The organism is Collinsella sp. An307 (assembly GCF_002161805.1).
Taxonomy (GTDB): Bacteria; Actinomycetota; Coriobacteriia; order Coriobacteriales; family Coriobacteriaceae; genus Coprousia.
The window spans coordinates 1-115,343 of the sequence record NZ_NFIP01000007.1 but is presented as its reverse complement, the minus strand read 5'-3'; the positions used below and the strand labels follow the sequence as shown (position 1 = coordinate 115,343).

114 protein-coding genes, 6 tRNA genes and 2 pseudogenes (1 of these 122 running past the window's edge) are annotated in these 115,343 nt (G+C 62.5%); 61 read left to right on the top strand and 61 right to left on the bottom strand.

Annotated features, from left to right (window positions below):
* The 54 genes and pseudogenes from B5F89_RS07260 to B5F89_RS07000 all read left to right on the top strand — a co-directional run.
* A protein-coding gene (locus B5F89_RS07260) for a KH domain-containing protein (protein WP_087431110.1) crosses the window boundary here: on the top strand, positions 1-45 show its 3' end. The gene continues 240 nt to the left of window position 1, outside the view; the window shows 45 of its 285 coding nt (coding positions 241-285); the start codon falls outside the window, past its left edge; it ends in the stop codon at positions 43-45.
* Between the two features lie 35 nt (positions 46-80).
* Complete coding sequence (locus B5F89_RS07255) at positions 81-584, top strand: 16S rRNA processing protein RimM (protein ID WP_255375174.1); 504 nt, start codon at positions 81-83, stop codon at positions 582-584.
* Positions 584-1,357 (top strand): tRNA (guanosine(37)-N1)-methyltransferase TrmD, encoded by a 774-nt coding sequence (gene trmD, locus B5F89_RS07250; RefSeq protein WP_087431108.1) that lies wholly within the window; start codon positions 584-586, stop codon positions 1,355-1,357. The genes B5F89_RS07255 and trmD overlap by 1 nt, the downstream gene beginning before the upstream one ends.
* Positions 1,358-1,359: 2 nt before the next feature.
* The gene (gene lepB / locus B5F89_RS07245; RefSeq protein WP_087431107.1) at positions 1,360-1,920 is read left to right on the top strand and encodes a signal peptidase I; all 561 of its coding nucleotides are present in this window, start codon (positions 1,360-1,362) and stop codon (positions 1,918-1,920) included.
* 102 nt (positions 1,921-2,022) lie between these two features.
* Positions 2,023-2,934 (top strand): glycine--tRNA ligase subunit alpha, encoded by a 912-nt coding sequence (locus B5F89_RS07240; protein WP_087431106.1) that lies wholly within the window; start codon positions 2,023-2,025, stop codon positions 2,932-2,934.
* Entirely contained in the window at positions 2,935-5,028 is a 2,094-nt protein-coding gene (gene glyS / locus B5F89_RS07235) for a glycine--tRNA ligase subunit beta (protein ID WP_087431105.1), read from the top strand.
* Between the two features lie 175 nt (positions 5,029-5,203).
* Positions 5,204-5,545, top strand: a complete 342-nt coding sequence (rplS, locus tag B5F89_RS07230) for a 50S ribosomal protein L19 (protein ID WP_087203723.1) — start codon at positions 5,204-5,206, stop codon at positions 5,543-5,545.
* Positions 5,546-5,610: 65 nt separating this feature from the next.
* On the top strand, positions 5,611-6,399 hold the full coding sequence (locus tag B5F89_RS07225) for a ribonuclease HII (protein WP_087431104.1): 789 nt from the start codon (positions 5,611-5,613) through the stop codon (positions 6,397-6,399).
* A 162-nt stretch (positions 6,400-6,561) separates the two neighbouring features.
* Positions 6,562-7,059 carry a YraN family protein gene (locus B5F89_RS07220; RefSeq protein ID WP_158098442.1) on the top strand — a complete coding sequence of 166 codons (498 nt, stop codon included), beginning with the start codon at positions 6,562-6,564 and terminating at the stop codon, positions 7,057-7,059.
* Entirely contained in the window at positions 7,056-8,534 is a 1,479-nt protein-coding gene (locus B5F89_RS07215; protein ID WP_087431102.1) for a YifB family Mg chelatase-like AAA ATPase, read from the top strand. Before B5F89_RS07220 ends, B5F89_RS07215 begins: the two co-directional genes overlap by 4 nt.
* Entirely contained in the window at positions 8,534-9,463 is a 930-nt protein-coding gene (locus B5F89_RS07210) for a DNA-protecting protein DprA (RefSeq protein ID WP_087431101.1), read from the top strand. The genes B5F89_RS07215 and B5F89_RS07210 overlap by 1 nt, the downstream gene beginning before the upstream one ends.
* 33 nt (positions 9,464-9,496) lie before the next feature.
* Entirely contained in the window at positions 9,497-10,831 is a 1,335-nt protein-coding gene (trmFO, locus tag B5F89_RS07205; protein ID WP_087431100.1) for a methylenetetrahydrofolate--tRNA-(uracil(54)-C(5))-methyltransferase (FADH(2)-oxidizing) TrmFO, read from the top strand.
* Positions 10,821-11,765 (top strand): tyrosine recombinase XerC, encoded by a 945-nt coding sequence (locus B5F89_RS07200; RefSeq protein WP_087431099.1) that lies wholly within the window; start codon positions 10,821-10,823, stop codon positions 11,763-11,765. Before trmFO ends, B5F89_RS07200 begins: the two co-directional genes overlap by 11 nt.
* A gap of 208 nt (positions 11,766-11,973) precedes the next feature.
* The gene (gene rpsB / locus B5F89_RS07195; protein ID WP_087431098.1) at positions 11,974-12,732 is read left to right on the top strand and encodes a 30S ribosomal protein S2; all 759 of its coding nucleotides are present in this window, start codon (positions 11,974-11,976) and stop codon (positions 12,730-12,732) included.
* 41 nt (positions 12,733-12,773) lie between these two features.
* Positions 12,774-13,646: a translation elongation factor Ts gene (gene tsf, locus B5F89_RS07190; protein WP_087431097.1), complete on the top strand. Its 873-nt coding sequence runs from the start codon at positions 12,774-12,776 to the stop codon at positions 13,644-13,646.
* A gap of 111 nt (positions 13,647-13,757) precedes the next feature.
* Positions 13,758-14,480: a UMP kinase gene (pyrH, locus tag B5F89_RS07185; protein WP_087431096.1), complete on the top strand. Its 723-nt coding sequence runs from the start codon at positions 13,758-13,760 to the stop codon at positions 14,478-14,480.
* 3 nt (positions 14,481-14,483) lie between these two features.
* The gene (gene frr, locus B5F89_RS07180) at positions 14,484-15,017 is read left to right on the top strand and encodes a ribosome recycling factor (RefSeq protein ID WP_087431095.1); all 534 of its coding nucleotides are present in this window, start codon (positions 14,484-14,486) and stop codon (positions 15,015-15,017) included.
* A 3-nt stretch (positions 15,018-15,020) separates the two neighbouring features.
* Positions 15,021-15,812, top strand: a complete 792-nt coding sequence (locus tag B5F89_RS07175) for an isoprenyl transferase (RefSeq protein WP_087431094.1) — start codon at positions 15,021-15,023, stop codon at positions 15,810-15,812.
* 6 nt (positions 15,813-15,818) lie between these two features.
* Positions 15,819-16,727: a phosphatidate cytidylyltransferase gene (locus B5F89_RS07170; protein ID WP_087431093.1), complete on the top strand. Its 909-nt coding sequence runs from the start codon at positions 15,819-15,821 to the stop codon at positions 16,725-16,727.
* Positions 16,724-17,893 carry a 1-deoxy-D-xylulose-5-phosphate reductoisomerase gene (gene dxr / locus B5F89_RS07165; RefSeq protein WP_204230641.1) on the top strand — a complete coding sequence of 390 codons (1,170 nt, stop codon included), beginning with the start codon at positions 16,724-16,726 and terminating at the stop codon, positions 17,891-17,893. Before B5F89_RS07170 ends, dxr begins: the two co-directional genes overlap by 4 nt.
* A 27-nt stretch (positions 17,894-17,920) precedes the next feature.
* Positions 17,921-19,288 carry a site-2 protease family protein gene (locus B5F89_RS07160; protein WP_087431092.1) on the top strand — a complete coding sequence of 456 codons (1,368 nt, stop codon included), beginning with the start codon at positions 17,921-17,923 and terminating at the stop codon, positions 19,286-19,288.
* A gap of 12 nt (positions 19,289-19,300) precedes the next feature.
* The gene (gene ispG, locus B5F89_RS07155) at positions 19,301-20,365 is read left to right on the top strand and encodes a flavodoxin-dependent (E)-4-hydroxy-3-methylbut-2-enyl-diphosphate synthase (protein ID WP_087431091.1); all 1,065 of its coding nucleotides are present in this window, start codon (positions 19,301-19,303) and stop codon (positions 20,363-20,365) included.
* A gap of 54 nt (positions 20,366-20,419) precedes the next feature.
* Complete coding sequence (locus B5F89_RS07150) at positions 20,420-22,123, top strand: proline--tRNA ligase (protein ID WP_087431149.1); 1,704 nt, start codon at positions 20,420-20,422, stop codon at positions 22,121-22,123.
* Positions 22,124-22,211: 88 nt separating this feature from the next.
* Positions 22,212-22,284 (top strand) — tRNA-Ala (locus tag B5F89_RS07145).
* 404 nt (positions 22,285-22,688) lie between these two features.
* Positions 22,689-22,761 (top strand) — tRNA-Ala (locus B5F89_RS07140).
* A 49-nt stretch (positions 22,762-22,810) separates the two neighbouring features.
* Positions 22,811-22,886: transfer RNA gene (locus B5F89_RS07135), tRNA-Ile, on the top strand.
* A 114-nt stretch (positions 22,887-23,000) separates the two neighbouring features.
* A pseudogene (locus B5F89_RS10350) lies at positions 23,001-23,129 on the top strand (helix-turn-helix domain-containing protein); the annotation flags it as partial.
* A 93-nt stretch (positions 23,130-23,222) separates the two neighbouring features.
* Positions 23,223-24,206: a helix-turn-helix transcriptional regulator gene (locus tag B5F89_RS07130; RefSeq protein WP_343206326.1), complete on the top strand. Its 984-nt coding sequence runs from the start codon at positions 23,223-23,225 to the stop codon at positions 24,204-24,206.
* A 169-nt stretch (positions 24,207-24,375) separates the two neighbouring features.
* Positions 24,376-26,610 (top strand): Ig-like domain-containing protein, encoded by a 2,235-nt coding sequence (locus B5F89_RS10140; RefSeq protein ID WP_158098441.1) that lies wholly within the window; start codon positions 24,376-24,378, stop codon positions 26,608-26,610.
* A 151-nt stretch (positions 26,611-26,761) separates the two neighbouring features.
* A tRNA-Val gene (locus tag B5F89_RS07120) sits at positions 26,762-26,836 on the top strand.
* Between the two features lie 85 nt (positions 26,837-26,921).
* Positions 26,922-28,955 carry an ABC-F family ATP-binding cassette domain-containing protein gene (locus tag B5F89_RS07115; protein WP_087431088.1) on the top strand — a complete coding sequence of 678 codons (2,034 nt, stop codon included), beginning with the start codon at positions 26,922-26,924 and terminating at the stop codon, positions 28,953-28,955.
* Positions 28,942-29,241, top strand: coding sequence for a hypothetical protein (locus tag B5F89_RS07110; protein WP_087431087.1), 300 nt, complete (start codon positions 28,942-28,944; stop codon positions 29,239-29,241). Before B5F89_RS07115 ends, B5F89_RS07110 begins: the two co-directional genes overlap by 14 nt.
* 8 nt (positions 29,242-29,249) lie before the next feature.
* The gene (locus tag B5F89_RS07105) at positions 29,250-29,924 is read left to right on the top strand and encodes a site-2 protease family protein (RefSeq protein WP_087431086.1); all 675 of its coding nucleotides are present in this window, start codon (positions 29,250-29,252) and stop codon (positions 29,922-29,924) included.
* Positions 29,925-29,972: 48 nt separating this feature from the next.
* Positions 29,973-30,776, top strand: a complete 804-nt coding sequence (locus tag B5F89_RS07100; RefSeq protein WP_087431085.1) for a segregation/condensation protein A — start codon at positions 29,973-29,975, stop codon at positions 30,774-30,776.
* Positions 30,777-30,808: 32 nt separating this feature from the next.
* On the top strand, positions 30,809-31,519 hold the full coding sequence (scpB, locus tag B5F89_RS07095) for an SMC-Scp complex subunit ScpB (protein WP_087431084.1): 711 nt from the start codon (positions 30,809-30,811) through the stop codon (positions 31,517-31,519).
* Positions 31,512-32,369: a pseudouridine synthase gene (locus tag B5F89_RS07090; RefSeq protein ID WP_239286706.1), complete on the top strand. Its 858-nt coding sequence runs from the start codon at positions 31,512-31,514 to the stop codon at positions 32,367-32,369. Before scpB ends, B5F89_RS07090 begins: the two co-directional genes overlap by 8 nt.
* Positions 32,366-33,052, top strand: a complete 687-nt coding sequence (gene cmk, locus B5F89_RS07085) for a (d)CMP kinase (RefSeq protein ID WP_087431082.1) — start codon at positions 32,366-32,368, stop codon at positions 33,050-33,052. Before B5F89_RS07090 ends, cmk begins: the two co-directional genes overlap by 4 nt.
* Positions 33,049-33,774, top strand: a complete 726-nt coding sequence (locus B5F89_RS07080) for a lysophospholipid acyltransferase family protein (RefSeq protein WP_343206325.1) — start codon at positions 33,049-33,051, stop codon at positions 33,772-33,774. Before cmk ends, B5F89_RS07080 begins: the two co-directional genes overlap by 4 nt.
* Before the next feature lie 3 nt (positions 33,775-33,777).
* A complete protein-coding gene (locus B5F89_RS07075; RefSeq protein WP_087431081.1) occupies positions 33,778-34,623 on the top strand; it encodes a 4-hydroxy-3-methylbut-2-enyl diphosphate reductase in 846 nt (281 codons plus the stop codon).
* Positions 34,620-36,032 (top strand): DUF512 domain-containing protein, encoded by a 1,413-nt coding sequence (locus B5F89_RS07070; RefSeq protein ID WP_087431080.1) that lies wholly within the window; start codon positions 34,620-34,622, stop codon positions 36,030-36,032. Before B5F89_RS07075 ends, B5F89_RS07070 begins: the two co-directional genes overlap by 4 nt.
* 31 nt (positions 36,033-36,063) lie before the next feature.
* On the top strand, positions 36,064-37,401 hold the full coding sequence (gene der / locus B5F89_RS07065; protein ID WP_087431079.1) for a ribosome biogenesis GTPase Der: 1,338 nt from the start codon (positions 36,064-36,066) through the stop codon (positions 37,399-37,401).
* 5 nt (positions 37,402-37,406) lie between these two features.
* Positions 37,407-38,048, top strand: a complete 642-nt coding sequence (gene plsY / locus B5F89_RS07060) for a glycerol-3-phosphate 1-O-acyltransferase PlsY (RefSeq protein ID WP_087431147.1) — start codon at positions 37,407-37,409, stop codon at positions 38,046-38,048.
* Between the two features lie 12 nt (positions 38,049-38,060).
* On the top strand, positions 38,061-39,080 hold the full coding sequence (locus B5F89_RS07055) for an NAD(P)H-dependent glycerol-3-phosphate dehydrogenase (RefSeq protein ID WP_087431078.1): 1,020 nt from the start codon (positions 38,061-38,063) through the stop codon (positions 39,078-39,080).
* A gap of 3 nt (positions 39,081-39,083) precedes the next feature.
* Complete coding sequence (gene rpe, locus B5F89_RS07050) at positions 39,084-39,764, top strand: ribulose-phosphate 3-epimerase (protein ID WP_087431077.1); 681 nt, start codon at positions 39,084-39,086, stop codon at positions 39,762-39,764.
* Positions 39,765-39,771: 7 nt separating this feature from the next.
* A complete protein-coding gene (locus tag B5F89_RS07045) occupies positions 39,772-40,941 on the top strand; it encodes a cysteine desulfurase family protein (RefSeq protein ID WP_087431076.1) in 1,170 nt (389 codons plus the stop codon).
* 24 nt (positions 40,942-40,965) lie between these two features.
* Complete coding sequence (locus tag B5F89_RS07040) at positions 40,966-41,775, top strand: Nif3-like dinuclear metal center hexameric protein (RefSeq protein WP_087431075.1); 810 nt, start codon at positions 40,966-40,968, stop codon at positions 41,773-41,775.
* On the top strand, positions 41,772-42,485 hold the full coding sequence (locus tag B5F89_RS07035) for a C4-type zinc ribbon domain-containing protein (RefSeq protein WP_158098440.1): 714 nt from the start codon (positions 41,772-41,774) through the stop codon (positions 42,483-42,485). Before B5F89_RS07040 ends, B5F89_RS07035 begins: the two co-directional genes overlap by 4 nt.
* A 1-nt stretch (position 42,486) precedes the next feature.
* Positions 42,487-43,701 carry a bifunctional phosphopantothenoylcysteine decarboxylase/phosphopantothenate--cysteine ligase CoaBC gene (gene coaBC / locus B5F89_RS07030; RefSeq protein ID WP_087431073.1) on the top strand — a complete coding sequence of 405 codons (1,215 nt, stop codon included), beginning with the start codon at positions 42,487-42,489 and terminating at the stop codon, positions 43,699-43,701.
* 71 nt (positions 43,702-43,772) lie between these two features.
* Positions 43,773-43,849, top strand: a tRNA-Pro gene (locus tag B5F89_RS07025).
* 111 nt (positions 43,850-43,960) lie between these two features.
* A complete protein-coding gene (locus B5F89_RS07020; protein ID WP_087431072.1) occupies positions 43,961-44,668 on the top strand; it encodes a CDP-alcohol phosphatidyltransferase family protein in 708 nt (235 codons plus the stop codon).
* Positions 44,669-44,771: 103 nt separating this feature from the next.
* Positions 44,772-45,206 (top strand): FHA domain-containing protein, encoded by a 435-nt coding sequence (locus tag B5F89_RS07015; RefSeq protein WP_087431071.1) that lies wholly within the window; start codon positions 44,772-44,774, stop codon positions 45,204-45,206.
* A 1-nt stretch (position 45,207) separates the two neighbouring features.
* Positions 45,208-46,179, top strand: coding sequence for a MerR family transcriptional regulator (locus B5F89_RS07010; protein ID WP_239286710.1), 972 nt, complete (start codon positions 45,208-45,210; stop codon positions 46,177-46,179).
* An 18-nt stretch (positions 46,180-46,197) separates the two neighbouring features.
* Positions 46,198-46,731, top strand: coding sequence for an adenine phosphoribosyltransferase (locus B5F89_RS07005; protein ID WP_087431069.1), 534 nt, complete (start codon positions 46,198-46,200; stop codon positions 46,729-46,731).
* 143 nt (positions 46,732-46,874) lie between these two features.
* Complete coding sequence (locus B5F89_RS07000; protein ID WP_087431068.1) at positions 46,875-48,107, top strand: NlpC/P60 family protein; 1,233 nt, start codon at positions 46,875-46,877, stop codon at positions 48,105-48,107.
* Positions 48,108-48,202: 95 nt separating this feature from the next.
* Here B5F89_RS07000 and B5F89_RS06995 read toward each other — a convergent pair whose 3' ends face one another.
* Positions 48,203-48,826 (bottom strand): DUF1836 domain-containing protein, encoded by a 624-nt coding sequence (locus B5F89_RS06995; RefSeq protein WP_239286705.1) that lies wholly within the window; start codon positions 48,824-48,826, stop codon positions 48,203-48,205.
* Positions 48,827-48,953: 127 nt separating this feature from the next.
* On the opposite strand from B5F89_RS06995, the gene B5F89_RS06990 reads away from it, so the two are divergent.
* Entirely contained in the window at positions 48,954-49,802 is an 849-nt protein-coding gene (locus tag B5F89_RS06990; RefSeq protein ID WP_087431067.1) for a DegV family protein, read from the top strand.
* 551 nt (positions 49,803-50,353) lie between these two features.
* Here the strand turns inward: B5F89_RS06990 and B5F89_RS06985 are convergent.
* The 4 genes from B5F89_RS06985 to nrdR form a co-directional block, all read right to left on the bottom strand.
* Entirely contained in the window at positions 50,354-51,286 is a 933-nt protein-coding gene (locus tag B5F89_RS06985) for an FAD-dependent oxidoreductase (protein ID WP_087431066.1), read from the bottom strand.
* Between the two features lie 143 nt (positions 51,287-51,429).
* Positions 51,430-52,743, bottom strand: a complete 1,314-nt coding sequence (locus B5F89_RS06980) for an NCS2 family permease (protein ID WP_087431065.1) — start codon at positions 52,741-52,743, stop codon at positions 51,430-51,432.
* Between the two features lie 49 nt (positions 52,744-52,792).
* Entirely contained in the window at positions 52,793-53,236 is a 444-nt protein-coding gene (gene dut / locus B5F89_RS06975) for a dUTP diphosphatase (protein WP_087431064.1), read from the bottom strand.
* A 4-nt stretch (positions 53,237-53,240) separates the two neighbouring features.
* Positions 53,241-53,684, bottom strand: coding sequence for a transcriptional regulator NrdR (nrdR, locus tag B5F89_RS06970; RefSeq protein ID WP_087431063.1), 444 nt, complete (start codon positions 53,682-53,684; stop codon positions 53,241-53,243).
* A 359-nt stretch (positions 53,685-54,043) separates the two neighbouring features.
* Between nrdR and B5F89_RS06965 the strand changes: the two genes are divergently transcribed.
* Positions 54,044-54,355 carry a hypothetical protein gene (locus B5F89_RS06965; protein ID WP_087431062.1) on the top strand — a complete coding sequence of 104 codons (312 nt, stop codon included), beginning with the start codon at positions 54,044-54,046 and terminating at the stop codon, positions 54,353-54,355.
* Between the two features lie 83 nt (positions 54,356-54,438).
* Here B5F89_RS06965 and B5F89_RS06960 read toward each other — a convergent pair whose 3' ends face one another.
* The 4 genes from B5F89_RS06960 to B5F89_RS06945 form a co-directional block, all read right to left on the bottom strand.
* Positions 54,439-54,912, bottom strand: coding sequence for a DUF3021 family protein (locus B5F89_RS06960; RefSeq protein ID WP_087431061.1), 474 nt, complete (start codon positions 54,910-54,912; stop codon positions 54,439-54,441).
* Positions 54,913-54,934: 22 nt separating this feature from the next.
* Positions 54,935-55,375, bottom strand: a complete 441-nt coding sequence (locus B5F89_RS06955; RefSeq protein WP_087431145.1) for a LytTR family DNA-binding domain-containing protein — start codon at positions 55,373-55,375, stop codon at positions 54,935-54,937.
* A 329-nt stretch (positions 55,376-55,704) separates the two neighbouring features.
* On the bottom strand, positions 55,705-56,142 hold the full coding sequence (locus tag B5F89_RS06950) for a hypothetical protein (RefSeq protein ID WP_087431060.1): 438 nt from the start codon (positions 56,140-56,142) through the stop codon (positions 55,705-55,707).
* Positions 56,139-56,600, bottom strand: a complete 462-nt coding sequence (locus B5F89_RS06945; protein WP_087431059.1) for a hypothetical protein — start codon at positions 56,598-56,600, stop codon at positions 56,139-56,141. The genes B5F89_RS06950 and B5F89_RS06945 overlap by 4 nt, the downstream gene beginning before the upstream one ends.
* 49 nt (positions 56,601-56,649) lie before the next feature.
* Between B5F89_RS06945 and B5F89_RS06940 the strand changes: the two genes are divergently transcribed.
* Complete coding sequence (locus tag B5F89_RS06940; protein WP_087431058.1) at positions 56,650-57,432, top strand: hypothetical protein; 783 nt, start codon at positions 56,650-56,652, stop codon at positions 57,430-57,432.
* A gap of 139 nt (positions 57,433-57,571) precedes the next feature.
* On the opposite strand, the pseudogene B5F89_RS06935 reads toward B5F89_RS06940, so the two are convergent.
* Together B5F89_RS06935 and B5F89_RS10135 are read right to left on the bottom strand one after the other, a co-directional pair.
* Positions 57,572-58,792 (bottom strand): annotated as a pseudogene (locus tag B5F89_RS06935) (phage terminase large subunit).
* An 807-nt stretch (positions 58,793-59,599) separates the two neighbouring features.
* The gene (locus B5F89_RS10135) at positions 59,600-59,830 is read right to left on the bottom strand and encodes an ACT domain-containing protein (protein WP_204230640.1); all 231 of its coding nucleotides are present in this window, start codon (positions 59,828-59,830) and stop codon (positions 59,600-59,602) included.
* A gap of 3 nt (positions 59,831-59,833) precedes the next feature.
* On the opposite strand from B5F89_RS10135, the gene B5F89_RS06915 reads away from it, so the two are divergent.
* Complete coding sequence (locus B5F89_RS06915; RefSeq protein WP_204230639.1) at positions 59,834-60,787, top strand: ATP-binding protein; 954 nt, start codon at positions 59,834-59,836, stop codon at positions 60,785-60,787.
* A gap of 155 nt (positions 60,788-60,942) precedes the next feature.
* Here B5F89_RS06915 and B5F89_RS06910 read toward each other — a convergent pair whose 3' ends face one another.
* Positions 60,943-61,395 carry a hypothetical protein gene (locus B5F89_RS06910; protein WP_087431057.1) on the bottom strand — a complete coding sequence of 151 codons (453 nt, stop codon included), beginning with the start codon at positions 61,393-61,395 and terminating at the stop codon, positions 60,943-60,945.
* Between the two features lie 160 nt (positions 61,396-61,555).
* On the opposite strand from B5F89_RS06910, the gene lexA reads away from it, so the two are divergent.
* Entirely contained in the window at positions 61,556-62,194 is a 639-nt protein-coding gene (gene lexA, locus B5F89_RS06905) for a transcriptional repressor LexA (RefSeq protein ID WP_087431056.1), read from the top strand.
* A 2-nt stretch (positions 62,195-62,196) separates the two neighbouring features.
* Positions 62,197-62,913, top strand: coding sequence for a heparan-alpha-glucosaminide N-acetyltransferase (locus tag B5F89_RS06900; RefSeq protein WP_204230638.1), 717 nt, complete (start codon positions 62,197-62,199; stop codon positions 62,911-62,913).
* Between the two features lie 23 nt (positions 62,914-62,936).
* On the opposite strand, the gene hflX is transcribed toward B5F89_RS06900, so the two are convergent.
* The 43 genes from hflX to B5F89_RS06685 all read right to left on the bottom strand — a co-directional run bounded on the left by hflX (position 62,937) and on the right by B5F89_RS06685 (position 108,009).
* Complete coding sequence (gene hflX / locus B5F89_RS06895) at positions 62,937-64,232, bottom strand: GTPase HflX (protein WP_087431055.1); 1,296 nt, start codon at positions 64,230-64,232, stop codon at positions 62,937-62,939.
* Between the two features lies 1 nt (position 64,233).
* Positions 64,234-65,151, bottom strand: coding sequence for a tRNA (adenosine(37)-N6)-dimethylallyltransferase MiaA (miaA, locus tag B5F89_RS06890; protein ID WP_087431054.1), 918 nt, complete (start codon positions 65,149-65,151; stop codon positions 64,234-64,236).
* Complete coding sequence (miaB, locus tag B5F89_RS06885) at positions 65,148-66,521, bottom strand: tRNA (N6-isopentenyl adenosine(37)-C2)-methylthiotransferase MiaB (protein WP_087431053.1); 1,374 nt, start codon at positions 66,519-66,521, stop codon at positions 65,148-65,150. The genes miaA and miaB overlap by 4 nt, the downstream gene beginning before the upstream one ends.
* 1 nt (position 66,522) lies before the next feature.
* Positions 66,523-66,840 (bottom strand): stage V sporulation protein S, encoded by a 318-nt coding sequence (locus B5F89_RS06880; protein ID WP_087431052.1) that lies wholly within the window; start codon positions 66,838-66,840, stop codon positions 66,523-66,525.
* Between the two features lie 82 nt (positions 66,841-66,922).
* Positions 66,923-68,005, bottom strand: coding sequence for an ATP-binding protein (locus B5F89_RS06875; RefSeq protein ID WP_087431051.1), 1,083 nt, complete (start codon positions 68,003-68,005; stop codon positions 66,923-66,925).
* Between the two features lie 8 nt (positions 68,006-68,013).
* On the bottom strand, positions 68,014-69,564 hold the full coding sequence (gene rny / locus B5F89_RS06870) for a ribonuclease Y (protein WP_087431050.1): 1,551 nt from the start codon (positions 69,562-69,564) through the stop codon (positions 68,014-68,016).
* Positions 69,565-69,796: 232 nt separating this feature from the next.
* Positions 69,797-70,366 carry a regulatory protein RecX gene (locus B5F89_RS06865; protein WP_158098439.1) on the bottom strand — a complete coding sequence of 190 codons (570 nt, stop codon included), beginning with the start codon at positions 70,364-70,366 and terminating at the stop codon, positions 69,797-69,799.
* Between the two features lie 100 nt (positions 70,367-70,466).
* Positions 70,467-71,555 (bottom strand): recombinase RecA, encoded by a 1,089-nt coding sequence (gene recA / locus B5F89_RS06860; protein WP_087431048.1) that lies wholly within the window; start codon positions 71,553-71,555, stop codon positions 70,467-70,469.
* Positions 71,556-71,811: 256 nt separating this feature from the next.
* On the bottom strand, positions 71,812-72,312 hold the full coding sequence (locus B5F89_RS06855; RefSeq protein WP_087431047.1) for a CinA family protein: 501 nt from the start codon (positions 72,310-72,312) through the stop codon (positions 71,812-71,814).
* An 8-nt stretch (positions 72,313-72,320) separates the two neighbouring features.
* Positions 72,321-72,935: a CDP-diacylglycerol--glycerol-3-phosphate 3-phosphatidyltransferase gene (gene pgsA, locus B5F89_RS06850; RefSeq protein WP_087431046.1), complete on the bottom strand. Its 615-nt coding sequence runs from the start codon at positions 72,933-72,935 to the stop codon at positions 72,321-72,323.
* Entirely contained in the window at positions 72,932-74,287 is a 1,356-nt protein-coding gene (gene rimO / locus B5F89_RS06845; protein ID WP_087431045.1) for a 30S ribosomal protein S12 methylthiotransferase RimO, read from the bottom strand. The genes pgsA and rimO overlap by 4 nt, the downstream gene beginning before the upstream one ends.
* Positions 74,288-74,317: 30 nt before the next feature.
* Positions 74,318-74,815, bottom strand: a complete 498-nt coding sequence (locus B5F89_RS06840) for a YajQ family cyclic di-GMP-binding protein (RefSeq protein WP_087431044.1) — start codon at positions 74,813-74,815, stop codon at positions 74,318-74,320.
* A gap of 23 nt (positions 74,816-74,838) precedes the next feature.
* Positions 74,839-76,167, bottom strand: coding sequence for a helix-turn-helix transcriptional regulator (locus B5F89_RS06835; RefSeq protein WP_087431043.1), 1,329 nt, complete (start codon positions 76,165-76,167; stop codon positions 74,839-74,841).
* Complete coding sequence (locus tag B5F89_RS06830) at positions 76,167-78,887, bottom strand: DNA translocase FtsK (protein WP_204230637.1); 2,721 nt, start codon at positions 78,885-78,887, stop codon at positions 76,167-76,169. Before B5F89_RS06830 ends, B5F89_RS06835 begins: the two co-directional genes overlap by 1 nt.
* A 1-nt stretch (position 78,888) precedes the next feature.
* The gene (locus B5F89_RS06825) at positions 78,889-80,556 is read right to left on the bottom strand and encodes a ribonuclease J (RefSeq protein ID WP_087431042.1); all 1,668 of its coding nucleotides are present in this window, start codon (positions 80,554-80,556) and stop codon (positions 78,889-78,891) included.
* Between the two features lie 150 nt (positions 80,557-80,706).
* Entirely contained in the window at positions 80,707-81,465 is a 759-nt protein-coding gene (gene recO, locus B5F89_RS06820) for a DNA repair protein RecO (protein ID WP_087431041.1), read from the bottom strand.
* Between the two features lie 30 nt (positions 81,466-81,495).
* Positions 81,496-82,476: a GTPase Era gene (era, locus tag B5F89_RS06815; RefSeq protein WP_087431140.1), complete on the bottom strand. Its 981-nt coding sequence runs from the start codon at positions 82,474-82,476 to the stop codon at positions 81,496-81,498.
* A gap of 92 nt (positions 82,477-82,568) precedes the next feature.
* Positions 82,569-82,946: a diacylglycerol kinase family protein gene (locus tag B5F89_RS06810; protein ID WP_087431040.1), complete on the bottom strand. Its 378-nt coding sequence runs from the start codon at positions 82,944-82,946 to the stop codon at positions 82,569-82,571.
* Positions 82,947-82,964: 18 nt separating this feature from the next.
* On the bottom strand, positions 82,965-83,474 hold the full coding sequence (ybeY, locus tag B5F89_RS06805; protein ID WP_087431039.1) for an rRNA maturation RNase YbeY: 510 nt from the start codon (positions 83,472-83,474) through the stop codon (positions 82,965-82,967).
* 13 nt (positions 83,475-83,487) lie between these two features.
* On the bottom strand, positions 83,488-84,444 hold the full coding sequence (locus B5F89_RS06800) for a PhoH family protein (protein ID WP_087431038.1): 957 nt from the start codon (positions 84,442-84,444) through the stop codon (positions 83,488-83,490).
* Complete coding sequence (gene mtaB, locus B5F89_RS06795; RefSeq protein ID WP_087431037.1) at positions 84,437-85,765, bottom strand: tRNA (N(6)-L-threonylcarbamoyladenosine(37)-C(2))-methylthiotransferase MtaB; 1,329 nt, start codon at positions 85,763-85,765, stop codon at positions 84,437-84,439. The genes B5F89_RS06800 and mtaB overlap by 8 nt, the downstream gene beginning before the upstream one ends.
* Before the next feature lie 3 nt (positions 85,766-85,768).
* A complete protein-coding gene (gene dnaJ, locus B5F89_RS06790) occupies positions 85,769-86,917 on the bottom strand; it encodes a molecular chaperone DnaJ (protein ID WP_087431036.1) in 1,149 nt (382 codons plus the stop codon).
* 172 nt (positions 86,918-87,089) lie between these two features.
* Entirely contained in the window at positions 87,090-88,208 is a 1,119-nt protein-coding gene (locus tag B5F89_RS06785; protein ID WP_204230636.1) for a DnaJ domain-containing protein, read from the bottom strand.
* A gap of 68 nt (positions 88,209-88,276) precedes the next feature.
* The gene (gene hemW, locus B5F89_RS06780; RefSeq protein WP_087431035.1) at positions 88,277-89,497 is read right to left on the bottom strand and encodes a radical SAM family heme chaperone HemW; all 1,221 of its coding nucleotides are present in this window, start codon (positions 89,495-89,497) and stop codon (positions 88,277-88,279) included.
* Between the two features lie 3 nt (positions 89,498-89,500).
* A complete protein-coding gene (gene dusB, locus B5F89_RS06775; protein ID WP_255375173.1) occupies positions 89,501-90,496 on the bottom strand; it encodes a tRNA dihydrouridine synthase DusB in 996 nt (331 codons plus the stop codon).
* Positions 90,496-92,304: a translation elongation factor 4 gene (gene lepA, locus B5F89_RS06770; protein WP_087431034.1), complete on the bottom strand. Its 1,809-nt coding sequence runs from the start codon at positions 92,302-92,304 to the stop codon at positions 90,496-90,498. Before lepA ends, dusB begins: the two co-directional genes overlap by 1 nt.
* Before the next feature lie 67 nt (positions 92,305-92,371).
* Positions 92,372-92,635, bottom strand: coding sequence for a 30S ribosomal protein S20 (gene rpsT, locus B5F89_RS06765; RefSeq protein ID WP_087431033.1), 264 nt, complete (start codon positions 92,633-92,635; stop codon positions 92,372-92,374).
* Positions 92,636-92,769: 134 nt separating this feature from the next.
* Positions 92,770-93,732, bottom strand: coding sequence for a DNA polymerase III subunit delta (gene holA, locus B5F89_RS06760; RefSeq protein WP_087431032.1), 963 nt, complete (start codon positions 93,730-93,732; stop codon positions 92,770-92,772).
* Between the two features lie 47 nt (positions 93,733-93,779).
* Positions 93,780-96,146 (bottom strand): ComEC/Rec2 family competence protein, encoded by a 2,367-nt coding sequence (locus tag B5F89_RS06755; protein ID WP_087431031.1) that lies wholly within the window; start codon positions 96,144-96,146, stop codon positions 93,780-93,782.
* Positions 96,137-96,886, bottom strand: a complete 750-nt coding sequence (locus B5F89_RS06750; RefSeq protein WP_158098438.1) for a ComEA family DNA-binding protein — start codon at positions 96,884-96,886, stop codon at positions 96,137-96,139. Before B5F89_RS06750 ends, B5F89_RS06755 begins: the two co-directional genes overlap by 10 nt.
* A 213-nt stretch (positions 96,887-97,099) precedes the next feature.
* The gene (gene thiI, locus B5F89_RS06745; RefSeq protein WP_087431029.1) at positions 97,100-98,329 is read right to left on the bottom strand and encodes a tRNA uracil 4-sulfurtransferase ThiI; all 1,230 of its coding nucleotides are present in this window, start codon (positions 98,327-98,329) and stop codon (positions 97,100-97,102) included.
* Positions 98,330-98,333: 4 nt separating this feature from the next.
* The gene (locus B5F89_RS06740; RefSeq protein ID WP_087431028.1) at positions 98,334-98,615 is read right to left on the bottom strand and encodes a DNA-directed RNA polymerase subunit omega; all 282 of its coding nucleotides are present in this window, start codon (positions 98,613-98,615) and stop codon (positions 98,334-98,336) included.
* 6 nt (positions 98,616-98,621) lie between these two features.
* The gene (gmk, locus tag B5F89_RS06735) at positions 98,622-99,191 is read right to left on the bottom strand and encodes a guanylate kinase (protein WP_087431027.1); all 570 of its coding nucleotides are present in this window, start codon (positions 99,189-99,191) and stop codon (positions 98,622-98,624) included.
* Entirely contained in the window at positions 99,192-99,500 is a 309-nt protein-coding gene (gene mihF / locus B5F89_RS06730) for an integration host factor, actinobacterial type (protein ID WP_087431026.1), read from the bottom strand.
* Between the two features lie 219 nt (positions 99,501-99,719).
* Positions 99,720-100,445 (bottom strand): orotidine-5'-phosphate decarboxylase, encoded by a 726-nt coding sequence (pyrF, locus tag B5F89_RS06725; RefSeq protein WP_087431025.1) that lies wholly within the window; start codon positions 100,443-100,445, stop codon positions 99,720-99,722.
* The gene (locus B5F89_RS06720) at positions 100,439-101,362 is read right to left on the bottom strand and encodes a dihydroorotate dehydrogenase (protein WP_087431024.1); all 924 of its coding nucleotides are present in this window, start codon (positions 101,360-101,362) and stop codon (positions 100,439-100,441) included. The genes pyrF and B5F89_RS06720 overlap by 7 nt, the downstream gene beginning before the upstream one ends.
* Positions 101,359-102,156, bottom strand: a complete 798-nt coding sequence (locus B5F89_RS06715) for a dihydroorotate dehydrogenase electron transfer subunit (RefSeq protein ID WP_204230635.1) — start codon at positions 102,154-102,156, stop codon at positions 101,359-101,361. The genes B5F89_RS06720 and B5F89_RS06715 overlap by 4 nt, the downstream gene beginning before the upstream one ends.
* A 66-nt stretch (positions 102,157-102,222) precedes the next feature.
* Complete coding sequence (locus tag B5F89_RS06710) at positions 102,223-103,512, bottom strand: dihydroorotase (protein WP_087431022.1); 1,290 nt, start codon at positions 103,510-103,512, stop codon at positions 102,223-102,225.
* Positions 103,496-104,440 (bottom strand): aspartate carbamoyltransferase catalytic subunit, encoded by a 945-nt coding sequence (locus B5F89_RS06705; RefSeq protein ID WP_087431021.1) that lies wholly within the window; start codon positions 104,438-104,440, stop codon positions 103,496-103,498. The genes B5F89_RS06710 and B5F89_RS06705 overlap by 17 nt, the downstream gene beginning before the upstream one ends.
* On the bottom strand, positions 104,437-105,024 hold the full coding sequence (gene pyrR / locus B5F89_RS06700) for a bifunctional pyr operon transcriptional regulator/uracil phosphoribosyltransferase PyrR (protein ID WP_087431020.1): 588 nt from the start codon (positions 105,022-105,024) through the stop codon (positions 104,437-104,439). Before pyrR ends, B5F89_RS06705 begins: the two co-directional genes overlap by 4 nt.
* A 282-nt stretch (positions 105,025-105,306) precedes the next feature.
* Positions 105,307-106,383, bottom strand: a complete 1,077-nt coding sequence (locus B5F89_RS06695; RefSeq protein WP_087431019.1) for a glycosyltransferase — start codon at positions 106,381-106,383, stop codon at positions 105,307-105,309.
* Between the two features lie 9 nt (positions 106,384-106,392).
* The gene (locus B5F89_RS06690) at positions 106,393-107,181 is read right to left on the bottom strand and encodes an ABC transporter ATP-binding protein (RefSeq protein WP_087431018.1); all 789 of its coding nucleotides are present in this window, start codon (positions 107,179-107,181) and stop codon (positions 106,393-106,395) included.
* Between the two features lie 9 nt (positions 107,182-107,190).
* Positions 107,191-108,009, bottom strand: coding sequence for an ABC transporter permease (locus B5F89_RS06685; RefSeq protein WP_239286704.1), 819 nt, complete (start codon positions 108,007-108,009; stop codon positions 107,191-107,193).
* Between the two features lie 130 nt (positions 108,010-108,139).
* Between B5F89_RS06685 and B5F89_RS06680 the strand changes: the two genes are divergently transcribed.
* Positions 108,140-108,214: transfer RNA gene (locus B5F89_RS06680), tRNA-Asn, on the top strand.
* Positions 108,215-108,365: 151 nt separating this feature from the next.
* Here B5F89_RS06680 and B5F89_RS06675 read toward each other — a convergent pair.
* The 6 genes from B5F89_RS06675 to B5F89_RS10050 form a co-directional block, all read right to left on the bottom strand.
* Complete coding sequence (locus B5F89_RS06675) at positions 108,366-109,655, bottom strand: glycosyltransferase family 2 protein (RefSeq protein WP_087431016.1); 1,290 nt, start codon at positions 109,653-109,655, stop codon at positions 108,366-108,368.
* 126 nt (positions 109,656-109,781) lie between these two features.
* Entirely contained in the window at positions 109,782-110,804 is a 1,023-nt protein-coding gene (locus B5F89_RS06670) for an RluA family pseudouridine synthase (protein WP_087431015.1), read from the bottom strand.
* On the bottom strand, positions 110,804-111,436 hold the full coding sequence (gene lspA / locus B5F89_RS06665) for a signal peptidase II (RefSeq protein ID WP_204230634.1): 633 nt from the start codon (positions 111,434-111,436) through the stop codon (positions 110,804-110,806). The genes B5F89_RS06670 and lspA overlap by 1 nt, the downstream gene beginning before the upstream one ends.
* Entirely contained in the window at positions 111,437-114,265 is a 2,829-nt protein-coding gene (gene ileS, locus B5F89_RS06660; RefSeq protein ID WP_087431014.1) for an isoleucine--tRNA ligase, read from the bottom strand.
* Positions 114,266-114,709: 444 nt separating this feature from the next.
* Entirely contained in the window at positions 114,710-115,141 is a 432-nt protein-coding gene (locus B5F89_RS06655) for a DUF523 domain-containing protein (RefSeq protein ID WP_087431013.1), read from the bottom strand.
* Between the two features lie 11 nt (positions 115,142-115,152).
* The coding region (locus tag B5F89_RS10050; protein ID WP_158098437.1) for a hypothetical protein at positions 115,153-115,343 on the bottom strand (191 nt) is incomplete at its 5' end.

The following is a 115,343-nucleotide window of genomic DNA, read 5'->3' as shown; positions in this document are numbered from 1 at the left end:
GCAGCCCGTCTTGGAACGGCTGTCGAGGTCGAGGTCCTGGGCTAGGCATCTTGCCCGTACGGTATCGAAATATCGCCCGTGTGGTTAAACCGCACGGCAAAGCAGGGGAGGTCGTCGTGCAACCGGTGCGCGGCCTCCCTCTCGTTTTGAGCGAGGGGCTCTCCGTGGCCTTGACGCCCCCTGCCCTTAAGCGAGACCGTTGGTGCTTGGTCGAGCACCTCTCGACAAGCGGAGACGGGGCACTTGTTTCCTTCTCCGGCATAGACTCCATGAGCGATGCTGAGGCAATCTCGGGTTGCTATGTCCTCGCACGCGAGGACGACATCGAACTCGGCCCCCTCGAGGCTTCCGTAGAGGAGCTCTCGGGTCGCGCGGTCGTGGACGAGCGCTACGGCGTGCTCGGCGTCGTGCGCGACATTCTCGAGCTTCCCGCTAACGATGTCTGGGTGGTCGACGGCGGCGCCTATGGCGAGGTGCTCATTCCCGTGGTGGAGGACGTTATCCCTACCATTCCTGAGTCTGGAGACATTGCCGTCCGCATCATGGACGGCCTCATCGAGATGAACGATAGCGAGGTGTCCTGATGCGTATCGAAGCGCTCTCCGTCTTTCCCGAGATGTTCGATACCGTCATGTCGACCTCGATCTTGGGCCGCGCCCAGCGAGCCGGCCTCTTTGAGTTTCGTGCCCACGACCTACGGGATTGGACCCACGACCGCCACCGCACGGTCGATGACGCTCCTTTTGGGGGCGGTCAGGGTATGCTCATGAAGGTCGAGCCCATTGCAGAGGCCCTCGATGATCTCATCGCCCAAAGCCCTCGTCCCCATATCGTCTTCTTCACGCCGTGCGGGGACCCGTTCACGCAGGCGACCGCTGAGCGGCTTTCCACCAAAGAGCGCGTCCTTTTCGTTTGCGGGCGCTACGAGGGTATCGACGAGCGCGCCTATGCTTATGCCGACGAGCGCATCTCCATCGGTGACTATGTGCTCACAGGCGGTGAGCTTGCCGCTATGGTGGTGACCGACGCCGTGGTTCGCCTCATTCCCGGGGCCCTCGGTGACGATATGAGCAACGTCGACGAATCCTTCGCAACCGGTGCCGGTGGCGGCCTTCTCGAATATGCCCAGTACACCCGCCCGGCAGAGTTTCGCGGGAGCGGAGTTCCGGAGGTCCTTCTCTCTGGGGACCATGCAAAGGTTGCCGCATGGCGTCGCACCAATGCCATCGAGCGCACGGTTCGCTGGCGACCGGACCTGATCGAGAGCGCGGACCTCACCGATGAGGAGCGAGCGTTCGCCTGCGACCTACTTGCCTCGGCCAACGGATCTGTCGACAGCTCGGTAAAGGGGGAGTGAGCATGGAGCGAGCCCGGTCCTTCCTCTACAGCGTTCTCGAATGGGTTGCGGTTTTTGCCGTCGCCTGCCTCTTCATGATCATCGTACGCACCTTCGTAGTTGAGCCCTACTACGTCCCAACGGCTTCCATGGAGCCCACGATCATGGTCGGCGACCAGTTACTTGGCCAAAAGGCGACGCTCGAGCTGGGGCAGGACGTTTCGGCAGGCGACATTGTTGTCTTCCGCAACCCTACGAGCGCCGGGGACCACGATGTTCTTGTCAAGCGCGTCATCGCAACCGGTGGTCAGACCGTGGACCTTCGCTCGGGTAAGGTCTACGTCGACGGACAGGAGCTCGACGAGCCCTACGCAGCGGGTCTCACCTATGAGCTTGCCCAACAGGCTCCGGGCATCTCGGTGAGTTTTCCCTACACCGTTCCCGAAGGTTCGGTCTGGGTTATGGGAGACAACCGCGAGAACTCCGCCGACTCACGCTATTTTGGCGCGGTGCCGACCGAGAACCTCGTCGCCGTAGCCTTCGTGCGCTATTGGCCGCTCGACCGCATCGGCGCCATCGAATAAAGCGGGTTTTTAACTATTGGCCTCGTCTGGCCCCCTCAACGGCGGCCTTCGGCTACCATATCCTATGTTTTGCACGCGACGAAGAAGGGAAGATAGGGGCGTATGAACGCATCTGCACTCACCTTCCAGGACATCATTTTGAAGCTCCAGCAGTACTGGGGCTCCCAGGGTTGCGTCATTATGCAGCCTTATGACTCGGAGGTCGGCGCCGGCACCTTCCATACCGCCACGACGCTCCGCTCGCTCGGCCCCGGCGCTTGGCGCACCTGCTATGCGCAGCCGTGCCGCCGTCCCGCTGACGGCCGCTACGGTGAGAACCCCAACCGCCTGCAGCACTACTATCAGTTCCAAGTGCTCATCAAGCCCTCTCCGGTGAACTCCCAGGAGCTCTACCTTGACTCTCTTAAGGCTATTGGAATCGACCCGGCAGATCACGACGTCCGCTTCGTCGAGGACGACTGGGAGAGCCCGACGCTCGGCGCCTGGGGACTTGGCTGGGAGGTCTGGCTGAATGGCATGGAGGTCACCCAGTTCACCTACTTCCAGCAGGTGGGCGGTATCGAGGTTGACCCCGTCCCGGTCGAGATCACCTACGGTCTCGAGCGTCTCGCCATGTATGTGCAGGGGGTTGACTCGGTCTACGACCTCATTTGGAGCTATTTGCCGGATGGCACCGCGATCACCTACGGCGATGTCTTCCTCGAGAACGAGCGTGAGTTCTCTGCGTACAACTTCGAGGTCGCCGACGTGCCCATGATGCGCCAGAAGTTCGACGACTACGAGCGCGAGTGCCACTCCTGCCTGGAAGCAAAGCTCCCGCTTCCCGCCTACGACTGCGTCATGAAGTGCAGCCACGCATTCAACATCCTCGACGCACGCGGCGCCCTCTCGGCGGTCGAGCGCGCCAACTACATCCTGCGCGTCCGTACGGTTGCCAAGGCGTGCTGCGAGGCCTACCTTGCCGAGGTGGCGTCCAAAACCGACGACAACGTATCCGAAGGGGAGGTGGCCTAAATGAGCGAAACCCGCGATTTCCTGTTCGAGATCGGCTGCGAGGAGATGCCCTCCGCGCCGCTTATGAATGCCGTGAAGCAGCTGCCCAAACTCGTCGCTGACGGCCTTGACGCCGCCGGTCTTGCCCACGGCGACATCCGTGTGCTCTCCACCCCGCGTCGCCTGGCCGTTCTCTCGACGGTGGCAACCGAGACCGAGGCTGTGCATGAGGTTAAGCGCGGCCCTGCCGCCAACATCGCCTTCGATGCCGAGGGGAATCCCACCAAAGCCGCCGAGGGCTTTGCCCGTAAGTGCGGTATCGGTGCCTCCGAGCTCGTACGTCGTGAGGACACCGACGGCCGCGAGTACGTCTTTGCCGAGCGCAGCGTGCCTGCAGCGCCCGCCATTCCGATCCTCTCCGACCTCTGCGAGAAGACTATCGCTAATCTTGAGTGGCCCAACTACCGCAGTCAGCGCTGGGGCACGACTCACGAGACCTTTGTACGCCCCATTCGCTGGATCTGCGCGCTTCTGGGCGACGAGGTCGTTCCTGTTCGCTATGCCGACGTCGTATCCGGCAACACCACGCGTGGCCACCGCGTTCTCGGCCCGGGCGAGCACGTCGTTGCGGAGCCGGCGCAGTACGAGGCCGTGCTCGAGCAGGCGGGCGTCCTTAGCGACGAGCGCCGTCGCCAGGTGATTGCCGAGGGCATTGCCAAGATTGAGCGCGAGCTTAAGGGCGCTCACGTCGACACGCCCAAAAAGGTTCTCGACGAGGTCGTCAACCTCTGCGAGTGGCCGAGCGTTCTTGTGGGCCGTTTCGATGAGGAGTTCCTCAAGGTCCCGCACGAGATCATCTGCGAGTCCATGCTCTCCAACCAGCGCTATTTCCCCATCTACGATGCGGACGGCAAGCTCATGCGCGAGTTCGTGGTCGTGGCGAACGGTCGTCCTGAGTGCGCCGACACCATCATCGACGGCAACGAGCGCGTGGTCCGCGCCCGTCTTTACGATGCCAAATTCTTCTACGACGAGGACCTCAAGATCCCGCTCGAGGAGTTCCGCTCCCGACTCGCCGATGTTGCCTTCCAGGAGAAGCTCGGTACGGTGCTGCAGAAGTCCGAGCGCATCGAGGACCTCGCCCTTGCCATCGCGCACGAGGCTCGCGTGGGCGCACATGCCGCTTCCGACGCGCAGCGCGCTGCCCACTTCGCCAAGGCCGACCTCGTGAGCTCCGCCGTCATCGAGTTCACGAGCCAGCAGGGCGTTATGGGCGGTTACTACGCGCTGGCGGCAGGGGAGACCCCCGAGGTTGCCTCGGCCATCCGCGACCATTATCGTCCGCGTTTCGCCGGCGATGAGCTGCCCGAGAACACGGCGGGCTGCATCGTCGCGGTTGCGGACAAGCTCGACACCATCGCGGGCATGTTCGCCATCGGCGAGCCGCCGACCGGCTCCAAGGACCCCTATGCGCTTCGCCGCTCCGCCATCGGCGTCATCAACATCCTTCGCGAGCGCCTCGGGTGCGCTTATGAGCCCCTGGTCAAAGCCGCGCTGGAGCTCTTCGCCGAGCAGGGGATCGAGTTCAACCTCGACGTAACGTCTGATGCGGTATGCACCTTCCTAAAGGGTCGCATGGAGCAGATGGCACGCGACGCCAAGATCCCTGTGGACGTTGTCGCCGCGGTCTCCGCCGGATCCGTTTCCGCGCCCGCAGACTTCTTCGCGCTCGCTCAGGCTCTGCGCGACGCGCGCGAGAGCGACCCGGAGACGTTCGAGAACCTCGCCACCGCCTATGCGCGCGCGAGCCATCTTGCCGACGGCAAGCTTGGCTGCGATGTGGACGAGTCCCTTCTTGGGGACGCCGAGCGTGAGCTAGCAGAGGCCTCCGATGCTGCCGCTGATGCCGTATCCCAGGCGCTTGCCGCGCGTAACTTCACCTCGGTCATCTCCGCTCTTGCCGGCCTCCGCGCCCCGATCGACCGCTTCTTCGAAGATGTCATGGTCATGGACGAGGATCTTCGCCTGCGCGAGAACCGCTTGCGCCTGCTCAACCGCTTCGAGGCTGTCTTTGCCGACGTGGCCGACATGGGAGCGCTTGCTAAGAAGAAGTAAGGCAGGCTCGTTTGGGGACGGGGTCGTTTCGTGCAGTCCACGCTGCGACCCCGATACGCGCCTTCCCCAAATCTCCACTTGCTTAACCGGGCGCTTTGCGTATACTTATTTCGTTTGTCAAACCCATGTGCCGGCTTACGGGTGCGGCACCTCTGGACAAGAGTAAGGATCAGAAATGGACTACATCCGCGCTATTGAGCGTCAGCAGATCCGCGAGGACATCCCGCAGGTCCGCGTCGGCGACAACGTCAAGGTGCACTACCGCATCAAGGAAGGCGACCGCGAGCGTATCCAGGTCTTCCAGGGCGACGTCATCCGCATGAGCGGTGCCGGTGCTCGTGAGACCTTCACCGTTCGTAAGATTTCCTTCGGTGTGGGCGTCGAGCGTACCTTCCCGCTTCACAGCCCCAAGATCGGCAAGCTCGAGGTCGTTCGTCACGGCCGCGTGCGTCGCGCCAAGCTCTACTATCTCCGTGATCGCGTCGGCAAGGCCGCTCGCATCCCCGAGAAGCGCTAAGAGCATTTCATATGCACCAAAGGGCCGCCTCAGGGCGGCCCTTTTCGTAAAGGGACAGGCAAGCTATGGCTAACCAACACCTCTCTCAATCCGCTTCCCAGATCGCAGGCGAACTTGCAAGCGCCGCTTTTGAGGATATTCCCGCCCTTATCGAGCGCTACGCCGAGGACCCGCGCGCGCAGGTTATCAAGGCATGCGAGCGCGCTCGGCGCAGATACGATAAGGAGCGCGCCGAGCGCGAGCGCGTTCTGTCGATGTATGCCCGCATGCGCGAAGTCGGTGGCGAAGGTGTGATCGTGGGCGTGGACGAGGTTGGCCGAGGCTCTGTCGCAGGCCCACTGATGGTCGCTGCCGTGGCGCTTCCCGATGAACCGATTATCTGGGGTATCAACGACTCCAAGAAGCTTTCTGCCGCACGTCGTGAGGTGCTTGCCGAAAGAATAGCCGAACACGCCATCGCAATCGGCTTTGGTCAGATACCCGCAGCCGATATCGACCGCATGGGCATGGCCGCCGCCCTCAGGGAGGCTGTGTGCCGCGCCGTTGCAGACACCGGCGTCACGCCGGACTGCGTGCTTATGGACGGCAACCCGCTGCACGCCGTCGAGAACGAGCGCGACATCGTGCACGGCGACGCAACCATCGCCTGCATCGCTGCTGCCTCCATCGTTGCCAAAGTCACGCGTGACGAGCTTATGGTCGAGCTCGACGCAGAGTATCCCGGCTACCACTTCGCTGAGTCCAAAGGCTATGCCTCACCGGAGCATATCGCAGCTATCAAGGCGATGGGGCTCTCTGAGGTTCACCGCGTGAGCTTCTGTGGAAACTTTCTGGAGACAGAATCGCTGTTCTAACGGACAATACCTTCTTCTGATCAAGTTTTCCACTACGCTACCTGCGAGGTTGGAAACTATTCAAAGCCGCATCAGCGTCCTGTGAGATGCGTGCAAGAGTCAGCGTGAAATCTGTAAGAAGCACCGTGGAGCATGTCCTCACCTTCAAAGAGAGGAGAGGACATGTTAGGACAGAGAACCGTATCCGAGAAATGGGACCTTGGCGACATAAGCCCCGAACTTACCGACGCGCTTGTCGAAGACATCGGGTTTCCCGCAGACGTCGCCGTGGAGAACCTCACGCCGCACGAGCTCGGAATCCTCGGGGAGGCGCTCGCTGGGGCGTTTCTCATCAGCAACGGCTACGAGATCTTAGAGCACGGGTACCTCTGCCGTGAGGGCGAAGCTGATTATGTTGCCTATGATCCGGCGGACGAATGTATCGTGCTCGTCGAGGTCAAGACGCGACGCAAGCGCAGCCTTTCACAAGGGACCTACCCCGAGGAGGCGGTAGATGCCCGCAAGCGTAAGCGCTACCGCAGAATCGCCGCGTCCTACCTCATGGATAACTTCCCGGTGCCGTCGCTTCGCTTCGATACAATCGGGGTCGTTGTAGACGGTGATGACCAGGTGGGTATCGTTCAAGCGTGCGGTGCGTTCGATTGGGAGTGTGAGATGTGAGCGGCGTCGTCTCTGTACGCGGCGCCTGCTTAAGGGGAGTCGAGGCATTTCCCGTCACGGTTGAGGTCGCCTTATCGGGAGGAATTCCCGGCATCCACCTCATAGGCATGCCCGACTCCTCCGTGCTCGAGGCACGCCAGCGCATCAGAAACGCGCTGCGCGCCTCAGGCTACAAGCTACCGAGGCAAAGCGTCACCGTGAACCTCGCCCCGGGTGATGTCCGAAAGACCGGCACCGGACTCGATCTTCCCATCGCGGTGGGCATACTCGCGGCGTCGGGACAGATTCCCCTAAATGGGCTCGAAGATGTGCTGCTTGTAGGCGAGCTCACCTTAGACGGAGATGTCAGCCCGGTTAAAGGCGAGGTAGCCTATCAGCTTCTCGCGCGTGAGCTCAACGTTGTCATTGTCGGTGCGTGGTGTGAAGGCCATGTCCCGCTGGAGGGCATCCGCTCCGCGAGAATCGTAAACCTAGCAAATTTAAACCACGGCATTGCGCACGGCATGTATACCTACGATGATGCTCCGGTGCCCACTCATGGCCTGGCTCCGCTACTTGATTATGCCGACGTCGTGGGACAGGAGTTTGCCAAGAGAGCATGCGCCATCGCTGCGGCGGGGGAGCTTGGGCTTCTCATGGTGGGCCCACCAGGTGCGGGCAAGACCATGCTCGCCCAGAGACTCCCCACGATACTTCCGCCCATCGACGATAGGACCAAGCAGGAAGCGCTTCGCATCCATTCGGTCGTAGGGGAGCCGATTGAGGGCATCCTTGCGGGAAGAAGACCGTTCAGAAGCCCGCATCACAGCGCTTCCTCGGCGGGACTCTTAGGAGGCGGCCGCCCCGTTCGACCGGGTGAGATCAGTCTCGCGCACGGTGGCGTGCTCTTCTTGGACGAGCTCGCGGAGTTTCCCCCAAACATCCTCGACATGCTCCGGCAACCCACTGAGGAGGGCGTGGTGCGAATCGTCCGCGTCGACGGGGTATACACCTTCGCCTGCCGCTTCCAGCTTGTCGCCGCAAGCAACCCCTGTCCATGCGGATATCTCGGGGATCCAGAGATTGGCTGCAAGTGCAGCATCTCTGCTATAGAGCGCTACCGTTCACGGCTCTCGGGCCCCTTTATGGACCGCATCGATCTTGTGATTGACGTATCGCGGCCTGATCCAGAAGAGGTGCTACGGGGAAGCGAGGGCCTCTCGAGCGATGAGATCTCCCAGAGCGTCATTCGCGGTCGAGCCTTTCGCGCCTGGCGTCTGCAAAAACGGCAGGGAGATGGGGGAGAAAGCCTCGCGTTATCGGCTGAGGCGGAATCGACCGCCATCGCCCTTGCGCAGAGGGCGCACCTGAGTGCGCGCGGCCTGGATAGGCTCTGTCGCGTAGCGCGGACCCTTGCTGACATGGACGAGTCTGCGCTCGTGGGGGAGTCACATGTGAAAGAGGCTTCGATGTACCGCGGAGATAGGAGGCTTTGATGGGATACGGCGCCTTTAGCGACGGTTGGGAGATTAAACGAGGGGAGTACGCCTATCCCGGGCGATTGGAAGATCTTGCATCGCCTCCCGAGACCATTTATGGGCGGGGAGACCCGTCGGCGTTGGCTGAAGAGGCACTCGCCATCATCGGTACACGTCAGATGACCCCTTACGGAGAAGGCGTCTGTACGTTAGCGGCGCGCATGGCGGTGTCCTTTGGCCTAGCTGTCGTGAGCGGAGGCGCCATAGGGTGCGACTCGGCGGCGGCACAATCCGCCCTCGCTGAGCGCGGAACGAACATCGTTGTGCTCGGAACAGGCGCCGACGTCACCTACCCGCTGCGCAGCGATCCCCTTATACAGCAGACGATCTCCCAAGGGGGCGCGGTTATCTCAATAGAGCGCTGGGGCACCCAGCCAAGGCGCTACGCCTTTCCCAAGCGTAATCGCATCATAGCTGCGCTTAGCCGTGCCGTGTTTGTCGCGGAGGCAGGTATGCCCTCGGGAACATTCTCTACGGCAGAGGCGGCAACCGAGATCGGTCGCGAGGTGCTCGCCGTGCCCGGCTCCATCTTCTCGCCCGCATCCCGCGGCTCCAATTACCTTATTGAATCGGGCGCCTGCATCATCGCCGATGAGGAGGCGCTCTCCTGCGCATTATCGCGCATCTTCTGTCGCCTTCGATCCGAGGCGGCAGGGAGGGCGCGCACGCCCGTCTTGGGCCCGTGCGGAAGCTTGATACTCGAGGCGCTTGTTGCCACGCCGCTGCGCGTGGATGCCATCGCGCGTGCTGCGCACATCGACACGCGCACCTGCCTTGAGCGCCTCTCCGAGCTGACCTTGGCGGGTCTTGTGGAGCGCATGGTTGATGGTCGTTACGCAGCGACCGCAGCAGCCCTCGTCAACAGAACCTCGTTTGGGGCACAATAGGTTGCGTACCGAACACTCAAGAAAGGTTTCTATATGACCCTTCCCACGGTTACCGTCGTCGGCGGCGGTCTTGCCGGATCAGAATGCGCCCTCGACCTCGCGCGCCGCGGCGTACCCGTCCGCCTTATCGAGATGCGCCCCGAGACGACCTCCGCGGCGCATCACACGGCACATCTTGCCGAGCTCGTCTGCTCGAACTCGCTTAAGGCCACCAGACGAGACTCTGCCGCAGGCCTTCTCAAAGAGGAGCTTCGGCGAATGGGATGCACGCTGCTGGCGTGCGCGGAAAAGACCGCTGTGCCGGCGGGAGGAGCCCTCGCGGTCGACCGAGACGCGTTTTCCGCAGCGGTAGAGAAGTGCATAGATGACGAACCTCTCATCGAGGTGGTTCGCTCTGAGGTGCGCGACATACCCGACGGTCACGTCGTCATAGCTGCCGGCCCGCTTTGCTCCGACGCCCTCGCTGAGCGCATCCGCGAGAAGCTCGGTACCGAGTCGCTAGCGTTTTTCGATGCCGCTGCGCCCATCGTTGACGCCGCATCGCTCGACCGCTCCGTTCTCTTCACCCAGTCGCGCTACGACGACCAGGGCACCGGCGACTACCTCAATGCCCCCTTCAACCGCGAGGAGTACGAGCGCTTCATAGACGAGCTCCTTGCAGCCGATCGCGTGGTGCAGAAGGAGTTCGAGGCCCGTGACCTCTTTCAGGCGTGCCAACCCGTGGAGGAGATCGCGCGCACCGGGCGCGATGCCCTTCGCTTCGGCGCGCTCAAGCCCGTCGGCCTCACGGATCCCAGAACCGGTCATCGTCCCTGGGCTGCTGTTCAGCTCCGCGCCGAGAACGCCGAGGGCACGGCCTATAACCTCGTGGGTTTCCAAACAAACCTCACCTGGCCCGAGCAGAAGCGGGTGTTCCGCATGATTCCCGGACTCGAGAACGCCGAGTTCTTCCGCTACGGCGTCATGCATCGCAATACCTTCGTTGATGCACCGCACGTGCTCGACAAGACCTTCGCGATTCCTGGCACTACGGTGCGCCTCGCCGGCCAGATCTGCGGCACGGAAGGGTACGTCGAGGCCATGGCGTCGGGACTTCTCGCTGCGGCAAACACCTATGCGGACCTCATCGGCGCAGATCCGGTTTCGCTGCCCGTAACCGGAGCGCTCGGATCGCTCGTTGCCTACGCGACCGACCCTGCAACCGAGAACTACCAGCCCATGCACGTCAACTTCGGCCTCGTGCCGCCTCTTGACGACGGTCGTCGCCGCTCTAAGCGAGACCGCTACGCTGCCTACGCCGAGCGCGCCCTCGCCGACCTCGACGCCTACCTCTCAAGTAGAGGCGACCTATTTAACGATGGCGAGTGAAACTAGCCTTCCCGCCGAGGACTTCCTAGAGGCCCTCGACGGATTCATCGCCTACATCTCACGTGTCGAAGGACTTTCCCCCGAGACCGTGCGCGCCTACGAGGGACACCTGGACGCATACGGCTCCTGGACGGTGCGCGCCTCTGTAGACGCCCTGAGGCCCTCTGTCCGGGACCTCAGGCGCTACCTCGCGGAGCTGCACGCAGCTCGCTACGCGCCAAGAACCGTCTCCGCACATCTCTCGGCGCTCCGCTCGTTTTTCCGCTGGTGCGAGCTTGAGGGGATCGTCACGGGTGCGGCTGCGCTCACACTTCAGTCTCCTAAGATTCCCAAGTCGCTCCCCAAAACCGTAGGCGCGAGCGCTATGGAGGACCTGCTCTCTGCTCCCAATCTGACAACTCCTGAAGGGCTTCGCGATTCCTGCATGCTCGAGCTCTTCTACGCAACGGGCGCGCGCATCTCGGAGCTTTCTCGACTCGATATCGAGAGCATCGACTTCGCAACGAGGACTGTTCGGCTTTTCGGCAAGGGCTCGCGCGAGAGAATCGTTCCCATCTATCGGCGCGCCCTCGATGCGGTAAACCGCTACCTGGAGGAGGGGAGACCGGCACTGCTCGCCGCCTCCGGTCGCGTTGAGCAGCGAGGTACAAAGAGGCCTCTTTTCCTATCTGCACGCGGAAATCGCATGGACGCCGCGGCGCTCAGATACCGGTTCCGCAAGCTCGCAACCATGGCGGGGCTTCCTGCTGATATCACGCCCCATGCCATGCGGCACACCTTTGCAACCGACCTTCTCGCAGGCGGCGCCGACCTGAGGAGCGTACAAGAGCTCCTTGGCCATGCGAGTCTCTCAACCACGCAGCTCTACACGCACCTCACGCCGGAGAGGCTTCTGGGCGCGGTCGTTCAGGCCCATCCACGGGGTGAGGCTTGAGGCGGTTCTATAGAGAGCCTCACTTTGTGCGGAATTTACTTGGAAACCAGAGCGCATCCTGCTATGATTTCGACCGTTGCCGTTCTGGCGACGCGTATTCATCACACACGTGCGGCTACTTTCCCGCCGTGGTGCTCGGGCAGGGTAGCAGGTCCCGGGTGGTAGGGAGAGGTCGACCCCGCACGGAGGCGAACCACAGGAGGTTTACATGGCTACCAAGATCAACATCCGTACCCTTCTCGAGGCAGGCTGCCACTTCGGTCACCAGACCCGCCGCTGGAACCCCAAGATGAAGCCGTTCATCTTCGGTGAGCGCAACGGCATCTACATCCTCGACCTCAAGCAGACCATCATCAACGCCGACCAGGCCTACTCCTTCCTGCGCAACGCTGCCAAGGGCGGCAAGGTGCTCTTCGTCGGCACCAAGAAGCAGGCTCAGGAGCCCGTCCGCGCCGCTGCTGAGCGTGCCGGCATGCCTTACATCAACCAGCGTTGGCTCGGCGGCATGCTCACCAACTTCGTGACCATCCGCTCCCGCATCAACCGCATGGAGGAGCTCGAGACCATGGTCGAGGACGGCCGTATGGCGGTCCTCCCCAAGAAGGAGCAGGCTGTTCTCGGCAAGGAGCTCGCTAAGCTCCAGAACAACCTCGGTGGCGCCCGCGACCTCAAGGGTCTGCCCTCCGCGCTCTTTGTCATCGACACCAAGCGCGAGGAGAACGCCATCAAGGAGGCTCGTCGCCTGAACATCCCGGTCGTCGCTCTCATCGACACCAACTCCGACCCCGACGAGGTCGATTTCGGTATCCCGTGCAACGACGACGCCATCTCCGCCGTCACCCTCATGTGCGAGCTCATGGCCGACGCTTGCCTCGCCGGCACCGGCAAGGAGCAGATCTCCGAGGCCGAGATGGCCGCCGAGGCGCCCGCTGCCGAGGCTGCCGCTGAGGCCCCTGTCGCTGAGTAACCGTCAATACGGAAACGCTTCCGCTAAGAAAGGAACCGAACATGGCTCAGATTACCGCCGCTATGGTCAAGGAACTCCGCGAGATGACCGACTCCCCGATGATGGAGTGCAAGAAGGCTCTCGTCGAGGCTGACGGTGACATGAACGCCGCCGTGGACATCCTTCGTAAGAACGGCCTTGCCGCCGCCGCCAAGAAGGCCGGCCGTGAGACCAACGAGGGCGCCGTGGGTGCCTACGTCTCCGCTGACGGCCGCGAGGGCGCGCTCTGCGAGGTTGCCTGCGAGACCGACTTCGTGGGCTCCAACCCCAAGTTCACCGGCTTTGCCGCTTCCGTCGCCGAGGTTGCCTGCGCCACCGAGCCGGCCGACGTCGACGCTCTTCTCGCTGCCCCCATGGCAGCCGAGACCGTCCAGGCCGAGCTCACCGAGCTCATCCACACCATGGGCGAGAACATGAAGATCACCCGCTTCGCCGTACGCAAGCCTGCTTCCGGCGCCGTCTCCAGCTACGTCCACATGGGCGGCAAGATCGGCGTTCTCGTCGAGTTCTCCTTCGAGAAGGCCGAGACCGCTTCTGCCGACGCCTTCAAGACCTTCGCTCATGATGTCGCCATGCAGGTCGCTGCGACCGCTCCTATCTGCGCTGTCCGTGAGGACGTTCCGCAGGACGTCATCGATCACGAGGTCTCCATCTACAAGGCTCAGGCTGCCGAGTCCGGCAAGCCCGAGGCCATTCAGGAGAAGATGGCCATCGGCCGCCTCGAGAAGTACTACAAGGGCGTCGTTCTGAACGAGCAGGAGTTCATCAAGGATTCCAGCATGACCATCTCCGCTTATGCGGCCAAGGTCAGCAAGGAGCTCGGCGACACCATCAAGATCGTCGCCTTCGATCGTCTCGCCCGCGGCGAGGAGTAACTCCGCGCTCGATAGCGTACCGTACAGGGAAGGGCCCTCGGGTCCTTCCCTTTTTTATGGACCATCTTTGCTAGAATGGTCTGAGTTCAGGCTGTCCTAAGGAGGCATTCCGTGGCTGACTACCAGTACAAGCGCGTTCTTTTAAAGCTGTCCGGTGAGGCGCTGATGGGGGAGGGCGACTATGGCATCGACCCCGCCATCACCGATCGCCTCGCTCGCGACATCAAGGCCCTTCATGAGGAGGGCATCCAGATTGGCGTCGTTGTGGGCGGTGGCAACATCTTCCGTGGCATCGCCGGTGCCGCCGGCGGCATGGACCGCGCTCAGGCCGACTACATCGGCATGCTGGCCACCATCATGAACGCCCTCGCCCTGCAGGATGCCATCGAGCGCACCGACACGCCCTGTCGCGTCATGAGCGCCATCCAGATGAACGAGGTGTGCGAACCCTACATCCGCCGTCGCGCCATGCGTCATCTGGAGAAGGGCGACATCGTTATCTTCGCTGCCGGCTCGGGTAACCCCTACTTCACCACCGACACCGCCGCGGCGCTGCGCGCCTGCGAGATCGACGCAGACTGCCTCATCAAGGCCACCAAGGTCAACGGTATCTACGACAAGGATCCCGCCAAGTTCGATGACGCCGTCCGCTTCGACACCATCACCTACCACGAGGTGCTCGTCCGCGGGCTTCAGGTCATGGACTCCACCGCCACGGCCCTTTGCCAGGACAACCGCATGCCCATCATCGTCCTCAACATCGAGGGCGAGAACAATATCAAGCGCGCCCTTATGGGCGAGCCCATTGGAACCGTCGTCGTTCGGGAGGACTAAATCATGGCCGACATCACTGCTCATATGGACAAGTCCATCGAGAGCCTCAAGCACAACTTCTCCAAGGTGCGCACCGGTCGCGCCAACCCCAACATCCTGGGTGACATCACCGTCGACTACTACGGCGTTCCCACACCCATCACGCAGGTCGCCGCGGTCAAGGTTCCCGAGGCCCATATGCTCATGATCGAGCCGTGGGATAAATCGGTCCTGAACGCCATCGTACACGCCATCAACGCCTCCGACCTCGGCATCACCCCGAGCTCCGACGGCACCGTCGTGCGCCTGCCCTTCCCGGCGCCCACCGAGGAGCGCCGCCGCGAGCTCGTCAAGGAGTGCCGCGAGATCGCCGAGCAGGCTCGCGTCTCCATCCGCAACATCCGTCGCGATTTCAACAACAAGCTCGAGCGCGACGAGGAGCTCTCTGAGGATGAGGTCCGCCGCGAACAGGCCAAGGTCCAGAAGCACACCGATGACTACATCAAGAAGATCGACGAGATGCTGAAGGCCAAAGAGGCCGAGGTCATGGAGATCTAGGTCATGGACGACGATTCTACCTTCGAGACGTTTTTCGCCAATCCGCCCGAGGATATCGACCTCGACGCGCTCGACCGCACGAGGATTCCCCGGCACATCTCCTGCATCATGGACGGCAACGGCCGCTGGGCAACCGCCCGCGGCCTCAACCGCGGCGAGGGGCACCGCGCGGGCATTGTCTCCCTGCGCGAGATCATCACGGCCTGCGTCCGTCTCGACGTCGAGGTGCTCTCTGCCTATGCCTTCTCCACGGAGAACTGGAAGAGGCCAGAGGCCGAGGTGAACCTCCTCATGCACCTCTTCGCGCAGACGTTCATTCAGGAGCTACCCCTGCTCAAGCGCGAGAACGTAAAGGTCGTCTTCTTGGGCGACATCTCCGCTCTTCCGCTTGAGACGCGCGAGGTGTTTGAGCGCGGCCTTGCTGAGACCCGCAACCACACGGGTATGGTGCTCGCTCTTGCGGTCAACTACGGCGCGCGCGCAGAGATCGTACGCGCTGCCAAGCTCATAGCCTCTCGCGTTGCCGCAGGCGAGCTTGCTGTCGAGGACATCGATGAGGAGGTTGTGGCAGATAGCCTCTACACCGCCGGTCTTCCTGACCCCGAGCTCGTGGTGAGGACCTCCGGCGAGATGCGCCTTTCTAACTACCTGCTTTGGCAGGTGGCCTATGCCGAGTTCTACATCACGCCGACCTATTGGCCCGATTTCAACCGCTGGGAGCTCCTTCGCGCTATCCTTGCCTTCCAAGGGCGCGACCGTCGTTTTGGAGGTCTCTCCCAGAAGAAGGACGCGTAGCACACGATGAATCACGATTCCCAGACACAAGAGCATAAGCGCACCAATGTATCGAGCGTCCTTAACGAGGCGCGCAGTCGCGTCAAGGTAACCGAGGCTCCCAAGGACAGCTCGAGCGCCCTTCTCACGCGCATCATCTCTGGTGTCGTGTACGCGGCGCTCTTTATCGGCTGCCTTCTCGCGGGCCCCGTTCCCGCCGCCGTCTTTGTCGCACTCATCAGCGGGCTTTGCGCCTACGAGTTCTTCCTCATGACAAGACGCGACGGCAAGGTGCCCAACCTCGCCCTCGGCGTTGCCTGCAGCGCGCTCTTCCCGATCGCAGCGCTGGGGGAGAGCATCGCGATGACGGCTCTCATCTTCATCTTTGTGCTCTCCTGCGGCCTTTGGTACGTTTACACGCCCCGCACGCGCATCGCCGATGTGGCGGTGACGCTCATGGGCCCGCTCTACACGGGCTTCATGCTCTCGTCTATTGTGCTGCTGCGTGACGCCGCTCCCGGATTTGCGGGGGCGCTTATCGCCATCGGCTCCTGCGCGTCTCTTTGGGTCTCCGATTCCTTCGCCTACCTCGTTGGTCGCCAATTCGGCCGCCATAAGATGGCGCCCAAGATCTCGCCCAAAAAGTCATGGGAAGGTTTCGCCGGAGGCATCGCGGGGTCGGTCATCATCTGGCTCATTGTCTGGGCCACTCACCTCTTCACACTCTCGCTTGGCTACGCGCTGCTAACCGGTGTTGTCGTAGCCATCCTCGGCGTCTTTGGCGACCTTATCGAGTCGCGCATCAAGCGCGGCGTGGGCGTTAAGGACTCAGGAAACCTCATCCCCGGTCATGGCGGCATGCTCGACCGGTGCGATTCGCTTATCTTCGGCTGCATCGCAGCCATGCTCATGCTCTATTTTGGAGGCATCCTATGACCGACGCCGGGCGCATCCGCCTCGTCATCCTTGGCTGCACGGGCTCCATCGGCCAGCAGGCACTCGACGTCTGCCGCCAGCACCCCGACCGTATCGAAGTCGTAGCGCTCTCCGCGCACAGCCGTACTGCTGAGCTTGTCGCCGCTGCACGTGAGTTCAATGTGCCCCTGGTCGCTGTTACCGACGACGCCCATGCGAAGGACCCTTGTCTCTCGGAGCTTCCCGAAGGGACCACGCTTCTCACCGGTGTCTCCGCACTTGCCGAGCTTGCCGACACGCCCGAGGCGGACACGGTCCTTGTCGCCGTTGTGGGTGCCGTTGGCCTCGAGGCGAGCTATCACGTTTTAAAAGGGGAGAAGCGCCTCGCACTTGCCAACAAGGAGTCACTCGTCGTAGGCGGCGACCTCCTTATGCCCATGGCGTCCGCCGGGCAGCTGCTGCCCGTCGACTCAGAACACAGCGCCATCTTCCAGTGCCTCCTCGGTGAACGTGCCGAGGAGGTCTACCGCATCTGGCTCACCTGCTCGGGCGGTCCTTTCTTCGGTCGTACGCGAGCCGAGCTTGCCAATGTGACCCGCGCAGACGCGCTCGCGCACCCCACATGGAACATGGGCGCCAAGATCACAATCGACTCGGCAACGCTCATGAACAAGGGCTTCGAGCGCATCGAGGCCATGCAGCTCTTCAACCTCCCTGTAGAGCGCATTCCTGTCCTCATCCAGCGTGAGAGCCGCATCCACTCCATGGTTGAATACTGCGACGGAGCGGTGATTGCCCACCTTGGCGCCTCAGACATGCGCCTGCCCATCCAGTACGCCCTTTCGTACCCCGAGCGCTGGGAGACGCCGGCGGAGCGCATCGACTTCCGTGATATCGCCCAGCTCACCTTTGGCGCGCCTGATACCGAGGCTTTCCCGTGCCTCGCGCTTGCCGAGGAGGCCGCGCGCACGGGTGGTACCGCACCGTGCGTGCTCAACGCCGCTAACGAGGTCGCCGTGGCTGCCTTCCTTGCAGAATCGTGTACATTCACCGATATCGACGGCTGCGTTGCCCATTGCCTCGAGCAGCATGACGCAATGCGGGTAGAATCGCTCGAACAGCTCGAGCAGATCGACCTCTGGGCACGTTCCGAGGCGCGCACCTACCTCGCCGCCCGCGCCCGCTAGGTCCCCGTACCGAAAGGCTTGCCACCCATGGAGACGCTCCTTGGCATCATCCGACCCCTGTTCTGGGGTCTCCTCATGTTGTCCGCGCTCGTGTTTGTGCACGAGGGCGGTCACTTCTTAGCATCGCGCGCCGTCGGTGTGCGCGTCACCGAGTTCTTCCTCGGCCTGCCCTGCCGGTTCAATCTTCATCACGTCTCACGCCGCATCGGTACGAAGTTTGGCGTAACGCCGCTTCTGCTCGGCGGCTACGCCATGGTCTGCGGCATGGAGCCCGAAGGCGACAGCGCAATCGCCAAGCTCGTTCTTTCCGAGGTGCACCGGCGCGGTACGGCAACGGTCGCAGAGCTCGCCGAGGCGCTTTCAATTTCAGAGGAAGACGCGCTCGCTGCCTGCGTGCAGCTCCTCGACTGGGGCTCTATCGAGGGCAGGTATGATGAGGCGGCCGGCGAGAAGCCCGGTGTCTACTATCCCTCGACCTATGCGGCCGTCCCGCGCGACAAGGCGGGAGCCACGCTTCTTGATGGTGCGCAGTTCAAGCGTGATGAGGCGACCGGCTCCGGTGAGGCATGGGAGCCGCCGATGGGGGAGGACGCCTTCTTTGAGCGGGAGCGTTCCCACACCTATGCCGGCAAGGGCTTCTTCGCTCGTGCGTTCATCCTTGTCGCAGGTGTTGCGGTGAACCTCGTCTCCGGCTTTCTCCTCCTTATGGCCATCTACATGTTCGTGGGCGTTACCGCGACGGTAGATGTGAACACCATAGGAACCGTCGAGGCAGCCTCGCCGGCAGCAACAGCGGGCATCGAGGCCGGGGACACCGTCCTCTCGGTTGCGGGGACCGACACGGACAGCTTCTCCGACATTGCAAACGCCATCGGCGCGCTCGACCTGTCCGAGCCCTTCGACATGGTCCTCTCGCGTGAAGGCAAAGAGCTCACGGTGACCGTGGATGCCGAGGGCGCCGACGCCATCGGCATCACTGCGCCGCAGGAGTCGGTCCACCTCAACCCCGCTCAAGCTGCGAGCGTGACCTGGTCCTACCTTGCGCTTACCGCCGATTCCATCATGCAGCTCGTGAACCCCCAGCGCACGCTTGAGGTCCTCGACAGCTCCACCTCGGTGGTCGGCATCTCCGTCATGGCTGCCGCCGCGGCGGAAAGCGGAGCCTCCACCTTCCTCAGCGTGGCCGCCCTTATCTCGTTCTCGCTCGGTTTCATGAACCTCCTGCCCATACCGCCCCTCGACGGCGGCAAGCTTGTGATCGAGATCGTGCAGGCCGTCATCCGCCGCCCGCTTTCGGTAAAGGTGCAGAACGCGCTTTCCTACATCGGCATCGCCCTGTTCGGTGCCCTCTTTATCTACCTGCTCCGCGCAGACATCATCCGCTTCATCCTGTAGAGGGGGTCACGCATGTTTGAGAACGCCGCGCGCATCAAGACCCGTCCCGTCCACCTGGGCGAGGTGACCATCGGCGGGGGAGCGCCCGTCGTCGTGCAGTCCATGACCTCGACCGATACCGTCGATGCTGCAGCAACGCTTGGCCAGGTGCGCGCCCTCGCGGACGCGGGTTGCGACATCGTGCGCGTCTCGGTGCCCTCGCGCGCGGCTCTCAAGAGCTTCCGCACCATCTGTGCCGAGTCGCCCGTACCCATCGTGGCGGACATCCACTTCGACCATCGCCTTGCGCTCGGCGCCATCGAGGCGGGTGCGGCAAAGCTCCGCATCAACCCAGGCAACATCGGCTCTTGGGAGAAGGTGGACGCGGTAATCGACGCCGCGGGAGAAGCCGGTATCGCCATCCGCATCGGCGTGAACGCCGGGTCGCTTGAGGACGATATCGCGCAAAACGAGAATCTTTCCCTTCCCGAGAAGCTCGTTGCGTCCTCTCTGCGCTTCGTCGAGCATTTCGAGGGGCGCGGGTTTGAAAACATCGTCCTTTCCGCCAAGGCCCATGACGTGCCCGCAACCATCGCCACCTACCGCGCCCTCTCGCGCGAGCTTCCGCAGGTGCCGCTTCACCTAGGCGTCACCGAGGCGGGAACGGTGAAGCAGGGCACCATCAAAAGCGCCGTCGGGTTAGGCGCGCTTCTTGCCGACGGCATCGGCGACACGCTGCGTGTATCCCTCACGGCGGACCCCGTCGAGGAGCCGCCCGTTGCCTGGGGCATCCTCGAGTGCCTCGGCATTCGCCGCCGTGGACCCGAGCTCGTAAGCTGCCCCACCTGCGGACGCACGCAGGTGGACCTTATTCCTATCGCTGAAGAGGTCGAGCGCAGGCTCAAGGGCGTGACCAAACCCATCTCCGTCGCGGTCATGGGCTGCGTGGTGAACGGACCCGGCGAGGCTGCCGGGGCGGACGTGGGCGTTGCCTGCGGACGTGGCTGCGGGCTCATATTCCGCCACGGCGAGGTGCTGCGCAAAGTGAGCGAGGATGCTATTATCGATGAGCTCATGCGCGAGATCGAGACGCTGTAGCGCCTGCACGTACGGGCGCATGAATAATAGATGCAAGGAGTTGCGATGTCTTACATGCTCATGTCCAGGCTCTACGCCCCGACGCTCAAGGAGGATCCGGCCGAGGCCGAGCTCGCGAGCCACAAGCTTATGCTGCGCGCCGGCATGATCCGCAAGCAGGCCGCCGGCCTCTACAGCTACCTGCCGCTCGCGTGGCGCTCGCTTAAGAAGATTGAAGCCATTGTGCGCGATGAGATGGACGCCGCCGGCGCCCAGGAGATGCTCATGCCTATCCTGACGGATGCCGAGCTCTGGCGCGAGAGCGGCCGCTGGGGCGCCTACGGACCCGAGCTCATGCGCGTGACCGATCGTCACGGGCGCGAGTTCGCCCTCGGCCCCACGCACGAGGAGACGGTGACCGACCTCATCACCAACGAGCTCAAGAGCTACAAGCAGCTCCCTGTCAACCTCTACCAGATTCAGGACAAGTTCCGCGACGAGATGCGCCCGCGCTTTGGCCTCATGCGCGGCCGCGAGTTCATCATGAAGGACGGCTACTCGTTCAATGCCACGCAAGAAAGCCTGCAGGAGACCTACGACGCCATGAAGCAGGCCTATGCCAACATCTGCGAGCGCTGCGGCATCAAGGCGCTCCCCGTGGTCGCCGACTCCGGCCAGATCGGCGGCGACACCTCCGTTGAGTTCATGGCGCTCGCGGACGCCGGCGAGGCGGCGCTTGTCTACTGCGACTCCTGCGGCTTTGCCGCCGACGAGGAGGCAGCCACCACCACGGTCGCGGTCACCGAGGGCCCGGGCGACGGCACTCTAACCAAGGTGCACACCCCTGGTCTTGGCTCGATCGAAGACGTTGCCGCGTTCTTTGGCTTCCCCGAGAACGGCACGCGCAAATCGCTCGCGCTCATCACCGGCGGGGGCGAGCCGGTTGTCTGCATTGTTCCGGGCGACCACGAGCTCAACGACTGCAAGGCCGAGAAGCTCTTTGGCTCCTATCACCTTATGACCGAGGAGGAGCTTGTCGAGCACGGCCTCATCAAGGGCTTCATCGGCCCCGTGAACCTACCCAAGGGCATCCGTCTTGTGGTGGACGAGAACCTGCGCGCCTCCAAGAGCTGGACGTGCGGCGCCAACGAGCTCGACTACCACTACACCGGTGCCTGCCCGGACCGCGATTTTACCGTGGACGAGTGGGCGGACCTCATCACCGTACACGCCGGCGACCCCTGCCCGCACTGCGGCAAGCCCCTTCAGGGCGCACGCGGCATCGAGGTGTCCCAGGTCTTCCAGCTCGGCACCAAGTACTCCGCCGCCATGGGTGCCACCTTCACCGACGAAGACGGTCGTGAGAAGCCCTTCCTCATGGGCTGCTACGGTGTGGGCGTCTCCCGCACACTTGCCGCCATCGTGGAGCAGCACAACGACGAGCAGGGCATCATCTGGCCCGTCTCCGTCGCGCCGTACGAGGTCTCCGTCATCTCGCTGGACAAGAAGGGCGAGGCCTTCGACGCTGCCGAGAACCTCGCACGCGAGCTTTCTAGCGCAGGCGTTGAGGTCATCTTCGATGACCGCGCCGAGCGCCCGGGTGTGAAGTTTGCTGACAATGACCTCATGGGCTTCCCGTACCAAATCGTGGTGGGCAAGCGCGGGCTTGCGAACGGCACCGTAGAGCTTAAGGACCGCGCAACAGGGGAGCGCACCGACGTTGCCGTCGATGAGCTCGTCAAGCACGTTTGCAGCCTCGTTCTCCCTAAGCGTTCCTAAACAAGAGACATCTTCTTGCGCAAGAATTTGCCACAATTCACCCCTTGCGCTAGAAGAGCACTTCGCCTATAGTAATTTCTCGTTGCTTGGGGGCGTAGCTCAGCTGGGAGAGCGCTTGACTGGCAGTCAAGAGGTCAGGGGTTCGATCCCCCTCGTCTCCACCCAAGATCTTTAAGGCCTCTGGTTAATCAGAGGCCTTTTTGTTTGCGCGCAATTATGATGACATCATTCATTTTGAGGAATTTCAGTTATTCAATAATCTGTACTCGGGGAACGGACTAGAAGCCCCTATCAGTAATCGAAACGCCGAGGAAAAAGCGGATGTAGCCAGCACGCATACTCTGAAGAAGCGTCACGGATTATTGAATACTTGATATTATGGTTATGCCAGGCATCGATAAGAAGCAAACCTCAGCTTGTCAGCTTGAACTTCCTAAACATCTCGATTCTTAGTTCAGACAAAATCTCGCATGGAACACGCCGGTTTAAGCGCGCAATCTGGATTCTTTCATTTTGGGGCTTGCATTCAACGAGACGTTTCCGTATAGTATTTCACGCACCGCTTGGGGGCGTAGCTCAGCTGGGAGAGCGCTTGACTGGCAGTCAAGAGGTCAGGGGTTCGATCCCCCTCGTCTCCACCCAAGTGAACCGCCGCCCTCCGATTTCTCGGAGGGCGTTTTACTATTCGGGCTCATGGCGCAACGGTTAGCGCAGGGGACTCATAATCCCTGGGTTGCAGGTTCGAATCCTGCTGGGCCCACCAACTATCTTTAGGCCGGGCTTCGCGTCTGGCCTTTTTCTGTTCGTATTGCCGAACAGTTCGTTCTGCTATGCTGCTTCCCAGTACAGGTCAACCAATAGCAGATAAGGGGAGCAGATGCCCTACATCACGGCAGAGGAAGCGGCGCACCGTTGGGGCGTGACGACGCGCCTCGTGCAGCGCTACTGCAAGGAGGGGCGCATCGCGGGTGCCGAGAAGCTTGGCGGCTCGTGGCGTATCCCCGAGGGCACGGTCAAGCCTGATGACCCACGCAGGGGAGAGCGCGCCTTCGCACCGCAGGTGCCAAGCCCTCGTCCCACGTCCTCCTTCCAAAACCTCATGCCGCTCATGAGCACTGCCTATACCCCGGGAACTGCGAAGGCATTTGTTGCCTCCCTTGCGAGGGGCACGCGCGCGTCTGTCGCGCAAGCCGAGCTCGCCTACTTCTCCGGCAACGCGGAGCGTGCGCGCGACCTTGCCGCCCCGCTCCTCAAGAGCGACGACCCCGAGGCGCGTCTCTCCGCCTGCCTCATCTGCGCGTTCTCGAACCTCAGCCTTGGTCGCATCAACGACGCCCGCTTCGCGCTTGACGGCGCCCTCGGGAACATGAATTCTGAAATGGGGGGTACGCCTTCTGAAGTGACGGCCATGGCGGCCTTCATTGGTAACGCTGCGAGCGCCTTATTGCACCTGCCCGCACCCACGCCCGTGCAACACGTCTCCGACTTGCTTTCCCTCCTGCCGCCCGGCCTTAGGCTCTTCGCCTGTTACGTTAAGGCGCACCGCCTCTACCTCGAGGGCGCCTACGAGCAGAGCTACGGCATCGTGCTGGGAGCCTTCGTCATGGCGGATACGCTCTATCCCATACCGGCCATCTACCTGCACCTCGCGGCCGTCATGAACCTCATGGCACTTCGCCGAACCGACGAGGCGCGCCAGCACGTCCTCGCTGCATGGGACATCGCGCGACCGGACGGCCTCATCCAGCCCCTCGGCGAGCACCACGGCCTTCTGGGCGGCATGCTCGAGGCCGCGATCAAGCCCGCGTGGCAGGACGACTTCAAGCGCATGATCGACATCACGTATCGTTTCAGCGCCGGCTGGCGGCGCGTCCACAACCCGCAGACGGCCGACGACGTGGCGGACAACCTTACCACCACCGAGTTTGCGGTCTGCATGCTCGCCTCGCGCGACTGGTCGAACGCCGAGATCGCCGAGCACATGGGCTTTTCGGTGAATCGCGTTAAGGAGTGCCTGTCTAACGCGTTTCGCAAGCTCGGCGTGACGAGCCGCAAGGATCTATCGCAGTTCATGTTGGCGTAGGCAGGCTTTCGGGCACTTTAGCAAGTTTAGTGAGGCGATTTGTGTCCGCCGCGTCTCCACTCTCCCCATATTGCCCCGCTTGTCGGGTAGGGGAAGGCGGCGCCCTCTCCTCAACAATGGGTTCAAGATCTGTTGTGCCGACAGCGTATGCGCCGGGTGGAGGATGAAGATGCTGAAAAGAACGATTGCGACCGTGTTCGTTGCGGCACTGCTCAGTTTACTCGCGCTCCCCGTCACGGCGCTGGCAGCGGAAAATGCTCCTACAACACTGTATGTGGGCAATTACCAGATTACAAACGGTAACGCGACAACCTACTTAAAAGCAGGTTCAACACAAGGTAGTCTGGTAGAAGGCAGTGAAAACGATTGGACTGTCAAATACGACCCCAGCACCGCAACCCTGACCTTAAACGGGGCGACGATCACGGGAAACGACAGTATTTCATCAGTTCCTTATGGCGCCGGGATCTATGCTCAGTCCAACAGCGATCAACCAGTTGCCCTGACCATCGAACTGATTGGCGAGAATACCATCACGGGCCACTATGGAATTTTTGTGAATGCAGGTCAAGGAACTACACCAGGTGCGGATGCCTCCCTTGTCATCAAAAACGGCGGCGATAACGGCGATAACGGCATCCTGACAGTTACCGGTACAGGCGGCAGCGGTCTACTTATCATAGGCGGAACAGGCGGCGCCTCCCTGACCATTAAAAACGCTTCCGTCGATGCAAAGTCTACTCAAACCTATTCTGGCTACGCCGGCGTCTGTGTGCAGTCCGGCGCAAGCGCCACCGACTCCCCGAATATCTCTCTTTCCGTCGACGGCGGTAGCCTGACCGCCAGCGGCACTGGAAACAATGATGGGATACTGTTTTATGTGGGATCATCTCAAGCCACCGGTGCCACTACCAGTCTGACGGTCAGCGAAAATGCGATCGTGGACGCCAAAACAGGCGGGATCAAGGCATCTAGTTCCAATCTTAACGATCTCAGTGATCAAATCGTTGTTGGTTCCGGTACCGGCACCAGTGGCGGAATCGTCTTTGACGGAACGGAAGGCACTGTATACGGCGATGTGACCTTGCAGGAGAATATCACCATCAACGAGGGCGAGAGCCTGACCATCGGGGACGGGGCAAGCCTGAACACGGGTAGCCATGAGGTAATTGTAAATGGCGGCACCCTCACCGGTGAAGATAAGATAACGGGTGCAGTGAAATATGCCCCCGCCATCACCACCGAAAGCCTGCCCAACGGCACGGTAAACGAAGAATACAGTCAGACCCTTGCGGCCACTGGCTCCGTCACCATTACATGGAGCCTTGAAAACGGCGGTACACTTCCTGCGGGATTGAAGTTGGAAAACGGAGTGATCTCCGGCACCCCAACCGCGGCAGGCACGAGCGCCTTTACCGTGACGGCGACCAATGCCTACGGCTCCGACAGCAAACAGTTGAGCATTTCAATCGAAGCGCAAACCGACGTTCCGGTCACCGGAGTGTCGCTGAACAAGACCGAGCTGACGCTGACCGAGGGCAGCAGCGAGACCCTTGTCGCCACCATAACGCCGGCCGACGCCACCAACCAGAAAGTGACGTGGAACAGCACCGCTCCCGGTGTCGCCACGGTGGACGCGAGCGGCACTGTTATCGCCGTGGGCGCGGGCACCGCCACCATCACCGTCACCACGACGGACGGCGGCAAGACCGCGACCTGCACGGTAACGGTCAAGCACGACCCCGCCGGCGCGTGGTCGAGCGACGCGAACGGCCACTGGCACGCCTGCGCGGCTTGCGGCGACAGGCTTGACTTCGCTGCGCATACGCCCAAGATCGAGGGAGCACATGGCGCCACCTGCACCGAGGAGGGCTACACCGGTGACACGGCCTGCTCCGTCTGCGGATACGAGATTGCGAAGGGCGAAACTGTTCCTGCGGCGGGACACGAATACGAGGATGACGGGCACTGCGCCGCCTGTGACGGCATCGACCCCGGATTCTCACCAAAGATCATCGCTGGCGCCGATTCCACATGGCAGAAGGGGAGCGCAAAGAACCTCACGTTCACTTCGAACGCCGCGTATGAGGATTTCCGCGAGGTGCGCCTCGATGGCACGGCCGTTGACCAGAAGCATTTCCATGTTGCCGAGGGCAGCACCGTCATCACGCTGAAGGCGAGCTATCTCGCGAGTCTGAAACTTGGCAGCCACGAGCTCGAAATCATATCCACCACCGGAACTGCTAAGACGACATTTGCGGTCGCCGAAGGCAAAGCAAACGAAACCATCGTCCCCACGGGAGATTCACCCCTTCCGCTACTTGGGAGCGTGGCGGCGATCGTCCTAGGCGTAGCCACAATACTGTGCGGTCGTGCGCTCTCACGCGAGCATCAAAGGTTGTAGTGATCGCTTTCCGTCCTCAGCCCATGTGGTGATGCAGGGCCCAAATGCCGGGAACAGACCGCACCGCTGCATCACATTGTGGAAAGATTCACATTGGGGGTTGGCAGCGGTTGAGGGTCATGCTAGGATAGCTTACGCCGAAGAGGCAGATGGGCGTTTGGCTCAGGGGTAGAGCACTTCCTTCACACGGAAGGGGTCACAAGTTCAAATCTTGTAACGCCCACCATCGAATCTGACGGGGCCGGGGAGAGATCCTCGGCCCTTTTGCTAGCAACCGGTTGCTGAAACGTTGAGCAGGCAGGTAGGTAACCATGATCCTTTCCGTCGAGAAGGTAGAAAAGAGCTTTGGGGCGCGTGTCCTGTTCTCGGGAGCGTCCTTCCAGGTCAACCCGCGGGATCGCTATGCCCTCGTCGGCCCCAATGGTGCCGGCAAGACCACGCTCCTCAAGATCATTATGGGCCAAGACGCTCCGGATGCAGGCACCATCACCTTTGCCAAAGGCGTGAACGTGGGCTACCTCGAGCAGGAGACCCAACTTGCCTCTGACGTCCCCGTTATCGACGAGGTCGTGGCGTCGGCCCACGAGATTCGTGAGCTCGGCGAGCGCGCCGAGCACCTCCAGCAAAAGATCGCCGAGGCAGGGGAGTCGGGCGAGGTTCCGCAAACGCTTCTGAACGAATACGGTCAGGTTCTCGACCGCTTTGAGCGCCTGGGCGGCTACGAGCTCGAGAGCAACGCGCGCCAGATCTTGGCAGGTCTGGGCTTTCCCGTTGAGGATTTTGGAAAGCTCTGCGCCGAGTTCTCCGGTGGCTGGCAGATGCGCATCGCGCTTGCCAAGCTCTTCCTGCGCCACCCCGACGTGCTCCTTCTGGACGAGCCCACCAACCACCTCGACCTTGAAAGCGTACAGTGGCTGCGCGGCTTCATCGCTTCCTATGAGGGCGCCGTGCTGATCGTATCTCACGACCGCGCCTTTATGGACGCATGCGTGGATCATGTTGCCGCAATCGAAAACCGCCGTATCACCACCTATACGGGCAACTACAGCTCGTACTTGAAGCAGCGTGAGGACAACCTCGAGCAGATGCGCGCCAAGCGCGCCGCTCAGGAACGCGAGATCGCGCACATGCAGGTCTTTGTGGACAAGTTCCGCTATAAGCCCACCAAGGCCGCTCAGGCACAGGAGCGCATGCGCCGCATCGAGCAGATCAAAAGCGAGCTCGTGATCTTGCCCGAGGGTCACAAACACGTCGACTTCAAGTTCCCCGACCCGCCGCGCTCGGGCGACATGGTGGTGAAGCTCGAGGGCGTGTCAAAGTCCTACGGCGAGAAGCACATCTACAGCGGGCTTGACCTCACGCTCTACCGCGGCGACCATGTGGCGCTCGTGGGCCCCAACGGTGCCGGCAAGTCGACCCTCATGAAGATGCTCGCCGGTATCGAGGCGCCAAGCGCGGGCACGCGCGAGCTCGGCGTGAACGTGGGCGTTGCCTACTACGCCCAGCATCAGCTCGAGGGCCTAAAGGAATCCAACACGGTCCTGCAGGAGATCGACTCGGTTGCCCCCACGTGGACAGTTCCGCAGCAGCGAAGCCTCCTTGGCGCCTTCCTCTTCTCCGGTGAGGACGTCGATAAGCGCGTTGGCGTGCTCTCCGGCGGCGAGAAGGCGCGCTTGGCACTCGCCAAGATGCTTGTAGCGCCCGAGGCGCTCCTTTGCCTCGACGAGCCCACCAACCACCTTGACATCGACTCGGTGGACATGCTCGAGAACGCGCTCAAAAACTTCCCCGGCACGCTCGTGCTCATCTCCCACGACGAGCACCTCGTCCGCTCTGTTGCCAACCGCGTCATCGACATTCGCGACGGCAAGATGACCGTCATCGATGGCGACTACGACTATTACCTCTTCAAGCGCGAGGATCTGGCGCAGCGGGCCGCGGCCGAAAACGCCTCCGCAACGGAAACGCCGGCCGCAGCACCGGTGAGGAGCGTTCCACGCACGCACCGCAAAGAGGACACTCCTGCCAGCGCACCTGCACGCGAGGCGCATAAGACCAAGGAGCAGAAGCGCGCCGAGGCCGAGGCTCGTGCCGAGCTCAACCGTCGTCTTAAGTCACGTCGCACGCGCTTGTCAGCCCTTGAGAAGAATCTGGAACGCGACCGCGCGCGCTATGACGAGCTCATGGCACTCATGGCCTCCGAGGAGCTCTACGCCGACCAGGAGCGCTTCAACGCGGCGCTCGCCGAGTACAACGACCTGAAGAAGAAGATCGCCGACGCCGAGGACGAATGGCTCGAGCTGTCGACCGAGATCGAGGAGGAGATCGCCCGTGGATGCGCGTAAAGCAGCGGCCCTTGCGCTTGCCATCCTGTCCTGGGGCTTTAGGCTCGCCGCGATAGCGCTCGTCGCCATCGTGTGTATTCTGTCCTTCTCGGGGGCGGCTACGCGTCTTGGCATCGTGAACCTCGTGCTCGACATCTCGCGCACCATACCCTCCTTCATCTCGGGCTACGGCGTTATCGCAACGCCTTTTGGCGGCGTCTTCCGTCTCGACTTTGCTCTGACCGCGATCGCGCTCTTTGTTCTCGACTACGCCGCGCAGCGCATCTCGTGGCTTGTGAGGCGCTAGGGGGTCCCATGCTCAACATTACCTATATCGCAGGGCTTCTCATACAGGCCCTCGCCCTCATCATCGGTCTTTGCGTGCACGAGAGCGCTCACGCCCTTGCCGCTTGGGCGCTGGGGGATAGGACGGCGCGCTCTCGCGGGCGCGTCTCACTAAACCCGCTCGCGCACATCGACCCCTTTGGCACGGTGCTCCTGCCGCTTATCATGATCGTGCTCGGCGGTCCGGTCTTTGCCTTTGCGAAACCGGTTCCTGTCTACCTCGGTAATCTCAAGAACCCTAAGCGCGACGAGCTCATCGTGGCGCTCGCGGGTCCTGTATCCAACATCGTACTCGCTGTCGTCTTCGCCGCGCTCTGCCGGGTACCGGCTGTGGGCTCGCTTGTCATGGCCACGGGCTCGACCCTACCCCTCGAGTTTCTTATGAGCGCCATCCTCGTGAATTTGTCGCTCGCGTTTTTCAACCTCATCCCGCTGCCGCCGCTCGACGGTTCCTCGATCCTCGTTCCCTTCCTCAAGGGCCGCGCGCTCGAGACCTACTATCAGATCCAGCAGTACGCGATGCCCATCCTCATCATCGTGCTCTACCTGCTGCCGCAGATTCTGCGCATCGACATCGTGGGCTTGTACTTCAACTTCACGGTATACCCGCTCTTCTATCAGCTGGCGGCCTGGGCATTAGGCTAGAATAGAGAGTTGGACTAACCAACGTTCACACAAAAGGAGAGGGGCAGCATGTCGTACCGCGTCAGCACCGCGGCCTACTCGGGCCCGTTCGACCTGCTGCTGCAGCTCGTCAGCCGCCATGCCGTGGACATCGGCGCCATCTCTATCACCGAGGTTGCCGAGCAGTACCTCCAAGAGGTCGACCGCATGGAGGACGTGGACCTCGACGTGGCGAGCGACTTCCTCCTTGTGGCGGCGACGCTTCTCGACATCAAGGCTGCCTCGCTCGTGCCAACCGACGCTGACGGCCCGGTGACAGCGGACCTCGAGGAGGACGATGAGCTCGCGGGGCTCGACGCCGAGGGTCTGCGCGAAGTCCTCATCCAACGCCTCATTGCCTACAAGCAGTTCAAGGGTGCGGCCGCCGCGCTCGGGTCGCGCATGGAGGCCGAGCGCCGCATGCATCCGCGCGTTGCCGGCCCCGACCCGGAGTTCTTAAACCTCATGCCCGATTACCTCGCGGGCATCACGCTGCGCGGCCTTGCCGTCATCTGTGCGGACCTCGACAGCAGGCGCGAGACGTTTCTGCTCGAGGCCGAGCACGTCGCCCCGCACCGCGTGCCGCTCGAGCTCACCGTGGCCTCGGTCGATCGTCTTACGGCAACCCGCATGACCTGCACGTTCTCCGACCTTATCGAAGGTGCCGAGACCACCGACCAGCTCGTCTCCACCTTCCTGGCGATCCTTGAGCTCGCCAAGCGCGGGTCCATCACGCTCACGCAGGAGGAGAACTTTGGCGAGATTCATATCGAGCGCGTGGAGGGCGCGGAGGAGTACCACCCGGAAGACGCCCTCTACGTCGAGGAAGACTGATACCCAGCGCCCGTGCGCGTAAGGAGTAGACCATGAACGACCTTGAGAATCTAAACCCGCTCTCGCCCAAGGCGGCGCTTGAGGCGCTTCTGCTCGTATCGAGCGACCCGGTGAGCGCGAGCGCCCTCGCTCAGGCACTCGACATCGCGCCCGGTGAGGCAGCGTCGCTTCTGGCCGAGCTTAAAGTCGAGTATGAAGAGGCCAACCGCGGGTTCCAGCTTCGTGAGGTCGCGGGCGGTTGGCGCCTCTTCACCCATCCCGCCTTCCATGAGCAGGTTGAGGCCTTCGTCCTTTCCTGGGACACACAGAAGCTCAGCCAGGCAGCGCTCGAGACGCTCGCCGTCATTGCCTACCACCAACCAGCCACGCGCGAGCAGGTGCGCGGCATCCGCGGCGTCAATTCCGACGGCGTCATCTCCTCGCTCGTGGACAAGGGCCTTGTGCGCGAGCTCGGCCGCGACGTCGAGCATGGCCAGGCGATCCTCTACGGCACGACCAACGCGTTCCTTGAGAAGTTTGGCCTGCGCTCCTTGAAGGACCTTCCCGACCTTGAGCAGTTCGCGCCCGACGAGCAAGCGCGCCAATTCATTCGCGAGCGCCTCTCGGGGCGCTCCATCCAATCCACCCTGGAGGAGACCGAGGAGGATCTGGACGAAGAGCGCGAGCTCATCGACGAGGTGGTAGAGGACGATGACGACCTCATGATTGTCGGCAACGCGACCGACGAGGAGTTCGATGACTGAGGCGGATAAGGTCATACCAGGGAAGGACCATCCCTGGACCATGCGCCTCCAGCGCTTTCTTGCGCGCGCTGGCGTGGCGAGCCGGCGCGGGTCAGAGGACCTCATCACCGCAGGTCGCGTCTCTGTGAACGGCGCCGTTGTGACCGAGCTCGGCACCAAGGTGACGCTCGGCGTGGACGAGGTCGCCGTTGACGGACGCACGGTCGCCATGGGGGAGGGTCCTGTCTACCTCATGCTTCATAAGCCGGCGGGCTACCTCACCACCATGGCCGACCCGCAGGGGCGTCCCTGCGTAGCCGAGCTTGTACCGCGTGAGCGCTTTCCCGGGCTCTTCCCCGTGGGGCGACTCGACAAGGACACAACGGGGCTTCTGCTCTTTACCACCGACGGGGACACGGGAAACCGGCTTCTGCACCCTTCCTTTCACGTGCCCAAGCGCTATCTCGCGCTTGTGGACGGGCACCTTGCAGACGAAGAGCTCGAGCCGCTCCGCCAAGGCATCACACTCGACGACGGCCCTTGCCGCCCCGCGCCCTGTGCCATCGTTGACCGCACCTCGGCGTGCGAGCTCTGGCCCGACGACACGCAAACAATCGAGAACGGCACGGTCACGCCCGTTTCGATCGAGCTGCGCGAAGGGCGAAAGAACCAGGTGAAGCGCATGTTTGGCGCCATTCACCACCCGGTCATCCGCCTACACCGCGACCGCATGGGGTCGCTTACCCTCGGGGAGCTCGCCGAGGGTGAGTGGCGCGAACTCGAAGAGGCGGAGGTCGCCGCGCTCAAATCCGACATGCAGCGCATGGCCAGCGAAAACGATCCATCCAGGACCAGAGAGGACGAGAAATGATCATCGCAATCGACGGACCGGCGGGTTCCGGCAAGTCCACCATCGCCCGCGAGGTCGCGCGCAGGTTCTGCTTCGACAAGCTCGACACCGGCGCCATGTACCGCGCGGTCGCGCTCTCCGCACTCGATCGCGGCGTCGACCTCGACGACGAGCCCGCTGTCGACGACCTCGCCAACACCATCTCCATCCGCTTCCCTCCGCGCGACGGCGCCACGACGCGCATCGAGGTGGACGATGTTGACGTGAGCGACGCCATCCGCACGCCGCGCATCGACTCGTGCGTCTCCAAGGTCGCCGCCTACCCCGGGGTCCGCACCGCCATGCTCACTCCCCAGCGCGCCTTTGCCGAGGGTCGCGATGTGGTGGCCGAGGGCCGCGATATCGGAACCGTCGTCTTCCCGGCGGCCGATATCAAGATCTTCCTTACGGCCGACCCCGCCGAGCGCGCCCGCAGGCGCGTGCTCCAGCGTCATGAGAACGATGACCTCACGCTCGACGATCTTGCCGACGAGGTCCAGCGAACGCTCGACGCGATCCGTCGTCGCGACGAGCTCGACAGCTCCCGCGACGTGGCGCCCCTGACGGCCGCCCCCGACGCCGTTGAGATCGATTCCACTGCCCACACCATCGATGAAGTGGTCGCGATGATCGCCGACCTCATCCAGGAGAGGAGGGGCGCGTGAAGCTTCTGCACTACACGCGTGACGACTACTATGACAACGCCATGCGCGATTACCCCGTGGCGCTCCGCGTGTTCTACTACGTCGTCATCGCCATCCTCTACGTCTTCTCCAAAATCATGTGGCGCTGGACGGTCGACAACGCCGACGAGCTGCTGCCGCGCGGCGAGCGCGGGTCGGTCATCATCTGCAACCACACCTCCATGGCCGAAGTTATCTCGATCGTCCCGCACATTGTGCGGACCGGGCGCCGCGTCCGACCGATCATGAAGTCGGAGTTCAACAACAACCCCATCGTCCGCTGGTTCTTCGCACGCGTGGGCGGCATCCCGGTCGACCGCGGTACCGCCGACATGAAGGCGCTGCGCCGCGCGCAGCACGCCCTGCAGCGTGGCGAGGACGTGCTCATCTTCCCCGAGGGCACCCGTATCCGCTCAGACGACCAGCCTGTTGTGGTGCACGGCGGATTTGCCCTCATGGCCCAGATGGGAAAGGCCGACATCGCCCCCATGGCGGTGTGCGGCTTCCGCGACATCACGCCCGCCGGCAAGCACATCATGCGCCCGGTAAAGACCTGGATGCGCTGTGCCGAGCGCCTCTCTCTTGCCGACGCGCCGGAGGGCCTCAAGCGCTCCGAGCGCCTTCAGTGGTTTGAGGACGAGGCCGTGCGCCGCATGTACGAGGTGCGCGACGAGCTCCGTCAGGAGCACCCCGGGAGGAGGTAGACCATGCCGCGCATCGAGATCGCCCGCCAAGCGGGCGCCTGCTACGGCGTCGAGCGCGCCCTCAAGATGGCGCGTCAGGCCTCGGAGGAGGCCGCGCAGCCGGTACACACGCTCGGTCCTCTCATCCATAACCCGCTTGTGGTCTCAGAGCTCGAGAGCGCCGGGGTACGCCCGGCGGATACACCGGAAGAGGCAGGGGAGGGAACCCTCGTCATCCGCGCCCACGGCGTCACGCCCAAGGTGATCTCACGCGCGCAGGACCTCGGCCTTGCGGTCATAGACGCCACCTGTCCCTACGTAAAGCGCGTCCACCACGCCGCCGAGCGCCTCGCCAAGGCGGGCTACCAGGTGATCGTGGTGGGGGAGAGCGGCCACCCCGAGGTGCAGGGCATCCTCGGCCACGCAGGTGAGGGCGCCCACGTTGTGTCCACGGTCGAAGACCTCGACAACATCGAACTCGCCCGTAAGGTGGGCGTCGTCGTCCAGACAACGCAGACGCTTGCGCACTTACGGGCGGTCGTTGCCGAGCTATTGGGCCGCGTGGAGGAGCTCACCGTTGTGAACACCATCTGCGAGGCCACAAGCGAGCGCCAGCTCGCCGCGGCGGAGCTCGCCGCTCGCGCGGACGCGATGATCGTCATAGGCGGACGGTCGTCGGGCAACACCCGCCGCCTTGCCGAGATCTGTACCGAGCGCTGCCAGAACACGCATCACATTGAGGATGCGGACGAACTTGCAGCCGCTTGGTTCGACGGGGCAGAACTCATCGGCGTCACCGCCGGCGCCTCCACCCCCGCAGACCAGATCGAGCGCACGGTCCGCGCCATCTCCCAGGTCGTGGGAGCATGACAGAGCCCATCAGACCCCCGTACGCGGGTGGAAGCGTCACCTACGGCGGCACGCAGCCCAAACCAGACCATAGCGAGCCTGTGGGCGGGCGAGTGAGCGCCGTGAGGCCCGATTCGCCCGCATGGGATGCCGGCCTGGAACCCGGCATGATCGTGACCGAGGTTGCGGGTGAGCCCTTGACCGACATGATCGGATGGCTCTGGGGGGCAGATGCCGAGGAGGTTGACCTCACGGTCTTTGACCCCCGCGACGCAACCTATGCCGCCTGCACGCTTGAGCGCCTGCCGGGCGAGGACTGGGGCGTCGAGTTTGACGGAGCGGTCTTTGACGGCATGCGCACCTGCGTGAATGGCTGCGTCTTCTGTTTTATGACGATGCTGCCCGAGCACATGCGCACCTCGCTCTACATCCGCGACGACGACTACCGCCTGAGTTTTCTGCAGGGCAACTTCGTCACGCTCACCAACCTCACCGATGAGGACATCGATCGCATCATCACCTGCCAGCTGAGCCCCATGAACGTATCGCTGCACGCCGTCTCGGCCGATGTGCGGCGCCGCCTCATGGGCAAGCACGCCGCGCGCGGACTCGAGGCGCTCGAGCGCCTTGTTGCAGCCGGCATCGAGATCCACGCCCAGATCGTCCTCTGTCCCGGGCTCAACGATTGCGAGGAGCTTGAGCGGACCCTCCGCTACGTTGAGGAGCGGCCCGAGATCACGAGCCTCGGCATCGTCCCGCTCGGTTACACCAAGTTCCAGAAGCGCTTCTCAAGCTCCTATTCCGATGACGCGGCTGCCGCGCGCCGCGTCATCGAGCAGGTCCGTCCCTATCAGGAGCGCGCCCGCGCACGCTTCGGCCGTACGGTGTTCCAGCTCTCCGACGAGTTCTATCTCGATGCGGGCATCACGGTACCGCCGGCGGCATGGTATGACGGCTACCCCCAGTACTACGACGGCATCGGCATGATCCGGTCCTATCTTGACGACAGCGCCTCTGCCCTGCATGAGGAGGCCGCGCGCATCGAGCGCATCGGCCATGAGCTTGCCTCGCGCTCGCTTACGCTCACCGTCGTCTCCGGCGAGGCGGCGCGCGAGACCATCGCCGGCTTCGTGGAGCACGAACCGCTTTGCGGCCGCGTTGTTGCCATCAAGAATCGCTACTTCGGCGGCAACGTCGACGTGACAGGCCTCATCTGCGCCTGCGACCTCACCGAGCAGCTCGAAGACGACCTCGCCGGGGTTATGCTCTTTCTGCCGGACGTCATGTTCAACGCCGACGGCCTCACACTGGACGGCTATCATCGTGATGATGTGTTGGAGACCCTGGAGAGGCGCGGCGCCATCGCCCGCGTCGCCTCCTCGTTGCCCCTCGACCTCTTGGACGCCATCGAAGACGCCTTAGGAGTGTGAACGGGGCTATAGGCCCGTTAGGAGTTCTTGCATGAAACCCATCGTCGCCGTTGTCGGCCGACCCAACGTGGGCAAGTCCACGCTGGTAAACCGCATCGCGCAGACCGCCGACGCCATTGTGCACGAGAGCCGCGGCGTCACCCGCGACCGCAGCTACCATGACGCCGACTGGAATGGTCGCAGCTTCACCCTCATCGATACCGGCGGTATCGAGCCGCTCAAGAGCGACGACGTCTTTGCCGCCTCAATCCGCGACCAGGCACTCGCCGGCGCGGAGGAAGCGGACGCCATCCTCTTTGTCACCGACGGCTCCGCTGGCGTCACCGAGGAGGACGAGACGGTTGCGCGCCTGCTCAAGCGCATCAAGAAGCCGACCTTCCTTTTGGTGAACAAACTCGACAACCCCGACCGCGAGCAGGAGCGCCTCTGGGAGTTCTACTCGCTCGGCGTGGGCGACCCCATTCCCATATCCGCCACCCACGGACACGGAACGGGCGATCTGCTCGACGACCTCATCGCGGTGCTCCCCGAGGAGACCGAGGATGTGGACGAGTATCCCGACTCGCTCGGCGTGGCCATCATTGGCCGCCCCAACGCCGGCAAGTCCTCGCTCTTCAACAAGATCATCGGCCGCGAGCGCTCCATCGTCTCGGACGTAGCGGGCACTACGCGTGATGCAATCGATACCATCGTTGAGCGCGACGGTCGCCGCTACCGTTTGGTCGACACCGCCGGCATCCGCAAGAAGAGCACGGTCTACGAGAACATCGAGTACTACTCCATGGTGCGCGGACTGCGCGCTATCGACCGCGCCGACGTGGCGCTGCTCGTCGTTGACTCGTCGGTGGGCGTCACCGAGCAGGATCAGAAGGTTGCCAACCTCGCCATCGAGCGCGGCTGCGCGCTCGTGGTCCTTCTCAATAAGTGGGACCTCCTTACCGACGATCGCGCCCGCGAGCAGGTCATGGAGACTGTCGACCGTCGTCTCACCATGGCGCCGTGGGCAGAGATCCTGCGCATCTCGGCGCTCACCGGCCGTTCCGTCGAAAAGATCTGGAACATGGTCGACGCCGCAGCCGAGCGCCGCGCCCAGAAGCTCACCACGGCCAAGCTCAACCAGTTCCTTGCCGACCTGCGCGAGTTCGGCCATACCGTCGTTGACGGCAAGCGCCGCCTGCGCATGCACTACGTGACGCAGACCGGCACCGAGCCGCCCGCCTTCACCTTCTTTGTGAACCACCCAGACCTTGTGAACGACACCTACGCCCGCTACATCGAGAACCGCATGCGCGAGAAGTTCGACCTCAAGGGCACGCCCATCCGCCTGCGCTTCCGCTCCAAGGCCTCGGCCGACAAGGCTGGTGAGTAGCCGTGATGCCCTACGTCGCCACCATCGCGGTCATGACCGCGTCCTACTTCATCTGCGGCATTCCCTTTGGCAAGATCCTTGTGCAGGCGATGAGCCATAAGGACATCCAAAAAGAGGGCTCGGGAAACATCGGCACCACCAACGCCCTGCGCGTCGGCGGTCCCAAGGTTGCGGCGCTCACGCTCGCCTTCGACCTGCTCAAAGGTATGGTCTGTGTCATGGTCTACCGCGACCTCATACTTCCCGCGCTCGGTGTGGGAACGCCTCTTGACGCGGTCTTCACTGCGCTCGTCGCCCTCGCCGCGCTCTACGGGCACATCTTCTCGCCCTATCTGAAGTTCCACGGCGGCAAGGGTATCGCCACCGGCGTGGGGATCCTCTTCGGCTTCTTCTGGCCGCTCGCGGTCGTGCACCTTGCCATCTTCATCGTGCTCGTGGCCATCACCAAGTACGTCTCGGTGGGATCGATCGTGACCGCTGCCCTCGTGCCGGTGACGGTCTATATCGCCATGCCCGGTATCCCCGTGCCCGCGCTTACACTCTGGGCGCTTTTGGGTTGGACGGTCGTATGGGCGCACCGGGCAAACATCGACCGTCTCCGCAAGGGGACGGAGTCCAAGCTCTCCTTTGGTTCGAGCAAGCGTTAGCGAGGTTTTAGCATGAAGATCACGGTTATTGGTGCGGGCTCCTGGGGCACCGCCATCGCAGGCGTGGCCGCCGCCCATGCGGACGAGGTAATGCTCTGGTCGTTTGACGAGGCATCCACCACAGGCATCAACGAGCAGCACGTGAACCCGCTCTACCTCTCTGACTACCGCCTGCCGGATAACGTCTCGGCAAGCGGGAGCTACGAGGAGGCGCTCTTGGGCGCCGACGGCATCATTGTCGTCGTGCCCTCGCCCTTCATCCGCGCGACCGTGCGCGGGGCGGCGCCCTACATTGCCGCCGATACGCCCGTGCTCTGCCTCACCAAGGGCATCGAGGAGCACACCGGCAAGCTCATGAGCGAGGTCGTTGCCGAGGAGATCGGAAACCCCGAGCGCGTCGCCGCGCTCTCCGGCCCCAACCACGCCGAGGAGATCTGCAAGGGCAGCCTCTCTGCCGCCGTTGTTGCCTCGCCCGACGCCGAGGTGGCCGAGTTCTTCAAGGCACTCCTCATCTCACCCGCGTTTCGTATCTACACCTCGAGCGATATGATCGGTGTCGAGACCTGCGCCGCCGTGAAGAACGTCATCGCCATCGTCTGCGGTATCGCCGCGGGCGTGGGTCTGGGAGACAACACGCTCGCCCTCATCATGACGCGCGGCCTGGCCGAGATCAGCCGTATCGTCTACGCGCGCGGCGGCGATCCTATGACCTGCATGGGCCTTGCCGGCATGGGCGACCTCGTGGCGACCTGCACCTCGCCCCACTCGCGCAACCGCTCCTTTGGCGTCGCCTTCGCCCACGGCGAGAGCCTCGAGGACTACCAGGCGCGCACGCATATGATCGTCGAGGGCGCTGCCGCCGCTAAGAGCACCTCCGAGCTCGCGCGCTCCCTCGGTGTCGACGCGCCCCTCACCTTCGTTCTCGAGCAGGCGCTCTACCATGGGATGAGCATCGCTGAGTCGCTGAACACCCTCACCGACCGATTCCCGACCGAAGAGTTCTACGGCATCACCTCATCCGAAAGGGACTAGCACATGACCGACCGCATCCAGATCGCCCCGTCGATTCTCTCCGTGAACCTCGGGCACCTCGCGAGCAGCCTTGACAGCATCAAGAACGCCGACTATGTGCACATCGATGTGATGGATGGGCACTTCACGCCCAACCTCACCTTTGGCCCGGAGATGGTCCGCGCCTGCAAGGGCATGACCGACCTGCCGCTCGATGTGCACCTCATGATCACCAACCCCGATGAGACCATCGACTGGTACATCGACGCCGGCGCCGACCTCATCACCGTCCACTACGAGACCGCCTCGCACCTTAATCGCGTGATCGAGCACATCAAGAGCCGCGGCGTGCGCGCCGGCGTGGTCCTCAACCCCTCCACGCCCGTCTGCATGCTCGAGAACATCATCGACGACGTCGATGTGGTCATGCTCATGAGCGTGAACCCCGGCTTCAGCGGCCAGTCCTTTATCGAGGGCACCATTGCCAAGCTCGAGACGCTCACCGCGCTTTGCCGCGCGCACGGCGTGTCGCCTCTGATCGAGGTTGACGGCGGCATCTCGCCCAAGACCATCGAGCGCGTCGTGGCGGCGGGTGCGAACCTGCTCGTTGCCGGGTCGGCGGTCTTTGGGGCGGAGGACCCCGCTTCCATGGTCGACGATCTTCGCCGCATGGGCGAGGGCGTCCTTGCTGGAAATCGCGAATAGCGCCACCATGCCACACGATTCGCAACGGCATATCGTAAACCTCGACATCGCCGCCTCGGCGCCCCTGCGCGCCGAGGCGCTTGCCGCTGAGGGGAACTACGACGCATCCGACTTTGCCGGCGCCAACCCCAATGCGCTTCACTCGCTGGGGCGCCGCGCGGCGGCAGCTCTTGAGAAGGCGCGCGGGGACATCGCCCGCTCGCTCGGTCGGCGCGTTCGACCCCACGAGATCATCTTCACGGGCGGCGGCACCGAGGCGGACGAGCTCGCCCTTGCCGGTATCGCCGAAGCCGCCCGCGAGCGCAACCGCGGGCGCACACGCATCATCACCTCGGCGATCGAGCACGACGCCATCCTCGACAACCTGCCAGCTCTTCGCGCGGCAGGGTTCACGGTCGACGTCATCGCCCCTAACCGCCAAGGCATCATCGAGCCCGCCGCCCTTGCGGAGGCGATGGGGGAGGACGTGGCCCTCACCTCGATCATGCTCGCCAACAACGAGACCGGCGTCGTCCAACCCATTGCCGAGCTCGCCCGCATCGCCCATGCGAACGGCTCCTACATGCACACTGACGCTATCCAGGCTTACCTGCATATTCCCTTTACGGTAGAGGAGCTCGGCGTAGACGCCCTCTCCATCGCCGCCCACAAGGTCGGCGGTCCCGTCTCCACGGGCGCCCTGTACCTTGCCTCGCGCACGCCCCTGCGACCGCGCATCTTTGGCGGCGGGCAGGAGGCCGGTCGGCGCGCGGGCACCCAGGACGTGCGCCAGATTATGGCCTTTGCCGCCGTCGCGCGCGCCCTTGCGCCAACGGTTGCAGAGGAACGCCAGCGCCTACACGCCTTCTCCGAGCACCTGTATCGCGCGCTTACGACCTCTCCGCGCGTGAAGCCCTCCATGGTCGACGACTGCGCAGTCGACCGTCTGCCCGGGATCGTTTCGGTCGTGATCGAGGACGCCGACTCCAACGACCTCATCCTCGCGCTCGACGCCGCAGGGTTCGCGGTTGCCGCTGGGTCCGCCTGCTCGAGCGGCAACACAAAATCGAGCCACGTGCTCCGTGCCATGGGCGTTCCCGAGAGGGAGGCCCAAGGGGCACTGCGCATCTCCTTCGACGACCGCGTCGACCCCTCGGACCTCGACCGTTTTGCCCAAACTCTGCTCTCGCTAATCTAGTCGACCGATCAGAAAGGCACGCATATGCATGTGGGAGACCTTGAGCGAGCGCTCTTAGCCGCGTTCCCCGCCTCGGATGCCGAGCCGTGGGACCATATTGGACTTTCCGTCGGCGACCGCGCGCGCACCGTTCATCGCGTGGCCTGCGCCCTCGACGCCACGTATCAAAACGTTCTGAGCGCGGCGGAGGTCGGGGCGGAAGTGCTGGTGGCCCACCACCCGGTCTATATCTCCGCTCCCGTTAGCTTTAATCCCACTCCGGGCGTAATCACGCCCCAGGCATCCGCCGCCGTATGGGCCGCCATCGAGCGCGGCGTGGCGATCATCTCGCTTCACACCAACCTCGACCGATCCCGTGCCGCGCGCGCAACCCTCGGCGCGCGCCTTGGCGGCAAGGTCATCGCATCCCTCGAACGTCCCGCTGACCCTGAGGCCACCGGCCTTGGCGCGCTCATCGACATCGAGCCCTGCGACTTGGAGGAGCTTGCCTCCCGTACCGCTGCCGCCTTTGACACCATCCCGCGCCTTTGGGACGGCAGCGCGCCCGAACATCGTCGCATCGCGGTCATGGGCGGCTCGCTCGGAGATTATGGAGAGCTTGCCCTCGAAGCGGGTGCGAGTGCCATCATCTGCGGTGAGGCGGGCTACCATGTATGCCAGGACCTAGCCGCTCGCGGCATGAGCGTCGTGCTGCTTGGCCACGACGCCTCCGAGCTTCCCTTCGCCGACGTTCTCATGAACGCCGTCCTAGAAGCCGGCATCGATCCACATGACGTAATCAAGTTGCCCGAGCGCCGCCAATGGCGCTCATGGGGAGAAGGAGAGAACCTATGACGGACGCACAGATCCTGCTCGAGCTGCAGGAGCTCGATCTTGCCCTCGAGCGCGGCAAGAAGACGCTCGCAGACCTGCCCGAGTTGCGTGAGCTCGCTCAGAAGCGTGCTGCCTACCGCAAGCTCATCTCCCAGCGCGACCATATCAAGGGCGTGTGCTGCGACTTCGAGGCCGAGATTGCCGACCTCGAGGACGACCAGGTAAAGACCGAGGACGAGGTGACGCTCGCCCAGGAAGATGCCCAGCGCCTGAAGGACTACCGTGAGGTGCAGAAGCTCGAGATCGAGCTTTCCGATCTTGCCAAAAAGCTCGACAAGATCGCCTTCACCTTGACCGATAAGAAGCGCGAGCTCGCAGGCATTACTGAGAAGGCCGAAAAACTCAACGCCTACGTCGACAAGTTTGAAAAGTCGCTTCTGGCAGATGCCCAGAAGACCAAGGCGGTCGCAACCGAGCTCCAGACAAAGATCGACGAACAGGCCCGCAGGCGCGACCATCTTGCTGCTTCGCTTGGCGCTGACATGCTGGCCGCATACGAGGAGTCCCGCCGCACCCATAAGGGCATCGCCGTGGAGACCCTTGCCGGTAACGTTCCCTCGGCATGCCGCATGGCACTCACCGAGGCATCGGTGGAGGATCTTTCCCGCAAGGGCGCCATCGCAACCTGCCCGTACTGCGGGCGCATCCTCATCCAGGATACGGAGGCGTGATATGGGGGAGCGAGACGACCAAAAGACCGTTCTTGTCTGCGTCACGGGCTGCATTGCCGCCTACAAGTCTTGCGAGATCGTGCGCCTGCTCCAGAAGCAGGGCATCCGCGTCAAGGTCCTCATGACCGAGCATGCCACGCAGTTTGTGGGACCGACCACCTTCCGCGCCCTCACGCACGAGAAGGTCGCTATCGACCTCTTCGACGACCCGACCGACCCCATCCATCACATCTCGCTTGCGCAGGAGCCGGACCTTGTGCTCGTGGCGCCCGCGACGGCCAACGTCATCGCCAAGATGGCGCACGGTATCGCCGACGACCTCATGTCCACCACGCTGCTCGCGACCGAAAAGCCCGTACTTGTGGCCCCCGCCATGAACGCGGGTATGTGGCGCGCTGAGGCAACGCGTGAGAACGTCGAGACGCTCCGTCGCCGCGGCGTGACGATCGTGGGCCCGGGCTCGGGCTACCTCGCCTGCGGCGATGTCGACACCGGGCGCCTTGCCGACCCTGAGGATATCGTCGCCGCCACGCTCGCCGCCCTCGAGCCCGATACCACGCTCGCCAACATGTCGGTCCTCATCACCGCCGGCCCCACCTTCGAGCCCATCGATCCGGTACGCTTTATCGGCAACCGCTCCTCCGGCAAGATGGGCGCAGCCCTTGCTGAGACCGCCCTCAAGCTCGGCGCACGCTCCGTCACACTCGTCCTTGGCCCCAGTTCCGTTGAGGTGCCTGTCGGCGTGCAGGTGCAACGCGTGGAGACGGCCGCCGATATGCTCGAGGCAACCGAGCGCGAGGGTGCGACGGCCGACATCATCGTCTGTGCCGCCGCCGTCGCCGACTACCGCCCCCGCAGCGTCGCCGACTGCAAAATCAAGAAAGCGGCCGGCGGTCTAGATGCCATAGAGCTCGTCGAGACGACCGATATCCTCGGCACCATCTCGAACAAGAAGGGGGAGCGCACAGTCATCGGCTTTGCCGCCGAGACCAACGATCTTCTCGACCACGCGCAGGCGAAGCTCTCTTCCAAAGGGTGCGACGCCATCGTCGCCAACGATGTTACGCGCGACGACTCCGGCTTTGGGACCGACACCAACAAAGCCTGGTGGGTCACCGCAAACGGTACAGAGGAGCTTCCGACCCTCAGCAAGGCAGAGCTTGCTCGCGAGATCTGGCGGCGCGCCGCTCAAATTCATGGTTGCTCGCAAGATTAACCAAATTACCCCTTGCGTTTGGGCCATGAGTTGAGTAAAGTATCTCTTGCTGCTTGAGAGAGCAGTTGTTTCGGGACGTGGCGCAGCTTGGTAGCGCACTTGACTGGGGGTCAAGGGGTCGCTGGTTCGAATCCAGTCGTCCCGACCAGAAACTTCAGGGCATCGGCAAAACCGATGCCCTTTTCGTATCTACACGGCATGAGACTGATTCCCTTGGGTATCATGCCTTTTAGTTGTTCGTAAACGGTGGGGGAGTCCCGTGGGCCTGAGAAGACGCATAAAGAAGGAGCTAATCGGCACCTCGGAGTATCCGTCTAACCAGATTTTCACCATCTCCAACTTCATCACATTTCTGCGGCTCGTTCTCACGGTCGTATTCCTGTACCTCTTCGTGACGGACTTCAACCGCTACGTCGCCTTGGTGATCTACGCGGTCGCGGCATCCACCGACTGGCTTGACGGCCAGATTGCGCGCATGACGCACACCGTCAGCTGGCTCGGCAAAATGCTCGACCCTGTCGTCGACCGAGCGCTCCTCTTCACCGGCGTGCTCGGTCTTGTCTGGCGCGCCGAGCTCCCCGTGTGGATCTGCGTCGCCATCATCGCACGCGACGCCTACCTTGCCTGCGGCAACGCCGTCGTCCGCCGCTACCACAAGCGTCCCATCGACGTCGTCTATACCGGCAAGGCGGCAACGGCGCTCCTTATGACCGGCTTCTCGTTCATGCTGCTCGGCCTCCCCGTTATCCAGGGACCTGCGCTCTTCCCCTCGCTGGGCGCCATCCTCCCCGGACTCGACGGCACCGCCCAGCCCTTCGGCATCTACCTTGTATATCTCGGCGTGGTCTTCTCCCTCGTCACTGCCGTGGTCTACACGGCAAAGGGCTACCGCGCCATCCGTCAGGCCCAGCTTCATCCGGAGGACGAGGAGGAGGACTTCCTCAACCCCGACATCGTCGAATCATAACGTTCGCTTCTTGATTCATCGTGTAGCTTAATCCTATCCCGGGCAGGGTGGGGTAGAATGAATTGAACCACGATTGCGCACGGCGCAGACGATAGGAGTAACCATGTCATTCACACCGGATGTCCAGGGCGGCGCAAACAACAACGTCGACCAGACCCGCGTTTTCCGTATGCCCACCGACGATGCCACAGCGCCGGACCTCATGAAGAGCGTATCGCTCTCGCATCCCGTGCTCACCATCATCAAGGGGCCGCAGACCGGCAACACCTTTGAGCTCGACGAGGGCGAGACCACCATCGGTCGCGACCCGGCGAATACCATCTTCCTGAACGATATGACCGTCTCGCGCGCCCATGCCAAGATCGTCCCCGGTCCCGCCGGTATGGTTATCGAGGACCTCGGCTCGCTCAACGGCACATGGGTCGACGGCGCCATCGTCAATTCGGCGCCTTTGCATGACGGTTCGTCTGTCCAGATCGGCACCTTCACGCTGATCTTCCACGAGACCAAGCCGGAGCGCATCGAAACGGGTGATTAATTTGGCCGAGCGCAGCTACCTGAGCATCGGCCAGGTCGTCAACTATCTGCGAAGCTCCTATCCCGACCTCTCCAACTCCAAGATCCGCTTTCTTGAGGACGAGGGGCTCATCACGCCGCATCGCACGCCTAAAGGCTACCGTCAGTACTCCAAGGAGGACGTGGACCGGCTCGAGGTTATCCTGCACCTGCAGAAGACGCGCTACATGCCGCTGAACGTTATCAAGCAGCGCCTCGACAACGCCTCGGACCTCTCCACACTGGCCTATGAGGTGGGTCTCCTGTCCGACGTGCCGCTCAAGACGGAGCCCAAGGAGACGCAGCAGAAGCTCCATCCCATCGAGGACGTTCCCGACCTTTTGGGAGTCAAGATTTCGTTTCTGCGCCAGCTCGCCGAGAACGACCTCATCAAAATCGTTCGGAGTCCCAAGAACCGCGAGCTCATCGACGGCCGCGACTTTGACATCATCCGCTACGCGTCTGAGCTCTCGCGCTTTCACATCGAGCCGAGAAACCTCCGCCAGTACGTCGTCGCCGCCAACCGTGAGTCCACCATGTTCGAGCAGGTGCTCACCGGTATGCTCGGCATGGACACCTCCGAGGGCGATCGCAACGCAAAGATCGAACGCGCCTTCAAGAAGCTGCACGATCTCACCGACGGCGTGCGCACGTCGCTCCTTAAGAACCGCGTCTTCGAGTCGCTGAACGCCATCGTCGAGGATGCGGATATCGACGCCATTGACGAGCAGATCGAACAGACCGAGGCCAAGCGCGCACGCGAGGTGGCCGAGACCTCCGCAGAAGAAGCCTCGACCGCTTCGGCGCGGTCCGCTGAGGCGCTAGGGGAGAACACCGCCTCCACTGACAACGTACGGGCTCGTGAGCCCGAGGTTCAGCCTCTGCCGCTGCCCGGCCTTGAGACTACGTCCGTAAGAACCGAGAAGAAGGCCTCCCGTCGCAAAACCAGGCCTTAGACAAACGAGGGGGAATCCATGACCGACCTTGATTTTGATGCCTACATCCCGTCCATTCCCGATTACCCGGAGCCCGGTGTCATCTTTAGGGATATCACACCGCTTTTTGCCAACGCCGATGTGCTTAAGGCCGCCATCGACACGATAGCCGGCCATTTCCAGGGTCAGGGCATCACCAAGGTCGTCGGTCCCGAGGCGCGCGGCTTTCTCGTGGGCGCCCCTGTGGCCATCGTGCTAGGCGCCGGCTTCATTCCCGCACGCAAGCCCGGCAAGCTCCCGCGCAAGACGATTTCCGAGACCTATGAGCTCGAATACGGCACCGATACGATCGAGATCCATGCCGATGCCCTCGAGCCCGGCGACAAGGTGCTGCTCGTGGACGACCTCATCGCTACCGGTGGCACCATCTGCGCCGCTGCCAAGCTCGTCGAGAAGACCGGTGCCTCCGTTGCCGGCTTTGGCTGCATCCTCGAGCTCGAATTCCTGAACCCTCGCGAGACGCTCGCCAAGCTCGGCGACTTTGATGTGTTCTCGCTTGTGAAGTCCCGTTAGAGAACGTAAGAAAAGCTGCGCGAAACCCTCATCGTTTTGAAGGTTTTTCACAATAGAGGCAGACCCTATGACAATCATGGGGCCTGCCTCTATACTTGTTAAGGCCCTGTAACACTATCATCGTACCTTCGGGGGTTTTCTTCATGACCTTCCAACCACGTACCCGTCGTGCCGTGCGTTGTCTTTCTGCCCTTACCCTTGCCGGCGTTCTCGGTCTTTCCGGCGCCGCTCCCTATATCACGCTTCAGCCGGTGAGCGCTTACGCCGACCCTCAGTCCGAGCTCGATGCCGCCAAGGCCAAGCTTGCCGAGATCGGCGCCGAGTACCAGGCGCTCCAGACCGAGCTCCAGCAGGCGGGCGCCCAGCTCGAGGAGACGGCGTCCCAGATCGCTGATACGCAGACCGAGCTTGAGTCTGCGCAGGCGCTTCTCTCTGAGAACGTGTCCTCCGACTACAAGAAGGGGAGCGTCAGCCTTATTGACATCCTCCTTAGCTCGCAGGACTTCACCGACCTCATCTCGCGCGTCTTCTACGTGAGCAAGGTCAATGACGCTCAGACCAACGCCATCGAGTCGGTCAAGGAGCTCCAGGTCCAGCTTCAGCAGCAGCAGACCGAGCAGCAGCAGGTGCTCTCTGACACCCAGGCAAAGGTAGACGCCCAGGCCGAGAACCAGGCGCGCGCTGCAGCGGTGGTCGACTCGCTTTCCGCTGAGGTCCAGGCCCAGATCGAGGCCGAGGCCCAGGAGGACGAGAACCTCGCGGCCGGCATGCAGTCTGCCCAGGATGCCTCCAACGGTGCCTCCCAAGTCCCCGTCACCGGTAACCAGAGCACTTCCAACAACGGCGGCTCCACTTCTGACAACAACAACCAGGGGAACAACAACCAGAGCACTAACAACCAGGGCGGCAATCAGAACCAGAACCAGCCCTCTGGCGGTGGTCAGAACACCACACCCGCCCCTGCGCCCGAACCGGAGCCTGAGCCCGAGCCCCCCGCTACCGGCGGTGGCACCGCCACGGTCTCGACCCCCGTTGGCTATGCGCTCCAGATGGCCGGTCAGCCCTATGTCAGCGGTGGCGAGAGCCTTGCCGAGGGCGGCTTTGACTGCTCTGGTCTTGTCTACTACGCCTATCAGAAGATCGGTATCACGCTGCCCCGCACCTCAGGCGGTCAGTACACCTACTTCCGCAACAACGCGGGACGTTTCACCACCAGCGTGAGCCAGCTCCAGTACGGCGACGTTGTCTTCTTCCCCGGTCACGTTGCGTTCTACGTAGGCAATGGCCAGGTGTTTGGCGCCACGCGCCCCGGTCAGGTAGCCGGTTACGGCAACATCGGCTGGTACGGCACCTTCCTAGGCGGCGGACAGCTCTAGATCCAAATAGGAGTTTCAGCTTTTCAAAGCGGCCCTGGAGCGCAATCGCTCCAGGGCCGCTTCGGATTCAGTCCCTGCCAAAAGGCAGCATTCAATCAATGGTTGGATGCGTCGTCGTACCCAAGGAAATCGAGATACCCCACGAGGTGAGTCTTGGCGGCGAAAGCGAGGACCGCGCTTCGAACGAGCAGGGACTCACGTGTGACGCGCGAAGCGGTGTCAGTCCACTCATCATCCACCCCAATGGAGAAGAAATGCCTGAGGGCGCGTTCAAGCTCGGTTGCCACGTAGTCATAGGCGACATCGGTCATATAGGTCATCTTCTGGATACGGAAGAGATCCGAGATGGCCGAGATAGACAGCACCTGCTTAAACACGCAGATGACAAGAAGCCGAGCAATCTGCTCGCGCCCGTATAGTTTCTTCTGAGGGGCACTCAAGAGATGTGCTTTCACATAGTTGTTCACCATGGACGGGGTGAGCCACGGGCCCTCAGAACATTCGTTCAGAGGCTCGAAAACATTCTCCACAAGCGCGATAACCTGCTCGCGGTAGAGCTCGACAGATGGGAGCTCGTTGTAGCGGGGGAAGTGGAAGGAGAGAATCCGCTGAGCCATAGGGGAGCGCACGAAATCGTCCGGTAAGACGGTAGGCGCAATATCCTCTTGAGAGATGCTACCGGAGCCATCGGACATGGGAATGACCCGAGGATGCTGCATATCAGACGCTCCTAACACTCGAAATCTTTTGCTCTATTAGGATACTAGCACACCTAGTATGGAAAACTAGCTATACTGTAGCTAACGAACATGACACTCGCTGTTGGGGCGATACGAAAGGATTGGCATGAGCTGGGCGATCATCGCAGATTCGAGCTGCAATCTTAGGGACTACACACCTCAGGCTCCGGATACGCTCTACGCATACGCGCCACTCAAGATAAACGTCGGCGGTACCGAGTATTCCGACGACGCCAATCTCGATGTTGCCGAGCTGAACCGTCTCGTAGCCAAGGAGAAGAGCGCCAGCTCGAGCGCCTGCCCCAGCGCGGGGGAGTGGGCGGAGCTGTTCCGGAGTGCGGAGAACGTCATCGCCATCACCATCTCTGCCAACCTTTCCGGCAGCTTTGAGGCAGCCTCCATGGCGCGCGACCTTGTGCAGGAGGAGGGCGGTCATCGCATCCATCTCGTAAACTCGCGCGCTGCCGGCGGCAAGCTTGAGATGCTCGTCATACTATTAGATAGGTACCTAACTGTCCATCCTGAGGCCACGTTTGAAGAGGCCTGCGCCTATATCGACGGCATCGAGCAGTGCTCCACCGTCCTGTTCTCACTCAGCAGCTATGAGAACCTCACGAAATCTGGCCGTATGCCCAAGATGGCCGGCATTCTTGCCAATAAGCTGAGCATCCGCGTGCTCGGCACGGCATCGGAAGAGGGCACCATCAAGATCGTCGCACCCACGCGTGGACAGAAGAAGATGGTGGCCAAGGTCGTCCAGACCATGGAGGCCGACGGCTACAAGGGCGGTCTTGTATGCATGGACCATGTCGACAATGAGGCAGGCTGCCAGGAGATTGCCGCTGCCATCACCGCCAAATGGCCCGAGGCCGAAATCATGATCATGCCCTGCGGTGGCCTCTGCTCGTACTACGCCGAGGCGAAAGGTATCATCATCGGATACGACTGGAAGTAACGTCGCGCGCGAAACGTTATCGAGTTACGAGAAAGGGAGGGTTCTAGCCCTCCCTTTCCTTCTACAACTCAACTTTACATAAGATATATTATCATGACTGCATAGCGTAATTGATATGACTTTGGCTAAGAAGACCTTCCGAATCGGAAACGACACGCTCATTTACTGAACAATCTCGCTCTCAGACCCATACTTCGACTACAAGGACCGACTCGTTAGCCTCGTACAAGCAAATCCGCGTGCGCGAATCTTCTAACGTCACCAGCTATGGCTAGCAAATCCCGTTTAAGCAAACGCGCACGCACAACTAATCTTAACGACACCGGACGGTCCGGGATTGCATTGTCGGTCGCTACAAACGATATGAATCAATCGTTTGGCAATCGTTCGTGAATGTCCCTCACGGACCATCATGGCGCCTGGATGGCTGGCTGCGACATTACTAGTACTCGACGCAAGTTTTATTTCCCGCATAACAATACTTGAGCCAAGCTCTCTCGAACGCTTGCTGCCTCACTCTTCGCTTGCGCTATTAGTTAGCTACCTAACTGTTATCCTCGAACATAATGGTAAGCCGATGTTGCGGCAATCGCTCCGTCTGCGGCAGCAGTGATTACCTGACGAAGACGCTTGGACCGAACGTCACCGGCCGCAAACAGCCCCGGCGTCTTCGTGGCCATCCCCTCATCGGTAACGACTCCCCCATCGTCAGCAATCTCGACAAGGTCGGAGAACAGCTCCACAACGGGCTTTGTACCGGCAAACACAAAGATGCCGATGCTCCCCTCTTCAAATTCCTCGGTGTATTCCTCACCCGTCTCGTTGTTGCGAAACGTCACCTGGGAAATAAAGGTGCCACCGGACACCGCGATGATTGAGCGGGAATAGGCAACGCTGACATTCGGCTGCTCAAGCAGCTTGTCAACGACGCCCTGCGGCGCGCGGAACTGATCGCGCCTGACAACCATGACGACCTCGGAGGCAATCTGCGAGAGGAACAGGGCCTCCTCGCAGGCGGCATTACCGCCACCGATCACAAACACCTTCTTACCGCGATAGAACATGCCGTCGCAGGTTGCGCAGTACGAGATGCCTCTACCACGGAAGGTGTCCTCACCGACAAAACCAGCGGTGCGAGGGACTGCGCCCGTAGCCAAGATGAGCGTCGGGGACTCATAGCTCTCTGAGCCGGACGAAAGCCGATATGCTCCAGACGGCATGCGTTCGACAGATTCGACCATTGCGTACACGGTTTCTGCTCCCGCAGCCTCGGCGTGCTCGCGGAACTTGTCGCCGAGCTCGGCGCCAGAGATGGAAGTGAATCCGGGATAGTTCTCAATCACATCGGTCGTGGTAATCTGGCCTCCCGGCATACCCTGTTCAAAGACGGCAGCCGTAAGTCCCGAGCGAGCCGCATATATCGCTGCGGAATAGCCCGCAGGGCCGCCGCCGAGAATCGCAACATCGAAGGTACGCTCGCTCATAATCAACCGCCTTAAGCTCAGAAGATAATCGAACCGTTGTCACCAGACATGATAGCAATGTACCCAAATAACGAAACGGGCCGACCGCACATGGCGATCGGTCCGTTATTCGTTTCCTGGTTGCTCAGAGGACGCAGAACGTATTAGAGAAGCAGGAAGTAGAGCAGGAACGCCGCAGCGGCGACCCACATGAGCGGACGGATCTGCTTCACCTTACCGGTAACGATGGCAACGATGACGTAGGTGATGAAGCCGAGACCGATACCGTTGGAGATCGAGTAGGTGAACGGGATACCCGCGATGATCATGAACGTCGGGAAGCCCTCGAGGATGTCGGACCAGTCGATGTCGACGACGTCGCTCATCATCAGGAAGCCGACGAAGACCAGCGCGCCGCAGGTGGCAGCGGAGGGAATGCAGCTGATGACCGGCGAAAGGAACGCAGCGAGCAGGAAAAAGACGCCCGTGACGATCGAGGTGAGGCCCGAGCGACCGCCGTCAGCGGCACCCGAGGAGGACTCGACGAAGGTGGTGATGGACGAAGCGCCGAAGAAGCCACCCGCTGCAGCAGCAACGGAGTCGACGATAAGGATCGGACGGATGTCCTCAACCTTGCCGTCGTCAGTCAGGAACTCGCCCTGCTTAGCAACGGCCATGGCAGTGCCCATGGTGTCGAAGAAGTCGCTCATCATGAGCGAGAAGGCGAAGAGCAGAAGCGTGGGCGTGGTGATAGCCTCGATAAGCCCCATGGCGCCGGAAGCGCTCGCCTGCATGGGGGCACCGAAGGTGCTGAAGTCAAGCGGAGCGACAACAGCGGTCGGAATCGGCGTGACGCCCAGCGGGATACCGATGATAGCAGCGACGATGATGCCCCAGAGAAGCGCACCCTTTACGTTCATCGAGTACAGCACGACCGAAAGGACGATGGAGGCGACACCGACGATGAAGGCGCCGGACTGCACGTCACCAAGGGCGACCATGGTGGACTCGTTCGCAACGATGATGCCGGCGTCCTTGAGGCCGATCATAGCGATGAACAGGCCAAGACCGATGGAGATGCCATGACGGAGCGAAACCGGAATGGCGTCCATGATGGCCTCACGCAGGCCGCAGAGAACGAGCACGAGAATCGCGATGCCCTCGATCATGATGACGGCCATGGCGGTCTGCCAGCCGTAGCCCATCGAGCCGCAAAGGGTATAGGCAACAATCGAGTTGATGCCCATGCCCGAGGCGCAGGCCAGCGGACGGTTGGAGAACACGCCCATGGCGATGGTCATGATGGCAGCACCGATGCAGGTGGCCGTAACGGCCGCGGTCGTGGGAATGCCCGCCGCGGAAAGAATGCTCGGGTTCACCACGATGATGTACGCCATGGCCAGAAACGTGGTAAGACCGGCGCGCACCTCCGTAGCAGAGTTCGAGCCGCGCTCGGATAGCTTGAAGAACGTATCCATCTACTCCCCTTTTCCTTCGATGTGTTCTTCCCTTATATGCTCGGATGCCCTACTGGGCACCGCTGGAGCCAAATCCCCCCGTACCGCGATCGGTCTCGTCGAGTTCGTCGACCTCTACGAGGTTGACGACGGGGACCTCCTGGATCACGAGCTGGGCGATGCGCTCGCCGCGCTCGATCTCTATCGGATTCTCGGAATCAAGGTTTACGACGATGATCTTAAGCTCGCCGCGATAATGGGCGTCGATGAGGCCGGGCGTGTTAGCAATGGACAGGCCCCTCTTGAGAGCCATGCCGCTACGCGGCTGCACGAAGCCGGCATACCCGTCGGGAATAGCGATGGCAAGCCCGGTAGGAACCAGCCGACGACCCAGCGGTTCAATCACGCACGATTCGTTGGCACGAAGATCGAGACCGGCATCCCCCGTATAGGCATACGTAGGCACCTCGACGCTCGGGTCCAAGCGCTTGATTGCAACATCGATCGTAGGCACGAAATCACCTCAGCTTAGCGAGCTCGTCGACGAACTCATCGATATCCTTGAAGTCGCGGTACACCGAGGCGAAGCGAATGTAGGCCACCTTATCGAGCGCCTCGAGCCGCTTCAGAACCATATCACCGATGTCATGAGAGGTGATGGATTTAAAGGGCTTGGTGCGAAGCTCCTGTTCGATCCCGTCGATCAGGTTGTTCAGCGTGGCAAGATCGATATCGCGCTTAGACGTGGCGCGCATGAGACCGACCAGCAGCTTATTCCTATCGAAGGGCTGCGTGGTACCATCGCTCTTTATGACCTCAATGGGGTCCTCGCACCGCTCGAACGTTGCGAAACGGTACCCGCAAGAGCGGCACTCGCGCCTGCGCTTGATGGCGTTGGAGGTCTCCTGCATACGGGAATCGATAACTCGTGTATCGTCTGCTCCACATTTTGGACAGCGCATCAGGTCTCCTCGCTCGGTGAAAACCTGATAAGCATACCACGAGTTGTGGTTCTGGCCAGTTTTTTTCGCATATGTTGTGAGATTGAAACCGACTCCAAGGAACGGACGGGGATCAGACCCTCCCCGTCCGATGCACAACCGCTTGCTATGACTGAGTGGGAATAAAATTTCGCACAAAGCACTATTCCACACTCCAACCCGAAACACAACAAATCGCAGGTCAGAAGTGGTGTGTTCGAGAAATCGGCACACCACTTCGCTCTGAAAGAAAGCACTCCTTTCGGGATTATTCGTACCGGAATTCGTACCACCCCAGCGCCACCATTCACGACGCGGGGCACCGAAGGGAGATTAAAACCATGATGAACGAAGCGAGGATGAACGAACTCACCCAGGCCGAGGACATGGCGTACTTCCGAGCGGACCTCTGTTGCTACTCGCCCGAGAGCTACACGCTCGAGGAGAAGAAGGAGATCTGCAACGACATGATGGCAACGAGCAAGGCAGTGCTCGACGCCATGCGCAAGGACTTCGAGCAGCTTCCCCCGGATGCGCGGGCCAAGCTCCTGGACATGCTCTGCGCATCAGGAGTCGAGAGCCCCCAGTGGTGGTGGGACGTGCTCGTGGGCGACGGAGACCCGCTCTACCGCGAGCTCGAGCCGCTCAGCTAGTCCGAGCCCACATAGCAAGGAAGAAGGCCGTCTATCACATCGATAGGCGGCCATTCTTCTTTGGGCATCAGATTAGATTCGCCCTAGCTGTTGTTCCTCCGATACTCATTGAGCTTCTCGTTGAGAGTGCGTTCCTCGCGCCTGTGCTTGGCCGCGTAGGCGGCGGTCGCCACCGCGAGCGCGACAAGGTAGCTGATGGTGAACGAAACCCAAGCTCCGGCCATATCTGCTGGGAACCACCGCATCACCACGGCGAGCACAGCCAGCACGGCGTAGAGGCAGATGCCGAACAGGAACAGGCGCAGCGGATACGCCATGCGCTTGATGACCGTAGGCGTGAAGAAGACGAACTGCAGCGCCGCCGTGCAGACGCAGGCTCCGAGCAGGGACCAGCAGTACATGATACCCTGTTTCGATTCTTCGCCAGCGAATATGGTTCCAAGGGCCATGCACACGACCATCATGATCGTGAAGGAGACGCAGAGCGTTGCCAGGAAGGCCCTGGCGTTTTCCGCGGGCGTGCGGACCTCGGTGTCGATGATGTCCTTGCGTGTCATTTTGGGCTCCTTTCCCGTCTCGTTACAGCATCCCGAGCTTGCGGCGCACGTCCGGCGCGTACTGCCGCGATATGACGACCTGCTCGCCGTTGTCCATGGTCGCCACGAGCCGCCCGTTCATCTCCGGGCGCAGCGAGGCGATCCTGCGGAAGTTCACCACGCAGCCCTTGGCCACCCGCAGGAAGTCGCATCCCTCCAGGCGCTCCTCCATCTCGTAGAGCCGCAGCGCGGTCTCGAACACGGCGCCTTCGGTGTAGAAGAACGTGCGCTTGTCCACCGACTCCACGTAGAGGATGTCCTCGGCGTTCACCACGTGGGTGCCTCCGTCCGCACTTCCCGTGACCTTGCGGTCGAACATGCGCAGCCTGGCGACGATGTCGAGTACCTGCTGGTCCGTCTTCCTGCAGACGATTGCGACCTCGATGCCGCTCGATTCCGGTCGTTCGTCGATCGTTATCTTCATGGTGTTCCTTTCGACGAGTCGCATTCTACCTGCCATCCGTGCCGGCTCGGGCGGCGCTGAACCAAGGTGCGCCTGAGGATGACCAAGTTGCACGTAGCGTGCTTGAGCTGTGCCGGTGTCGGCTGGCTTTGCTATAAGCCATCGATGCGGAAGGCCGCTTGCCAAGCTGACAAGCGGCCTTCCGCGTTGCTTGTCCTCGTATGCCCTACGCACATCGTCGTAGAGCTCGAGGATCGGAATGAGCGGTAGCAGGATCAGCATCAGGAGCAGGCATCCCAAGATACCGAGGAACCACCCGACCTGCTCGCCGAGCCACCGCAGCCTCGACCTCATGACAGCATCTCGTTCACGCGCCGCTGCACGATGGAGTAGTACGAGCCCAGGCGCCGCTTCCTCTCGTCGCCGTTGCCGTAGTCGCCGCGGATCGCCGCGCGGGCCATGGCGTCGACGTCCATGGAGGTCGAGCTCGCCCCGGTTGCGCCCAGGATCTCGTTCACTCGATTCTGCACGGCCGAGTACTTGGACCCCAGGCGTCGCTTGCGCTCGTCGCCGTTCCCGAACTCGCCAGCGATGACGCGGCGCGCGAGCGCGTCCACGTCGCAGGAGCCACCGGAGGTGCCGCCTGAGAGGATCCGGTTGTCCTCCGCCTGGACCTCGTCGTACCGGCTTCCCAGAGCGGCCCTGCGAGCATCGCCATTGCCGAAATCGCCTGCGATGACCCTCGCCGCAAGCTCTGACACGTCGCCGGAGGGCGCACCAGATTTCATGAGAGCGGGATCACCATGCGAGCGTCATAGTGGCGGATGCGAACCTTCCTCTTGCCCAGGTCGATCCACAACGCCCAGGCGCCCGTGCCCAAGCCGAAGGCACGCACCACGGTTGCCTGCGCCGAGTTCATGAAGTTGGTGGAGGAGAAGAACGAGTTGATCCAGTCGGTCGCCCTCTGGTCCTCGCAGTCGACCTTCACTTCCTCGTTGAGGAGAAGAGAGCCCCACTCCTTGCAAACGCGCATGGCAGGGTGAATGGACCGACGATGCACCGCGTACACGCGCCCCATGCCGTCCTTGTCCCTATAGTCGTAAAACTCGCCCCTGGCCGACATCCAGTCATCCCAGATACGTATCCAGGGCTCCATGTCATCCAGGGGAAGGACAAACCCAAGCTTGCGCAAGTAATCCTTCACGTGCTCCGGCACCCAATACTCATCCAGGCCATTAGTGCTCATGCGGAAACCTCCTCCAACCGTGCGAATAGGCATGGTGAAGTGTCCGCGCATGTCACAACAAGCCCTGTTCCTTATAATACCGAGACAAGAAGTGCTGAGGAAGAAGACCATGCAGAACAGATACACAGGCGACATTGGCGATTTCAGCAAGCTAGGGCTGCTCAGGGCGTTGCAGGCCGCAGGGCTCTCGATCGGGCTCAACTGGTACCTCACGCCGGACGAGACGCACAACACCGACGGCCGCCACGTGGACTACCTCAAGCAGGAGAAGTACCGCGCATGTGATCCTGGCCTTTGGCTTGGTCTCAAGGCGATCGTCGATGGAGAAAACCGAGAAGTGAGCTACATGGAGGACGACGACATCCTGCGCGCCTCGTTCTTCTCCGACTGCCTTGATTTCAGAGGGAAGAAGAAGGCGAAGAGGATCGATGACCGTGCCGAGTGGTTCGAAAAGTCGCTCAGTAAAATGGCCAGCAATGACATCGTCTGCGTGGATCCAGACAACGGTTTGGTCGTGCCTTCCGCCAAGGGTAGGCCGAAGGAGAACAAGTACGTTCTGCCCGAAGAGCTCGCTGCCTATTACGCCCAAGGCTCCACGGTCGTCTATTACCAGCATAAGGCCAGGCGGAAGGATCCCTTCTACACGGATCAGCTCGAGAAGCTCTTGAGAAGAGAAGACCTCACCGGAGCATCAGGCCTGTCATTGAAGTTCGAGAAGGTCTCGCAACGCTACTACATGTTCCTCATCCAGCCGAGGCACAAAGAGGCGGTCGAGAAGGCCGTGAGGGACATGCTCGTAACCGCCTGGGGCGACCACTTCCGCCTGCTCTAGTCACGAAGGCTCGGGCGCCGATAAGGGCGAGAAGAGCCAAGGTAACCAAAGCACACGCCAGCAGCCGCAAGAATTCAAACAGCGTAAAGATGCCGACAATGACGAAGATGATGAGAAGGGCGCCGATAAGAGCCATGTCCTAACCTCGCAATACGTCGTCTATCATGGCATAGCGAACAGCGTCGATGCTGTGATCGTTGCCATCTGGGATCTCGTCAATCCAGTTGCCCTCCTTGTCCATCTCGAACTCCTTCAAGGTGAATTCGGAGAAGGTCAAGGGGCATCGCTCCGGGTCAATCACGATCTCGCGCAGCCCTGCCAGCCACTCGTAAGACAAGCGCCTCATCCTGGCCTTGCGCGCTGCATGCACGCGGATGCAGAGCTCGCGCCTCCACACGTTCATCTGAACCTTGCTATCAGGCGTGTCGTCGCAATAGACGATCTGGTCGTGGAAGTACGCCTCCGCGCCCTGCTCGTCTGGGAAGGTGAGAGAATCCACCACGATCTTGCCCGTCTCCGCCGGCATCATCTTGTTCGCGGAATGCTCTTCGAAGATGAGAAGGCGCCGCGCGTCAGGCTCCCAGGCACAGCGCACGAACCGCCACGGATCCGGGAACCAGCCCCAGTCCACACCATTACGAATACGTTGGAAGGTGCGGATGCGAGAGTCGGAAAGCTTCGCCTCGTGCACGTTGTCGAAGATGGCGCCACCGGTCCCGGTGATCTCGCCCAAATACTCCCAACGCCAGGCCTGCTCGTTCGTGTCGCGCAGGTACTCGGCCTCCTCGACAAAGGGTGCGCCCAGCCAGTCGGGATGCGTCTCGATCACATCGAGATAAGAGCTACCGCGCACAAGGGTGTCGTCACGCCTCACACGTTCCAGGCGCTCCACGTTCACCCAGGACCACATCGTCTTAGGCGGGTTATAACTGTAGAAGATCCAGAAGCGGTCGCCGGCGCGGCGCAACGAGTTGAGGATGGAGCGAGCAGCCTCCACACCCTCGAACTGGTCCAGCTCCTCAAACCACACCACGCTGCAATAGCCCTTGGTGAACTTCACGCCCTTGAGCTTGAGCGGATCGTCCGCCCCGCGGAACACGATGCGCTGCCCGGTAGGGGTGTAGGTGATCTCCATGGAAGAAACCCTGCATCTGAACACGCCCTCCAGCCCCAGCACCTCTATGGCCTACTGTATCTGCTGGTACACCGAGTCGCGCAATGTGTTGGAGAAGCGCCGCACCACAACCGCGTTCGCCTTCGGGTTCGCGATGATGAGAAGCACAATTGCTATCGAGATGAACGAGCTCTTGGTCGAGCCGCACCCGCCCGGCAGCCAGTAGTGCGTGTGGCCGTGGGCCATCACGTCGCCCAGCACCGGGTGGAAGCGCGGGATGACGAAGTCGGAGACGTCACTACTGGTCGGCCGAGAACTCCTCGGGTGAAATTGACTTCCTGGTGCAGAACGCGAACAGCGTCTATGCCATCGAGGTGAAGGCGAAGGAGAACCTGCGCGCCAAGAGCCTCCGGGCGTTCAAGGGCGCTCATCCGAAAATAAGGTCCGTCCGCTTCAGCCTCTCGGGATACCGTGAGCAGGGTTGGATGAGGAACGTCCCGCTGTACGCGATGCCGAACATGGGGTTGTGGGGATAGGCCGAGCAATGTGATGGTCTGCGTGACTGTTTACGGGGAGGCGGCAATGGTCGTAGGGCCGGAGATGGGGCATGCAGTGATTTGAGCGGGACGTGTTTAGCGTGGCAACATTTTGAGCCGGGCGTCTCTGTGGCACAAGACACTTCTATTGAGAAGAAATGCCGCATACGGCAAAACTGCTCAATAGAACCGACTTGGAAACCAAGATGAGGTACGCGTGGAAATCGGGCATGACCAATACCTCAACAGACTCAACGGGCTTCTGCGCATGAGAAACGTCGACGTGTGCGTGACGGGGGTAACTCGAAGCTCCCCTCGCATGACGTCATGACGGAGTTCCGAGGCCGCGGGGACGAGGTTCGAATACGGCCGTTGTCCTTTTCCGAGTTCATGCAGGGCTCCGGCGGCGACCGCTACCAGGGCTGGGCCGAGTACACGGTGCGCGGAGGCATGCCGCTCGCTCGCGTGGCCCCGTATCAAAAAGGGCATCACGATATAGAGACACCCCCGTGTCCTCCTACGTGAGGGGCAGGCGCACCACAAAGACGCTGCCCAGGAGAAGGCGGTGCCGTCGCTCGACGATTTCGTATCCCGCGCGCTCGAGAATGTCCAGCGCCCTCTGGTAGCGCTCCTTCTTCACCAGAACGTAGTCGGTGTTGTAGGTCGAGATGGCAAAGATCGAGATGCCGTTCCCCGCCAGTGTCTCCGCGATGCCGGCCAGTATCCCGATGAGAGGGAAGTCCAGCATCCCTTGGATGCGGAAGCCCCTCCACCTGTCGTCTCGCTCAACAACGTTCGGCGGGACATCGCCGGTGGCGCATACCAGGGAGTACTCTTCATCCGTCTTACCGGGTCGAATGCGTTCCTTCTGAGTTCCGACCTTGCCACACTCTTCACCGGCAGGCACCGCGAGATTCATGTTCTGCCGTTCAGTTTCGGTGAGTTCCGCGCATACTTCGGCGAACAGGGGGCCATCGACGAAGAGCTGGACCGCTATATCGAGCGCGGGGGCCTCGCTGGATCCTATGAGTATCGTGACATGGCAGAGTCATACGGCTACATCAGGGACGTCTACAGGACTATCCTCACGCGAGATCTCGTACAGAAGTTCCGTCTGCCCGACACGCTGGTGCTCGAGCGGCTCGCCGAGTACATGATGGACAACACCGGAAACCTTAACTCGCCGAACAGCATCGCCAACACCCTCGAAGCAAACAAAGTGTCGACCAACCACGTCACGGTTGGGCGCTACATCTCGCACCTGAGGGACGCCTTCGTCTTCTACGAGGCCAAGCGTTATGACATCAAGGGCAAGAAGTACCTGAGCACGCAGGCGAAGCACTACGTGTGCGACACGGGTATGCGCTACGCGGTGCTCGGCACGCGCAACATGGATTGGGGCCGCATGTACGAGAACTCGGTGTTCTTGGAGCTTATTCGCCGCGGATACGAGACCTACGTGGGAAAGCTCTACCAGAAGGAGGTCGACTTCGTCGTCAAGCGAGGGTCGGAGCAGGTCTACATTCAGGTGAGCGATAACGTAGACGCACCCGAGACGCTCGAGCGCGAGCTCGCTCCTCTGCGTGCGATACGAGATGCCTACCCCAAGATTCTTATCGCGAGGACACGACACGACGACTACACGATTGACGGCATCAGGGTGCTCGATCTGGCCCGTTGGCTCATCGCGGAACAGGGATTCTAATATCGGGGGGCGCTCCCGCGCCATGATTCGCAAGGGGGGAGGGGTGATGGGGACGGTGACCGCGTGAATCCATCTTGAGTGCATGTGGAATAGGGTAAGTATGGTGGTAAACGGCGAAGCAGAAGATGAAGCGGCCCTCTCACCTGCGCCGACAATTACTGAGTGGGAACGAGGACCGTGTCCCCGGCGATGAGCACCACCGAATCAAAGGAGTTGTGCGACTCGATAATGTCTGCCGTCTCCTGCGTGCTGAGACCCTCGATAGGATGAGACTCGGCAAGCGTCCAGAGAGAATCGCCTTCACGGACAGACATCTCTGTCCAAGCGACCTCAGATGCGGCTTGCGAGACAAGGTCTGCCCTGTTGGAGAAGGCAGACACACCGGCAACAAAGACGATCAGGAACATGACGGCAACACCAGCGGCAGCGCAGGCGCGCGCGAGGCGCGACGTGCGGGTCTCCGGACGATGTGCCACCTGGCGCTCAGGGCGAGCGTACCCCAGCGAGCCCTCGACAACAACAAAGCGAGTCTTAACATCCGTACGGCGAGCGGGCGCCTCAGAGGCGAGCGCGAGGTTACCGTAGACCATCATGTTGGAGTTCATCATCTCTGTTCCCTTCTCCGTAGATTCGACAACATGGTTAAATCGAATCGTGCGGACAAAAGACTGGCGCAAGAACGAGTGTTCGTGTATTATTATCGGCGAACAGCTGTTCCTGTCAAGAGAAATTCGAACAGCAGTTTGTATTTTTGAGAGGACGGTCCCTATGGCAAGGAAGATTACGAAGCGTCAGCAGCAGATTTACGACTTCATTCGCACCTACCAGCAGGAGAAGGGCTATCCGCCCAGCGTTCGCGAGATGGCGGCGGCGGTGGGGCTCTCTTCGCCCTCGACTGTGCACGCGCATCTCTCTGCCCTTGAGGCCCATGGGCTTATCAAGCGCGATGCAACGAAGCCGCGTGCGCTCGAGCTCTTCAATGAGGACGGTTCGTCCGTGAAGCTCGCCGAGGTAAAAGAGTCTCCCAACAGAAACACCGTCGAGCTTCCGCTCGTCGGGCGCGTTGCTGCGGGCATGCCCATCCTCGCCGAGCAGAACGTTGAGGATACCTTCACCCTCCCCACGGAGATCACGACCGATTCATGCTCTTTCATCCTTGAGGTTCACGGTGACTCTATGATCAACGCCGGCATCTTCAACGGCGACTATCTGGTGGTCCGCGAGCAGAAGAGCGCGATGAACGGAGAGATCGTCGTTGCGATGATCGATGGCGAGGCCACGGTAAAGACCTTCTACAAGGAGCGCGGTCGCGTCCGACTGCAGCCGGAAAACGACACGATGGAGCCCATCTACGCCGAGAATCCAACTATCCTCGGTAAGGTTGTCGCCCTGATGAGGCGCTTCTAAACATGCCGGAGAAGCTCCGAGCCGCCCGAGAGCGCATCACTCTGTTCGATACGCTTCGCGGGTTCACCATCATCTCGATGGTGGCCTTTCATGCCTGCTATGACCTTGCCTATATCGAGGGCGTTCCCCTGTCATGGTTCACGGGGACGCCCTTTCAGGCTTTCTGGCGATGCTCCATCAGCTGGACCTTTCTGTTTATCGCAGGTTGGATGGCATCGTTCTCACGCAACAACCTCAAACGTGGAGGCATATACGCCGCCGCTGCAGCGCTTGTCTTTATCGCCACCACCCTGGTGAGCATAGACACGCCTGTGAGCTTTGGAATCTTGTTCTGCATGGCGGCATGTACGTTGCTGGTCGCGCTAACCATACCGGTGCTCCGGAATGTGCCCGCGCCAGTGGGATTTATCGGCTCACTGCTGCTCTTCGCTCTTACCTACACCATCCCGCTTGGTCGCTACGAAATTGCGGGGCTCGCTTGGCTGGGCTTTCCCGGGCCCGCCTTTGTCTCGGGGGATTTCTATCCCCTTCTCCCCTACCTCTTCATGTATCTCGCTGGCTTCTTCGCATCGGTGATAGTCGATGGCATCACCAGAGGGGACTATCCGGCATGGACAAAGCGCGACTGGTGCCTGCCCCTTACCGCTGTCGGTCACGCCAGCCTCGTCATCTATCTGTTGCACCAACCTCTGCTGTTGGCGTTTATTGAATTGCTGTAACGATTACGCCACGGAACCCGAAATTAATTTGCTTTAGATCCAAAGGGCTTGAGGATGCCACCAAGACGTGGGCCAACCTTGGCAACCACATGGACGCCGTTTTCATCGAACTCTTCAACGAGTACCTGCCCCTGTTCGTGAATCGCCTTGAGCAGGGCGCCCTCTCGATATGGCAGGACCACATCGACGATGGCATCGAGCCGCGCAGCTTCGACAGAGAGCCGATCGACGAGCGCGTCCAAACCTTCGCCGGTATAGGCGGAACAGAGCACCGCTTCCGGGAAGCGAAGTGAGAGCGCCCGCCTGTCCTCATCGCCCAGCAAATCGCATTTATTGAACACGACGACCGCCGGCGTATCGCCCGCACCGATCTCCTCGAGAACCCGGTCCACCGCCTCCAGATGGCGCTCGAAGTCATCGTCGGAGGCATCCACCACCTTCAAGATAAGGTCGGCGTCACGTGCCTCGGCGAGCGTAGATTTAAAGGCCTCCACAAGTCCATGCGGGAGCTTCTGGATAAACCCGACAGTGTCGGTGATGGTGAGCTCTCGTCCACCGGGAAGCCGATAGGCCCTCGTTGTGGGGTCAAGCGTGGCAAAGAGCTTGTCCTGCGCAAGAACCGCAGAACCGGTGAGCTTGTTAAGCAGCGAGGATTTCCCGGCGTTGGTATAGCCGGCAAGCGCTACGCGAAACGAATTTGAGGAGACACGGCTCTTAGCCTGCACGTCACGCCTGCGCTCGAGCTCCTTAAGCTCACGGCGAAGCGATGCGATACGGTTGCGAATCAGACGGCGGTCGACCTCAAGCTGACTTTCGCCCTGACCGAAACGGCTGCCGATACCACCTCTGGTCTGCTCCTTCGCAAGATGGCTCCACATGCCGCGCAGACGTGGCAGCAGATACTGCAGCTGGGCAAGTTGTACCTGAAGGCGTCCTTCGCGCGTTGTCGCATGAAGGCCGAAGATGTCGAGAATGAGCGCGGTGCGGTCGATGATCTTAACCGGTTCGCCGACGGTGCGCTCGAGGTTTGTCTGCTGCGAGGGCGTGAGGTCGTCGTCGAAGATCACCACGTCCGCATCGATGCGACGGACAAGGCCGCAAAGCTCTTCAACTTTTCCGGATCCGATATACGTTCGAGGATTCGGGCGATCAAGGCGCTGCGATATGCGCGCAATCGTCTCGGCCCCTGCTGTGTCGGCCAATCGCTCGAGCTCGTCAAGCGACCTCTCGACAGGCCATCCGCCAGGTCTGCCCTCGACACCCACGAGCACCGCTCGTTCAGGCACCGGCGCAGTGGAAACAAGAGGAAAGCGTGCCATATTACAGACCCTCCCTCTCCCGAATGAGCTCAATAGCGCCATCGACCCCGGTCTCGTCCATATCGATCCAAAAGATTCGGCTGTCACGCTTGAACCAGCTGAGCTGACGCTTGGCATAACGACGAGAACGCATCTTGATAAGGTCAACTGCCTCAGATAAGGACAACGTCCCCTCAAGGTAATCGATGATCTCTTTGTAACCGATGGCCTGCCGCGAGGTGAGGGCAAAAGACAGACCTTGCTCCACCAGCCCCTTGACCTCATCGATCAGGCCCATCTCCATCATGAGGTCGACACGCTTATTGATACGCTCGTAGAGCACAGCACGGTCGCAAGTGAGACCGTACTGGGAGGAGCAGTAGTGCGCGCGGTTCTCGGAAAAACCCGCACGCTGCTCCGCATAGGACACGCCCTCGTCGCTCATCTCGAGTGCACGGACCACACGGCGCGTGTTGTGGGGATGGATGGCCTCGGCGCTCGCGGGGTCGCGCTCGGAAAGCAGGGCATGAAGCGCGTCGGCGCCAATGCGCTCAAGAAGCTCCTCGTACCGAGAGCGAGAGATGCTCTCAAGCTCGCCGGAGGGAAAGTCAAACTCATCGATCACGGCGCGCACGTAGAGGCCCGTACCGCCACACAGAACAGCAGGATGACCGGAGGCATTGATCTTGTCGATGGCCGCGCGCGCATCACGCTGGAACAACGCAGCGGAATAGGCTGTGCCGGGGTCGGCCACGTCTACCATCAAAAGCGGCGCGTGGCACTCACCAGGGCTCATCTTAGCCGTGCCGATGTCCATACCGCGGTACACCTGCATCGAATCGGCAGAGATGACCGAGGTGCCTATCGCCGCAGCAAGACCGTCTGCCACCGCGCTCTTACCGACGGCTGTGGGACCCACAACGGCGACGACGTCAATCATCGCGGATCGCCGACAACGGTGCCGGAAAGATACCAGGTGCGCGCCACGTCGATATCGACGTCGACGATCTTACCGATCAGCGACGCGGAGTCGAGCCCCTCGGGCACCGGCGCATGAACGGTCTGGTTCATCGGGCTCTTGCCCTGGAGGCGATGAGAGTCCTTCTTGGACACGCCCTCAACAAGGACCGGCACACGGGTCCCCAGCTCATGCTGGTTGTACTCGTACGCCGTGCCCTCGATGACCTTGACCAGACGGTCGAAGCGCTCCTGAATGACCTCGCGAGGCGTGTCATCGGGAATCTCCGCCGCGGGCGTGCCGGCACGACGCGAGTAAATGAACGTAAACGCCTGCGAGAAGCGCGCCTCCTCGGCGAGGCTCAGCGTCTGGGCGAAGTCCTCCTCCGTCTCACCAGGGAAGCCGACGATGATGTCAGTCGTGAGGGCGATATGGGGGATGCGCTCGCGCACACGCTTAACGAGGTCGAGATAATACTCGCGCGTGTACCGGCGATTCATGAGCTTCAAGATGCGCGTGGAGCCCGACTGGACCGCCAGATGGAGGTGCGGCATGACCTGGGGCACCTCGGCAAGCGCGTCGATGGTCTCGGGCAGGAGGTCCTTGGGATGCGAGGAGGTGAACCGGATGCGCTCAATGCCCGTCTCCCCCACCGCGCGGAGAAGCTCCGCGAAGCGCGGGTTCCCGTACCGGTCGCGACCGTAGGAGTTGACGTTCTGACCCAAGAGGGTGACCTCGCGCACACCGGTGCGGGAAAGACCCTCGACCTCGTCGACAATCTCCTCAAAAAGACGGCTCCGCTCGCGCCCGCGGACGTACGGCACGATGCAGTAGCTGCAAAAGTTGTTGCAGCCCGTCATGATGGGCACCCAAGCGTGGTACCCCGTCGCACGGTGCCAGGGAAGCGAGGTGGCCACATCGTCTGGGTTCTCGCTGGTAAGCACGTGCCTGCCGCCCTCGGCAAACGTGGCGTTGAGAAGCTCAGCAAGATGGGTGATGGCGGACGTGCCAAAGACCACATCTACGTTATCGAGCGTATCGAGCAGGCGCTCGCCATCACGCTGGGCGATGCAGCCGCCGATAGCGATGACGCGCCTTCCCGAAGGTGCGTCCGGCAGGCTCTTCATGGACGAGCACTGGCCGTACAGGCGCTGATCTGCCGCCTCGCGCACGCAGCACGTCATGAAGATGACGATATCGGCCTCCTCCGGCGACGACGCCTCAAGGCATCCGCAGGAGTCGAGAAGGCCGCTCACGCGCTCGGCGTCATGCAGGTTCATCTGGCAGCCGAAGGTGCGGATGAAGTACGTCTTCTGGACGAGAGACGGGTAGGAAAGGGACATATCGGCCATATCACGCCACCGTTTGCGAGTCTTGGGTCTCGATGATATCGGACCCCTGAAGAGAGATCTGGTGCACGTAGACAGATAGGCGGATCGCGGTGCGCGACTCACCGTTGATGAGGATGTCGGAGAACACGGGGGCGCAGGAGATGTCGAACCCGGTGGGAATCAGAAAGCCGCGGGCGATTGCCATGGCCTTGATCGCCTGGTTGACCGCGCCGGCGCCGACGCACTGGAGGTTAACCGGAACGCCGTCCTTAACCATGCCGGCGATGGCGCCCGCAACCGAGGCGGGCGAAGACTTGCTCGATACTTTCAGGTAATCCATCTACCTTGCTCCTGCGGATATAGTACGAATGGTGTTGCAGTTTATTGAGAGTAACCCAAGCCCGCATCTCGGGCAAGAAGGTTCACTCCTCCTTGCTGATGTCGAAGGTGACCGTAATGCGGTCGCGGGTCACGCGAACGGTTGGCTCATGCGCGAGCGTTAAGAAATAACGCTCCGACAGATACGAGAAATCGCGCTCGAGCTGACGGGAGAACGCCTGCACGTCCTCGCGCGAGAGCCTGAGCCCACGCCGGTCGCGCGACAGATCCACCGGAAGGTCATGCGGGCGCGAGGTCTTCTCCCTCAGAAGGCGCGAGGCGACGCTGCGAAGCGGACGAATGGTGCCGGCGAGAACACGATGGGCGGTTCGCTCAGACAGCTCCAGGCCAAGCGTGGCTGCTATGCGCATGAACTCGGCTGCGTCGGAGGCGTAGCCGAGCCGGTCGACGACGGGCAGCTCTCCCTCGGAATCGATAAACAGAAGCTGCGACGCATCGAGCCCCTTGCGCGCCCGGTCGTAGAGCGTGGCCGCAATCTCTGTCACCGATCCGACGTACACCTCGCATCCATGGAGCTCCTCGAGCGCAAACTCGGCAGCGCAGCGGATGATGTTGTGCGGACCCTTGGTGACGACCACGCGCCCCTCTTCGTCCTTGGCCGTCTCGGGCCAGGTGGACTGATCGGCGCGCTCGGGCAGCACATCGGTATCGGCGACGACGGAAAAGACGGAGCCGAGGCCCTCGCCCGATGCGACAACGCGGGCGGATTCGCAGTTCTCGCGGATGGAGAACAGGGCCATACCGCGACCGTGAACACCCCATCGGTCCATATGCATGGTCTCGAGCTTGGAGGTGACGCGCGCCTCGAAGATGTGCTCCTGCATATCTACGGGAACACCGCACCCGTCGTCGATGACGATCAGGGTGCGGTGCGAATCGGTCTTGCCTACCGCAAGGAAGATATTGCGCGCGCCGGCATCGCGGGCGTTACGCAGAAGCTCGATAACGATGTCCTCGACATGCTGGATATCGTGCTTTGCCTGGCGACGCTCAGCCTCGGACACGCGCAGGCGGACGAAGCCCTCACCCAGGTTCTCCTCGACGCGCAGATTGGCCTCTCCGGTCATCTGGGCGATAAACGAGATGAGTTCCTGCGAGTCAGCCATCAATACCCCTACTTAGCGATGTCAACCGCGCGGCTCTCGCGAATGACGACGACGCGGACCTGGCCGGGATACTCCATCTCCTCTTCGATCTGATGGGCGATGTCGTGGGCAAGGACCGTGGACTCGGCATCGGAGACCTTGTCGGGCTGAACCATCACGTGGACCTCGCGGCCGGCCTGCATCGCATAGGTGCGCTCGACGCCCTCATGCGCGTTGGCAATCTCCTCAAGCTTCTCGAGGCGCTTGATGTAGTTCTCGGCGGACTCACGGCGAGCACCGGGACGCGAAGCGGAGATGGCGTCGGCAGCCATGACGAGGACCGCGACGACGGAGTCGGGGTCGACGTCGCCATGGTGGGCCTCAATGGCGTGAACGATAACGGGCTTCTCGCCGTAGCGGCGCGCAAGGTCGGCGCCGATGACGGCGTGCGGACCCTCAACCTCGTGGTCGATGGCCTTGCCAAGGTCATGGAGAAGACCAGCGCGGCGGGCGATATTAGCGTCGACGCCGAGCTCGGAAGCCATGATGCCGCAGAGCTCAGCAACCTCGATGGAGTGCGTGAGCACGTTCTGGCCAAACGACGTGCGGTAGCGCAGAGCGCCGAGCGTCTTGACGAGCTCGGGGTGCAAATCGTGGATGCCGGTGTCGAAGGCCGCCTGCTCGCCGGCCTCGCGCACGCGCTGCTGCACGAGAGCGGACGCCTTCTGGTACATCTCCTCGATTCGCGCCGGATGGATGCGGCCGTCGGCGATAAGGTTCTCGAGCGCCACGCGGGCGGTCTCACGACGGACCGGGTCGAAGCTGGAGAGCACGACCGTCTCGGGCGTGTCATCGATGACGAGGTTCACGCCGGAGACCTGCTCGAAGGTGCGGATGTTGCGGCCCTCGCGACCGATGATGCGACCCTTCAGGTCATCGGAGGGAATGTGCACCGAGGTGACGGTCACCTCGGCGGTGTGGTCCGCGGCGCAACGCTGGATAGCCAGTGAGATGATCTCCTGAGCGGTCTTGTGGCACTCGGCCTTTACCTTCTGCTCGGACTCGCGGATGATGGCAGCGGCCTCGTGCGTGACCTCGCCGCGCACCTTCTCGAGAAGCTCCTGGTGAGCATCCTCACGCGTGAGCTCAGAGATGCGCTCGAGTTCAGCGGTCTGCTTCTGGACGAGCTCGTCGAGCTCACGGCTGCGCTTCTCGACCTGACCGGCCTGGCTAGAGAGCTGGTGCTCGCGCTTGTCGAGGGCGTCGTTGCGGCGATCGAGAGACTCCTCGCGCTGCATGATGCGGTTCTCGAGCGTGCGAAGTTCCTTCTTGCGCTGCTTCTCCTCCGCCTCGGCGGCCTGCTTGCTCTGGAGGATCTCCTCCTTGGCCTCAAGAAGCGCTTCCTTCTTCATGGTCTCGGCCTGTCGCTGCGCGTCACCGATCATCTGGTCTGCCTGGGTGCGCGCCGACTCGAGCTTCGAATCGGCCTCGCGGAGGCTTCCCTGCTTGGCGCTGCGCATGGCGACGGCGGTACCACCGGCACCAAGTGCCAGGCAGACGATACCGATAATGATCTCCATGCCTACTCCTTAAACATTTCATGTCAGATTAAAACAGCCCGCGAGAGGCGAGCCGGACATTTGCGTGGTATAACCACCCGCTATGAAAATAAGCCATATCGTTAATCTCATCGAGGATGAGCGTATATCACAAGGCAAATGACCTTTTCAGTCTACGTGGAGCCGCTCGAACTGTCAATTGTAAACGGACCGTCAAGACCAAGGTTTGCCCACGATGCGGGCTCTATCTGGGTCAGTCGCTAAGACGTTCCTTAACCGCACTCGAAGCTACGCTGTACGAGAAGCCCTTTGCCATGAGAAATCGGGTGAGTTTTTCGAATGCACGGGCCTCGGGAACCGTCTTGCGAGCGAGAAGCTCCCGGGCGCGTTCGAGGTCCTCGTCCTGACTGTAATAGGCACCCGGATAGTCTTCCAGCGTGTAGGGGTCCTCGCCGCGCCGCTTGAGCTCGAGCTCGATTTTTCGCCTGCCCCAGCCGCGGCGCTTGCGCTCCTCGATGAACTGCCTGAGATAGCGTGTGTCATCGAGATAGCGCGCCTCGCGGGCACGCTCGACGACCACCTCAATGGAACGGGACCTAAAACCCATAAGGCGCAGTTTCTCCGATATCTCGGCAACGCCGTAGTCCCTGCGCGACAGAGCCTCGACAAGCGCGGTGAAGCACTCTCGCTCGTCGACATGCATCAGCTCGTCACGCAAGAACTCGTAGGAGGCGGGAAAGACGATGTCGGCCTTGGCAAATGCACGCGCCACCCGAGGCGGGACGGAGAAGGAAAGGTCCTCCCCTGCCTCAGGTTCGAACACGACCTCGGCGCGCGGTTTCGAACGGCGATACTGCGCCGATGCGCGGTCCGCCTTGGTGGGAAACCGGTACGAGACCGCGCGGATAGACGCGACCATCTAGCTAGGCAAGGTCAGCGGAGGCGTCGACAGCATCGCCCACAGGCTCGTCTGAGAGCTCCAGGCCGCTGGCGACACGAACCTTGTGCTCAATCTCGTCAGACAGCTCGGGATTGGTGCGCAAAAACTCCTTGGCGGCCTCACGGCCCTGACCGAGACGCTCGGTCTCGTAGGTGTACCACGCGCCGGACTTGTTGACGATGCCGTATTCGACGGCCATATCGAGAATCGAGCCCTCCTTGGAGATGCCCGTTCCGTACATGATGTCAAACTCGGCACTGCGGAAGGGAGCCGCCACCTTGTTCTTAACGACCTTGGCGCGCACGCGGTTCCCCACCACATCGCTGCCGTTCTTGATGCTGTCGATGCGGCGGATGTCGATACGTACAGAGGAGAAGAACTTGAGAGCACGGCCGCCCGTGGTGGTCTCGGGGTTACCGAACATGACGCCGATCTTCTCGCGGAGCTGGTTGATGAAGATGCACGTCGTCTTGGACTTGGCAAGGGAACCGGCGAGCTTGCGCAGCGCCTGGCTCATCAGGCGCGCCTGCAGACCGACCGTAGTGTCGCCGATCTCGCCCTCGATCTCCGCACGGGGAACAAGGGCGGCGACGGAGTCGATGACGACGGCGTCGATCGCACCGGAGCGAACGAGCATGTCGCAGATCTCGAGCGCCTGCTCACCGGTATCGGGCTGGGAGATGAGCACCTCGTCGATATCGACACCGATGCGTGCGGCATAGGAGGGATCAAGCGCGTGCTCGGCATCGATGAAGGCAACGACGCCGCCCATGGCCTGGGCCTCTGCAAGAATCTCGAGAGAAAGGGTCGTCTTACCCGAAGACTCGGGGCCGTAGATCTCGATAATACGGCCGCGAGGCACGCCGCCGATACCCAGCGCCACGTCGAGCGCGAGGGCGCCCGTGGGGATCGCCTCCACCTCGAGCTCAGGGCCGCCATCGCCGTAGCGCATAATGGATCCCGAACCGAACTTCTTGATGATGTCCGCCTTAGTGGCCTCGATCATCTTGTCGCGCTCTTCACCCGTTGTGCGCTCGTGAACCTGTTTGACGGCGCCGGAATTCTTTGCCATGGGAAACCTCCTCGATGAACCTGCTACCGATAGTAAACGAACGGTTGTTCGTCGTCAAGCGAACAGATTCAGTTTACCGGCGAGGTCAAACAGAATACGCGCTCCGTCCAACCGAAACCTCACAGACGCTTGAACGATATCTAAAAGCTTTCTGACTGCGGGGCAAAACATGCCCGTTTCCGCAGGTAGAGAGGTTGCGAGGAAAAGCGGGATTTGAGCGCGTAGGGCCAGCGCGCGGGCATCAGGGCTTATTGATTCACATCAAACCATCACAGGCGCCGCAAAGCAGTTCGAGCGCGAAGGCGGCAGCCTGCCAGCGCACCTCGTCGCGCGATCCGGCGAACACCTTGCGATACGTCTCGGCGCCGCTCGCGGTAGAGATGCCGAAGTACACAGTTCCCACGGGGTCTTCCGCCGTGCCACCGCCAGGGCCCGCGTAGCCGGTAACGCTCACCGCAGCGCTCACCTGGAAAAGCGCGCGAGCACCCTCCGCCATCTCGCGTGCGCAGGGGCTCGAGACCGCCGTATAGCGCTCGAGGGTTTCGCTCGACACGCCAAGGAGACGGTTCTTTATTTCGTCGACATAGGTGACCGCGCCACCGCGAAGGACATCGGAAGCGCCCGGGACAGAAGCGATCGTGGACGCCACCAGACCCGCCGTGCAGGACTCGGCAGTGGCGACGGTGGCGCCGCATGCAGTAGCAGTAACAACCAGCTTATGCGCGGCCTCGCGCGCGCGGTCCTCAAACTCCCCCATGGCCACGCCTATACGCGGAAGACGATCTTGCGGGCGTTCCAGAAGTACTGGCCGCCGGAGACGACGGTGAGCACGACCGCAGCGATCATGAGGGCCTGCCCGATGATCCACACCATATCGAACATATCGCCCGTAAAGGCAAAGATAGCGCGCGCTAGCAGAAGGGCGCAGATGGCGACCATGGTGACCGCGGTCTTGGCCTTGCCGAGCTTGTCCGCCGCGATGACCTCGCCCGCCGCACTCGCGACCATGCGAAGCGCGCTTACCAGAAACTCGCGGAACAGGATGATGAACACCACCCACACGCTCACCATGTCCCAAACGAGGAACAGCAGAAGCGCAGAGAACACAAGAAGCTTGTCGGCGATGGGGTCGAGGAACTTACCGAAGTCCGTGACCTCGCCGCGCTTACGCGCCAGCTCGCCGTCGACCTTGTCCGTGCAGCTCAAGAGCATGTACAGGCAAAACGCAATGACCGCCTGGACGCCGCCCGTGAGTCCCAGAAAAGAGAACGCGTCGGTTGCGAACAGCATGAAGACCGGGATGAAGACGATACGGACGCAGGTGACGATGTTCGCCGGTGTCCAGATACTCGTTAGCTCATGCTGCGGTGCGTTGCTCATTTAGCCGTCTCCTCATCGACCACATGCCCGACGAGCTCATAGCAGAAGCTGTCGGTAAACTCGACCTCTACGATATCACCAACGGCGGCCTCAGTGGCGTCCAGATGCACCGCACCGTCGGAATCGGGAGCCTGGAACCAAGCGTGGCCGATGAGCTCGATGCCGTCCTCGGTCTCCTCCACGCCGTCAACTATGACGCGGGCACGCTCGCCCACATGGGCAGCGGTTGCCGCGAAGCCAAGCGCCTCGGCAAGGTCGGTCGCCGCCTGGGCGCGTTCGACCTTGGTCTCCTCGTTGATCTGGTCGTCGAGGCGTGCGGCAGCGGTCCCCTCCTCCTGCGAGTAGGCAAACACGCTCGTGTAGTCAAAGCCCACGCGGTCCATGAAGCCGAGGAGCTCCTCGAACTCCTCATCGGTCTCGGAGGGGAAGCCCACGAGTGCGGTCGAGCGAATGACCATACCGGGGATTTCCTCGCGCAGGCGGCTGAACAGCTCCTCAAACTCCTCCGCCGAGCCCGTGCGGTTCATCGCACGAAGGATGCGGGGGTTGCAATGCTGTACGGGGATATCGATATAGGGCAGCACCTCGTCGACGTCGCGAATCGTGGCGATAAGCTCGTCGGTCATGCCCTCGGGCTGCAGGTAGAGAACGCGCACCCACGCTCCATACGGACGTGCCTCGGCCGCCACCGCGCGCAAAAGCTGGGCAAGCGTTGAGGGCCCCTCTGTATCCTTGGGAAGGTCCTTACCCCAGATACCGGTATCCTGGCCGATGAGCACAAGCTCGCGCACGCCGCCCGCAAGAAGCTCGCGTGCCTCCGCAACGATAGCCTCGGCGGAACGGGAACGGTAGCGACCGCGGATGTAGGGAATGGCACAGAAGCTGCAGAACCGGTTGCAACCGTCGGAGATCTTCAGATACGCGACGGCGCCCTCGACGGTGCGCTTGACACCGGGGATGAAGGCGGGCTCGGGGCGCGAAACGCCCAGCACGCCGTCGACGACCGATACGATCGCGTCCTCCTCATCGGTGCGCACAAAGGCGGCGACCTCGGGGAGCTCGCCGGCAAGCTCATCGCCGTAGCGCGAAGGCAAGCAGCCGCACATGATGATGCGGGCGCCGCGGACGCCGCCGGCTACCTCGTCAGCGACATCGAGCGTGCACTCGATACTCTCAGACGTCGCAGACGCGAGAAACGAGCAGGTGTTGATGAGGACGGCATCGGCATCCTCGACCGAATCGACTTCCCTATAACCGCCCGCCGCGAGCAGCGAGCGCATGCGGTCGGTATCCACCTCGTTCTTGGCGCAGCCGAGCGTTACGAACAGCAGGTTTCCAAGCGAGCTCTCCATTGGGGCGTCACCTTTCGACACAATCGTCTCTTAGCGGTAGTTCGTGAACTGGAGCGGCTGGCCGTAGTCCTGCTCGCGCAAAAACTGGATAACCGCCTGGAGCGCGTCCTTAGATGCAGAGCTCACGCGAAGCTTATCGGACTCGATAGTGACCTTGACCTTGAGCTTCTGGTCCTTGATGTCCTTGTTGATCTTCTTGGCAGTCGGCTGGTCGATGCCCTCGACAATGTGGCCGATGACGCGCACGGTACCGCCGGACGCCGCCTGGGGAGCGTCCCAACGCACGGCGGAGATGTCGACTCCACGCTTGATGAGCTTGGTGTTGAGGATATCGATGACCTGACGGGACACAAAGTCCGCGGGAGCCTGCACCGTGAACGTTCCCTCAGCCTTGGCGAGCTCGATGGACGCGCCGGAGTCCTTGAGGTCATAGCGCTGCGTGATCTCACGAGAGGTCTGCTGGAAGGCGTTGTCGACCTCCTGCATGTCTACCTGGGAGACAACGTCAAAACTGGAATCCTTAGCCATGATTGTCCTTTCCTGGGCGTGAATTACTGGGTAGCGGCGGCGCTATCGTCGCCTGTGGCGTCGGTGTTCTCCTGCGTAGCGTCACCGGTCTCGCCCTCGGTGGTTGCGGGGGCGGCGGGAGTCTCGGGAGCGGTGAGGTTGATGCGGGCGACACCGGAGGTGCTCGTATCCCAACGGACCTCCTTGCCGTTTTCCGCCACCTTGACGCTACCGGGTGTGTTGGCGGTGATGCGGATGTTGCTCTGGGGAATGAACTCCTGCTCGAAGGGACCGACCACCTCGTCGCCGAGGACGATGGACCCGTCCACACGGACCTCGAGCCAAGAGCTGTCGCCCTCGGCGACCGAGATCTTGACGACAAGCTGCTGGGGCTCCTCGGGCGTCTGCGCCTCCGGATCCGTTGCAGGGTCGGCATCATCAGAGGCGTCGCCGTCCTCATCGGTATCGTTCGCGTCGGTGCTATCGGTATCTTCATTCTCTTCGGGCGTCTGGGCGACCGTCTCTGCGGTAACAGCAGAGGACCCGGCCTTGTCATCAGTCTCTGCAGGAGCGCAGCCACGCACCAGAAGCACCGCCATGAGGGCGATGGCTACAAGAATCGCGGCGATGAGACCCAGAAGAAGGCGGTTGTCAAAAGACGGCCCGCTCGGGCTCGGACGGCCCGACGATGCGCGACCGCGTCGCGGGGGCACGCCGCGACCGGAAGCCCTGCGCTCAGACGAGGGACCGGACATGCGGCGCCCATCGTAGGCGCCCTGAGAGGCATATCCCCTGTTCCGAGCCGCAGCGGAGCCGCGAACGCCCGAGCGGCGCTCGTAACCTGCGGAGGAACGGGGCGCACGGGGCGCCGCAACGTCATTCTGGCCGTCGAAGACGGGGATGCGCTGCGTCACCTGAGAAGACGGAGACCGCCTGGCATAGGGGTTTCGCGCCCTCTCCGGCTCATGACCGGATTCATGCTCGGACACGTAGCCCGCTTGGGGCGGACGCTGTGCATAGCGGGAGCGCGGCGCAGAGTCGACCATCATAAAACGGCCCGTCGCGCTTGCGGAACGCGTGCTCACGAGTCCTGCAGCGTCTTGGAACCGGCCGCCGTGGTTGTCGGTCGCCTGCTCGTAGGCGCGCAGGTCGTCAAAGTACGCCTCGACCACCTCACGCGGGTTCAGACCGAGGTAGCGGGCATAGCTCGAGATCATACCCTGCGCGTACCCACGCGGCGGCATGGACGAGAAGTCGCCGTTCTCAAAGAACTCGATGATCTGCGGGCGGATCTTGATGGTGTTGGCGACCTGGAGAATCGTCAGCCCCATCTCGCGCCTGCGCTGGTAGAGCATATCGCCGAATCGCGCCATCAGAACCCTCCCATCTCGGCGTCTTCTGAGGCCATACGGGCCTCGAGCGCCTCGAGCTCGGACAGGCCCTCCTCGTCGAGCAGGACCTCGCGCGGTTTAGAGCCGTCGGGCGGACCGACGACCCCTTTTTCCTCAAGCATATCCATGATACGACCTGCGCGCGCGTAGCCTACCTTGAGGCGGCGCTGCAAACCGGAAGTTGAGCCGAGCTGGGACTCCACCACGATGCGGGCAGCCTCCCAGATAAGGGGGTCGTCCTCGGTCAGCTCGTGCGAGCCCCCGCCCACGACGGTCGCGGGCGACACGGCGGAAAGAATCTCCTCGTGGTACTCGGCCTCGCCCTGGCTCTTGACGAACTCGGTGACCTGGTTGATCTCGTCATCGGAGACGAAGCAGCCCTGGATGCGCTTGGGCTTGCCCCAGTCGACCTTGGAGAAGAGCATGTCGCCGTAGCCAGTGAGCTTCTCGGCACCCATCTGGTCGATGATGACGCGGCTGTCGATGCCGGTCGCTACGTTGAAGGCGATGCGGTTGGTGATGTTGGCCTTGATGAGGCCGGTCACGACGTTTGAGCTCGGGCGCTGCGTCGCCACGATGAGGTGGATACCCGCGGCACGGCCGAGCTGGGCGATGCGCACGATCGATGCCTCGACATCCTTTCCGGCGACCATCATGAGGTCGGAGAGCTCGTCGATGATGATGACGAGGTAGGGCATCTTGGCGGGCGGGTTGTCGTAGTGCTCGAACTCACCTGCTGCCTGCTTGGCGTTGAAGGTGGCGATGTTGCGGACGCCGATGCGCTCGAACACCTTCAGGCGGCGCTCCATCTCGGACACGCCCCACTGAAGCGCGCTCGCCGCCTGCTTGGGCTCGGTCACGACCGGAATGTAGAGGTGCGGAAGGCCGTTGTAGCCGGAGAGCTCGACGCGCTTGGGGTCGACCATGATGAGGCGGACATCCTCCGGCAGCGTGCGCATGAGCAGCGTCACCACGATGGAGTTGATCATGACCGACTTACCGGAGCCCGTGGTACCAGCGATGAGCAGGTGCGGCATCTTGGCGAGGTCAGCCACGATGGGCAGACCCTCGGCGTCGCGACCGATGGCAAGCTCGAGCGGACCGCCCTTGGCATAGGGAAGCACGTCGCCCAGGTTCACGTTCTGGCGCTTGCGGTTGGGGATCTCGATACCCACAAGCGAGGTGCCCGGGATGGGCGCGAAGATGCGCACCGACTGAGCCGCAAGCGTAAGGGCGATGTCGTCCTCGAGGCTCGAGATACGGCTGACGCGCTCGCCCTCGCCGGGCTGGACCTTAAAGGTGGTGACGGTGGGGCCAGAGATCCAGCCGACAACGCGCGAATGCAGGCCAAACTCGGCGAGCGTCGACTGCAGGGACTCGGCGGTCTGCGCGAGCTCCTGGTCAGAAGACGCCGCCTTGGCAGACTGCGGGTTGTGGCGCAGAAGCGAGGTGGGCGGCAGCTGGCGCTCCCCCTCCGCAGCAGGCGCGCTATCGGCGCTGGCTGACGCGGGAGACACAGCGGCAGGCGCCGTTACGGGTGCCTGTGCGGTGGCCTTTTGGGGCGCCTCGGCAGCGGCACTCCCCTCCCCGGCATCCGATGCGCCGCGGGGGTGCAGCAGGAAATCGGGAATCGGCGTTGCCTCGGGCGCAGGCGGGATTAGCGTGGTGGGCGCCGCAGGGGACGTGGTAGCGCTCGCTTTCGACTCGGCCACGGGGGACGGGGACGCCTTTTGCGGCAGCTCGGCAACCTCGGCAGTGCGTGCCTTACGAGACGAAGGAGCCTGGCTACGGTCGATGAGCGTCGTCTTGGCGGAGCCCTCGTCCGCATAGGTATCTTCGATAGGAATCAGCGTGGTCTCGGCACGCTCGGCGGCAAGCTGATCGGAGATATCGACAAAGGGATCCTCGTCCTCGTCGTCGATATCCTCGATAAGTGTGGTCTTCTGCGTATCGAGCGAGAAATCGGACTCCGCAAGACCGCCGCGCGAGGGCGCCTTGGAGCGAATGCGCTTGCCCAAAGACGGCTTCTCGGGCGCCTCGTCACCCCACGGGGTGTCGTTCACCGCCACGCGGCGACGCTCGGCGATGCGTGCGGCCTTGCCGTGAACGGCCTCAACAAGAGCGCTCACCGAGAATCCCACGAGCGTGGCGCCGGCGATACCGATCCCCACGAGAATCACCGCGGCGATGGCCTTGCCAAACGCAGCTGTAAGCACAGAAGCGATGCTGTACCCAACGTAACCGCCGCTGCGCGCGAGCACCTCCTCGCCCACCGTGACGCCCCACACGAGGTCGTCCGGCGTCATGGCGAGCACAAGCAGCCCGAGCACAGAGACAAACACGATGGTGGAGCCCACCACAATACGGCCGGGAATCCGCACTTCGCTCCGCAGAAACACAAGCGCGGCGATGCCCAGGATGACGAACGGCAGAAGGTACCCGCCAAGGCCGAACCCCAGATGGTAGAACCCGGCGAGGATGCTCGTGAGCGGAGCGGAGGCGGGCGTCACGACCGCGATGAGCGATGCCACCGCGACCACCGCGATGAGCACGCCGGCGATATCGCGCCCAGCGGAGCGGTCCCACAGGGGCTCAGCAGGCTCGGCAGGCCTATCGTTGGCGCGCAGGTGACGCGCCGGTGCCTGCTTTGACACCGCCGTGCCCTTGCGGGATGTCTTCTTCTGTCCCTTGCGATCGGCCACGCTAGACCTCCATGACCACGGGGATGATCATCGGGCGGGTCTTGGTGCGGTTCCAGATGAAGTTGGAGACGGAATCGCGCACGGCCTTGCGCAGCGCATCGGTGCCGCTCGCGGTGAAGTTGAACTTGCCCTTCTCGATGACCTTGATGATGGCCTCCTGGGCGTCGTGCGCAAACTCGTCGTCGATGGTAAACGACACGCCGCGGCTGGAGAACTCGACCGCGTCGATCTTCTTGCGCTTGAGCGACACGATGGCAACGGCCGTCACCATACCGTCGTTGGCGAGCTTCTGGCGGTCGCGCAGAACAATGGGGTCGGTGTCACCGATGCGCAAACCATCGACGTAGACCACGCCGGACTCAACGGGCGTGCCAAGCTTGACCTGCCCACCGCGCATCTCGAGCGTGTCTCCGTTGTCAAGGATGAAGATGTGGTCCGCGGGGATGCCCATCTTGCGGCCGAGGGCGGCGTGCGCACGCAGATGCACCGCCTCGCCGTGGACCGGCATGAAGTAGCTCGGGCGCGCCATGGCGAGCATGAGCTTGAGCTCCTCCTGGCTGCCATGGCCAGAGACGTGGACGAGCGTGCGGCTCTTGTCGTAGACGTCGCAGCCAATCTTGGCAAGGCTGTTGATCACCTGCTGAACGGCCTTCTCGTTACCGGGGACTGGCGTGGCGGAGATGATGACCGTGTCGCCGTCGTGGATGGAGAGCGTCTTGTGCTCGCCGTTGGCCATACGGGAGAGGGCCGAGAGCGGCTCGCCCTGGGAGCCGGTGCACATGACGACGAGCTTGTCCTCGGGGAGGTTGTTGATCTCGTACGCGTCGATGAGGTCCTGCTCGTCGATGTTGAGGTAACCGAGCTCACGCGCCACGCGGGTATTGGTGAGCATGGAGCGGCCCGTGACAACGACCTTGCGGCCGCAGCGCTTAGCAGCGTCGCAGATCTGCTGCAGGCGGTGGATATGGCTCGAGAAGCTCGCCACAAAGACACGGCCGGGCGCGTTCTTGATGGCGGCGTAGAGCGAGGGGCCCACCTCGGCCTCGGACTTGGTGAAACCGGGGACCGTGGCGTTGGTCGAGTCAGAGAGCAGAAGGTCGATACCCTGCTTGGCAAAGCGGCTGATGGCAGCATAGTTGGGGCGCACACCGTCGATAGGCGTCTGGTCGAGCTTGAAGTCGCCCGTGTGCATGACGGTGCCCTGTGGGGTCTTGATATAGACGCCGAGCGCTCCGGGGATGGAGTGCGTCATAGAGAAGAAGTCGAGCGAGATCTGACCGAGTGAGATGTGCGAGCCGTCCTTGACCTCACGGAACTTAGGCGCCTTGATGCGGAACTCGGAGAGCTTTCCCTCGATAAAGCCCAGGGTGAGCTTGCTCGAGAAGATGGGCGCCTTGTTGTTGAGGTCCTGCAGAAGATACGGCAGGGCGCCCGTATGGTCCTCGTGGCCGTGCGTGACCACGATACCGCGGAGCTTCTGCTCGTTCTCAAGCACGTAGGTATAGTCCGGCAGCACGAGGTCAATGCCGGGTTGGGAGTCATCGGGGAACATAAGGCCGGCGTCGACGAGCACCATATCGGGCCCGCACTCGACCACAGTCATGTTCTTGCCGATGCCATCGAGGCCGCCGAGCGGGATGATACGAAGGGGCGGATTCTGTTTTGCCATGACTAAGTATGTTTCCTTTCAAGTCGCAAAGTATGAACACGCAGGTATTCCTGCGAAAACGTATAAGTGATGCACAAGTAACTTTACATAGTAACGCGCGCAGGCAAGGTTTTGACCGCAGATAATCGAGACCCACAGGAACTACCGAGCTTAACATCCCAGCAAGAACTCCAACGCCCGCAGACGCGCATCGAGGTGGACGGCCGCCCATGCATGTGTGAGCGCGAGCAGAAGCGCAGCGGTCTGGGCATCGATAGGGGCATCGGCGAGCTCGTCGAATCTGAGGGCCATAAGGGCGCGCAGCCACGCGACGGTCGCGGCGTCAAGTTCCTCGGCGCCGGCAACGCTTGAGGCGCAGGAGGCGCACAGAAGCCCTCCCGCCGCGGCGGAGAAGTAGCTCACGGCCTCGTCCCCGCAGAGCACGCACGAGCCAAAATCGGGCCGGTACCCCAGGTGCGCCAAGGTCTTCATCGCGTACGCCGCAACGATCAGATCGCGGTGCGCCCCATCGAGCTGCCGCAAGGCGTCACCCAAGAGGCTGAGCGCGCGCTCGGTAATGGCAAACACAAAGGGGTCGGGCGCGTCTTCAAAGGAGCAGAGCCGTGCGATTTCGACGATAGCGCTCGCCGAGGTAAGGAGCTCATAGCTTGGCATCGCCCCCAACGGGGCGGCGAGAAGCTCCGCCTGAGAGACGACATCGAGGTTGCGCCCGCGGGCGATGAGGAGGTCGACCTCGCAGCAGAGATCGCATCGGGCGGCCAGGCGGCTGCCGGGTTTGCGCGCCCCCTTGGCCACAGCACGGAGCTGCCGGCCGTCGTCGGCAAGAAGCGTGAGAATTAGATCGCTCTCGCCGAGCTTGGTCTTATCGAGCACGATTGCCCGGCACCGATATGTCCTCCCCTGCGCCATGATGCCGCTCAAACAAAGGCCGCGGGTGCGCTACTCGTCGGCAGCGTAGCCGAGCCGGCGAATTTCGCGGACATCGCTTCGCCAGTTGGGGCGCACGCGCACCTCGAGGTCCAAAAAGACGCGGCAGTCGAAGATCCGCTCCAGGTCGCGGCGCGCCTCGGAGCCGATCTTTTTGATCATGGCACCGCGCTTGCCAATGATGATCCCCTTCTGGCCCTCGCGCTCCACAAGAATCGTCGCCCGAAGGGCGAGCACCGAGCCGCCCTTCTTGAACTCCATCTCGTCACAGGTGACGCCCACCGCATGGGGCACCTCCTCGCGCGTGAGGAGAAGGACTTTCTCGCGGATGAACTCGGCAACGAGCATCTCGTCGGACTCGTCGGTCTTCATACCCGCGGGGAACCAGCGCGGCCCCTCGGGCAGGTGGCTCTCCACCAGAGAGCAGAACGTATCGACATTGAAGCCCTCAACAGAGGAGACCACGAGCTCGTCGTCAAAGTCCATCAGCTCATGCGCGGCGGCGAGCTGCGCGGTGACCTGGTCGGGCGTGGCGAGGTCAATCTTGGTAAGCACGAGGATCTTGGTTGCCGAGCACTTCTTGACGCGTTCGGCGACCCACGCGTCACCCGTACCGATGGGCTTGGTGGCATCGATCAAAAAGGCGACGACATCAACATCGGCAAGCTCTGCGAGCGCACTGCGGTTGAGCTCGCCGCCAAGCGAGTCCTGCGGCTTGTGGAGGCCGGGCGTGTCGACGAAGACGATCTGGCACCCTTCGCGGTTGACGACGCCCCTCATGCGACGGCGCGTCGTCTGCGCAACGGGCGAGGTGATGGCGACCTTCTCCCCCAGGCAGGCGTTGAGCAGCGTCGACTTGCCGGCGTTGGGCCTGCCAACGAGGGCCACAAAACCAGAACGGAACCCTTCGGGGACGTCACCGGCTACCATGCCGAACATCCCGCCCGAGGCGCCCTCGTCCTCTGCGAGGGCGTCGATCTCGTCATCGGTCATGTTGGCAAAGGGGTCGAAGTCGACCTCGTCCTCAAAGACGTCTTCAGAATACTCGCTCAAGGCAAACTCCTAGCTAGATACCGCAGCACCCGCTACAGCAGGGTGAACGCGCGGACGAACACGATGATGCCGACGATGGCGGACGTCACCGATAGGGTGAACACGCTTGCGGCGGCGATGTCCTTGGCGCGTTTGGCAAGCGGATGCAGCTCCTGCGTGGCCAAGTCTACGATGGCCTCGATGGAGGTGTTGACGAGCTCGGCAAAGAGCACGAGCCCGATGCAGAGGATGATGAGAATCCACGAGAGCGCATCGAGCTTGAGTACGGAACCTGCGATGAGCGCAGCCACGCCCACGCAGATCTGCACGTTGATGTTGCGCCCGGTGGTGACGGCGGTCCGGAAGCCCTCGAGCGCATAGCGGAAGGACCGCAGGAACGTGGGGTGCTCCCTGTTGGAACCGGGAATCATCTCATACCTCCTGTATCGTCAGTCTTGCGTGTGGCGCGTCGTGGGGCCGATGCGCACCGTATCCGGGTCGTCCCCGCGCATGCGGGCGAGCTCGCGCAGCAGCTCCTCCTCGCGGGCCTCCATCTCGCGCGCCTCGTCGTCCTCGAGGTGGTCGTATCCCAGAAGGTGCAGGAGGCCGTGCACGAGCATGAGGCGGCACTCGGTGGCGTCATCGTTGTCAAACTCCGGCGCCTGGCGAGCAATCTGAAACGGGTCGATGAGGATGTCACCGAGTTCAAGCGGCATGCCCGGGAGCTCTTCCTCCGCAAAGGGATCGTCGATGGGAAACGAGAGCACATCAGTTGGCGCGTCGATGCCGCGCCACTCGGCGTTGAGGGCGCGCATCTCATCGTCACCGATCCAGCTGAACGAGACCTCGGCCGTATCCGCCACGCCCTCGGCGGCGAGCACGTGGGCGCAGATGGCCTCGATCTCGTTGTCGACAAGCGGGACCGCAAGGGAGTCGTCGTTGGTGATGAGAACGCTCACGGAACCGGTCCTTTCACTTCTTTGCGGTTTCAAAGGCGTCGTACGCCTCGACGATGCGCCCGACGAGCGAGTGCCTCACCACGTCGGTGCGGTCGAGGTGAATGAAGGCGATATCGTCCACACCGCGCAGAATATCCTCGATATCGGTGAGGCCCCCACGGCGCCCGACGAGGTCGCGCTGCGTCATGTCGCCGGTGATGATGAACTTGGAATTGAAGCCCAGACGGGTAAGGAACATCTTCATCTGCTCGGGCGTGGTGTTCTGCGCCTCGTCGAGCAGGACGAACGCGTCGTTTAGCGTGCGGCCGCGCATGTAGGCAAGCGGCGCGATCTCGATGACGCCGCGCTCCACGAGCTCCGAGGCGCGCTCCATGTCAGTCATATCAAAGAGTGCATCGAAGAGCGGGCGCACATACGGGTCGATCTTCTCCTGAAGGGTTCCCGGCAGGTAGCCCAGGCTCTCCCCCGCCTCCACCACGGGACGCGTAAGGACGATGCGGCTCACCTCGCGCCGCTTGAGGGCGCCCACCGCCATCGCCATGGCAAGATAGGTCTTGCCCGTGCCTGCGGGCCCCAAACAGAAGGTGACGGTGTTGGAGCGAATGGCGTCGATGTAGCGCTTCTGGCCGAGCGTCTTGGGCCTGAGCGCGCGCCCGCGGTACGTGAGCAGGATGTCATCGCGGAAATCCGCCGCACCCGCACCGCTCTCGCGCAGGGCGTCGAGCAAGCGCACCGCCTCGTCGGAAGTGAGCGCACGCCCGGAGGCGGCCTCCTGCATGAGCTTGCCAAAGAGCCGGGTCAGAAGCTCGACCTCACCGGGCGTGCCGGCGAGCGTGACCGAATCGCCGCGAAACAGGATGCTCGCTGGTGTTCGCTCCTCGATGGCGCGCAAAACGGCATCGCCCGCGCCCGAGAGCACCCGGGCATCGACGGTATCGGGAATTGAAAGCCGCACGGTTGCGCTATCCATCGCACTCCTCACTCGCTGCATCCTCCGACCGCGCCACGCGGCCGTAAAGGGCACCGGATTCGTCCATCCCCATGATAGCAACACGAACGAGCGCAGGCGTGGTCTCAGGCGCATCCATAACGTGAATCCGGTGGAACGAGGCGAGGGTCGCCGGGCGCCCCGCCTCCAGCACCGCGTTTTCCACCGTGTCGATGCGCGAGCGGGCATCATAGCGCGCGAGGTCCTGCGCGAGCGCACGCATGCGGACGCTCCGTTCCTCCTTCACCTCCGGCGGAACCTGGTCGGGCATATCTGCCGCGATGGTGCCGGGGCGTGCGCTGTAGCGGAACACGTGCATGCGCGAGAAGCCGACCTTGCGGCAGAAGGAAAGCGACTGCTCGAACTCCTCGTCCGTCTCACCGGGGAAGCCCACGATCACATCGCAGGAGAGTGCGACCTCAGGAAGGTGCGCACGGATGCGCTCGACAAGCGCCAGGAACTCCTCCGCCGTATAGGGCCTCCCCATGCGCGAGAGCGTCTCGGTTGAGCCCGACTGGAGCGGCAGATGGAGAAACGGCGCGATACGGTCCTTGTGCGCGGCCATGTAATCGATCAGGCGGTCGCTCACATCCATGGGCTCGAGCGAGGACAGGCGCACCTGGGCGACGGAGGTCTCCTCCAAAATGGCGCGAAGGAGCTCGTCGATCTCCACATGCTCGTCGCTTGGTCCCACGCCGTCGTAGGCGCCGAGGTTGACGCCGGTGAGCACGACCTCGGGGATGCCCGCCTCGGCAGCGAGGCGCACCTGGTCAAGCACCGCCTCGACGGGGACGGAGCGCTCGGGCCCGCGCGCCTTCCAGACGATGCAGTAGGTGCAGCGGTTATTGCAGCCGTCCTGCACCTTGATGCCCCAACGCGAGCGGCCGAGCATCTCGGCAAGCGAGCGGGCGTCGACGCCGCCCTCGGCCACCTCGTCCGCCTCGGCGTCCCTACGGTCGAGGGAGAGAAGCTCGCAAGCGCGGTCGACGACGCTTATCTTCGACGGCTCGACGCAGACGCGGTCGGAGAGTTCCTCAAGCATGTCGGGATGAAGGTTGGCGGCGCAGCCGGTGGCGATGACGATAGGCTCGCCCGGCTGACCGAGCGCATGTCGCACGGCCTTGCGGGTCTTTGCCTCCGCCTCGCCGGTGACGGCGCAGGTGTTGATAACGATGAGCGCCGCCTCCTCAGCGGGAACGAGCGAGAAACCCGCTTGGGCGAACTCGCGCGAGATGCGGTCTGACTCGACGCGGTTCACCCGGCAGCCGAGATTGATTACGGAAACGCCTGTGCTACCTGTCATCGCCTAATCCAGAATGTCGTCTATGGCATCGCGAATGCGGTCGCCCACGCTTTTGCGCGGCGCCGGCGCATACGCCTCGCGGTTGTGCTCGGCGTAGCTCTCCAGAATGCGACGGGACTCGTCGTCGAGCTTTGCGGGGACCGTGACGCGCACCTGCGCGACGGCGCGGCCGCGCGATCCTCCCCCGCCGATACGGGGCATGCCGTACCCCTCGAGGGTCACGGTGTCGCCAAACTGGGTGCCCGCCGGGACCTCGAAGACAAGTGTTTCATCAGGCATGATGCCGGCGACCTCGACGCTGCAGCCGAGCGCTGCCTGAACCATGGAGACCTCGATCTCGCACGCGAGGTCGTCGCCCACACGGCGGAAACGGTTGTGATCCTCGATGCCCACCGTGACGATGAGGTCACCCGCCTCGGCACCGCGGAAGCCCGCCTCGCCGTAACCGCGCACGCGCAGCTGCCTGCCCGAGGAGATGCCCGCGGGAATCTGGACGTCGATCTTCTCATGGCTGGGTGTGCGCCCCTGGCCGTCGCACATCTCACAGGGGTGGTCGATGATGACGCCCTCGCCGCCGCAGTCCGGGCAGGGGGAAGATGACTGCATCTGGCCAAAGATGGAGCGCTGCACCGTGGTGACAAAGCCGGTGCCGTGGCAGCGCGGGCACTCCGTCTCCTTAGCGCCCTCGGAAAGACCGGTGCCGTGGCAGTCCTCGCACGGGGCGAGGCGGTCGAAGGAGATGGTCTTGGTGCAGCCGAGGGCAGCCTCCTCCAGGGTGATGGTGACCGAGATGGCCATGTCGCGGCCCTGGCGACGCTGCGCGCGCCTCCTGCCGCCGCCGGCCCCGCCACCGAAGAAGGAAGAGAAGATGTCGTCCATCCCCATGCCACCGAAGATATCGTTAAGGTCGACATAGCCCGAACCCATGGGGCCATCTGCCGTGCCGTAGCGGTCGTAGTTGGCGCGCTTCTGCTCGTCGGAGAGAACCGAGTACGCCTCGTTCAGCTCCTTGAACTTCTCCTCGGCATCGGGGTCGTCCGAGACATCCGGGTGCACCGTACGCGCTTTTTTAAGAAACGCGCGCTTGATCGTGCGCTGGTCGGCATCGCGATCGACACCCAGTACCTCGTAATAGTCCCTTTTCTCCGCCACGGACAAAACCTTCCCCCACGATGGCGCCCAAGCGAGGCGCCCCTAGTTACTCCAGCAAAATCAGACGGTCACACCGACGTTACCCGTTGTACCCGATGGCGGCAACCTTAAATCAAAGGCGCGCACGCACCTGCGCGTTGCCCTGAACGAGCGCCGCCCCCCGGTTACCCGGCTACATGTAGAAAAACGGGCGGTAATACAGACCGCTCGAGCAGCTCACAAACCAGAACATGATGACCGCGTAGAAGAGCGCGTTTGCAAACCCGCTCACAAAGCGCGCCCCGCCGCGGCGCCACCACAGGGGCGTGCGGTGCAGGACGTCGTCGGAAAGCACTTGGAACACGCCAAAGCCAAAGACCGCGATGCAGATGACGGCTAAGATGGAAAGCGACTGCAAAAACGCGAAGAGCGCGAGGAAGGGCGTGGCGAAGCCCATGACGTAGAAGCCCTGGCGCGCGCTTCCGTCCAGGCGCTCGGCAGCAACGCGCGCGCGACCGATGAGGTCGCCGCCGGCCGCCCCGTTGGTACCGGCATGTCCCATGCCGGCGACGCGCACGCGATCGCCGTCGTGCGTACCAGGCGGAAACTCGATGACGGCCTCGCTCATGACCTGGGTGCGGCCCGAACCGCCGCACTCGGGACAGGGGTCTGCCACGACTTTGCCCGAACCACCGCACTCGGGGCACACCATCTGGAACATCCCACCGCCGAAGAGGAAGGCCATGTCGACGCCGATGGTGCCGGTGCCGCCGCAGCTCGGGCAGGTATGCGCATGCTCCGTCGAGACCGAACCCGACCCGTGGCAGTGCCCGCAGGACTCGTAGCGGCGATACTTCACGCCCTTGCGCACGCCACATTTGACGTCTTCCGCCGTGAGCTCGACATCGACGACCACGTCGGCGCCGTTCTCGGGGTTGTAGGCGGACGAGGAGCGGCGCTGGGAGCGCCCCTGAGCCCAGCCGCCAAAGCCCGCGCCGAACGGAAAACCGCCATCGAAGGGCGAGGCACCATAGCCTCCGCCGTAGCCGCCGTACGAGCCGCTTGCGGGCGCGGAGCCGGCAAAGGGGTTGCCGGAGCGCATGGCGTCATAGCGGGCGCGCTTCTGCTCGTCGGAGAGCACGGCGTACGCCTCGGAGACCTCTTTGAAGCGCTCCTCCGCATCGGGCGCCTTGTTCACATCGGGGTGGAGCTTGCGCGCCTTCTGCTGAAAGGCCTTTTGAATCTCGCGTTTATCGGCATCTTTGGAGACACCGAGGATCGCGTAGTAATCCTTCTCGTTCATCGTCGCCATAGAGGCAAAAACCCTTTCGAAACACACCTCAGACGGATGTTATTGTACCGAAGTGCCGCCAGCGTCAATCACGCGACCGCAAGGTCCCAGAAAAGACCGTAGAGCTCGTTGCCAAGAAGCCACCCCTCATTGGTGGGAACGAGCCGGCGCCCGCGCGCATCCGCACCGGGCAGGGGCTCTTCTGTCCAACGCGCGAGGCCACGGTCGAGCGCCTCGCGAACGGCGGCGTCGACGCGTCCGGCGCCTATAAGGTCGCGCGCGCAGGCGATAAGCGCCTCGGAGACGCCGGCGGTCATGCGCATGCCGAGCATGAGGTCCTCTGCGAGCGCCTCGCGCGGGGTGAGCACCTCCCCCTCAAAGGTGGTAGCGGCGTCGTCGCGCTGCACCATGCGCACGCGCGCGCCGTCGGCAAGGGCGTCCGCGCCCTCGAGCACAACCGACGGGAAAAGGCCGGCAAGCGCGCGAAACTCCTCACCTGCGAGCATACCTGCCGCGGAGCGTCCGAGACCGAGGTAGCTCGCCCCGGTCCAGTAGGCGATGTTGTGCCGGCACACGCGTCCGGCACGGGCGTAGCTTGCAACCTCGTAGCGCTCGAAACCGGCTGTGGAAAGCACGTCGCGCGCCCGCTCCATGCACGCCGCCTGAAAGTCCTCATCGGGCACGACCTCCGGGTCGCGCTCCGCTTGGCGCGCGAGCGGGGTGCCCTCCTCCAGGGTAAGCGGGTAGACCGACACATGGTCCGGATGTGCGCCGAGAACGCCCTCGAACGTACGCTCCCAAGAGGCGGCGGTCTGCCCGGGGAGACCGCACATGCAGTCTACCGAGACCGTGAGCTCCGCCGCCTGTGCCGCCGCGATGGCGCGCAGGGCGCCGTCGCGGTTGTGCAGGCGTCCGATCCGGGCGAGTTCCTCGTCCACCATGCTCTGTACGCCAAGCGAGACGCGGGTCGCGCCGGCCTGCGCGAGCGCGCTGGCGAGACCCTCGTCAAACGACTCGGGATTCGCCTCGCAGGTGAACTCCACGGGTGCGCACCAGCGCCTCACCCGCTCGACGAGACGCACCAGCCCCTCGCCCAAAACCGTAGGCGTGCCGCCACCCACGTAGACGGTCTCGACGCTCTCGAGCGCACCGCGGGCGCCAAAGGCGTCCAGGCGCTCGACCAGCTGCGGGAGGTAGGCGGAGGCCGCCTCGCAAAGCGCCTGTCCCCTCAGACCAGAGGAGTCGAAATCGCAGTAGGCGCATTTGGCGTGGCAGAAGGGAATATGCAGATAGAGCGCGCGGATGGGCATCAGCTACGCCTCGCTGGTGATGTCTGCCTGAATCTCGTCCACCAGCTCCATGAACTCGTCGTAGGTGGTGCACTGGACCACACGCCCACGCCAGGCGGCCGCGTGCGGCATGCCCTTGAGGTACCAGGTCGCAAACGTGCGCGCACGCGCCATAAAGGGCAGGTAGCGATGTACTAGGCCGAGGTGCTCCCGGAGCGCGTCAAGCCGCTCGAGCGCATCGTGCTGCGACGCGGGCAACCCCTCGCGGGCGCAGGCGAGCGCATCGGTAAAGATCCACGGGTTGCCGTAGGTGCCGCGGGCGATAAACACGCCCGACGCAGCCGTCTCGCAGAGCATGCGCGCCGCGGCATCGGCGTCAAACACATCGCCCGAACCAATGACGGGAACGTCGACGGCGCGCGCGACCTCGTCGATGACCGACCAGTCGGCGCTACCGGTGTAGAGCTGCTTTGCGGTGCGCCCGTGCACGGCGACGGCGGATACGCCCGCGGCCTCAAGACGACGCGCAAGCTCGGGCGCTGTGCGCTCGCCCGAGCGAAACGCGGTGCGCATCTTCACGGTGACGGGCACGCGCGCGGCGCTCACGCAGGCGCGCACGATCTCTTCGGCGAGCTCGGGCGTCTCCATAAGCGCCGACCCCTCGCCCTTGGTAATGACCTTGCGCGCCGGGCAGGCCATGTTGATGTCGATGAGCGTGAGCTTGTCCCCCACCCGCTCCTGGACGGCTTCGACCGCCGAGGCAAACTGCTCGGGCTTGCTGCCAAAGAGCTGCACGCAGATCTGGGGCTCCTCGTCCTCCGGCAGCACAAGGCGCCAGGTCTTGTTGCTCGCATACGCGAGGCCGGCAACGCTCACCATCTCCGAGTACGCAAGGCGCGCGCCGCGGCGGCGGCACATGATGCGGTACGCCGCATCGGTGACGCCCGCCATGGGTGCAAGCAAGAAGGGCTGCTCGGCAAGCAGGTCGCGCACAACCTGCGCCCCGTCTTTAACAGCCACTACTCGTCCACCTTCAGAATCGCCATGAACGCCTCCTGCGGCACCTCGACCGAGCCGATTGCCTTCATGCGCTTCTTGCCCTCTTTCTGCTTCTCAAGCAGCTTGCGCTTACGCGAGATGTCGCCGCCGTAGCATTTGGCGAGCACGTCCTTGCGCACGGCCTTAACCGTCGAGCGGGCGATGATCTTGTTGCCGATCGCACCCTGGATGGGCACCTCGAACTGCTGGCGCGGGATGATCTCCTTCAGCTTGTCGCAAAGACCGCGCGCAAGCGGGTACGCCTTGTCCTTGTGGACGATGAAGGAGAGTGCGTCGACCTCGTCACCGGAAAGCAGGATGTCGAGCTTGACGAGCTCAGAGGGACGGTAGTCCGAGAACTCGTAGTCAAGCGAGGCATAGCCCTTGGTGCGGCTCTTGAGCTGGTCAAAGAAGTCGAGGATGAGCTCGGCGAGCGGGATGTCAAAGCGCATCTCGACCGATTTATCCGACAGATGGATCATATCGGTCATCATCGCGCGGTGCTCGATGGCGAGCTGCATCACCGCACCGGTGTAGTCCGGCGGCACGATGACCTTGGCCGCAAGGTAGGGCTCCTCGATATGGTCGATGCGCGTAACGTCCGGAAGGTCCTGGGGACTCCGCACGTCGAGCATGGTCCCATCGGTCTTGTAGACGTGGTAGTCCACCGACGGGCTCGTAGCGATGAGGTCGAGGTCGAACTCGCGCTCAAGACGCTCCTTCACGACCTCCATGTGAAGAAGGCCGAGGAAGCCGACGCGGAAGCCAAAGCCGAGCGCCACGGAGGTCTCGGGCGACCAGACGAGCGACGGGTCGTTCACGCGGAGCTTCTCGAGCGCGTCGCGCAGGTTCTCGTAGTCCTTGTTGTCAATCGGGAAGATGCCGGTGTAGACCATCGGCTTGGCCTCGCGGTAGCCGGGCAGGGCCTCGGCACAGGGGCGGTCGCGATAGGTGAGCGTGTCGCCCACGTGGACCGCGCCGGGGTCCTTAAGACCGGTGACCACAAAACCGACCTCGCCGACGCCGATTGCATCCACCGGCACCTCAGCAGGGCGTTTGACGCCCACGCCGTCGACGAGGAAGGACTGGCCCGCCTGCATCATGGTGAGCATGTCGCCCTTCTTGATGCTGCCGTCAAAGACGCGCACCGTGGCCACCACGCCGCGGTACTCGTCAAAGTAGGAGTCCAAGATGAGCGCCTTCAGCGGAGCGTCGGCGTCACCGGTGGGCGGAGAGACGAGAAAGACGATCGCCTCAAGCAGATTGTGGATGCCCTCGCCGGTCTTGCCGGAGACGCAGACGGCATCCTCGGCAGGGATAGCGAGTTCGTCCTCGATCTCGGCGCGCACGCGGTCGGGCTCGGCCGAAGGGAGGTCGATCTTGTTGATGGCCGGCACGATGTCGAGATTCGCGTTCATGGCGAGGTTGGCGTTCGACACCGTCTGAGCCTCCACGCCCTGCGTGGCGTCGACCACGAGCACCGCTCCCTCGCAGGCAGCAAGGGAGCGGGACACTTCATAGGTAAAGTCGACGTGGCCCGGGGTGTCGATAAGGTTGAACTGGTAGGTCTCCCCGTCGTCGGCCTTGTACATCACGCGCACGGCGTTCGACTTGATGGTGATGCCGCGCTCGCGCTCGATATCCATCGAATCGAGCAGCTGGGACGCCATGTCGCGCTCCTCGACCGTGTGGGTGAGCTCGAGGATGCGGTCCGAAATCGTGGACTTGCCATGGTCGATGTGGGCGACGATGGAGAAGTTCCTGATATGTGCGATGTCTTGGGTACTCATACCAGCCATTCTATACGAAAAGGGCCCGTCTCAAAACGGGCCCTCGAGCATACGCTGTAACGTAGAACTACTTGATGGAGTTCACGAGGCTCTGAACGCCGGACTTGCGGTTGGAGGCCTGGTTCTTGTGGATGATGCCCTTGGACGCAGCCTGGTCGAGACGCTTGTAGGCGCGAGCGGCAGCAGTGCGAGCAGCCTCGGCGTTGCCCTCCTCGACAGCAGCCTGTACGTTCTTGACGAGCGTCTTGAGCTCAGAGCGGACGGCGCGGTTGCGGACGCGCGCCTTCTCAGCGGTGCGGATACGCTTCTTCTGGGACTTGATGTTTGCCACTTTCTTTGGTTCCTTTCGATCTTCAAGATCTGTTCGTTATCCGGGCCTCTGAGACACGGTGAGGTCACACAAGCGGTAAGTCTAGCACAAGTGCGCTACCTGCGGAAGTGTTGATGCTGTGAAAAACGGGCCTCTCACCGTCTCCCCGCAAGCTTCACGACCCATTGGGTGAACGCCACCTCGGAGTCGCGCGAGCCCTTGAGGGCAGACTCCACCTCGACGGCGCTTCTCAGCGCATCCTCGAGCTCAGCGCGGGAGAACTTCCTCGCCCACGTGAGGTGGTTGCGCACCTGCCACGCCTGGAGGCCGAGCGTCGCGGCGAGCTCGCGCCCCTGCCCGCGCTCGTCGAGCGCCTTGGCGCAGATAAGCTCGCGCAAACGGGTGCACAGAAGCGCGTAGAGGCGCATCTCGGTCTTGGGCGGTTGCAAGCGGTAGAGCTCAAGCGCACGAGCCGCATCGCGCGCAGAGACCGCGTTCAGAAAGTCCCAGGGCTTCACCTCGGCGGTGCGCACAACATAGCGCTCCACGTCCGCACGGCAAATCTCGAGCGCCTCGACCATCTCCGAAAGCTTCTTGAGCTCATTGTCGAGCATGCGCGTGTTGTCGCCGGCGCGTGCGATGAGCTCCTCCGCCGCATCGAGACCCATCGTCTTGCCGTGATGGCGCGCCATGCCCTGCACCAGGACGGGGAGGTCTCTCCCCTTCTTGGCACCGCAGTCGATGATAGCCTGCTTGCCGAGCTTTGCCACCGCTTTGTACAGGCGGGTGCTCTTGGCAAGGGAGCCCGCGGTCATAAGAAGGCAGGTGGTCTCTGCGGGGTTGGCGAGGTAGGTCACGAGCGCCTCGCGCACGCTCTCCGCGAGACGGTCGCACCCCTCGAGGATGACCAGGCGAAAGTCCGCACCCATGGGGTAGGTATTGAGCGACGAGAGGATGGCATCGAGGTCCTGCTCGCGCGTCATGTCGCGCTCGTCGAGGTTGAAGTCTGCCATGCCCGTGCGGGCGAGGCGGTCCTTCAGACGGGAGACGGCGGTGTCGCGCTTGACCTCGTCGGTGCCGACGGCGAGGTAGGCAGGCAGCAGGGCTTGTTCGGCCACGAGGGCTCCTCTCGGTCGGTAGTCGATACGCTTGCGTGCAGCCCATTCTACTCCCCCAGCGCCGTCTGCGCATAAACGGGATAACGCATAGGCTGGCGCTGCGTCTTGACCTCATACCCCGCCGTGGTCGGCTGAATGCACACATCTCCTGCGTCATACGTGCACAGAAACGCGCAGTCCGCCCGGCGCACGATCTCGATGGCCTCCTCACTCGGATGCCCGTAGCGGTTCCCCTCGCCCGCCGAAGCCACTGCGACCTCGGGGTCCAACTCATCCAGAAGGGCGTCGTCTACCGAGGCGGCCGATCCGTGATGACCGAGCTTGATCACATCGATATCGCCCACGTCGTCGACGATCTGAGAGACCTCCGCACACTCGGCGTCGCCGGTCAAAAGGGCCGTAAGCGACGCCGAAGCCTCTCCGTAGCGCACAGCGAGGCAAAGGGAGTCCTCGTTCTCGGTTCCCTCTACAGAGGCGAGCGGCCACACCGCCGTGCAGATGAAACGGCCAACGGAAAACGCGTCGCCCTGCTGAACGGTTTTGATGGGAAGGTCGCCGTCGGCTACGACCTCATCGGGCACCGCGTCGTCTGCCCCTTCCGCAACGATGAGGCATCCCACAGAGAACCGGGAGAGCACCGCGGGAAGACCGCCCCAGTGGTCGGAGTCCCAGTGCGTCACCACCACCGCGTCAAGTCTCATCACCCCTTGCCGCGCAAGGGCCCCCACCACTGCATCGTCGACGCCGGCATCGACCAACACCGCCTGCGGGCCCTCGCGGATGAGGATGGCGTCGGCCTGCCCCACGTCCATGACGACGATGGAAGCCGGTGCGAAAAAGAAGGCACCCGCCGCGCGCACCAGCGCCACCGCGGCTAGAACCAGAGCCGCCGTCCTCAGGAACGCTCCGGTCGGCAAGCGCCAGAGAAGGTAGACCACCGCCGCGGCACCATAGGCCCATAGGGCAAGCGTGCCGCCCGTGCCCTCAGGGTCGAGAGCGGCGGTGGCGCCGGGCAGGCAGGAGCAGAGCTCTGCGATGAAGATCGAGGCGCGCGCAAGAAGCGTGGCGGGAGCAAGTACGAGGTCGGCAAAAGGAAGGACCGCTGCCAGAGGCGCGCTGATGACGCCGCAGACGAGCAGCGCACTCATGACCGGGCCTAGCAGGAGGTTAGCGAGGGGCGAAACAAGCGATACCTCACCAAAGACGGGCGCGGTGATGGGAATCGTCGCCCATTGAGCCGACAGCGTGAGCGCGAGGGGCTCGCACACCACCCGGGGAAGGCCGATACGCTCGAGCGCCGCCTCCAGGTAGCGGAAGAACAGCTGGATGAACAGGACGCTCCCAGCAGAGAGCTGGAACCCAAGGTCGTAGACGACGCCGGCATCTGCAGCTACGAGGGCCATCACGGCGAGCGCGAGCCCAGACGGCCCGTGCGGGCGGCGCCCGAGAGCACGTGCGACCATGTCGGCGACGACCATCACAAACGAGCGCACCGCCGAGGGGGCGCAGCCGGTGAAGACGACGTAGGCGCCCATAAGGACAGCCATTGCCCCGAGACGGAAGACCGGGCGCACGCCGAGCGCGATGAACGCACCTCCCACGAGCGCGGAGATGAGCGCGAGATGACTGCCCGAGACCGCGACGAGGTGCGTCGTGCCCGTTACGGAGAACGCCTCCTCCGCCGCGGTGTCCGCGAGCTCCGTCGTTCTGCCGCACACGATTCCCGCAACAAGCGCCCGCGCCTCGTCCCCTTGCGGCTCCATCGCGTCGAGGACAGCCTGTCGGACACCCTCGATGGGACCGGGCGTCTCCGAACGGGAGCTCATGCGCTTTACCTCATCCACCTCGGCGATAAGCCCCGACATGTACCTGCCTCGGCCCCACTCATCATCCGAAAGCGGGCTCACGCGGCCGACCAGAGTAAGCTTCGTGGCAGCTGCATAGGGCTCCTCAGAGCTGAAGGCGACCGATGCGATCCGCTCCCCCGTATCCGTCAGCACGTCGGCATCTGAGAGGGCGCCGTAGGCGCCCACCGATGGATCGCCGCGCACGCAGATGATGCGTGCACTTATCGGCAGGGACCGCACCTCCCTATACTCGGCATCCCGTCGCGCAATGCCCGCCGCGGACGATGCGCAGCCGATGGTGACGCCGACAAGGCACCACACAAGACAGGACCTGAAGAGACCCCGTTTGCAAACAGCTCGCGCCGCAAGCCCAGCAATCGCGAGGCCGAGCGCCCCCGCCATGATAAGGCCGGGGTCGACGCGCTCCCCCGCCCCGGAGAATCCGCACCATCCGGCCTGCATCAGAAGCGCCGATGCCGCGAGCGCACCCGCCGCACCCCAGGCGGAGGGCGGTAGCATCTGCCGCGGTGGCAGCGCGATCTCTTCGCCCGGTGCCCTCACACGCATATCTGCCCCGCAAGCTTCTCGAACTTCTTCTCTCCGATACCACTCACGCGCATCAGGTCCTCGATAGTCGAGAAGGGCCCGTTCTCCTCGCGGTCCGCAACGATTGCCTCGGCGGTCGAGGGCCCAACACCGGGCAAGACGTCGAGCTCCGCCTCGGTGGCGGTGTTGATGTTGATGAGTTGCTGGGTTACGGCTCCTGTTTCCACAGAGTCCGCGGCGGTCCCAGCCGCCCCGGCCGCCTGCTCGCCCGTGATGGGGACGTGGACCTTCTCCCCATCGGTCAGGCGCGCCGCACGGTTCAGCTGGGCAAGGTCCGCCTCGGGAAGGGCACCACCGGCGGCATCGATGGCGTCCGCCACGCGCGACCCCTCTGCAAGCGTCACCACGCTCGGCGTCGCAACCGCCCCGCTCACGTCCACCGTAACGGTCGCTGCATCCTCATCGGCCTCATCATGCGCAGCGTCCGTCGCGGCATCGTCATCATCGCCCTGCTGACGAGTGTCGTCCGACTCAGAATCAACGTCTTCCATCGACACTGCGGCAGAAACGCCGTCCCCCGAGCTCCGCTCGATCAGAACCCCACGAGCTGTGCCGAACCCCATGCCGAGGGCAGCCGCCGCAAGCACGCAGAGAACCGCTGCCGCAACCGTGATAGCCCCGAGCCCGCCTGTGCCCGCTCCTCCCCCAACCATCGTGAACATGAGCTCGCGCAACCGCGAGCGCCGCGCCGCCTGTGCCATACGCATCGCCCCCTCGACCGCATCCTCTCATGGGGGACACGGCCGAAGGGGCGACAAAATCAGGTTTTCGCGCACGGTCTAACGAATGTCTGACACGCTTCTGACCAGCGCTTTCTTTTGGCCGATGCTACCTCGGCATTTGACAAAGCGGCTTCGACTTGTTCTCAGGGGCGCAATTTGTGGAGGAATCGCGAAGGCCTACCCGCTAGGTGCCTATCCCCTGGGTGCGAGCTCGGCGTGGCGCTCGCGCAGCATGCGCGGCGGCTTGTAGGACCCGCTTTCAAAGTCGATGTACTCGACGGCGTCAACCAGATGCTCGATCATGGCCTCATGGTCAAACAGGTCCCACGCAGCGTGGACGGCATCGAGCTTGGCGTGCGTCTCGGGCTTGCAGGGCATGAACAGCGTGCAGCAGTCGGGAGCCGTCTCGCAGGAAATCTCATAGGTGCCGATTGCCTCAGCGCGGGCGATAATCTCCTGCTTATCGGAGCCGATAAGCGGACGGAACACCGGAATATCGACCACCTCGTTGACCGCCATGATGTTCTCGAGCGTCTGCGAAGCGACCTGACCCAAGCTCTCGCCGGTGACGATCGCCTTTGCCCCCTCGATCTTGGCGATGCGCTCGGCAACGGCGTACATGACGCGACGGTACATGATGACGCGCAGATCGCTCGGGCAGGCAAGCGAGATCTCGCGCTGGCAGTCGCCGAAGGGCACGACGTAGAGCCTGCCGATCTGGATAGCGGGCGCAAGGGCCGCGATGATGTCTTGGCAGAGATACTCGCTCGTATCCGCCGTCTGGGGACGGCCGGAGAAGTGCACGGGTACGCAGACCGCGCCGCGGCGAGCGAGCATCCACGTGGCGACGGGCGAATCGATGCCCGACGAGAGCAGGGTGACCACCTTGCCGGCACTGCCCACGGGCAGACCGCCCACGCCGCGCTCGGAACGAGCGTAGACGTAGACGCTGCCCTGCACGACGAGCACGTTCACCGTGACATCGGGGTCGCGCATCTTGACTTTCTTGTCGGGAAAGGCCTCGCAAAGAACCTCGCCCACCTGGCGGTTAAGATCCATCGAGGTAAGCGGGTAATCGGTGTTCGACCTCTTGGCGCTCACCTTGAAGGTCTCAAAACCCCCCGCCTCACTCAGGGCGCGAATGGCGGCGCGCCCGTACTCATCGGGCTCGCGGTTGGTGTGATACGCAAGGGACACGCGCGCCACACCGGGAACCTTGCGGATGACCTCAAAAGCGGAGGACACGTCCTCCGCGCGCGAGAAGGTCACCAGGATATGACCGGAGATGCGCGTGACGCAGGAGATGGAAAAGGCGGCACAGGCCGCCTTGATGGAATCCATGAGGATACGCTCGAAGTGGGCACGGTTCTTACCCTTGAGGCCCACCTCATGGTAGTGGACCAAGCAGACTCGACTGGCCATGGGTTTACGCGTCAGCCACCTTGTGGCCGAGGGCGGCCTCGTAGCGGTCCTCATTGTAGGAGATATCGCCGTCGACGATCTCCTCCATAGCCATCGAGATCGTGTCCTCGCCGGACAGCGCCACGGTGATGTCGTCGATGTCGGTCACCGCGAGGACGCGGTTGTGCTGGCCGCGGAGCATGCTGTTGATGTCGCTGGCACGCTTGGAAGCGAGCGCGGCGAGAAGGAAGCGATTGTTGTCGGTCTTCTCGAGCAGCTCATCGATAGGCGGGTTGACAACAGACACGGGACCTCAGTTCCTCTCATACGAACGAATGATACGGGAGAGCTCTGCAACCGCTTGGTCAAGATCGTCGTTGACGAGAACCTCGTCGTAGCGATCTGCCAAGGCAAGCTCGCTCTCCGCGTTGGAAAGGCGCAGCTCGACCATCTCGGGCGACTCGGTTCCACGGCCGACGAGGCGCTCGCGCAAGACCGCTAGCGACGGGGGCTTGATGAAGATGAGGACGGCATCGGGGAACCGCTCCTTAACCTGGAGGGCTCCCTGCACGTCAATCTCCAAAATAAGCGACGAGCCAGAATCGAGCTTGCCGCGCACCTCGCTCACCAGCGTGCCGTAGCAGTTGCCGTGGACGTGCGCCCACTCGACAAACTCGCCGGCGTTGGCGCGGCGCTCGAACTCCTCCTTGCTGAGGAAGTAGTAGTTGACCCCGTCAACCTCTCCCTCGCGCGGAGAACGCGTGGTAGCCGAAACCGTCAGGCCCAAGCTCGGGAGCTCGGCACGCACACGTGCCACAAGCGTTCCCTTGCCCGCACCTGACGGTCCCGAGATGACGAACAGTTTAGACGTCAAACGGCTCACTTACTTGGTGAGAGCCTCGAGCAGCTGCTCGCGCTGACGGACGCCGAGGCCCTGGACGCGACGCGTGGCGGAGATGCCCAGCTCGTCCATGATCTTGGCAGCCTTGGCCTTGCCGTAGCCGGGGAGCGACTCAATGAGGGTCGAGACCTTCATGCGAGAAGCGATGGGATCCTCGGAGTTGAGGACGGAGTCGAGGGAAACCTCGCCCTTCTTGATCTTTTCACGAAGCTCGGCACGAGCGTGACGGGCGGCTGCTGCCTTCTCGAGAGCGGCCTTGCGCTGCTCATCGGTGAGCTGAGGGAGCGCCATGTGAACCTCCAAAATATCGTGGAACAATAAACCGTTTAGCAGGTTGAACGTAACGTTTTCGCACGTCAACCAACGACCGGATACATACCTTAGACGAACGGCGGTCAAAGTTCAAGCGTAGAGGCCTGAAATTAGCCCGCTAGGCACCCTTGCTCCATAGAACCTGCGCGTAAGAAGCGCTGGTACCGGGGGGGCGGCAAAGGTGCCCGTAACTCCGAATCACGCCATCTGAACAAGCTCCGTGACGATGGCCTCAAACGCCTCCGCGGGATCATTTGCGCCGGTAATGGGCCTGCCGATGACCAGATGGGACGCTCCTTGGGCGATGGCGGACGCGGGCGTGGCAACGCGGCTCTGGTCTCCGAACGCAGCTCCTGCGGGGCGAACGCCCGGCGTCACCACAAGCGCGTCCTCACCCAGAAGTTCACGCATGGCGTGCGCCTCCTGAGGCGAACAGACCACACCGTCCACACCGCGCTCGCGCGCAAGCGTAGCCAAACGCTGCGCCTCAGAAGCGATATCGTCCGTAACGCCGATGGAGGCGAGCGCCTCGGCATTCATGCTCGTGAGTACCGTAATGGCAATGACCCGGGCACGCTCTGCGCCGGTAGCCTCAGCCGCCTCACGGGCACCCTCGCAGGCAGCGGCGAGCATGTCGCCGGCACCGAGGCCGTGAACCGTGAGCAGGTCCGCGCCGGTGAAGGCGGCGGAGCGAGCGGCGCCCCTTACCTGGTGCGGAATGTCGTGGAACTTGAGATCGAGAAAGACCTTGAAACCGCGCTCCTTGAACGCACGCACGATAGCAGGGCCCTCGGCATAGAAGAGCGTCATGCCGATCTTGACCCAGCGCGCGCGGCCCGAGAGAAGGTCGCCGAGCTCCAAGGCGCGCTCACGGTCGCAGTCGAGCGCGACCATGATACGCTCGCGGGCATCTGCTTCTAGCATTCGAAGGCTCCAATCAACTCGTTGATGTCACGTACGCCCTGAGACTCCGCCCAGGCCTCGAGCTCGCCCAAGATGCGAACGGCCGCATCGGGCTCGGGGAAGCTCGCCATGCCAACGGATACGGCGCTCGCACCGGCAAGAATGAACTCGGCCGCATCCTCGCCAGAGGTGACGCCGCCGACGCCGCAGATTGGGATGTCGACGGCCTGGGCAACCTCCCAGACCATGCGGACGGCAATGGGATGAAGGAGCGGACCGGAAAGGCCGCCCGTGGGCTTGGAGACCTTGGAGCGGCGCGTGTGGACATCGATGGCCATGCCCGGGATGGAGTTGATAACCGTAAGACCGTCGGCACCCTCCGCCTCGAGCGCACGGGCGATCTCGGGCAGGCGCACGGGTGCCATCTTGACGAGGAGCGGGCGCTTGGTGATGGGACGGCAAGCGCGCATGACCTCGGCCGCGCCCTCGGGGGTGGAGCCGGCAGCGGCGCCGCCCTGGTCGATGTTGGGGCAGCTCACGTTAAGCTCGAACGCCGCAGCCCAGGGGCAGAGATCCTCAAAGAGCTCGAGAGCGGCGACGTACTCGGCCGTGGAGTGACCCGCCACCTGGCAGATCACCGCCGTGCCCTTGGAGGCGAGGTCGGCGAGGAACTCGCCGGACTCGGCAACCATACCGCGCACGCCGGGGTTCTGGAGGCCGACGGAGTTCATCATGCCGCCGCGGACCTCGGTCATGCGGGGCTTGGGGTTGCCCGGCCACGGCTCGGCGGCGCATCCCTTGGTGGTGATGGCGCCGAGGCGGGAGACGTCGAAGAAGTTCTGGAACTGCCAACCGAACCCAAAGGTGCCGGAAGCGGTGTTGATGGGGTTCTTAAGCTGTATGCCGGCGAAATCGACGGCCATGGACACGCTGCTCACCAGACGACCTCCTTTGCATCAAAGACAGGGCCGCACATGCAGGCGCCCTTCATACCGCTTTTGGTCTCGACCGCGCAGGTGGCGCAGGCACCGAAACCGCAGCTCATCATGCGCTCGAGGGACGCCTCGCACGCAACTCCGGCGCGCTCTGCTGCGGCGGCGACCTTTGCCATCATGGGCTCGGGACCGCAGGTGGCAACGTAATCGAAGTCGTCGCCCTCGGTTTCGAGCACCTGCTCGGCAGCGGCGGTGCAAAAACCGTGGTATCCGGCAGAGCCGTCATCGGTCGCGATGGAGATGGCCGGCGACCCGGCGGCCTCGAACCCGGCCTCGCCCACAAGGCGATCAGCCGAAGCGGCGCCGACGCAGACCGTATAGGGGATGTTGCGACGCGCGAGCTCGCGCGCAAGGCAGAGGATGGGGGGCACACCGATGCCGCCTGCGACGAGCAGGGCGCGGCGGCAGCCCTCGGGGATGGTCCAGCCGTGGCCGCCGGGGCCGAGCACCGTGGTGGTGGCGCCGGGCTCCATGCGGGAAAGGCGCTCGGTGCCCTCCCCCACGACGGCATACCAGATATCGATCGTTCCGGCCTCAGCATCCGCCTCCGCAAAGGACAGCGGGATGCGCAAAAGACTCATGGCGTTACCCGGAACGGCGATGTCCACGAATTGGCCGGGCTCGAGCATGCGCGCGAGCTCGGGAGAAGCAATGCGCAGGGCAAAGATGTCCTGCGCGATCGGCTCGTTTTTCACGACCGTGCACTCATGCACGCGAGCCGGAGAAGGTGTAGGCATGGCTCTCCTCTCTTGGATGCGCTTGCCCAGGGCGAGCGTTTTGCCCTAGGCAAGCGCGCTACAGGACTACAGGACGACGCCGTCGCGGAGCGTCTGCTTGCCGCCGACAAAGACGTCGGTGGCGCGACCGGTGACCTCGGTGCCATCGAATCCGCAGTTGCGAGCCTTGGACTCGTAACCATCGGCGCCGACGGTCCAGGTGATAGTGGGATCGAAAACGGTAATGTCCGCAACGGAGCCGGCCTGGATGCTCACCGGGTCGACGCCGAGAATCCGGCGCGGGCCGATGCTCATGAGCTCGACCATGCGCCCGTAATCGATAACGCCGGTCTTGACGAGGTTGGTGATGACAAGCGCGAGCGAGCACTCGATGCCCGTCATACCAAAGGGTGCGTACTCGAACTCGCGCGCCTTCTCCCAGTCCGCATGCGGAGCGTGATCGGTGACGATGGCGTCGACGGTGCCGTCGGCCACGCCCGCACGGATTGCCGCCGCGTCCTCGGCGGTGCGCAGGGGCGGATTCACCTTGAGGCGCGTGTCGTAGGTGCCGTCGATGCACTCGTCGTTCAAGAACATGTGGTGAGGCGTCGCCTCGCAGGTGACGGGCAGGCCCTCGGCCTTTGCAGCACGGACCGCCTCGAGGCCGCGGGCGGTGGAGATGTGCTGGATATGGAGCTTGGCCCCGGTCAGGCGGGCGATCTGGATGTCGCGCAGAATCTGGAGCTCCTCGCCCTCCGCTGGCCAACCAGCGAGACCGAGCTTGGTGGAAACCGGGCCCTCGTTGATCTGGCCGTCGCCCACGAGGTCCTCGTCCTGGCAGTGGCTCATAAAGACCTTGCCGAACATCTTGCCGTAATCCATGCAGCGACGGAGCATGCCCGCCCCCTGCACGCCGCGGCCGTCGTCGGTAAAGGCGACGGCGCCGTGGGCCACCATGTCGCCCATCTCAGAGATGATCTCGCCCTTAAGACCGCGCGTCATGGCGCCAGAAGGCAGCACGCGGCAATGGCCGGCGCGCTCGGCGCAGGCGCGCACGTACTCGACAACGGTGCCGTTATCGGTCACCGGATTGGTATTGGGCATGGAGCACACCGCGGTCATGCCGCCCTTGGCGGCGGCGCGGGTCTCCGTCTCGATCGTTGCCTTGTGCTCGAAGCCGGGGTCGCGCAGATGCACGTGCATGTCGACGAGGCCGGGCACGAGGTACTTGCCAGAGAGGTCGAGGACGTCGGCACCCTCTGCGGCCAGTCCCTCCCCCACCTCGGCAATGCGCTCGCCGTCGATGAGAACGTCAAGAACGCCGTCCAGACCCGCAGCGGGGTCGACGACATGGGCACCCTTAAGAAGCAAGGCCATTATCGGCACCTCCCAGCAAGAGATAGAGCGCGGCCATGCGGACGCAGATGCCCGCATAGACCTGGTCGAGAATGACCGAGCGCTGTGGATGGTCGGCCATGTAGGAATCGAGCTCAACACCGCGGTTGATCGGACCCGGGTGGCACACGATCGCCTCGGGCTTCATGAGGCGCTCGCGCGCCTCGGTGAGACCGTAGAGCATATGGTACTCGCGCTGGCTCGGGAAGGGCGCGCCCTCGAGGCGCTCGCGCTGGATGCGGAGCATGTAGACAACGTCGAGCTCGGGCAGGACGTCGTCCAGGCTCGCGCTCACGCGGTCCGCGCCAAGAACCTCGGGGTTCATGGGGATGAGCGTACCGGGCGCGATGAGGGTCACCTCGGCACCCACGATCTTAAGCGCGGGTATGAGCGAGCCGCAGACGCGGGAGTGCGAGATATCGCCCACGATGCCGACCTTCAGGCCGTCCAGGTGTCCAAAGCGCTGCCAGATGGTGTAGAGGTCGAGCAGCGCCTGGGTGGGGTGGCCGTGCTTGCCGTCGCCCGCGTCGATGACCGCGGCGGGCGTGTGCTGCGTGACGATGTAGGGCGCGCCCTCGTGCTTGTCGCGTACGACGACCATATCGATCTTGTAGGAGTTGAGCGTCATCACGGTGTCGATGAGGCTCTCGCCCTTAACCGTCGAGGTCGAGGACCCGCCGAAGTTCAGGCTATCGGCCGACAGACGCTTCTCGGCCAGCTCAAACGAGGAGCGCGTGCGCGTCGAGGGCTCGTTGAACATGTTCACGATGGTCTTGCCCTTGAGCGTGGGGACCTTCTTGATGGCGCGCTCGTTCACCGCGGAGAACGCCTTGGCGGTCTCGAGAATCGTCATGATATCGGTATCGGAGTACTCCGTGATATCGATTAGGTGCTTATGGTTGAAGCTCATCGCTCGTCACCTCCCAAAGGTGCGGAGCCCGCGCGGGATCCCTCGGAGACGTCGGTAATCTCGACGCTCGAGCGCCCGTCGACCTCCTTCAGGTACAGACGGACGTTCTCCTCGTGGGAGGAGGGCACGTTCTTTCCAACAAAATCGGGGCAAATGGGCAGCTCGCGATGGCCACGATCGACGAGAACGGCGAGCTCGATGCGGCTCGGGCGGCCCATATCCATGATGGCGTCGAGAGCGGCGCGGATGGTGCGGCCGGTATAGAGCACGTCATCCACCAGCACGATCCTCTTGCCGTCGACGTCAAACGGGATATGGGAGGCATGCACCTCGGGCGCGATGCCCACGCCGTAATCGTCGCGGTAGAAGCTGATATCGAGACTTCCCAGCGGGATGCGAACGCCCTCGATCTCCTCGATGCGCGTCGCCAGCTCCTTTGCCAGCAGGTCGCCACGCGTAACGACGCCCACCAGCGCCAGATTCTCGCAGCCCTCGTTCCGCTCAAGAATCTCATGAGCGATACGCGTCATGGCGCGACTGATGGCAACCTCATCCATAATGATTGCCTTGGGTGTGATGGCCACGGGTCTCCTTTCTCCTATCCGCCCCGATGCCGAGGCGCAAAAAAGATGCCTAGCCCAAACATGGCAAGACACCTGCAAGAGAAACCCGCGCATAGCCGCGGGGTATGTGTGCCTTGCGGTGTCTCGCACGTCGCTTAAAGGCTGAGTCGATTATACACGGGGCGGCAGGCGCCGGGGCGGGCAATCGGGCGGTGCGCCGGATTACCACCGGGCGTCGACGGGATGAAGTGCAACGGCGAAACAGCCCAGGAGTCGGCGCGAATGACAATCGGGAGACAGTGTCTAGGCGGAACCCTTGCGTCCTTTGAGGACACCGATACGAGACAGCGCGTAACGGAACCCCATCGTGTGCAAGGTATAGAGGAACTCCCGGATCAGATACAGATAGTAAGCGCCAGAGCTGAAAGGGCGTTCGTCGTAACCGGTCAGTTTGAAGTAGCGCTTCTTAGCCGATGCCGAGAGGCAATCCATACCGGCGATAATGTCGGGATCCATCCTTCGCATAGTGGAGATGATGAGGACGCGCATATGCTGGTCTTCCAGATGCCCACGACCGATTGCCAATCCGCAATGGCGCATACCCATCCGATCGAGCGCAGCTTCGACACCCTTATCATGCTCACCGAGATCATCGAGGATATCGCGCATATCATTCCAGCGAATGAGGGCAATCTCAGACTTGTCGCCGAAGGTCGACGCTCCGGGACGGCGGTCGCGATAGCAATAGAAGCAGTCGTCGGTATAGACGATACGACGCGCCCGGGCAAGCGTGTCAATCATAAAGGGATTGTCGACCCAACCGGCGCCCGGACATTCGACGAGACGAATCCCAAATTCATCGAGGAAGCTTCTCAGATACAGGGCAGTCCAAATACTCGGATGGTACTGGATTAATTCAGGGGCATCCTTAAGGGTGAAGGGTTGCTTTTTGGGTCGGATGCGCTTGTAAAAGGTGTTTCTACAGAAGAGCTCATTGGGCGTATCGGGATCCTGGATACGCCAGTACGCCGACTTGACGACGTCGGCCTTCTCATCGAACGACCGCGCGAAGGCGATGAGCCAATCGTACATGTGGGGCTTCACGAAATCGTCGGGCTCCACGATGGCGACATACTCACCCGTGGACTCAGCTATGCCGCGGTTGACCGAAGCACCGTAGCCCTGGTTCTCCTTATCAATCACGCGAACGCGGGAATCACGCGCCTCGTGCTCGCGCATGATGGCAAGAGAACCGTCAGTAGAGCCGTCGTTGACGCAGATAATCTCCATCGAGACGACGTCGTTCTGCTCGACGCTCGTCAGGCATTGGTCGAGATACTCTTCGACGTTGTAGATGGGGATGATGACCGAAACGTCCACAGGACACCCTTAGGCAAATTGGTTACGATACGCCTGGCAGACCTCTTCCACAGGACCGTCCATGCGCAGGTCGCCCTTCTCAATCCAGACAGCGCGCTTGCAGATACGCTCGACCTGTTCGAGCGAGTGGCTCACGAACAGAACCGTAACGTCACCCGACTCGATAAAGTGCTTTATGCGTTCCTCGCACTTGTTCTGGAAGAAGACGTCGCCTACCGACAGCGTCTCGTCAACGATGAGGATGTCTGGCTCAGTAACCGTGGCAATAGCGAAAGCAATGCGTGCAACCATGCCGCTTGAATAGTTCTTGAGGGGCATGTCGACGAAGTCGCGCAGCTCGGCGAATTCAACGATCTCATCGAATTTCTCGTCGATAAACTGCTTGGTATATCCCAAAAGCGAGCCATTGAGGTAGATGTTCTCACGCGCGGTGAGCTCCATATCAAAGCCAGCACCAAGCTCGATGAGCGGCGCGATGTTGCCGCGCACGATACAAGTTCCCTCGCTCGGCTCAAGAACGCCGGCGATGATTTTGAGCATCGTCGACTTACCGGAGCCGTTGGTACCCACAAGGCCCACGACGTCGCCACGTTTTACCTTAAAGGAAACGTTCTTGAGCGCACGAAACTCATTGAAGAAGAGCTCGTGGCGCATGAGCTTGATAAAGTATTCCTTAAGGTTGTTTAGCTGCTCGGACGCCATGTTGAAAATCATGGTCACATCGTTGACCTCGATGGCGTACTCATCCGCCTGCGCCGGCTCGTTGAACTGGCGATAGATTCCTGTGGGTGCTGCCATGATGCGTCCTTAGATGTAGAGGATGAACTTGTGCTCGGTCTTGCGGAAGACGAATATACCGATGGCCAGCATAACGACCGCCCAGACGGTGCAGAGCAGGAGGATCTCGAGCGAGGGGTTCTGCTGCCAAAGGACAATATCGCGCATAAACGTCACGAATCCGTACATGGGATTCATCTTGACGATACCGATAGTCCATGCAGGAGCACCGCGATCAAGAAGCATCTGGAAATCCCAGAACACGGGGGTCAAATAGTTCCAAGCGGTAAGAACGACGCTCCAAAGATGAATGATGTCGCGGAAGAAGACCGTTGCTGCAGAGAGCACAAGCCCGATACCGATGCAGAAGACCATAAGAAGGCCAAGGCAAACCGGAAGCCAAATAAGGTGCCACGTGGGCACCACGCGGAACCACAGCATAACGATCGCGACCGCAATGAGGGAGAAGGCAAAGTTAACGAGTGCGAAGAGAATCTTCTGCACCGGGAAGACAAAGCGGTCGATCTTGACCTTCTTGAGCAGAGGCGCAGCCTCCAGAATAGAAGTAACAGCCTTGCTGGTGGAATCGCTCATGAGCGAGTAGGTGATGTTGCCCAAGATAAGGTAGAGCGGGAAGTGCTCAATGTTGGAGCCGAGCAGGGTCGAGAAAACAACGCTCATCACGACCATCATGAGCAGCGGGTTGAGCACGCTCCACGCCACGCCGAGGAAGCTGCGACGATATTTGATCTTGAAGTCCTTGGTCACCAGCTGCTTGAGAACGAAGATATCCTTCTCGAAATCGTTCCGCGCATGCGAGGCGAAGGCGCCATCTTTTGTGATTGCCACGAACGGCTCCTCTGGTATCGGAATCGTAAGTTCGCTCTGCATTCTAGCACACCGATTTTTTCTCAAAATAGCGCTTGCCATACGCCACGAGTTCTGTATACTAGTCACTGTTGCTTGAGAGCACCTACATTCCTCGGTAGCTCAATGGTAGAGCACGCGGCTGTTAACCGCGCTGTTGTAGGTTCGAGTCCTACCCGGGGAGCCAGAACTTCCAACCCGCCCTTTCGGCGGGTTTTTTATTTCGATAACAATTCTGATACCCCACCGATAAACGATGCTCCATCGGCTAATCGCGTCAATGCGCGCGGGAAGCGCTCAGATTATTCAAGTATTCAACAATCCGACCGATATAGTCCTTACGCTTCTTCCTTCACCACGTCATCGAGCGTCATGGCGACGTTGTGCGGCGTAGGCACCCAGTCGACCTTGAGGAAGAGCGCCGCAACGTTGATGGGGATATACGTCAGCATGAAGAGCGGGAAGGTGAAGAGGTTGGTAAAGAACCTCCAGCGCTTGGGACAATGGAAGTGGCGGTGCTCGACGACGACGGTCACGAGCCCCATGGCAAAGAACATGAGATAGCTTGAGACGATCATGGTTATGAGCGAGACGACGCAGGAATCAAGCTCAGACGCCGTGGCGAGAAAACCGTGGCTGAGCGTGCCCACGACGAGAAACACCGCGTTGGCAACCATGGAGAGCATCGAGCAGATGGTGCAGGGGCCGACCGTTACGAAAAGATCGTAGGCGGCGAATCTTCTGAAGAAGGCAAAAGACTTCACCAGGCCCAGCCCATAGGTGAAAAACACCTGGTAGAAGCCCTTTGTCCAGCGCATACGCTGCTTCCAGGACGCCTTGAAGGTGAGCGGTTGCTCGTCAAAGAACTCCGCCGGGGCGTATGCGATGCGAATCCCGTGCATAGCGCAAAAGGTAGAGAACTGGATGTCCTCGGTAAGCGTATGGAAGCGCCAACCCTGCATGCCGCGCACGATGTCAGCAGAGATGAGGTAACCCGAGCCCGACACCGCGCAGGAGGTTCCGCAAAGCATGCGAGCGTTGTTGAGAAATCGCGCCTCGCGGATGAACCAAGTGGCGTAGGCGGCGCTGATCCACGAGCTTCCGAAGTTCTTGGAGTTGCGGTAGCTCGTGACCGCCTGGTGGCCCTGGTCGAACGCATCGTTCATGATGCTCACGTAATCGCGCGAGATAAGGTTGTCGGCATCGAATACAAAGAAGCCGTCGTGCTTGCCGGGGTACTCCTCGAGGATGCGGCGAAAACCAAAGTCCATGACCCAGCTCTTGCCCTTGCGCGCAAGGTCGTTGCGCTCGTACACGATCGCGCCCGCCTCGCGCGCAGCCTGAGCGGTGTTGTCGGTGCAGGCGTCCGCCACAACAAAGATGTCGATCAGCTCGGCCGGATAGTCCTGGTCGCGGATGGAACGCACGAGGTTGGCGATAACGGGCTCCTCATTGTGCGCCGCGATGAAAAAAGCGTAGGTGTGGAGCTTCTTGGCCTTGGGATAGCTGACCTCGCCCCGCACAAGACCAACGACATAGAACACAAACTGATAGAGCGTAAGCACGCCCAGAAGCGTCATGACGACATAGTTGAACAGCGTAATGGGCGTGAATTCAGATAACGGCATCGACGCGTCGGCCTCCTGTTAACGACCAAGGTTGTGCTGAAGTGTAACCGACCGCACACAGTCCCGGCGGCGCCGTGCGCTGCGGCCAGGGCATTTCCGCACGGTTTCCAGATACCGAAGCCGCCCCTACGCCAAAAGACCGAGCTGGGGCACGATCTCCTCCCCCGCCTCGGTACGCCCAAGCGAGAGCGGCGCGAGCTCGTCGAGAACCTCGGCAAGGTCCCAGGGCAACTCGTCGCGGCACTCGATAGTCTCGCCGGTTACGGGGTGCGTGAAAGCGACCCGCCAGGAGTGGAGAAACTGGCGCGTAAGGCCGCGATCGGCACGCTCGACGTTGCGCCCTCCCCTCCCGTAAAGGGGGTCGCCCACGCAAGGGTGGTTGATATGGCGCATATGGACGCGAATCTGGTGGGTACGTCCCGTGTAGAGATGGCATTCGAGCAGCGTGTAGCCGTCATCGAAACGACCCGCATCGAAACGCTCGAGAACCCTGAACGTGGTGATAGCCTGGCGCGCGAAGGGGTCGTCAGACACCGCCATCTTCTGGCGGTCGCGCGTCGAACGGGCGATTCCGGTGTCGATGCGCCCCTCGTCCATGGCCACATAGCCATGCACGAGCGTGATGTAGCGCCGATCGAGCATGCGCAGGCGGATAAGATCCTGAAGGGCGCGCTGCGTGTCGTCGTCCTTTGCGGCGAGCATGAGGCCCGAGGTATCGCGGTCAAGACGATGCACGATGCCGGGACGGTCCTCGCCTTGAAGGGTACCGAGGTGATCGATGCCGCAGTGGTAGACGAGCGCATTGGCAAGCGTCCCGTCGGCGTGCCCGTGCGCCGGGTGGCACACAAGGCCGCGCTGCTTGGAAAGCACGATGAGATACTCGTCCTCATAGCGGATATCGAGTGGGATGTTCTGCGCGATGACGACACCGGGCTCGGGCTCATCGGGGAGCTCGACCGAAATGCGGTCTCCTGGCATGACGGCGTACTTCTTGGAAAGGCAGGTCTCGCCGTTGACAGCGACGGCACCGGCCTCAATAAGATGCGCGCACGCCGAGCGCGAGGGGCAGGATTCCTGAGAACCCAGATAAGCGTCGAGCCGCGTGCCGCGCGCGGCATCGTCAACCAGAATATGGACGTCCCCCGCCATCACGCGCCGCCCTTCTCGTCCGCATCGCCATGGTCCTCGCACATACCAGCGCTGGCGACGCCAGCGTCCGCTTTGCCGTCCTGCGAGGCCCTCTCGCCCGCTTTTGACGCCGGAGAGAGGAACATGAAGCCGATGAGCGCCAATGCCACACCAACGGTGATGCCGATGTCGGCGACGTTGAATACCGGGAAGTTGATGAAGACGGTGGCGATGAAATCGGTCACAAACCCAAAGACGGCACGGTCGTAGGCGTTACCGATGGCGCCGCCCGCGAGCATGCCGAGTCCAATCACCTCGAGGCGGGAGAGCGCCGGTGCGCGCCAAAGATAGACGGCGACCGCGCACACCACGACCACCGCAAGGGCGACGAACGCGTAGCCAAAGCCCGAGGCCAGACCGAACGAAACCCCGGTATTGGCGACAAAGTCAAATTCGAGGACGCCGGGGATAACGGTCACGGGAAGCGCACCGGTCATGAACGCGCGGCGCGCCACGACCTTGGTCAGCTGATCGATGGCGAGAAACGCAACGGCAAGGCCAAGCGCCACTGCCACGCGCCACGCGCGGGAGGGCGCAAAGCTCCGTGCGCCCTCCCTTGGCGTCTCATTTTGATGGTTCGCGGCCGAGGTCACTTAGGCCTCCAGAGCCTCGGCGCAGCGGTCGCAGATGTGAGCGTGCGCGCCGTGGGCACCGGTGGTTTCGCGGTAGTTCCAGCAGCGGTCGCAGCGCTCGCCGCGCGCCGGCTCGACGAAGACGGCAAGCTCGTCGCCCTGCGTAAGCTCGACCTCGGAAACGATGAAGAACTCGGCCAGATCGGGCGCGTCCTCACCGGTGAGAGGCGCATAGAGCTCCTCGGGAACGGTGACGGTAACGCGAACCTCCTGGCTCTTGGTGAAGGTACCCTCAGCACGCTTGTCCTCGAGTGCCTTGGTCACGCCGGCGCGAACCTCGAGGGCCGCATCGAGCACGGGCGCGAGCGCGTTGGCCTGCTCAAGCGTGATGGGCGCATGGTACCAATCGAGAAGCGCCGCATAGTCCTGACCGGCGCGGATGCCCTCGGGCGTGTAGGCCATGACCTCGTCTGTGGTGAAGGCAAGAATGGGCTGCAGGTCGCGCAGGAGCATCGAGAGGAGCTCGGCGAGCACGGTCTGAGCGCTGCGGCGGGCAAGAGAGCCGTCCTTCTCGCAGTAGAGGCGATCTTTGAGCGCGTCGAGGTAGACGTTAGAGAGCTCAGTCACCACAAAATCGTAGAGCGTGCGGTAAGCGCGGTTGAACTCGTAGGAGGCGTACGCGTCGTCGACCTCGGCCTGAACCTGGGTGATGCGCGCCACCATGATCTTGTCGAGCGGTGTGAGGTCGCAGAAGTCCACGTGGTCGCGTGCGGCGTCGTACTGGCCCTCGAGCTCGCCCAGCAGGAAGCGGAAGGTGTTGCGGAAGCGGCGGTACGCGTCCGAGGTACGTGCGAGGATCTCGTGATCGATGGCGACGTCGGTCGAGGTGTCCACCGAGGCGACCCACAGGCGGATGATGTCGGCACCCATCTCGTCGCAAACCTTGTTGGGGTCGATGACGTTGCCGAGCGACTTGGACATCTTGCGGCCCTGACCGTCAAGGGTGAAGCCCTGGGAGACGACGGCCTTGTAGGGCGCGACGCCGCTGGCGCCCACGCTCGTCAAAAGCGACGACTGGAACCAGCCACGGTGCTGGTCGGAGCCCTCGAGGTAGAGGTCCGCCGGGTACTCGAGCTCGGGGCGCTTCTCGCAGACCGCCTTCCAGGAGACGCCGGAGTCCCACCATACGTCGAGGATATCGCGGTCGGCCTTGAGGTGATGACCGCCGCACTTGGGGCACACGCAGGCGTCACCCAGGTACTCGGACGGATCTGTGGTGAACCAGGCATCGGAGCCCTCCGCCTTAAAGAGCGCGATCACGGCGTCGAGTGTGGCGTCGTTCATGACCTTCTCGCCGCAGTCGGCGCACGTGAAGCTGGGGATCGGCACGCCCCAGTTGCGCTGGCGCGAGATGCACCAGTCGGGACGACCCTCCACCATGGCGCCGATGCGGTTCTTGGCGCGATCGGGATACCAGGCCACATGGTTCAGGACCTGGTCGAGCGCCTGCTCGCGAAGGCCAGTCTCGTCCATGGAGACGAACCACTGGTCCGTCGCACGGAAGATCGTGGGCTGCTTGCAGCGCCAGCAGTGCGGGTAGGAGTGGTTGATCTTAACCTCGGCGAGGAGTTTGCCGCGCTCCGAGAGCCAAGAGATGATCTTGGGATTGGCCTCGTCGGTGTCAAGCCCGGAGAACGGGCCGCCCGTGCCGTACTCGTCGCCCACGTAGAAGCGACCGTCGTCATCAACGGGCATGATGATGGGCAAATCGCAGCGCATGCCGGTGTAGTAGTCGTCCACGCCGTGGCCGGGAGCGGTGTGCACGCAGCCGGTACCGTCCTCGAGCGTGACGTAATCAGCAGTAACGACCTTACCGGTGACACCCTCGAAGATGGGCTGCTGGTAGGTGAGGCCCACAAGGTCCTCACCGTGAGCGCTCCAAGGCTCGGCAGCACCTTCGGGCACAAAGAGCTTTGCGTCCTCAAGCTTGGCGACACCGTGGAAGACCTTCTCCCAAAGCGCCTTTGCCATGATACCCAGTCGGCCCTCTGCCTCGACAGCGACGTAGTCAGCCTCGGCAAGAAGCGCCACGCCGGAGTTTGCCGGGAGGGTCCACGGGGTGGTGGTCCAGATAACCACGTCGACGGGCATGCCGGAGGCACGGAGCGCCTCGGGAGCGTCGATCATCTCAAAGCGCACAAAGATCGAGGGGCTGACCTCGTCGGCGTACTCGATCTCGGCCTCGGCGAGCGCGGTATGGCAGTGCTTGCACCAGTGCACTGGCTTGCGGCCGCGGTAGATCAAGCCCTTGTCGAACATAGCCTTGAAGACCTCGATGTCGGCGGCATCGTGCTCGTGGTAGAGCGTGAGGTAGGGGTTGTCCCAGTCACCCAGAACGCCCAGGCGCTTAAAGCCCTCGCGCTGCAGGTCGAGATTCTCGACCGCAAACTCATGGCACATCTCGCGAATCTTCGCCGTAGGGGTGGCGTTGAACTTAGCGGTGCCGAGTGCCTCCTCTACCTTATGCTCGATGGGCTGACCATGGCAATCCCAACCGGGCACATAGGGGGTCTGATAGCCCTGCATGGCCCAGTAGCGCATGATGATGTCCTTGGAGATCTTGTTCATGGCGTGGCCGATGTGGATGGGGCCGTTCGCATACGGAGGGCCGTCGTGCAGGACGAACTTGTCGTGTCCCTCGTTCTTCTTCTGAAGCTGCTCGTAGAGATGGTTCTCATTCCAGCGTGCCAAACGTGCCGGCTCGCTCTTGGAAAGGCCTGCACGCATGGGGAATCCCGTCTTGGGCAGGTGCATGGTCTCCTGATAGACGCTCTTTTCCTTCTTCGCCATGTGCCCTCCTTTGTATCCGCCGAGGCACCTGGCGTCTGCGCCCCGGTCGTTCGGGCGGCCTGCTGTGGCCTCCCTCAGGCGCAAAAAAGCGCCCGTCCCTACAAGCTGGGACGAAGCGCTCGAAAACGGGTCTTACCCGCGTGAAGCTCTTCGCTATACCACCCAGCTTAGGTGCACATTTGCACCCGTACTCGGCCGACCACATGACGACGGTCGTCCCGGCGACGCCTACTGGGATGCATGGTTGGGGACGGGGTCAAAACGTGCAGCCGTCCCACCAGCTCCGTTCGGGTCGCGGCTCCGGGGTGATTTTCACGCGGGCGCGCAGGCGAACCTCTCAGCCAGGGGCTTCGCTACCCCCGGGTCCGCTCTCTCATCTGCGCGGGGACCGGCTACTCCTCCCCATCACAGCCTGTGGGCGGTATTGTAGCATGCGCACGGGCGCTATTCCATATATTGCGCCGGCGTAACACACGAAACGCCGCGCTCGCGCAAAAGGCGCGCAAAAACGCCGTCACCGGGTACGAGGACACCAGAGAAGGTGCCATCGTAGATTTCACCCACGCCGCACGAAGGGCTGCGCGGCTGCAGAATCGCCACGTCGATGGGACCGCCCGAGAGGGCGCGCTTGAGTTCACGCTCGGCGCCGGCGCGAAACTCCTCGTCCACGCTCGCACCAAACTCGTTGACTACGGCGCCTTCTAATATCTCCGACCGCGGGCGTGGTATGGGAAGCCCGCCGGCGACCTCAGGGCAGACGGTCACCAGCTCATGACCCTCCGCGCGCAGGCACTCGATGAGGGCGAGGTTCTCGTTTGAACCGCCGTTGTACTTGCACCGTTCGCCCAGGAGCCAAGCGCTCACCACCACGCGCATCGCGCTACCCCCTAGTTCTCCTGCTCGCGCAGGCGCAGATAGATCTGATGCTGACCCGAGCCGTTCTCGGGCTCATCGAACTCGTAGACTCCGAGGGGACCGCGGACAAAAAGTTGGACCGCGCGGCGGTCCGGACGGGAGGTCCGCATGCACAGCAGGGAGGACGTGGAGCTGGCGCTGATGGCGCTCGAGGAGGGCTGGA

Coding starts and splice junctions, on each gene's coding strand:
- B5F89_RS06715 (WP_204230635.1), bottom strand. CDS start 102,156: ATGCCTACACCTTCTCCGGCTCGCGTGCATGAGTGCACGGTCGTGAAA.
- B5F89_RS07100 (WP_087431085.1), top strand. CDS start 29,973: ATGTCGTACCGCGTCAGCACCGCGGCCTACTCGGGCCCGTTCGACCTG.
- rpe (WP_087431077.1), top strand. CDS start 39,084: ATGACCGACCGCATCCAGATCGCCCCGTCGATTCTCTCCGTGAACCTC.
- rpsB (WP_087431098.1), top strand. CDS start 11,974: ATGGCTACCAAGATCAACATCCGTACCCTTCTCGAGGCAGGCTGCCAC.
- B5F89_RS06900 (WP_204230638.1), top strand. CDS start 62,197: ATGCCGGAGAAGCTCCGAGCCGCCCGAGAGCGCATCACTCTGTTCGAT.
- B5F89_RS06810 (WP_087431040.1), bottom strand. CDS start 82,946: ATGATTCCCGGTTCCAACAGGGAGCACCCCACGTTCCTGCGGTCCTTC.
- hflX (WP_087431055.1), bottom strand. CDS start 64,232: ATGGCACGCTTTCCTCTTGTTTCCACTGCGCCGGTGCCTGAACGAGCG.
- trmD (WP_087431108.1), top strand. CDS start 584: ATGCGTATCGAAGCGCTCTCCGTCTTTCCCGAGATGTTCGATACCGTC.
- B5F89_RS06910 (WP_087431057.1), bottom strand. CDS start 61,395: ATGATGAACTCCAACATGATGGTCTACGGTAACCTCGCGCTCGCCTCT.
- B5F89_RS07045 (WP_087431076.1), top strand. CDS start 39,772: ATGCCACACGATTCGCAACGGCATATCGTAAACCTCGACATCGCCGCC.
- B5F89_RS06940 (WP_087431058.1), top strand. CDS start 56,650: ATGTCACAACAAGCCCTGTTCCTTATAATACCGAGACAAGAAGTGCTG.
- B5F89_RS06995 (WP_239286705.1), bottom strand. CDS start 48,826: ATGCAGCATCCTCGGGTCATTCCCATGTCCGATGGCTCCGGTAGCATC.
- B5F89_RS07210 (WP_087431101.1), top strand. CDS start 8,534: ATGGGATACGGCGCCTTTAGCGACGGTTGGGAGATTAAACGAGGGGAG.
- pgsA (WP_087431046.1), bottom strand. CDS start 72,935: ATGAGCAACGCACCGCAGCATGAGCTAACGAGTATCTGGACACCGGCG.
- pyrF (WP_087431025.1), bottom strand. CDS start 100,445: ATGCTAGAAGCAGATGCCCGCGAGCGTATCATGGTCGCGCTCGACTGC.
- B5F89_RS07240 (WP_087431106.1), top strand. CDS start 2,023: ATGAACGCATCTGCACTCACCTTCCAGGACATCATTTTGAAGCTCCAG.
- rplS (WP_087203723.1), top strand. CDS start 5,204: ATGGACTACATCCGCGCTATTGAGCGTCAGCAGATCCGCGAGGACATC.
- B5F89_RS07075 (WP_087431081.1), top strand. CDS start 33,778: ATGCCGCGCATCGAGATCGCCCGCCAAGCGGGCGCCTGCTACGGCGTC.
- B5F89_RS06875 (WP_087431051.1), bottom strand. CDS start 68,005: ATGGCTGACTCGCAGGAACTCATCTCGTTTATCGCCCAGATGACCGGA.
- lepB (WP_087431107.1), top strand. CDS start 1,360: ATGGAGCGAGCCCGGTCCTTCCTCTACAGCGTTCTCGAATGGGTTGCG.
- B5F89_RS06670 (WP_087431015.1), bottom strand. CDS start 110,804: ATGGCGGGGGACGTCCATATTCTGGTTGACGATGCCGCGCGCGGCACG.
- era (WP_087431140.1), bottom strand. CDS start 82,476: ATGACCGATGACGAGATCGACGCCCTCGCAGAGGACGAGGGCGCCTCG.
- B5F89_RS07160 (WP_087431092.1), top strand. CDS start 17,921: ATGGAGACGCTCCTTGGCATCATCCGACCCCTGTTCTGGGGTCTCCTC.
- thiI (WP_087431029.1), bottom strand. CDS start 98,329: ATGGCCAGTCGAGTCTGCTTGGTCCACTACCATGAGGTGGGCCTCAAG.
- B5F89_RS07115 (WP_087431088.1), top strand. CDS start 26,922: ATGATCCTTTCCGTCGAGAAGGTAGAAAAGAGCTTTGGGGCGCGTGTC.
- miaA (WP_087431054.1), bottom strand. CDS start 65,151: ATGATTGACGTCGTCGCCGTTGTGGGTCCCACAGCCGTCGGTAAGAGC.
- miaB (WP_087431053.1), bottom strand. CDS start 66,521: ATGGCCGATATGTCCCTTTCCTACCCGTCTCTCGTCCAGAAGACGTAC.
- B5F89_RS07220 (WP_158098442.1), top strand. CDS start 6,562: ATGTTAGGACAGAGAACCGTATCCGAGAAATGGGACCTTGGCGACATA.
- B5F89_RS07150 (WP_087431149.1), top strand. CDS start 20,420: ATGCTCATGTCCAGGCTCTACGCCCCGACGCTCAAGGAGGATCCGGCC.
- B5F89_RS06755 (WP_087431031.1), bottom strand. CDS start 96,146: ATGCGTGTGAGGGCACCGGGCGAAGAGATCGCGCTGCCACCGCGGCAG.
- ispG (WP_087431091.1), top strand. CDS start 19,301: ATGTTTGAGAACGCCGCGCGCATCAAGACCCGTCCCGTCCACCTGGGC.
- mtaB (WP_087431037.1), bottom strand. CDS start 85,765: ATGACAGGTAGCACAGGCGTTTCCGTAATCAATCTCGGCTGCCGGGTG.
- B5F89_RS06690 (WP_087431018.1), bottom strand. CDS start 107,181: ATGGCAGCACCCACAGGAATCTATCGCCAGTTCAACGAGCCGGCGCAG.
- scpB (WP_087431084.1), top strand. CDS start 30,809: ATGAACGACCTTGAGAATCTAAACCCGCTCTCGCCCAAGGCGGCGCTT.
- B5F89_RS06880 (WP_087431052.1), bottom strand. CDS start 66,840: ATGGATTACCTGAAAGTATCGAGCAAGTCTTCGCCCGCCTCGGTTGCG.
- glyS (WP_087431105.1), top strand. CDS start 2,935: ATGAGCGAAACCCGCGATTTCCTGTTCGAGATCGGCTGCGAGGAGATG.
- B5F89_RS06990 (WP_087431067.1), top strand. CDS start 48,954: ATGAGCTGGGCGATCATCGCAGATTCGAGCTGCAATCTTAGGGACTAC.
- B5F89_RS07040 (WP_087431075.1), top strand. CDS start 40,966: ATGCATGTGGGAGACCTTGAGCGAGCGCTCTTAGCCGCGTTCCCCGCC.
- hemW (WP_087431035.1), bottom strand. CDS start 89,497: ATGCCCATCCGCGCGCTCTATCTGCATATTCCCTTCTGCCACGCCAAA.
- B5F89_RS07070 (WP_087431080.1), top strand. CDS start 34,620: ATGACAGAGCCCATCAGACCCCCGTACGCGGGTGGAAGCGTCACCTAC.
- B5F89_RS07005 (WP_087431069.1), top strand. CDS start 46,198: ATGACCGACCTTGATTTTGATGCCTACATCCCGTCCATTCCCGATTAC.
- der (WP_087431079.1), top strand. CDS start 36,064: ATGAAACCCATCGTCGCCGTTGTCGGCCGACCCAACGTGGGCAAGTCC.
- trmFO (WP_087431100.1), top strand. CDS start 9,497: ATGACCCTTCCCACGGTTACCGTCGTCGGCGGCGGTCTTGCCGGATCA.
- dxr (WP_204230641.1), top strand. CDS start 16,724: ATGACCGACGCCGGGCGCATCCGCCTCGTCATCCTTGGCTGCACGGGC.
- recO (WP_087431041.1), bottom strand. CDS start 81,465: ATGGCGCAGGGGAGGACATATCGGTGCCGGGCAATCGTGCTCGATAAG.
- nrdR (WP_087431063.1), bottom strand. CDS start 53,684: ATGCGCTGTCCAAAATGTGGAGCAGACGATACACGAGTTATCGATTCC.
- B5F89_RS06855 (WP_087431047.1), bottom strand. CDS start 72,312: ATGGGGGAGTTTGAGGACCGCGCGCGCGAGGCCGCGCATAAGCTGGTT.
- B5F89_RS07105 (WP_087431086.1), top strand. CDS start 29,250: ATGCTCAACATTACCTATATCGCAGGGCTTCTCATACAGGCCCTCGCC.
- plsY (WP_087431147.1), top strand. CDS start 37,407: ATGCCCTACGTCGCCACCATCGCGGTCATGACCGCGTCCTACTTCATC.
- B5F89_RS06840 (WP_087431044.1), bottom strand. CDS start 74,815: ATGGCTAAGGATTCCAGTTTTGACGTTGTCTCCCAGGTAGACATGCAG.
- recA (WP_087431048.1), bottom strand. CDS start 71,555: ATGGCAAAGAATTCCGGCGCCGTCAAACAGGTTCACGAGCGCACAACG.
- B5F89_RS06960 (WP_087431061.1), bottom strand. CDS start 54,912: ATGACACGCAAGGACATCATCGACACCGAGGTCCGCACGCCCGCGGAA.
- B5F89_RS06675 (WP_087431016.1), bottom strand. CDS start 109,655: ATGCCGTTATCTGAATTCACGCCCATTACGCTGTTCAACTATGTCGTC.
- lexA (WP_087431056.1), top strand. CDS start 61,556: ATGGCAAGGAAGATTACGAAGCGTCAGCAGCAGATTTACGACTTCATT.
- lepA (WP_087431034.1), bottom strand. CDS start 92,304: ATGAGTACCCAAGACATCGCACATATCAGGAACTTCTCCATCGTCGCC.
- B5F89_RS06655 (WP_087431013.1), bottom strand. CDS start 115,141: ATGCGCGTGGTGGTGAGCGCTTGGCTCCTGGGCGAACGGTGCAAGTAC.
- rny (WP_087431050.1), bottom strand. CDS start 69,564: ATGGAGATCATTATCGGTATCGTCTGCCTGGCACTTGGTGCCGGTGGT.
- B5F89_RS07170 (WP_087431093.1), top strand. CDS start 15,819: ATGAATCACGATTCCCAGACACAAGAGCATAAGCGCACCAATGTATCG.
- B5F89_RS10135 (WP_204230640.1), bottom strand. CDS start 59,830: ATGCTGGACTTCCCTCTCATCGGGATACTGGCCGGCATCGCGGAGACA.
- B5F89_RS06825 (WP_087431042.1), bottom strand. CDS start 80,556: ATGGCAAAACAGAATCCGCCCCTTCGTATCATCCCGCTCGGCGGCCTC.
- B5F89_RS07035 (WP_158098440.1), top strand. CDS start 41,772: ATGACGGACGCACAGATCCTGCTCGAGCTGCAGGAGCTCGATCTTGCC.
- B5F89_RS10140 (WP_158098441.1), top strand. CDS start 24,376: ATGCTGAAAAGAACGATTGCGACCGTGTTCGTTGCGGCACTGCTCAGT.
- B5F89_RS07225 (WP_087431104.1), top strand. CDS start 5,611: ATGGCTAACCAACACCTCTCTCAATCCGCTTCCCAGATCGCAGGCGAA.
- B5F89_RS06705 (WP_087431021.1), bottom strand. CDS start 104,440: ATGAGCTTCAACCATAAGCACCTAATCGATATCACGGAGTACTCCGAT.
- B5F89_RS07000 (WP_087431068.1), top strand. CDS start 46,875: ATGACCTTCCAACCACGTACCCGTCGTGCCGTGCGTTGTCTTTCTGCC.
- B5F89_RS07090 (WP_239286706.1), top strand. CDS start 31,512: ATGACTGAGGCGGATAAGGTCATACCAGGGAAGGACCATCCCTGGACC.
- B5F89_RS06965 (WP_087431062.1), top strand. CDS start 54,044: ATGATGAACGAAGCGAGGATGAACGAACTCACCCAGGCCGAGGACATG.
- B5F89_RS06785 (WP_204230636.1), bottom strand. CDS start 88,208: ATGGCGACGATGAACGAGAAGGATTACTACGCGATCCTCGGTGTCTCC.
- B5F89_RS07175 (WP_087431094.1), top strand. CDS start 15,021: ATGGACGACGATTCTACCTTCGAGACGTTTTTCGCCAATCCGCCCGAG.
- B5F89_RS06950 (WP_087431060.1), bottom strand. CDS start 56,142: ATGAAATCTGGTGCGCCCTCCGGCGACGTGTCAGAGCTTGCGGCGAGG.
- B5F89_RS07015 (WP_087431071.1), top strand. CDS start 44,772: ATGTCATTCACACCGGATGTCCAGGGCGGCGCAAACAACAACGTCGAC.
- coaBC (WP_087431073.1), top strand. CDS start 42,487: ATGGGGGAGCGAGACGACCAAAAGACCGTTCTTGTCTGCGTCACGGGC.
- frr (WP_087431095.1), top strand. CDS start 14,484: ATGGCCGACATCACTGCTCATATGGACAAGTCCATCGAGAGCCTCAAG.
- B5F89_RS06835 (WP_087431043.1), bottom strand. CDS start 76,167: ATGGCGCGATTCGGCGATATGCTCTACCAGCGCAGGCGCGAGATGGGG.
- cmk (WP_087431082.1), top strand. CDS start 32,366: ATGATCATCGCAATCGACGGACCGGCGGGTTCCGGCAAGTCCACCATC.
- B5F89_RS06945 (WP_087431059.1), bottom strand. CDS start 56,600: ATGAGCACTAATGGCCTGGATGAGTATTGGGTGCCGGAGCACGTGAAG.
- mihF (WP_087431026.1), bottom strand. CDS start 99,500: ATGGCGCTCCCTCAGCTCACCGATGAGCAGCGCAAGGCCGCTCTCGAG.
- B5F89_RS07200 (WP_087431099.1), top strand. CDS start 10,821: ATGGCGAGTGAAACTAGCCTTCCCGCCGAGGACTTCCTAGAGGCCCTC.
- B5F89_RS06710 (WP_087431022.1), bottom strand. CDS start 103,512: ATGGCCTTGCTTCTTAAGGGTGCCCATGTCGTCGACCCCGCTGCGGGT.
- B5F89_RS06750 (WP_158098438.1), bottom strand. CDS start 96,886: ATGGCACAGGCGGCGCGGCGCTCGCGGTTGCGCGAGCTCATGTTCACG.
- B5F89_RS06800 (WP_087431038.1), bottom strand. CDS start 84,444: ATGGATAGCGCAACCGTGCGGCTTTCAATTCCCGATACCGTCGATGCC.
- tsf (WP_087431097.1), top strand. CDS start 12,774: ATGGCTCAGATTACCGCCGCTATGGTCAAGGAACTCCGCGAGATGACC.
- B5F89_RS06980 (WP_087431065.1), bottom strand. CDS start 52,743: ATGGATACGTTCTTCAAGCTATCCGAGCGCGGCTCGAACTCTGCTACG.
- rimO (WP_087431045.1), bottom strand. CDS start 74,287: ATGGAGAGCTCGCTTGGAAACCTGCTGTTCGTAACGCTCGGCTGCGCC.
- B5F89_RS07055 (WP_087431078.1), top strand. CDS start 38,061: ATGAAGATCACGGTTATTGGTGCGGGCTCCTGGGGCACCGCCATCGCA.
- B5F89_RS06955 (WP_087431145.1), bottom strand. CDS start 55,375: ATGAAGATAACGATCGACGAACGACCGGAATCGAGCGGCATCGAGGTC.
- B5F89_RS06985 (WP_087431066.1), bottom strand. CDS start 51,286: ATGAGCGAGCGTACCTTCGATGTTGCGATTCTCGGCGGCGGCCCTGCG.
- ileS (WP_087431014.1), bottom strand. CDS start 114,265: ATGGCGAAGAAGGAAAAGAGCGTCTATCAGGAGACCATGCACCTGCCC.
- B5F89_RS07130 (WP_343206326.1), top strand. CDS start 23,223: ATGCCGCTCATGAGCACTGCCTATACCCCGGGAACTGCGAAGGCATTT.